The 113,834-nt window shown below is 58.7% G+C and carries 112 protein-coding genes, 3 tRNA genes and 1 riboswitch (2 of these 116 running past the window's edge); of the genes, 64 read left to right on the top strand and 51 right to left on the bottom strand.

Features of this window, described 5'->3' with window-relative positions; all coding sequences use genetic code 11:
* The 5 genes from pstC to phoB form a co-directional block, all read left to right on the top strand.
* Positions 1–711 carry the 3' portion of a phosphate ABC transporter permease subunit PstC gene (gene pstC / locus ASD46_RS05020; protein WP_003514909.1) on the top strand. 774 nt of this gene lie to the left of the window's left edge, so the window shows 711 of its 1,485 coding nt (coding positions 775–1,485); its start codon lies beyond the left edge, outside the window; the stop codon is at positions 709–711.
* Entirely contained in the window at positions 708–2,030 is a 1,323-nt protein-coding gene (gene pstA / locus ASD46_RS05015) for a phosphate ABC transporter permease PstA (protein ID WP_025592391.1), read from the top strand. Before pstC ends, pstA begins: the two co-directional genes overlap by 4 nt.
* 14 nt (positions 2,031–2,044) lie before the next feature.
* Complete coding sequence (gene pstB, locus ASD46_RS05010; protein ID WP_003514913.1) at positions 2,045–2,860, top strand: phosphate ABC transporter ATP-binding protein PstB; 816 nt, start codon at positions 2,045–2,047, stop codon at positions 2,858–2,860.
* Positions 2,861–2,958: 98 nt separating this feature from the next.
* On the top strand, positions 2,959–3,684 hold the full coding sequence (gene phoU / locus ASD46_RS05005; protein WP_003514921.1) for a phosphate signaling complex protein PhoU: 726 nt from the start codon (positions 2,959–2,961) through the stop codon (positions 3,682–3,684).
* 31 nt (positions 3,685–3,715) lie between these two features.
* Positions 3,716–4,399 carry a phosphate regulon transcriptional regulator PhoB gene (gene phoB, locus ASD46_RS05000; RefSeq protein WP_003493692.1) on the top strand — a complete coding sequence of 228 codons (684 nt, stop codon included), beginning with the start codon at positions 3,716–3,718 and terminating at the stop codon, positions 4,397–4,399.
* A gap of 299 nt (positions 4,400–4,698) precedes the next feature.
* On the opposite strand, the gene ASD46_RS04995 is transcribed toward phoB, so the two are convergent.
* The gene (locus tag ASD46_RS04995; RefSeq protein WP_003514924.1) at positions 4,699–5,232 is read right to left on the bottom strand and encodes a GcrA family cell cycle regulator; all 534 of its coding nucleotides are present in this window, start codon (positions 5,230–5,232) and stop codon (positions 4,699–4,701) included.
* 430 nt (positions 5,233–5,662) lie between these two features.
* On the opposite strand from ASD46_RS04995, the gene ASD46_RS04990 reads away from it, so the two are divergent.
* The 3 genes from ASD46_RS04990 to ASD46_RS04980 all read left to right on the top strand — a co-directional run bounded on the left by ASD46_RS04990 (position 5,663) and on the right by ASD46_RS04980 (position 9,050).
* Complete coding sequence (locus ASD46_RS04990) at positions 5,663–6,865, top strand: aspartate aminotransferase family protein (protein ID WP_013635420.1); 1,203 nt, start codon at positions 5,663–5,665, stop codon at positions 6,863–6,865.
* A 54-nt stretch (positions 6,866–6,919) separates the two neighbouring features.
* Positions 6,920–7,837, top strand: coding sequence for an ornithine carbamoyltransferase (gene argF / locus ASD46_RS04985; protein ID WP_003514928.1), 918 nt, complete (start codon positions 6,920–6,922; stop codon positions 7,835–7,837).
* Positions 7,838–8,060: 223 nt separating this feature from the next.
* Positions 8,061–9,050: an Hsp33 family molecular chaperone gene (locus tag ASD46_RS04980; RefSeq protein WP_003514930.1), complete on the top strand. Its 990-nt coding sequence runs from the start codon at positions 8,061–8,063 to the stop codon at positions 9,048–9,050.
* A gap of 38 nt (positions 9,051–9,088) precedes the next feature.
* On the opposite strand, the gene apaG is transcribed toward ASD46_RS04980, so the two are convergent.
* Positions 9,089–9,481 (bottom strand): Co2+/Mg2+ efflux protein ApaG, encoded by a 393-nt coding sequence (gene apaG, locus ASD46_RS04975; RefSeq protein ID WP_003514932.1) that lies wholly within the window; start codon positions 9,479–9,481, stop codon positions 9,089–9,091.
* Positions 9,482–9,717: 236 nt separating this feature from the next.
* On the bottom strand, positions 9,718–10,902 hold the full coding sequence (locus ASD46_RS04970; RefSeq protein WP_003514934.1) for an O-succinylhomoserine sulfhydrylase: 1,185 nt from the start codon (positions 10,900–10,902) through the stop codon (positions 9,718–9,720).
* Positions 10,903–10,944: 42 nt separating this feature from the next.
* Positions 10,945–11,023: riboswitch (SAM riboswitch) on the bottom strand.
* A gap of 73 nt (positions 11,024–11,096) precedes the next feature.
* Here ASD46_RS04970 and ASD46_RS04965 point away from each other — a divergent pair.
* The 4 genes from ASD46_RS04965 to ASD46_RS04950 all read left to right on the top strand — a co-directional run bounded on the left by ASD46_RS04965 (position 11,097) and on the right by ASD46_RS04950 (position 13,549).
* Positions 11,097–12,194, top strand: coding sequence for a 2'-deoxycytidine 5'-triphosphate deaminase (locus ASD46_RS04965; protein ID WP_003514935.1), 1,098 nt, complete (start codon positions 11,097–11,099; stop codon positions 12,192–12,194).
* Positions 12,195–12,250: 56 nt separating this feature from the next.
* Positions 12,251–12,324: transfer RNA gene (locus ASD46_RS04960), tRNA-Gly, on the top strand.
* A gap of 154 nt (positions 12,325–12,478) precedes the next feature.
* On the top strand, positions 12,479–13,165 hold the full coding sequence (aqpZ, locus tag ASD46_RS04955) for an aquaporin Z (RefSeq protein ID WP_019564342.1): 687 nt from the start codon (positions 12,479–12,481) through the stop codon (positions 13,163–13,165).
* A 90-nt stretch (positions 13,166–13,255) separates the two neighbouring features.
* Positions 13,256–13,549: a hypothetical protein gene (locus ASD46_RS04950; protein ID WP_025592400.1), complete on the top strand. Its 294-nt coding sequence runs from the start codon at positions 13,256–13,258 to the stop codon at positions 13,547–13,549.
* A 135-nt stretch (positions 13,550–13,684) separates the two neighbouring features.
* Here the strand turns inward: ASD46_RS04950 and ASD46_RS04945 are convergent, their stop codons facing one another.
* Positions 13,685–15,622, bottom strand: coding sequence for a glycosyltransferase family 2 protein (locus ASD46_RS04945; protein WP_025592401.1), 1,938 nt, complete (start codon positions 15,620–15,622; stop codon positions 13,685–13,687).
* A gap of 170 nt (positions 15,623–15,792) precedes the next feature.
* On the opposite strand from ASD46_RS04945, the gene ASD46_RS04940 reads away from it, so the two are divergent.
* Complete coding sequence (locus ASD46_RS04940) at positions 15,793–16,554, top strand: transporter substrate-binding domain-containing protein (RefSeq protein WP_019564339.1); 762 nt, start codon at positions 15,793–15,795, stop codon at positions 16,552–16,554.
* 40 nt (positions 16,555–16,594) lie between these two features.
* On the opposite strand, the gene uppX is transcribed toward ASD46_RS04940, so the two are convergent.
* Positions 16,595–17,821, bottom strand: coding sequence for a Wzx-type polysaccharide biosynthesis protein UppX (gene uppX / locus ASD46_RS04935; protein ID WP_236772146.1), 1,227 nt, complete (start codon positions 17,819–17,821; stop codon positions 16,595–16,597).
* Positions 17,822–18,171: 350 nt separating this feature from the next.
* Between uppX and uppY the strand changes: the two genes are divergently transcribed.
* Both uppY and ASD46_RS04925 read left to right on the top strand, forming a co-directional pair.
* A complete protein-coding gene (gene uppY / locus ASD46_RS04930; RefSeq protein WP_025592405.1) occupies positions 18,172–19,467 on the top strand; it encodes a Wzy-type polysaccharide biosynthesis protein UppY in 1,296 nt (431 codons plus the stop codon).
* A 27-nt stretch (positions 19,468–19,494) separates the two neighbouring features.
* Positions 19,495–20,247 carry a polysaccharide deacetylase family protein gene (locus ASD46_RS04925; RefSeq protein WP_025592407.1) on the top strand — a complete coding sequence of 251 codons (753 nt, stop codon included), beginning with the start codon at positions 19,495–19,497 and terminating at the stop codon, positions 20,245–20,247.
* Positions 20,248–20,321: 74 nt separating this feature from the next.
* Here ASD46_RS04925 and ASD46_RS04920 read toward each other — a convergent pair whose 3' ends face one another.
* Entirely contained in the window at positions 20,322–20,972 is a 651-nt protein-coding gene (locus tag ASD46_RS04920; RefSeq protein ID WP_003514944.1) for a helix-turn-helix transcriptional regulator, read from the bottom strand.
* Positions 20,973–21,083: 111 nt separating this feature from the next.
* The gene (locus ASD46_RS04915; protein ID WP_003514945.1) at positions 21,084–21,734 is read right to left on the bottom strand and encodes a response regulator; all 651 of its coding nucleotides are present in this window, start codon (positions 21,732–21,734) and stop codon (positions 21,084–21,086) included.
* 244 nt (positions 21,735–21,978) lie between these two features.
* Between ASD46_RS04915 and ASD46_RS04910 the strand changes: the two genes are divergently transcribed.
* Both ASD46_RS04910 and ASD46_RS04905 read left to right on the top strand, forming a co-directional pair.
* The gene (locus tag ASD46_RS04910; RefSeq protein WP_013635430.1) at positions 21,979–22,332 is read left to right on the top strand and encodes a DUF952 domain-containing protein; all 354 of its coding nucleotides are present in this window, start codon (positions 21,979–21,981) and stop codon (positions 22,330–22,332) included.
* A complete protein-coding gene (locus tag ASD46_RS04905; RefSeq protein WP_013635431.1) occupies positions 22,332–23,423 on the top strand; it encodes a quinone-dependent dihydroorotate dehydrogenase in 1,092 nt (363 codons plus the stop codon). The genes ASD46_RS04910 and ASD46_RS04905 overlap by 1 nt, the downstream gene beginning before the upstream one ends.
* Before the next feature lie 120 nt (positions 23,424–23,543).
* On the opposite strand, the gene ASD46_RS04900 is transcribed toward ASD46_RS04905, so the two are convergent.
* The gene (locus ASD46_RS04900) at positions 23,544–24,041 is read right to left on the bottom strand and encodes a CAP domain-containing protein (RefSeq protein WP_013635432.1); all 498 of its coding nucleotides are present in this window, start codon (positions 24,039–24,041) and stop codon (positions 23,544–23,546) included.
* A gap of 1 nt (position 24,042) precedes the next feature.
* A complete protein-coding gene (locus tag ASD46_RS04895) occupies positions 24,043–24,309 on the bottom strand; it encodes a DUF6460 domain-containing protein (RefSeq protein ID WP_003514949.1) in 267 nt (88 codons plus the stop codon).
* A 169-nt stretch (positions 24,310–24,478) separates the two neighbouring features.
* On the opposite strand from ASD46_RS04895, the gene ASD46_RS04890 reads away from it, so the two are divergent.
* The 3 genes from ASD46_RS04890 to ASD46_RS04880 all read left to right on the top strand — a co-directional run bounded on the left by ASD46_RS04890 (position 24,479) and on the right by ASD46_RS04880 (position 26,881).
* A complete protein-coding gene (locus ASD46_RS04890) occupies positions 24,479–25,420 on the top strand; it encodes a class I SAM-dependent DNA methyltransferase (protein WP_003514950.1) in 942 nt (313 codons plus the stop codon).
* 134 nt (positions 25,421–25,554) lie between these two features.
* Positions 25,555–26,166 (top strand): YitT family protein, encoded by a 612-nt coding sequence (locus ASD46_RS04885; protein ID WP_025592410.1) that lies wholly within the window; start codon positions 25,555–25,557, stop codon positions 26,164–26,166.
* Positions 26,167–26,239: 73 nt separating this feature from the next.
* The gene (locus ASD46_RS04880; RefSeq protein ID WP_003514952.1) at positions 26,240–26,881 is read left to right on the top strand and encodes a YitT family protein; all 642 of its coding nucleotides are present in this window, start codon (positions 26,240–26,242) and stop codon (positions 26,879–26,881) included.
* Between the two features lie 26 nt (positions 26,882–26,907).
* Here ASD46_RS04880 and ASD46_RS04875 read toward each other — a convergent pair whose 3' ends face one another.
* Entirely contained in the window at positions 26,908–27,369 is a 462-nt protein-coding gene (locus tag ASD46_RS04875; RefSeq protein WP_013635434.1) for a carboxymuconolactone decarboxylase family protein, read from the bottom strand.
* A gap of 100 nt (positions 27,370–27,469) precedes the next feature.
* A complete protein-coding gene (locus ASD46_RS04870; protein ID WP_013635435.1) occupies positions 27,470–27,973 on the bottom strand; it encodes an RrF2 family transcriptional regulator in 504 nt (167 codons plus the stop codon).
* Positions 27,974–28,023: 50 nt separating this feature from the next.
* On the opposite strand from ASD46_RS04870, the gene ASD46_RS04865 reads away from it, so the two are divergent.
* Together ASD46_RS04865 and pdeM are read left to right on the top strand one after the other, a co-directional pair.
* A complete protein-coding gene (locus tag ASD46_RS04865) occupies positions 28,024–30,615 on the top strand; it encodes a ligase-associated DNA damage response DEXH box helicase (RefSeq protein WP_323455094.1) in 2,592 nt (863 codons plus the stop codon).
* A 34-nt stretch (positions 30,616–30,649) separates the two neighbouring features.
* Positions 30,650–31,378 carry a ligase-associated DNA damage response endonuclease PdeM gene (gene pdeM, locus ASD46_RS04860; protein WP_025592414.1) on the top strand — a complete coding sequence of 243 codons (729 nt, stop codon included), beginning with the start codon at positions 30,650–30,652 and terminating at the stop codon, positions 31,376–31,378.
* A gap of 18 nt (positions 31,379–31,396) precedes the next feature.
* Here the strand turns inward: pdeM and ASD46_RS04855 are convergent, their stop codons facing one another.
* The 4 genes from ASD46_RS04855 to podJ all read right to left on the bottom strand — a co-directional run bounded on the left by ASD46_RS04855 (position 31,397) and on the right by podJ (position 37,779).
* A complete protein-coding gene (locus ASD46_RS04855) occupies positions 31,397–31,834 on the bottom strand; it encodes a universal stress protein (RefSeq protein WP_003514961.1) in 438 nt (145 codons plus the stop codon).
* Between the two features lie 160 nt (positions 31,835–31,994).
* Positions 31,995–32,819, bottom strand: a complete 825-nt coding sequence (locus tag ASD46_RS04850) for a TIGR02186 family protein (protein ID WP_013635439.1) — start codon at positions 32,817–32,819, stop codon at positions 31,995–31,997.
* Complete coding sequence (locus ASD46_RS04845; protein WP_003514964.1) at positions 32,816–33,742, bottom strand: sulfite exporter TauE/SafE family protein; 927 nt, start codon at positions 33,740–33,742, stop codon at positions 32,816–32,818. The genes ASD46_RS04850 and ASD46_RS04845 overlap by 4 nt, the downstream gene beginning before the upstream one ends.
* Before the next feature lie 263 nt (positions 33,743–34,005).
* Positions 34,006–37,779: a cell division protein PodJ gene (gene podJ, locus ASD46_RS04840; protein WP_025592418.1), complete on the bottom strand. Its 3,774-nt coding sequence runs from the start codon at positions 37,777–37,779 to the stop codon at positions 34,006–34,008.
* Positions 37,780–38,155: 376 nt separating this feature from the next.
* Between podJ and ASD46_RS04835 the strand changes: the two genes are divergently transcribed.
* From ASD46_RS04835 to ASD46_RS04810, 6 genes are all read left to right on the top strand, one after another.
* Entirely contained in the window at positions 38,156–39,952 is a 1,797-nt protein-coding gene (locus tag ASD46_RS04835; RefSeq protein WP_025592420.1) for an acyl-CoA dehydrogenase C-terminal domain-containing protein, read from the top strand.
* 32 nt (positions 39,953–39,984) lie between these two features.
* Positions 39,985–41,193: an acetyl-CoA C-acetyltransferase gene (locus tag ASD46_RS04830; protein ID WP_025592421.1), complete on the top strand. Its 1,209-nt coding sequence runs from the start codon at positions 39,985–39,987 to the stop codon at positions 41,191–41,193.
* A 10-nt stretch (positions 41,194–41,203) separates the two neighbouring features.
* Positions 41,204–41,416 carry a hypothetical protein gene (locus ASD46_RS04825; RefSeq protein ID WP_003514982.1) on the top strand — a complete coding sequence of 71 codons (213 nt, stop codon included), beginning with the start codon at positions 41,204–41,206 and terminating at the stop codon, positions 41,414–41,416.
* A gap of 33 nt (positions 41,417–41,449) precedes the next feature.
* Complete coding sequence (locus tag ASD46_RS04820) at positions 41,450–43,666, top strand: 3-hydroxyacyl-CoA dehydrogenase NAD-binding domain-containing protein (RefSeq protein WP_035197760.1); 2,217 nt, start codon at positions 41,450–41,452, stop codon at positions 43,664–43,666.
* Between the two features lie 169 nt (positions 43,667–43,835).
* Positions 43,836–44,258, top strand: a complete 423-nt coding sequence (locus ASD46_RS04815; RefSeq protein WP_025592425.1) for a hypothetical protein — start codon at positions 43,836–43,838, stop codon at positions 44,256–44,258.
* Positions 44,259–44,543: 285 nt separating this feature from the next.
* A tRNA-Phe gene (locus ASD46_RS04810) sits at positions 44,544–44,619 on the top strand.
* A 147-nt stretch (positions 44,620–44,766) separates the two neighbouring features.
* On the opposite strand, the gene ASD46_RS04805 is transcribed toward ASD46_RS04810, so the two are convergent.
* From ASD46_RS04805 to ASD46_RS04770, 8 genes are all read right to left on the bottom strand, one after another.
* Entirely contained in the window at positions 44,767–46,011 is a 1,245-nt protein-coding gene (locus tag ASD46_RS04805; RefSeq protein ID WP_025592427.1) for a hypothetical protein, read from the bottom strand.
* A gap of 23 nt (positions 46,012–46,034) precedes the next feature.
* On the bottom strand, positions 46,035–46,379 hold the full coding sequence (gene mnhG, locus ASD46_RS04800; protein WP_025592428.1) for a monovalent cation/H(+) antiporter subunit G: 345 nt from the start codon (positions 46,377–46,379) through the stop codon (positions 46,035–46,037).
* A complete protein-coding gene (locus tag ASD46_RS04795) occupies positions 46,376–46,657 on the bottom strand; it encodes a K+/H+ antiporter subunit F (RefSeq protein ID WP_003514989.1) in 282 nt (93 codons plus the stop codon). Before ASD46_RS04795 ends, mnhG begins: the two co-directional genes overlap by 4 nt.
* Positions 46,654–47,142: a Na+/H+ antiporter subunit E gene (locus tag ASD46_RS04790; RefSeq protein ID WP_003514990.1), complete on the bottom strand. Its 489-nt coding sequence runs from the start codon at positions 47,140–47,142 to the stop codon at positions 46,654–46,656. The genes ASD46_RS04795 and ASD46_RS04790 overlap by 4 nt, the downstream gene beginning before the upstream one ends.
* Positions 47,139–48,785: a monovalent cation/H+ antiporter subunit D gene (locus ASD46_RS04785; protein ID WP_003514992.1), complete on the bottom strand. Its 1,647-nt coding sequence runs from the start codon at positions 48,783–48,785 to the stop codon at positions 47,139–47,141. Before ASD46_RS04785 ends, ASD46_RS04790 begins: the two co-directional genes overlap by 4 nt.
* On the bottom strand, positions 48,782–49,117 hold the full coding sequence (locus ASD46_RS04780) for a Na+/H+ antiporter subunit C (RefSeq protein ID WP_003514993.1): 336 nt from the start codon (positions 49,115–49,117) through the stop codon (positions 48,782–48,784). Before ASD46_RS04780 ends, ASD46_RS04785 begins: the two co-directional genes overlap by 4 nt.
* Positions 49,117–52,035, bottom strand: coding sequence for a monovalent cation/H+ antiporter subunit A (locus tag ASD46_RS04775; protein WP_025592430.1), 2,919 nt, complete (start codon positions 52,033–52,035; stop codon positions 49,117–49,119). Before ASD46_RS04775 ends, ASD46_RS04780 begins: the two co-directional genes overlap by 1 nt.
* A gap of 106 nt (positions 52,036–52,141) precedes the next feature.
* Complete coding sequence (locus ASD46_RS04770; protein WP_003514995.1) at positions 52,142–52,519, bottom strand: hypothetical protein; 378 nt, start codon at positions 52,517–52,519, stop codon at positions 52,142–52,144.
* 516 nt (positions 52,520–53,035) lie between these two features.
* Between ASD46_RS04770 and ASD46_RS04765 the strand changes: the two genes are divergently transcribed.
* From ASD46_RS04765 to ASD46_RS04705, 13 genes are all read left to right on the top strand, one after another.
* On the top strand, positions 53,036–54,631 hold the full coding sequence (locus ASD46_RS04765; protein ID WP_236742462.1) for a globin-coupled sensor protein: 1,596 nt from the start codon (positions 53,036–53,038) through the stop codon (positions 54,629–54,631).
* A complete protein-coding gene (locus tag ASD46_RS04760) occupies positions 54,631–54,930 on the top strand; it encodes an STAS domain-containing protein (RefSeq protein WP_013635450.1) in 300 nt (99 codons plus the stop codon). Before ASD46_RS04765 ends, ASD46_RS04760 begins: the two co-directional genes overlap by 1 nt.
* The gene (cheY1, locus tag ASD46_RS04755; RefSeq protein ID WP_003493773.1) at positions 54,927–55,292 is read left to right on the top strand and encodes a chemotaxis response regulator CheY1; all 366 of its coding nucleotides are present in this window, start codon (positions 54,927–54,929) and stop codon (positions 55,290–55,292) included. Before ASD46_RS04760 ends, cheY1 begins: the two co-directional genes overlap by 4 nt.
* Before the next feature lie 16 nt (positions 55,293–55,308).
* A complete protein-coding gene (locus tag ASD46_RS04750; protein WP_025592437.1) occupies positions 55,309–57,576 on the top strand; it encodes a chemotaxis protein CheA in 2,268 nt (755 codons plus the stop codon).
* A gap of 13 nt (positions 57,577–57,589) precedes the next feature.
* A complete protein-coding gene (gene cheR, locus ASD46_RS04745; protein WP_019564320.1) occupies positions 57,590–58,498 on the top strand; it encodes a protein-glutamate O-methyltransferase CheR in 909 nt (302 codons plus the stop codon).
* A complete protein-coding gene (cheB, locus tag ASD46_RS04740) occupies positions 58,495–59,550 on the top strand; it encodes a protein-glutamate O-methylesterase CheB (protein ID WP_013635453.1) in 1,056 nt (351 codons plus the stop codon). The genes cheR and cheB overlap by 4 nt, the downstream gene beginning before the upstream one ends.
* Complete coding sequence (cheY2, locus tag ASD46_RS04735) at positions 59,550–59,939, top strand: chemotaxis response regulator CheY2 (RefSeq protein ID WP_003515008.1); 390 nt, start codon at positions 59,550–59,552, stop codon at positions 59,937–59,939. Before cheB ends, cheY2 begins: the two co-directional genes overlap by 1 nt.
* Complete coding sequence (gene cheD, locus ASD46_RS04730) at positions 59,936–60,481, top strand: chemoreceptor glutamine deamidase CheD (RefSeq protein ID WP_003515010.1); 546 nt, start codon at positions 59,936–59,938, stop codon at positions 60,479–60,481. Before cheY2 ends, cheD begins: the two co-directional genes overlap by 4 nt.
* Positions 60,482–60,495: 14 nt before the next feature.
* Positions 60,496–60,879: a chemotaxis protein CheT gene (gene cheT, locus ASD46_RS04725; RefSeq protein ID WP_003515012.1), complete on the top strand. Its 384-nt coding sequence runs from the start codon at positions 60,496–60,498 to the stop codon at positions 60,877–60,879.
* Between the two features lie 131 nt (positions 60,880–61,010).
* Complete coding sequence (gene fliF, locus ASD46_RS04720; RefSeq protein ID WP_003515013.1) at positions 61,011–62,693, top strand: flagellar basal-body MS-ring/collar protein FliF; 1,683 nt, start codon at positions 61,011–61,013, stop codon at positions 62,691–62,693.
* A 372-nt stretch (positions 62,694–63,065) separates the two neighbouring features.
* Positions 63,066–63,797, top strand: coding sequence for a transcriptional regulator VisN (gene visN, locus ASD46_RS04715; RefSeq protein ID WP_003515014.1), 732 nt, complete (start codon positions 63,066–63,068; stop codon positions 63,795–63,797).
* Positions 63,798–63,855: 58 nt separating this feature from the next.
* Positions 63,856–64,557: a transcriptional regulator VisR gene (visR, locus tag ASD46_RS04710; RefSeq protein WP_003515015.1), complete on the top strand. Its 702-nt coding sequence runs from the start codon at positions 63,856–63,858 to the stop codon at positions 64,555–64,557.
* A 151-nt stretch (positions 64,558–64,708) separates the two neighbouring features.
* On the top strand, positions 64,709–66,556 hold the full coding sequence (locus tag ASD46_RS04705) for a methyl-accepting chemotaxis protein (RefSeq protein ID WP_025592442.1): 1,848 nt from the start codon (positions 64,709–64,711) through the stop codon (positions 66,554–66,556).
* 55 nt (positions 66,557–66,611) lie between these two features.
* On the opposite strand, the gene ASD46_RS04700 is transcribed toward ASD46_RS04705, so the two are convergent.
* Entirely contained in the window at positions 66,612–70,121 is a 3,510-nt protein-coding gene (locus ASD46_RS04700) for a hybrid sensor histidine kinase/response regulator (RefSeq protein ID WP_025592444.1), read from the bottom strand.
* Between the two features lie 216 nt (positions 70,122–70,337).
* Between ASD46_RS04700 and mscL the strand changes: the two genes are divergently transcribed.
* The 3 genes from mscL (at position 70,338) to galE (ending at position 73,443) form a co-directional block, all read left to right on the top strand.
* Complete coding sequence (gene mscL, locus ASD46_RS04695; protein WP_025592446.1) at positions 70,338–70,766, top strand: large conductance mechanosensitive channel protein MscL; 429 nt, start codon at positions 70,338–70,340, stop codon at positions 70,764–70,766.
* A gap of 152 nt (positions 70,767–70,918) precedes the next feature.
* On the top strand, positions 70,919–72,085 hold the full coding sequence (locus ASD46_RS04690) for a pyridoxal phosphate-dependent aminotransferase (RefSeq protein ID WP_025592447.1): 1,167 nt from the start codon (positions 70,919–70,921) through the stop codon (positions 72,083–72,085).
* A 326-nt stretch (positions 72,086–72,411) separates the two neighbouring features.
* Positions 72,412–73,443 (top strand): UDP-glucose 4-epimerase GalE, encoded by a 1,032-nt coding sequence (galE, locus tag ASD46_RS04685; RefSeq protein ID WP_013635459.1) that lies wholly within the window; start codon positions 72,412–72,414, stop codon positions 73,441–73,443.
* Positions 73,444–73,470: 27 nt separating this feature from the next.
* On the opposite strand, the gene ASD46_RS04680 is transcribed toward galE, so the two are convergent.
* The 10 genes from ASD46_RS04680 to ASD46_RS04635 all read right to left on the bottom strand — a co-directional run bounded on the left by ASD46_RS04680 (position 73,471) and on the right by ASD46_RS04635 (position 80,374).
* Positions 73,471–74,292, bottom strand: a complete 822-nt coding sequence (locus ASD46_RS04680; RefSeq protein WP_025592450.1) for a DUF6030 family protein — start codon at positions 74,290–74,292, stop codon at positions 73,471–73,473.
* A gap of 148 nt (positions 74,293–74,440) precedes the next feature.
* Positions 74,441–74,668: a DNA gyrase inhibitor YacG gene (gene yacG / locus ASD46_RS04675; RefSeq protein ID WP_003515047.1), complete on the bottom strand. Its 228-nt coding sequence runs from the start codon at positions 74,666–74,668 to the stop codon at positions 74,441–74,443.
* Positions 74,669–74,671: 3 nt separating this feature from the next.
* Positions 74,672–75,295: a Maf-like protein gene (locus ASD46_RS04670; RefSeq protein ID WP_003515050.1), complete on the bottom strand. Its 624-nt coding sequence runs from the start codon at positions 75,293–75,295 to the stop codon at positions 74,672–74,674.
* A 34-nt stretch (positions 75,296–75,329) separates the two neighbouring features.
* Positions 75,330–75,548: a translation initiation factor IF-1 gene (infA, locus tag ASD46_RS04665; protein ID WP_003493814.1), complete on the bottom strand. Its 219-nt coding sequence runs from the start codon at positions 75,546–75,548 to the stop codon at positions 75,330–75,332.
* Positions 75,549–75,758: 210 nt separating this feature from the next.
* Entirely contained in the window at positions 75,759–76,247 is a 489-nt protein-coding gene (locus ASD46_RS04660; protein WP_013635463.1) for a low molecular weight phosphatase family protein, read from the bottom strand.
* Between the two features lie 2 nt (positions 76,248–76,249).
* Positions 76,250–76,723 (bottom strand): UPF0262 family protein, encoded by a 474-nt coding sequence (locus tag ASD46_RS04655; RefSeq protein WP_003515052.1) that lies wholly within the window; start codon positions 76,721–76,723, stop codon positions 76,250–76,252.
* Between the two features lie 3 nt (positions 76,724–76,726).
* Positions 76,727–78,025 carry a histidinol dehydrogenase gene (gene hisD, locus ASD46_RS04650; protein ID WP_025592454.1) on the bottom strand — a complete coding sequence of 433 codons (1,299 nt, stop codon included), beginning with the start codon at positions 78,023–78,025 and terminating at the stop codon, positions 76,727–76,729.
* 131 nt (positions 78,026–78,156) lie between these two features.
* On the bottom strand, positions 78,157–78,597 hold the full coding sequence (locus tag ASD46_RS04645; RefSeq protein ID WP_003515054.1) for a DUF2948 family protein: 441 nt from the start codon (positions 78,595–78,597) through the stop codon (positions 78,157–78,159).
* 115 nt (positions 78,598–78,712) lie between these two features.
* On the bottom strand, positions 78,713–80,005 hold the full coding sequence (gene murA, locus ASD46_RS04640; RefSeq protein WP_025592455.1) for a UDP-N-acetylglucosamine 1-carboxyvinyltransferase: 1,293 nt from the start codon (positions 80,003–80,005) through the stop codon (positions 78,713–78,715).
* Between the two features lie 102 nt (positions 80,006–80,107).
* The gene (locus tag ASD46_RS04635; RefSeq protein ID WP_013635467.1) at positions 80,108–80,374 is read right to left on the bottom strand and encodes a hypothetical protein; all 267 of its coding nucleotides are present in this window, start codon (positions 80,372–80,374) and stop codon (positions 80,108–80,110) included.
* Between the two features lie 155 nt (positions 80,375–80,529).
* On the opposite strand from ASD46_RS04635, the gene ASD46_RS04630 reads away from it, so the two are divergent.
* Positions 80,530–80,604, top strand: a tRNA-Thr gene (locus tag ASD46_RS04630).
* Between the two features lie 195 nt (positions 80,605–80,799).
* Here ASD46_RS04630 and ASD46_RS04625 read toward each other — a convergent pair.
* The 17 genes from ASD46_RS04625 to ASD46_RS04545 all read right to left on the bottom strand — a co-directional run bounded on the left by ASD46_RS04625 (position 80,800) and on the right by ASD46_RS04545 (position 95,660).
* Positions 80,800–82,137 carry a flagellin gene (locus ASD46_RS04625; RefSeq protein WP_025592457.1) on the bottom strand — a complete coding sequence of 446 codons (1,338 nt, stop codon included), beginning with the start codon at positions 82,135–82,137 and terminating at the stop codon, positions 80,800–80,802.
* A 262-nt stretch (positions 82,138–82,399) separates the two neighbouring features.
* Complete coding sequence (locus ASD46_RS04620) at positions 82,400–83,743, bottom strand: flagellin (RefSeq protein WP_025592458.1); 1,344 nt, start codon at positions 83,741–83,743, stop codon at positions 82,400–82,402.
* A gap of 591 nt (positions 83,744–84,334) precedes the next feature.
* Positions 84,335–85,345 carry a flagellin gene (locus ASD46_RS04615; protein WP_003515059.1) on the bottom strand — a complete coding sequence of 337 codons (1,011 nt, stop codon included), beginning with the start codon at positions 85,343–85,345 and terminating at the stop codon, positions 84,335–84,337.
* Between the two features lie 372 nt (positions 85,346–85,717).
* Positions 85,718–86,455 (bottom strand): flagellar type III secretion system pore protein FliP, encoded by a 738-nt coding sequence (gene fliP / locus ASD46_RS04610; RefSeq protein ID WP_003515060.1) that lies wholly within the window; start codon positions 86,453–86,455, stop codon positions 85,718–85,720.
* On the bottom strand, positions 86,452–86,952 hold the full coding sequence (locus tag ASD46_RS04605) for a flagellar basal body-associated FliL family protein (protein WP_013635471.1): 501 nt from the start codon (positions 86,950–86,952) through the stop codon (positions 86,452–86,454). Before ASD46_RS04605 ends, fliP begins: the two co-directional genes overlap by 4 nt.
* 28 nt (positions 86,953–86,980) lie before the next feature.
* Positions 86,981–87,697, bottom strand: a complete 717-nt coding sequence (flgH, locus tag ASD46_RS04600) for a flagellar basal body L-ring protein FlgH (protein ID WP_003515062.1) — start codon at positions 87,695–87,697, stop codon at positions 86,981–86,983.
* Positions 87,694–88,230, bottom strand: coding sequence for a MotE family protein (locus ASD46_RS04595; protein WP_025592462.1), 537 nt, complete (start codon positions 88,228–88,230; stop codon positions 87,694–87,696). The genes flgH and ASD46_RS04595 overlap by 4 nt, the downstream gene beginning before the upstream one ends.
* Complete coding sequence (locus ASD46_RS04590; protein ID WP_003515077.1) at positions 88,227–89,348, bottom strand: flagellar basal body P-ring protein FlgI; 1,122 nt, start codon at positions 89,346–89,348, stop codon at positions 88,227–88,229. The genes ASD46_RS04595 and ASD46_RS04590 overlap by 4 nt, the downstream gene beginning before the upstream one ends.
* Positions 89,345–89,833 (bottom strand): flagellar basal body P-ring formation chaperone FlgA, encoded by a 489-nt coding sequence (gene flgA, locus ASD46_RS04585; RefSeq protein WP_013635474.1) that lies wholly within the window; start codon positions 89,831–89,833, stop codon positions 89,345–89,347. Before flgA ends, ASD46_RS04590 begins: the two co-directional genes overlap by 4 nt.
* A gap of 20 nt (positions 89,834–89,853) precedes the next feature.
* Positions 89,854–90,642, bottom strand: a complete 789-nt coding sequence (flgG, locus tag ASD46_RS04580) for a flagellar basal-body rod protein FlgG (RefSeq protein ID WP_003515079.1) — start codon at positions 90,640–90,642, stop codon at positions 89,854–89,856.
* Between the two features lie 122 nt (positions 90,643–90,764).
* Entirely contained in the window at positions 90,765–91,100 is a 336-nt protein-coding gene (locus ASD46_RS04575; RefSeq protein WP_003515080.1) for a flagellar hook-basal body complex protein FliE, read from the bottom strand.
* Complete coding sequence (gene flgC / locus ASD46_RS04570; RefSeq protein ID WP_003515081.1) at positions 91,097–91,516, bottom strand: flagellar basal body rod protein FlgC; 420 nt, start codon at positions 91,514–91,516, stop codon at positions 91,097–91,099. Before flgC ends, ASD46_RS04575 begins: the two co-directional genes overlap by 4 nt.
* A 3-nt stretch (positions 91,517–91,519) precedes the next feature.
* Positions 91,520–91,912 carry a flagellar basal body rod protein FlgB gene (flgB, locus tag ASD46_RS04565; protein WP_003515082.1) on the bottom strand — a complete coding sequence of 131 codons (393 nt, stop codon included), beginning with the start codon at positions 91,910–91,912 and terminating at the stop codon, positions 91,520–91,522.
* A 238-nt stretch (positions 91,913–92,150) separates the two neighbouring features.
* Entirely contained in the window at positions 92,151–92,723 is a 573-nt protein-coding gene (locus tag ASD46_RS04560) for a hypothetical protein (protein ID WP_013635475.1), read from the bottom strand.
* 3 nt (positions 92,724–92,726) lie between these two features.
* Positions 92,727–94,133, bottom strand: a complete 1,407-nt coding sequence (gene fliI / locus ASD46_RS04555; protein WP_060641861.1) for a flagellar protein export ATPase FliI — start codon at positions 94,131–94,133, stop codon at positions 92,727–92,729.
* An 11-nt stretch (positions 94,134–94,144) separates the two neighbouring features.
* Positions 94,145–94,879 (bottom strand): flagellar basal-body rod protein FlgF, encoded by a 735-nt coding sequence (gene flgF / locus ASD46_RS04550; protein WP_003515085.1) that lies wholly within the window; start codon positions 94,877–94,879, stop codon positions 94,145–94,147.
* A 1-nt stretch (position 94,880) separates the two neighbouring features.
* Positions 94,881–95,660, bottom strand: a complete 780-nt coding sequence (locus tag ASD46_RS04545; RefSeq protein ID WP_003515087.1) for a DUF1217 domain-containing protein — start codon at positions 95,658–95,660, stop codon at positions 94,881–94,883.
* Between the two features lie 184 nt (positions 95,661–95,844).
* Between ASD46_RS04545 and motA the strand changes: the two genes are divergently transcribed.
* The 19 genes from motA to flgD all read left to right on the top strand — a co-directional run.
* A complete protein-coding gene (gene motA, locus ASD46_RS04540) occupies positions 95,845–96,717 on the top strand; it encodes a flagellar motor stator protein MotA (protein WP_003515090.1) in 873 nt (290 codons plus the stop codon).
* On the top strand, positions 96,714–97,673 hold the full coding sequence (locus ASD46_RS04535) for a FliM/FliN family flagellar motor switch protein (RefSeq protein ID WP_003515092.1): 960 nt from the start codon (positions 96,714–96,716) through the stop codon (positions 97,671–97,673). The genes motA and ASD46_RS04535 overlap by 4 nt, the downstream gene beginning before the upstream one ends.
* 64 nt (positions 97,674–97,737) lie before the next feature.
* Positions 97,738–98,277, top strand: coding sequence for a flagellar motor switch protein FliN (gene fliN, locus ASD46_RS04530; protein WP_025592471.1), 540 nt, complete (start codon positions 97,738–97,740; stop codon positions 98,275–98,277).
* A 27-nt stretch (positions 98,278–98,304) separates the two neighbouring features.
* Positions 98,305–99,348, top strand: coding sequence for a flagellar motor switch protein FliG (gene fliG / locus ASD46_RS04525; RefSeq protein WP_003515095.1), 1,044 nt, complete (start codon positions 98,305–98,307; stop codon positions 99,346–99,348).
* 126 nt (positions 99,349–99,474) lie between these two features.
* Positions 99,475–100,557, top strand: coding sequence for a flagellar biosynthesis protein FlhB (flhB, locus tag ASD46_RS04520; protein ID WP_003515096.1), 1,083 nt, complete (start codon positions 99,475–99,477; stop codon positions 100,555–100,557).
* Positions 100,558–100,562: 5 nt separating this feature from the next.
* The gene (locus ASD46_RS04515; protein WP_003515097.1) at positions 100,563–101,000 is read left to right on the top strand and encodes a hypothetical protein; all 438 of its coding nucleotides are present in this window, start codon (positions 100,563–100,565) and stop codon (positions 100,998–101,000) included.
* Between the two features lie 306 nt (positions 101,001–101,306).
* Positions 101,307–102,599: a flagellin gene (locus ASD46_RS04510; RefSeq protein WP_025592474.1), complete on the top strand. Its 1,293-nt coding sequence runs from the start codon at positions 101,307–101,309 to the stop codon at positions 102,597–102,599.
* 251 nt (positions 102,600–102,850) lie between these two features.
* Complete coding sequence (locus tag ASD46_RS04505) at positions 102,851–103,501, top strand: hypothetical protein (RefSeq protein WP_025592477.1); 651 nt, start codon at positions 102,851–102,853, stop codon at positions 103,499–103,501.
* Positions 103,498–104,781, top strand: coding sequence for a MotB family protein (locus ASD46_RS04500; RefSeq protein WP_019564303.1), 1,284 nt, complete (start codon positions 103,498–103,500; stop codon positions 104,779–104,781). Before ASD46_RS04505 ends, ASD46_RS04500 begins: the two co-directional genes overlap by 4 nt.
* Positions 104,778–106,055 carry a chemotaxis protein MotC gene (motC, locus tag ASD46_RS04495; protein ID WP_025592478.1) on the top strand — a complete coding sequence of 426 codons (1,278 nt, stop codon included), beginning with the start codon at positions 104,778–104,780 and terminating at the stop codon, positions 106,053–106,055. The genes ASD46_RS04500 and motC overlap by 4 nt, the downstream gene beginning before the upstream one ends.
* Positions 106,052–107,407, top strand: a complete 1,356-nt coding sequence (locus ASD46_RS04490) for a flagellar hook-length control protein FliK (protein WP_025592479.1) — start codon at positions 106,052–106,054, stop codon at positions 107,405–107,407. Before motC ends, ASD46_RS04490 begins: the two co-directional genes overlap by 4 nt.
* Positions 107,355–107,921, top strand: a complete 567-nt coding sequence (locus ASD46_RS04485; protein ID WP_019564301.1) for a lytic transglycosylase domain-containing protein — start codon at positions 107,355–107,357, stop codon at positions 107,919–107,921. Before ASD46_RS04490 ends, ASD46_RS04485 begins: the two co-directional genes overlap by 53 nt.
* A gap of 282 nt (positions 107,922–108,203) precedes the next feature.
* The gene (rem, locus tag ASD46_RS04480) at positions 108,204–108,875 is read left to right on the top strand and encodes a transcriptional activator Rem (protein WP_003515107.1); all 672 of its coding nucleotides are present in this window, start codon (positions 108,204–108,206) and stop codon (positions 108,873–108,875) included.
* A gap of 104 nt (positions 108,876–108,979) precedes the next feature.
* Positions 108,980–110,260: a flagellar hook protein FlgE gene (locus tag ASD46_RS04475; protein WP_003515108.1), complete on the top strand. Its 1,281-nt coding sequence runs from the start codon at positions 108,980–108,982 to the stop codon at positions 110,258–110,260.
* 22 nt (positions 110,261–110,282) lie between these two features.
* The gene (gene flgK, locus ASD46_RS04470) at positions 110,283–111,761 is read left to right on the top strand and encodes a flagellar hook-associated protein FlgK (RefSeq protein ID WP_025592484.1); all 1,479 of its coding nucleotides are present in this window, start codon (positions 110,283–110,285) and stop codon (positions 111,759–111,761) included.
* Positions 111,762–111,764: 3 nt separating this feature from the next.
* The gene (locus ASD46_RS04465; protein ID WP_003515111.1) at positions 111,765–112,868 is read left to right on the top strand and encodes a flagellar hook-associated family protein; all 1,104 of its coding nucleotides are present in this window, start codon (positions 111,765–111,767) and stop codon (positions 112,866–112,868) included.
* Positions 112,869–112,902: 34 nt separating this feature from the next.
* Entirely contained in the window at positions 112,903–113,247 is a 345-nt protein-coding gene (flaF, locus tag ASD46_RS04460) for a flagellar biosynthesis regulator FlaF (protein ID WP_003515112.1), read from the top strand.
* Positions 113,244–113,693 carry a flagellar biosynthesis repressor FlbT gene (gene flbT / locus ASD46_RS04455; RefSeq protein ID WP_003515113.1) on the top strand — a complete coding sequence of 150 codons (450 nt, stop codon included), beginning with the start codon at positions 113,244–113,246 and terminating at the stop codon, positions 113,691–113,693. The genes flaF and flbT overlap by 4 nt, the downstream gene beginning before the upstream one ends.
* Positions 113,684–113,834: the 5' portion of a flagellar hook assembly protein FlgD gene (gene flgD, locus ASD46_RS04450; protein ID WP_003515114.1), read on the top strand. It continues 320 nt past the right edge of the window; 151 of the gene's 471 nt are visible here — the first part of the coding sequence; its start codon is at positions 113,684–113,686; its stop codon lies beyond the right edge, outside the window. Before flbT ends, flgD begins: the two co-directional genes overlap by 10 nt.

Genomic DNA, 113,834 nt, shown 5'->3' with positions numbered 1-113,834 from the left:
GCCGGCACGCTCTATATTGGTTTCGTCGCCATGCTGGTCGCCGTTCCGGTCGGGCTGTTTTCGGCGATCTATATGTCGGAATATGCGACGCCGCGCCTTCGCTCGATAGTAAAGCCGCTGCTCGAGGTGCTCGCGGGCATCCCGACAATCGTCTACGGCTTCTTCGCGCTGACGACCGTTGGTCCTTTCCTGCGAGACATTTCCACGCAGATCAGCGGTCTTGCGACAGGCAACTACGCCAACTTCATCCAGGCGCAGAGCGTCATCACCGCCGGCTTCGTCATGGGTATCATGCTGATCCCTTATGTTTCGTCGCTGTCTGACGACATCATCACCGCCGTGCCGCGTTCGCTGCGCGATGGCTCTCTCGGTCTCGGCGCCACGCGCTCTGAAACCATCAAGAAGGTCATCCTTCCCGCCGCTCTTCCCGGCATCGTCGGCGCCGTGCTGATGACGGCGTCGCGTGCGATCGGCGAGACCATGATCGTGGTTCTTGCGGCTGGCGTCGCTGCCCGCCTGCAGCTCAACCCCTTCGAACCCATGACAACAGTGACGGTCAAGATTGTCAGCCAGCTGACGGGTGACCTTGAGTTTACCTCGCCGCAAACGCTGGTGGCCTTCGCGCTGGGCATAACTCTTTTTGCAATCACGCTTTGCCTGAATATCTACGCGCTTTACATCGTGCGCAAATACCGGGAGCAATATGAATGACCGACATCGTTTCTCCGGCGGCCGGTGCTGCCGCCGTGAACAAGGCCACGCGCCGTGATATCGGCATCAAGCGTCGCTATGCAGCTGAACGTCGCTTCCGCGCCTATGGATTGGCAGCAATCTCGTTCGGCCTCATCTTCCTCTTTCTGCTGCTCTGGTCGGTCGTATCCAAGGGTCACACCGCCTTCCAGCAGACGATGATCACCGTTCCGGTCGAGTTTTCCGAACTGATCATCGATCCAAAGAACGAGCGCGCAACCGATCCGGCAAAGCTGATGACGGCCAACTACCCCGTCCTCGCCCGTGATGCAGTGGCCAAGGTTCTCGGCGTCGCGCCGACGGATAAGGCCGGTCTTCGCGCCGTCAACGTCATGATCTCCGACAGCGTACGCACCCAGTTGCGTGATATCGTCGTCGCCGATCCGTCCGTCATCGGCACCACGCGCAGCGTCACGCTTCTCGCGTCGGGTGATGTGGACAGCGCCTTCAAGGGCCAGATCGACATGTCGGGGGATGAAGCAAACCGCCGTATCTCGAACCAGCAGCTCGGCTGGATGAACCAGCTCGTGGAAAGCGGACAGCTTGGCAAGCATTTCAATACCGGCATCTTCGTCAACGGCGCTTCGAGCCGTCCGGAAGCCGCGGGTGTTGGCGTTGCGCTGATCGGCTCGTTCTACATGATGCTGATCGTGCTGGTGCTGTCGCTGCCGATCGGTGTTGCGGCCTCCATCTATCTGGAGGAATTTGCCCCCAAGAACCGGTTGACGGACCTTATCGAGGTCAACATCAACAATCTGGCGGCTGTTCCCTCCATTGTTTACGGTCTGCTCGGTCTCTCCGTCTTCATCAACTTCATGGGCTTTCCACGCTCGGCCTCGCTGGTCGGCGGCCTCGTCCTGACGCTGATGACCCTGCCGACGATCATCATCGCCACCCGCGCTGCATTGAAGGCCGTGCCGCCGTCGATCCGCGCCGCCGCACTCGGTCTTGGCGCTTCCAAGATGCAGACGATTTTCCATCACGTCCTGCCGCTGGCAATGCCTGGCATTCTGACCGGCACCATCATCGGTCTCGCCCACGCACTGGGCGAAACGGCGCCGCTGCTTCTGATCGGCATGGTGGCATTCGTCGCGAACTATCCGACAACGCCTATGGATCCGTCCACGGCCCTGCCGGTGCAGATTTACATGTGGGCGAACGAAGCTGAGCGTGCCTTTGTCGAACGGACATCTGGCGCTATCATCATCCTGCTTCTGTTCCTCATTCTCATGAATGTTGGCGCAATCCTGTTGCGTCGCCGCTTTGAGCGGCGCTGGTAGAGGGAGCTAGAGCAATGAACATGTTGTCGGAAGCAGCAGTTGAAAAGGCGCTGGACAAGAAAATGAATGAAGTCTCATACAAGATGATCGGCAAGGATGTTTCGGTTTATTACGGCGAAAAGCGCGCGCTTTACGACGTGAACCTCAATGTCCGCGAAAACACGGTGACTGCACTTATCGGCCCGTCCGGTTGCGGTAAATCCACTTTCCTGCGCACCTTGAACCGCATGAACGACACGATCGACGGTTGCCGGGTCACCGGCAAGATCACGCTCGATACCGACGATATCTACGATCAGCAGATCGACGTCGTGGAACTGCGTGCCCGCGTCGGCATGGTGTTCCAGAAGCCGAACCCGTTTCCGAAGACGATTTATGAGAACATCGCCTACGGCCCTCGTATCCACGGTCTCGCCCGCAACAAGGCGGATATGGATCAGATCGTCGAGCATAGCCTGCAGAAAGCGGGTCTCTGGAACGAGGTGAAGGATCGTTTGCTGGAATCCGGCACGGGTCTCTCCGGTGGCCAGCAGCAGCGTCTGTGCATCGCACGCGCGGTTGCCGTCAGCCCGGAAGTGATCCTGATGGACGAGCCGTGCTCGGCGCTGGATCCGATCGCGACTGCGAAGGTCGAGGAACTGATCCACGAACTGCGCACCAACTACACCATCGTCATCGTCACGCACTCCATGCAGCAGGCGGCGCGCGTTTCCCAGCGTACGGCCATGTTCCATCTTGGTCATCTTGTCGAAGAAAACGAAACCGACAAGATGTTCACCAATCCGGACGACCAGCGCACGCAGGACTACATCATGGGCCGCTTCGGCTGATCCCCGGCCGGTGCTTTATCGTAACCGTACAAGACTGGTGCCTCTGCCGTGCCCCGCTGTTGGGCACGCGCATGCAGGCCAAGCCGGAGGAATAGACCATGACACAGACAACGACCCATTCGCATATCCTGTCTGCCTATGACGACGAACTGAAGTTTCTGACGCGCCGCATCGCCGAAATGGGCGGTCTTGCCGAGCAGATGTGCGGTGACGCCGTGCGCGCACTCGTCAATTCCGATGCTGCGCTCGCGCAGAAGGTCATTTCGGACGATACCATTCTCGACCATGCTGAGCGCGAAATCGGCGACAAGGCGATTGTAACCATCGCCAAGCGTCAGCCGATGGCGGCAGACCTTCGCGAGATCATCGGCACCCTGCGTATCGCCGCCGATCTCGAACGCGTCGGCGATCTTGGCAAGAACACGGCCAAGCGCGTTATTGCTGTCGCCGGCACCGGTGTTCCGCGCAAGCTCGCCCGCGGCATCGAGCATCTGTCCGACCTGGCGCTGGTGCAGCTCAAGGAAGTCCTCGACGTCTATTCCACGCGTTCCGCCGAAAAGGCCAATGCGATCCGTGAACGCGACGAGGAAATCGATGCCATGTACACGTCGCTCTTCCGGGAGCTTCTGACCTACATGATGGAAGACCCGCGCAACATCACCACCTGCACGCATCTTCTGTTCTGCGCCAAGAACATCGAGCGTATCGGCGATCATGCGACGAATATCGCAGAGACGATCTATTACATGACCACCGGCAGCCAGCCGGAGGGCGAGCGTCCGAAGGACGACAGTTCCAACACGCTTGGTTCGGTGACCGAGTAACAGACAAGCAGAAGCTTGCGGAGTTCAGCATATGGTGCCCAAGATTGCAGTTGTGGAAGACGAGGAAGCGTTGAGCGTCCTGCTTCGTTACAATCTCGAGGCTGAGGGATACGACGTCGACACGATACCCCGTGGCGATGAGGCGGAAATCAGGCTGCAGGAGCGCATTCCGGATCTTCTTATCCTGGACTGGATGTTGCCCGGTGTCTCCGGTATCGAACTGTGCCGGCGCTTGAGAATGCGGCCGGAAACAGAACGCCTGCCCATCATCATGCTGACGGCGCGTGGCGAAGAGAGCGAACGGGTTCGCGGTCTCGCTACCGGCGCTGACGATTATGTCGTCAAGCCGTTCTCGACGCCGGAACTCATGGCCCGGGTCAAGGCCATGTTGCGCCGGGCCCGTCCGGAGGTTCTGTCGTCGGTGCTCAAATGCGGCGATATCGAACTGGATCGCGAGACCCATCGCGTTCACCGCAAAAGCCGCGAAGTGCGCCTCGGCCCCACGGAATTCCGCTTGCTGGAATTCCTGATGACGTCGCCGGGTCGGGTGTTTTCCCGCTCGCAATTGCTGGATGGCGTCTGGGGTCACGATATCTATGTCGACGAGCGCACTGTCGATGTGCATGTCGGACGTCTGCGCAAGGCCCTGAATTTCTCGCACATGCAGGATGTCATCCGCACGGTGCGTGGTGCGGGATATTCGATGGAAGCCTGAGCGAAGCGGAACCAGATGGTTTCGCTGGCGAAGTAGTGCACCAAAAAATCAGGAAGCCCGAAATCTGAAACGGTTTCGGGCTTTTTCAATATGAATATCCGCCAAACTCGATGCCATTGTCCGTTTTGACCGGAGGAGATCGGCTGCGCGTTGAAATCCGGATTGAAGGGTCACGCCCAATAGTAAGGGGAAAGGGTGTGGCCTGCCATCAAGCCGCCCAGAAAGCGGCTTTATTTTTGTCATAAAAAAACGGGCCCGAAGGCCCGTAATTTTTGAGTGCTGAATGCGTGCCGCAACACTCAAGCCTTGCGGCGCTCGCTCACCGGCTGGTAGGCGAGTTTCGCATGGAACTTGCAATAGGGCGAAGATTCCAGCGCTTCACAACCGCAGAAATGGAAGTCGTCCTTCAGCGGATCGCCAACCGGCCATTTGCAGGTGCGCTCGGTCAGTTCCGTCAGCGTCAGGCGACGGGAAATGGGCGTGACAACGTTCTTGGAAGGAACGTAATCGAGAACCTGCGCGGTCTCGATATCGATCTCCTCGTGCAGCGCCGTTGCCGCGTTCGAACGGGTGAGGATGCGCGCCGGTGCCGCGTTGACGCGACCTGCGAAAGTCGTCGCACGCGGGGCAGGGGCAGCGGTGCGCTTCGGCGCGGAGCGTGCCGAAGTCACTGGACCGCCAGCCTTGACGCGTCCCGGCAGATTGAGACGATGGACCTTGCCGATCACGGCATTACGGCTGACGCCGCCCAGCTGCGCTGCAATCTGGCTGGCGCTAAGGCCCTCGGACCACAATTTCTTGAGCTTTTCGACTCGTTCGTCTGTCCAGTTCATGCCGCTTCTCCGCTTGTCGCGTGTATTTTCGGCAGAATCCCTCTCCGTCTCGCGCGCATGCCGCAAGCGTGGTTTCCGCCTGATTTTCGGTGACTAGTTCCGCCGCAATGCAGTCTAGTAATTAGCGATTAACCTAGTGCCAGCCCGACTCCGTGGCAAGAGTCGCGGGAATCATCTGGAATCGATTTTCCGGTTTTCCCCAACTTGCTGGCGTATTGAGTCTGAAAGGCAACACCTTGGGGCTGGCCCGCCGCCGCATACTAGTGCTTGAGAAGCCCGGGAAACGCTGACTTTTGTTGACATCGGCAAACGAAGTGACAATAGTGCCCCTGCCGCCGCAAGGCGGCATTTTGATTTTCAGGCGAGGGATAACCCCGCAAGCCTATTGACAACAGTTTGACAGCGCATCTGCGCAAGGAGTGATACAGCCATGGCCGAAGCCGGCGCGCCATTGTTTGATACGTTTTCAAGAGCCCCCCTGCGCTTCGAGCGCGGTGAGGGTGTATGGCTGTTCACGGAAAGCGGCGAGCGATATCTGGATTTTGCGGCCGGTGTTGCTGTCAACTCGCTGGGCCACGCCCATCCTCACCTCGTTGATGCGATCAAGACGCAGGCCGAGAAGGTCTGGCACGTCTCGAACCTTTATGAAGTACCGGGACAGGAAAAACTCGCCAGGCGCCTGACGGAAGCGACTTTCGCGGACAAGGTATTCTTCACAAATTCAGGCGCGGAAGCCCTGGAATGCGCCATCAAGACCGCCCGCCGTTATCACTATACCAAGGGCCATCCGGAGAAGTTCCGCATCGTGTCCTTCGAAGGCGCTTTCCATGGCCGTACACTGGCGACGATCGCCGCGGGTGGCCAGCAGAAATACCTCGAAGGTTTCGGTCCCAAGGTCGAAGGTTTCGATCAGGTTCCGTTCGGTGATGTCGATGCCCTCAAGGCCGTCATCACGGCTGAGACTGCTGCACTTCTGATCGAGCCCATCCAGGGCGAGGGCGGCATTCGCTCGCCCAGCAAGGAATTCCTGCAAATCCTGCGCGGATTGTGCGACGAGCACGGCCTGCTGCTGATTTTCGATGAGGTCCAGACGGGTGTCGGCCGCACAGGCAAGCTGTTTGCTTATGAACATACCGGTGTTGCGCCCGATATCATGGCGGTCGCCAAGGGTATCGGTGGCGGTTTCCCGCTCGGCGCATGCCTTGCCACGGCAGATGCCGCTTCCGGCATGACGGCGGGCGTACATGGCACCACCTATGGCGGCAACCCGCTGGCCATGGCAGTCGGCAATGCCGTGCTTGACGTCGTTCTCTCCGAAGGTTTTCTCGAGAAGGTCCGTGACGTCGCGCTGGTCTTCCGGCAGGGTCTCGCCTCGCTCAAGGACCGTTATCCTGACGTGATCGAGGAAATTCGCGGCGAAGGCCTGCTTCTGGGCATCAAGGCGAAGATTCCTTCGGGCGAATTGCTGCAGGCCATGCGCGCAGAGCATCTGCTTGGCGTGCCTGCGGGCGACAATGTCATCCGTCTTCTGCCGCCGCTCGTCACCACGGCGGAAGAGGCCCGTGAGGGTCTTGCACGTATCGACGCGGCTGCCGCCTCCCTGACGGTTGCGAAACAGGCAAAAAGCGCCTGAAAAAATCAAGAGCGGGCCTCTCTTCAGGGGCTCGCAAGCATGGGACAGATTAGAATGGGTTCACCAAAACATTTTCTGGACCTCTCGGCCGTCGGGTCGGAGGATCTGCGGACAATTCTTGATGATGCGCGCACGCGCAAGATTGCCACCAAAACCGGCACGGCGGAAAAGCCGCTTGCTGGCAAGATGCTGGCAATGATTTTCGAAAAACCGTCCACACGCACCCGCGTCTCCTTCGATGTCGGCATGCGCCAACTCGGCGGTGAGACCCTTTTCCTGTCGGGCACGGAAATGCAGCTGGGCCGCGCGGAAACGATTGGCGATACGGCCAAGGTGCTGTCGCGCTATGTCGATGCCATCATGATCCGCACCACGGATCACTCGCGTCTGCTCGAGCTTGCCGAACACGCCACCGTGCCTGTTATCAATGGCCTGACGGACGACACGCATCCCTGCCAGATCATGGCGGATATATTGACGTTCGAGGAACATCGCGGCCCGGTCAAGGGCAAGACCATTGCCTGGACGGGTGACGGCAATAATGTGCTGCATTCGTTCGTGGAAGGCTCCGCCCGTTTCGGTTACCGCATGGCGATGGCAGTACCGATGGGTTCGGAACCGCACGACAAGTTCCTGAACTGGGCACGCAACAATGGCGGCGAAATCTCGCTGTACCACGATGCCGACAAGGCAGTGGCGGGCGCTGATTGCGTCGTCACCGATACCTGGGTGTCCATGAACCAGGAACACAAGGCGCGCGGCCACAATATCTTCCAGCCTTATCAGGTCAATGAAGCGCTGATGGCGAAGGCCAACAAGGAAGCGCTGTTCATGCACTGCCTGCCGGCGCATCGCGGCGAGGAAGTAACGGATGCAGTGATCGACGGGCCGCAATCGGTGGTCTTCGACGAGGCGGAAAACCGGCTCCATGCGCAGAAGTCCATTATCGCATGGTGCATGGGCGTCATCTGACCGCTATCGGCCGGGTGCTTGAACTCGGCGATGCACATTCCCATCTGTGGGGCTTCGAAGACGCTCGTCGGCTTTTCGCTGGCGGGCCACCTCACGATTTGCACGATTTTCCCCGGAGGCGGTTTCGCTTCCCGGATCTCTGTGCGACAAGCTGAAAAAGTACATTTTAAAAGCCGGACTTTTGGACGGTAGCGGCGCAACGGCTGCGCCAAGGAGTTATGACATGGCAGATGTAACGGTTGAACTGGACAATCTCGATTTAGCTGGCGACGACAAGGTTGTGCCCTTTCAGGTCGAAGGTCTGGACGTGCGCGGTCGCGCCGTACAGGTCGGGCCGCTGTTGAATGCCATCCTCGAACGTCACGAATATCCCGAGATTGTCGCCCGCCTGCTGGCGGAAGCAACGGTTCTGACGGCGCTGATCGGCACATCCCTGAAATTTTCCGGCAAGCTGACCGTGCAGACGAAGGGCGACGGCCCGGTTGACCTTCTGGTGGCGGATTTCACCGCGCCCGAGAGCATGCGCGCTTATGCCCGTTTCGATGAGGAGCGGCTGGCGGAAGCTGTTGCTGCGGGGCAAACCTCGCCCGAACAACTGCTCGGAACCGGCATTCTGGCCTTCACCATCGATCAGGGCGTCGGCATGCAGCCTTATCAGGGCATCGTGCCGCTGGACGGTTCTTCGCTGGAAGAAATCGCCGGGGTTTATTTCCGTCAGTCGGAACAGCTTCCCACCCGCGTGCGCCTCGGCGTTGCCCAGTTCTTCGACCGTGACGGCGAAGGCAAGCCGCGCCATAGCTGGCGTGCAGGCGGCGTGATTGCCCAGTTCCTGCCGCAGGCGCCCGAGCGTTTGCGCATGCGCGATCTCCATGGCGGTGACGGCGACGAGGGCGATTATGAAGTGGCCGAGGACGATGCCTGGACAGAGGCAGTGTCGCTGCTGAATACGGTGGATACCGACGAGCTGACCGATCCGCAGGTGCCAGTGGAGCGTCTGCTTTACAGGCTTTTCCACGAGAGCGGCGTGCGCATCTACGATCCGCAGGTCATTTTCGACCGTTGCAGCTGTTCACGTGACAAGATCAAGGGTGTGCTGTCCGGTTTCACCGCCGAAGAGATCAAGGCGAGTGAGGAAGACGGTGCGATTGCCGTGACGTGCGAGTTCTGCTCCACGACCTATCGCTACGATGTCAGCGAGTTTGAAAACGTCTGACGAGGAGAGCCGCGCTTGTGAATGGCGCGGCTTTTTTGTCAGTTCAGCACCCGCAACAGGCCGGGTGAATCCAGTGAAAAGGCGGGGATGGTGACGTTGAACACCTCGCCTTTGTCCGTTTCCATTTCATAATGGCCAAACATAAGGCCTGACGGCGTATCCAGCGGGCAGCCGGATGAATATTCGTAACTGTCGCCGGGGTTCAGATGCGGTTTTTCGCCGACGACACCCGGCCCGTAGACCTCATCCACCTGTCCGTTCTGGTCGGTGATGTGCCAATAGCGGTTGACGAGTGTTATCGGAACATCGGAATTGTTCGAGATCACGACTTTATAGCCCCAGACATAACGATCGTCATCCGGGTCGGACTGCTCCTCGAGATAATACGGATCGACCGTTACCTCGATATCCCTTGTCAGAGCACGATACATACGCGCCACACCTCGATATTTTCCCTGCTGCCATCATCCTACACTACAGGTTCTGGCTATCGTCAAGAAAATGAATGACTTGACGACCACGTGCATCTTCTGTTGCGCCGTTTTTTCACCGTTAGGGATAACGGTAAAGGTAAATATTGGTTGCCCGACGCGGGCTTTCACCCAGGCGGGATGCGTGCCATGGCCCGACGGGGAAGTCGGGCCATGGCGGTATGTCGACTGAATCCTTAAACTGAAACGGCCGCAAGACCCTTCGCCAGATCTTCCAGCAGATCGTCCGTATCTTCGATACCGCAGGAAAGACGCAAGGTCCCGCCGGAAATACCCAGTTCGGCACGCGCCTCGTCGGTCAGGTTCTTGTGCGTCGTGGTGCCAGGGTGGGTAATGAGGCTCTTGGCATCGCCGAGATTGTTGGAAATCTTCACGATATCAAGCGCGTTCTGCAGTGCGAATGCCGCTTCCTTGCCACCCTTCAGTTCGAAAGCCACGAGCGTCGAGCCGCCCGACATCTGCCGCGCGATGATGTCTGCCTGCGGATGGTCGGCGCGACCGGGATAGATCACTTTGGCAACCTTGCCGCTGTCGGCGAGGAAATCGGCGATCTTCGAGGCATTGGCCGTCTGCTGCTTGACACGCAGCGGCAGGGTTTCGATGCCCTTCAGCAGCGTCCAGGCATTGAACGGCGACATGGCTGGGCCGGTGTGGCGGAAATAGTCCTGCAGCTCTTCCTCAATCCACTTCTTGTCGGAAAGGATCACGCCGCCAAGGCAACGGCCCTGACCGTCAATATGCTTCGTCGCCGAATAAACGACGATGTGGGCGCCGAGTTCGAGTGGCTTCTGGAAAAGCGGTGTGGCGAAAACATTGTCGACAACCACTTTCGCGCCGATCTGGTTGGCGAGCTTCGCCACACCGGCAATATCCACCACTTCGAGCGTCGGGTTGGTCGGGCTTTCGAGGAAAAACAGCTTGGTGTTCGGCTGGATCGCCTTTTCCCAATTGTTGAGATCGCGTCCGTCGATCAGCGTGCACTCGATGCCGTATTTGGGTGCAAGCGTTTCTACCACCCAACGGCAGGAGCCAAAAAGCGCGCGGGCAGCAACGATGTGATCGCCGGCACGCAGCTGGCACATGATGGCGGCTGTCACGGCGGCCATGCCGGAGGCAAGCGCACGGGCGTCTTCCGCACCTTCCAGCAGGCACATGCGCTTTTCGAACATGTCATTGGTCGGGCTTGCATAGCGGGCATAGATGAAGCCATCCGTTTCGCCCTTGAAGCGCGCTTCGGCGGCTTCGGAGTTTTCGTAAACGAAACCCTGGGTCAGATAGATCGCTTCCGACGTTTCACCATAGGGTGAGCGTAGCGTACCACCGTGAACGAGCTGGGTTGCCGGGCGCCATTTATTGCTCATGTGATCACCTCAAAACAAAAAAACCGGTCGCAAAAGCAGACCGGTTCCTAGCACCCGGTCTTTTTAGCCACTTGTTTAACGTGGCTGCAAGCCGACCGGCCAAATCACCACGGGATAAGCTTGCCATACTGCCGTTACCGGCTTGCGTCAATGCTTTCCTTTTGGTTTTGTCGCCGTAAAAAGGAATGATGATCATGACCAGAACCACGGGCATTTTGGCGGATGGCGCGATCAGGGCGCTGTTTGCGGGCGGCAAGCTGAAAAGCGAGGCTGATCTCGATGTCGATCAGGTGCAACCCGCCAGCCTCGATCTGCGACTGGGCTCCAAAGCCTATCGCGTGCGCGCCAGTTTCATGCCCGGCCCCGGAACCCGAGTCATCGACAAGCTCAACCGCTTCAGCCTGCACGAGGTCGATCTGAGCGAGGGGGCGGTGCTGGAAACCGGTTGCGTCTACATCGTGCCCTTGATGGAGAGCCTGGAGCTGCCGGCGGATATGTCGGCTTCGGCCAATCCGAAAAGCTCGACTGGGCGTCTTGATATCTTCACCCGCGTCATGACCGACAATGCGCAGGAATTCGACAAGATACCTGCGGGCTATGCCGGCCCGCTCTATCTGGAAATCAGCCCGCGCACCTTCCCGGTCGTCGTGCGCCGTGGCTCGCGCCTCTCGCAAATCCGTTTCCGCATCGGCCACTCGTTGCTCAACGAGGCCGAGCTTCTGAAATTGCACGAGACGGAGATGCTGGTCGCCAGCGAAACCCCTAATGTGACCGGCGGCGGCATCGCGCTTTCCATCGACCTAAAGGGTTTTGGTGAAAAAGGGCTGATCGGTTATCGCGGCAAGCATCACACGGCGGTGGTAGATGTCGACAAGAAGGCTCAGCACGATGTTCTCGATTTCTGGGAACCTCTATACGCCCGCGGCCGTGCCGAACTGATCCTCGATCCGGATGAGTTCTATATTCTCGTTTCGCGTGAAGCCGTGCATGTACCGCCACTTTATGCGGCCGAAATGACGCCCTTCGATCCCTTGGTGGGCGAGTTCCGCGTGCATTATGCGGGCTTCTTCGATCCAGGCTTCGGCCATGCGCAGGCGGGCGGCACGGGCAGCCGCGCCGTTCTCGAGGTGCGCAGCCACGAGGTGCCATTCATCCTCGAACACGGCCAGATCGTCGGCCGGCTGGTTTACGAGCACATGTTGCAAAAACCTGATGGCCTCTACGGCAGCGGCCTTGGCTCCAACTATCAGGCACAGGGCCTGAAGCTCTCCAAGCATTTCCGCGCGGAGTAATGATCCTGTCGGGTGCTTGACACCCGATAAGAACTGTCCGATGTCTTGTGCGCGGCGCGGGTGTAGCTCAATGGTAGAGCAGCAGCTTCCCAAGCTGAATACGAGGGTTCGATTCCCTTCACCCGCTCCATATTTTCAAGGCAATCCAAACAACTTCCTGGCCAGCCAAAAGCGCGCATGTCACCGCCATCGCTGCGGCAAACGTGCGACTATGCGATTTAGCTTGACTACAATTAAATTGCACGTAATAGTTGATGCGGTCGTAACATTATTGGGGGAGTGTTATGAGTCGCAAGCTTCTTTCGGAATTTCTTGGCACTTTCTGGCTCGTGTTCGGAGGTTGCGGCAGTGCGGTTTTTGCCGCTGCTTTTCCTGAACTCGGCATTGGCTTTCTCGGTGTCGCTTTCGCTTTCGGTCTGACGGTTTTGACCATGGCATATGCGGTCGGGGGTATTTCGGGCGGTCATTTTAATCCAGCCGTTTCCGTCGGTCTGTCCGTTGCTGGCAAATTTCCGGCATCGAACCTCGTTCCTTACATAGTGGCGCAGGTTCTGGGTGCGATCGTCGCGGCGGGGGCGCTTTATGTCATCCTTACCGGTAAAGCCGGTGCCGATATTGGCGGTTTTGCCGCAAATGGTTACGGGGAACATTCACCGGGTGGATATTCGCTCGTGTCGGCGCTGCTGATCGAAGTCATTTTGACGGCATTTTTCCTGATCGTCATTCTGGGATCGACGCATGGCAGGGTTCCCACTGGTTTTGCGCCGATCGCCATCGGCCTTGCTCTCACACTTATTCATCTGATCTCCATTCCGGTCACCAATACATCCGTCAATCCGGCCCGCTCGACGGGACAGGCGTTGTTTGTTGGTGGATGGGCGCTGCAACAGCTCTGGCTGTTCTGGCTCGCTCCGATCCTCGGCGGCGCAATCGGCGCCGTGGTCTGGAAACTTTTCGGCGAGAAAGACTAAGGCTCAAAGCCCGCTTTCTCCGGCCCGCACAGACATGAATGGGAAGCATTGTTTCCCCGAATGGTCGGGGAAACCTGTGAGGAGGATGACATGGATCTTACTTCGATATTGGCCCAAATTGTCGGCGGTGCGGTTGGTGGTTCGGCCGGCGGAAAAATACTCAAGGATTCCGATCTCGGTGCGCTCGGCAACCTGATTGCCGGCGCTATTGGCGGCATCGGCGGAGGAGCCGTGCTCGGATCGCTGCTCGGGACGGCGGGAACTGCTGCCGCCGGCGGCATGGATATAGGTGCTCTTGCCGGCCAGCTTGTTGGCGGCGGCGTCGGCGGCCTGATTGTCCAGATCATTGTCGGCCTCATCAAGAACAAGCTCGTTACCAAATAGAGCTGCTCGGCCGATCTTTTGCGAAGCGATAAAGCTTGCCGATGGAGAAGCCTCGATCGGCAAGGCTTTTTGGTTTGTGCCATATCCGCAGTGGCGGCGCTGACGGAACCGGAATTCGTTTATAAAATCTGGTCGTCAGGCCTTGTTCCTGATGACCGGCATATGCGGCGTCTTGTTCCAGACGAACGGCTTGGTTTTCAATTCCACCACGGCGCGCCATGCGGCGAGTGACAGCATCAGCCAGTAAAGCGGGATCGCCAACCAGCGCCGTCCGACCTGTTGTTTCTCATGAGCTATCATCCTGTTTCTGCCCATCAGTACGAAGATGGCGTAGCTTCCGAAAATATTCAGCGTATCGATGAAAAACAGAATGCCCTGCCAGGAAAGCAGCATATCCGCGCCGTTTTCCCGGATTGCTATGGCCATGAAGGCGAAGGAAACAAACAGCAAGGGATGGGCCAGCGACGACAGAAGCATGCCGCCAATCAGCAGCTGAAAGACGATATAGGCGATCCATCCCATGCGGTGCGCGGTCGTGAAGGGCGAGCGGGTCATGACCAGCCAGCTTTGCAGCCAGCCCTTGTACCAACGCGCGCGCTGGTTCAGCCAGACGGAAAGGGAGGTTGGAGCATCCTCCAGTGTCTGCCGCCGGATGACACCACAGCGATAACCCAGCCTGTGCAGCCGGAGGCCCATATCGGCATCTTCCGTCACATTATAGGGGTCCCATCCTCCCACCCGGCGTAAAACGGCGGTGCGGAAATGGTTGGAGGTGCCACCAAGCGGCAGCGGTAACCTGCACGCTGCAAGAACGGGCAACATGCAGCGGAAAAGGCCGGAATATTCCAGTGCGAAACAGGCGCTGAGCCAGGAGGAACTGGCATTGCTGATAATAAGCGGCGCCTGCACACAGGCCACCTCGTCCGGCTGGTCGCGGAAGGCGGCATAGGCCTCGCGCAATTGCAGCGGATGCGGCCGGTCCTCGGCGTCGTAAACGGCAACGAAAGTGCCACGCGCGCCGGAAAGCGCATAGGTCAGGGCCTTGGGCTTCGTGCGTGGCATGGATGGCGGCACCCTGACGATCTCGATATGCGGACCGGGATTTATCCGCTGGATGGCCTCGATCGTCGCTACGTCGTCTGCCTCGCAGACGAGCTTGATATCGAGCCGGGATTTGGGCCAGTCCAGCCGCTCCAGCGCATGAATGAGCTGCTCAACGACCGCCTCTTCGCGATAAAGCGGCATAAGAATAGTGTAGACCGGCAGCTCTCCGTCCTGCTGGAGTGGTATGACGTTTTTCGGATCGTTTCCTTTTGGCGTATGGACGAGTGCAAACAACCTGAAAAGCAAGGTGGAGAGATAAAGCATCGTGAGGGTGACGTGAATATAGGCCAGGGCCGCCTGCGTATAAAACAGTAGCGACAGAACGAGCAGGGTAACGAAAATGCCGCTGACAAAACCCTGCTCGCCATGCAGCGTGATCCTTGCGGAATGCTGTGGCGCCGCGTTGAAAAGCTGATGTCGCGTGTCTCGGCAGCGGCGTGCTTCGCCCGCCTTCCAGATCGCGCTGCGCATGGCCTGTGGCGTGGTCACGGCAAGTTCTTCAAGAAGATACGGACGCTGATCGAGGATGCCTTTCAGCAATTCCATTCTTGCCAGTTCCGGCACGATCAGCAGCACTGGCTTACCATTCAGCGGTGTCAACCGCAGGAGCCGTGGTTCGGCTAGTTGCGCGTCCAGGTGATTGATGTCTGCCACACGACCCGGATCGATTTCCGGTCGAAACGGCAATCGCAACAATCTGGCAAAAGCACCGTAATACGCATCCGCATCGACTAGGCCGCTCGCCAGCAATTCGTCTTCCACGGTTGAGCCGTTTTTGAGGGCCTGCTCTTCGAATGCAGCGATATAAGGCTTGCCGAATCCCAGCGAAGAGAGAAAGCGTGTTGGCCCATGCTCGTCCGGTTCGGGCGCTGTCCAAAGCGGATTGTCGCTGATGAGCGAAAACGCAATTTTTCGCCCCGCTGACGTCGTGCGGAACGATTCTCGTGTATAGTGCTTAAAATAATCCATGCATCGCCGCCGCCGTCATGGTAACGCCCTGCTTCTTGCTACGGACAGTATAGATGAGAATGATGAATGTAACGCGAAATATAGGTATTGGTTTTACTTTAGCTATCGCTTTACAATTCGGTGGTAATTTGGGAAAACTTCACGCGGAAGGTCTCTCGGACAGAAACCGCATGCCGGTGCTGTTTGATGCGCAGGAGCGGTTTCCGGGTGGCGATCTCTCCTCCGTGCCCCGGATCAGGTTTTTGATGTCGGTCGATTTCCCACCCTTCAATTTTACCGATCAGGAAGGCCGGCTTGCCGGTTTTCATGTCGATCTGGTGCGCGAAATCTGCGCCCAGCTGAAAGTTGAGAGCAAATGCCAGGTGCAGGCACTGCCGTTTGACGAGCTGGAGGCAGCGCTGGAAATGGGAGAGGGCGAAGCGGTGATTTCCGGCATTGCCACCACCGCCGATCTGCGAAAGAGTTTCACCTTCTCGCGACCCTATCTGCTGTTGCCCGCGCGTCTTGCCGTCAACAAAGCGGCGAAATTCACTGGCTCCGGCGCAGATGCCCTGTCGGGAAAGAAGGTGGGTGTGGTCACGGGCTCGCGGCACGAACAGATGCTCAAGGCATTTTTTCCCAAAGCCTCGGCTGAAGGCTTTAATGGTTACGAACCCATGTATGAGGCGTTGAAGACGGGCAAGGTGGACGCCGTTTTTGCGGATGGGCTGCGCCTGCCTTTCTGGGTTTCGGGAAGCGCGTCCGGTGCTTGCTGTGCGCTTTTCGGCGGACCTTATTTATCCGACAGATTTCTTGGCGAAGGCCTTTCCATCATGGCAGTTGATCCGGACGATGTGCTTGTACCGGCCTTTGATCAGGCGCTTGCCGCACTTTCGCGCAATGGCCGGCTGGAAGAAATCTACCGGCGTTATTTCCCCTACGGGCTTTATTAGAGAAATCCGGTTTCACTCGGCTCGGCGCCCGGATGACGTTCTATTTGGCGGGCGCAAAGGCTTTTTCGTTGTGCCGCAATCGCAAAAGCGCGATCCAAACGGCGGCGGCGATGGCGGCTTCCACGAAGAAATAGCTGCCGATCGTTCCGGAAATGCTGAACGACCAGGTGAGGAAGGCGACGATAACGGAGCCGATGAGATTGCCGCTGTTCCATATCTTGGCGCGGATATCCTGCCGTCCGGATGCGCCAAGCGCCTCAAGCGCGGTTGCCGCAACGGCCATCGGCAGCACGACCCAGCAAAGGATACGGGTGATGATCGGCAGCGAGACGTATTCGTCGCCGAACAGTAGCGGCAGGAAGGGTGCGATGATGAAGATGACCAGCGCGCTGCCGACTGCGATGACAAGCGCTGCCTTCAGCACATTATAAGCGCGCTCTATAGTCTTTCCGATACCCTGCAGGGCGGCTGAGGCCGACCCCGGATAGATCAGCCGGTTGAGAGCCTCGACGGAGAGGTATGAGCTGTCGAGAATTCGCCGGGCAATGGAGTAGCTGCCCAGAACCTCGGCGCTGGCAACGGCACCGAGAACGAGAATATCGGCATTGCCACGCACGGCCTTGAACAGGAACTGGGTGGAAAACAGGATGCCGATGCGGATTTCATCGCGAACGATCCGAAAGACCGGCCGACCGAGCCTGCCGATCGCCTTCAGCGAAATCACTGCCGCAATCGTATGGGCAGCCAGGTTCCACAGGGCCCAGGCCTCCACCGTCTCCACCTTGAAGATGAGACAGGCGACCACGGCGGCAATTGTGCGGGCAACGGCGAACATCACTTCCAGCTTGTTGGCGGAGGCGAAGTCGGAATGGGCGATGAAGCTTTGGGTCGAAAGCGAAATGACTTTCAGAAGGATGAGGTTCGTCACCAGGATCACGAAAGTGGTGATGAGGGTATGCAGCAATGTTTCCGACGTCGGGAAAAACACCGGGATCGTGACCATGCCGATGATGGTCAGCACAATGCCGGTAGCGGCGCTCAAGAGATAGCTGTGGCCGAGCATCACGGGAAACATGCTGCGATCCTGCGCCACGCGGCGGATCAGCGATTCCTGCGAACCGAAACCACAAATCTGTACGCCGAGATTGGTCACGGCCGTGATCGAGGCATAGAGCGCGAATTGTTCCACGCCGAGATGGCGGGCAAGCAGGGCGAAGGTCAAAAGCTGGGCGGCGCTGGACATCAAAAGCGCCCCGCCGGATGCCATATAGGTCAATCCCAGTCTGACTAGATGGCTGAACCGCGGTGTATTCAACGACACCTTATTCTCCGTGCTTTCCGGCGTCGCCGGGCGAATTCAAGATAACTGCCGTGTTCTTAAAATTGATGAACTGGAAAACCCGGCAAGGGGGCAATAATTCGAAGGCCGTCGACCTCTATGAATGGCAGTTGCCCAGTCTTAGCCTTCTTGAGGTAAGAGAGGGTTAAAGCAATTGTATAATAATGATGATAATGACTGTTATGGTTATTTGGACATGGCCCGGTTTCAAAAAGGGTTTCGTTGTTCGTCACAAGGCAGGCCAATGATCCGATTATCCTTTTTCGATGTGGCCGACGATGCCGCCTTTTACTGATACGCAGTCCATTCCTGTACAAAGCAACAGCATGTCGCTTACGGGCGGCCGTCGCGACGCGATTTTTTTCGTCGTCACGATGCTTTATATCTGGATTTCCGTTGCGCCTTTCGAAAATCTTGCGGCTGCACCCGTGCCGCACGCCGCCGCAAACCAGCTGACCGGGCTGGTAATTGCGCTGATGCTGGGTGTTTTTGCCCTGCGTCATCGGCTGACGGGGCTTTTGTTGCGGCCGCGTCTGCCCATTCTGCTGTTGTTTTCCTGGCTGGTGATTTGTTCGGTGCTTGGCTCCCAGCCTGGCACTTCGCTGCAACGTTTGCTCTTTACGGGCCTTCTGTGCTTCATCACCAGCGTCCTCGTCGTCATGCCGCGCGACAGGCGGCAGTTCGACCGGATGATGGCCATCTTCGCCGTCATCCTGCTGGCGCTCTGCTACTTCGGGGTGATCTTTCTGCGCTCGCGCTCGATCCACCAGCCCTACGATCTCGATGAAACGGCGCTCGCCGGCGATTGGCGCGGCATCTTCAATCACAAGAATGCCGCCGCTCCGGCCATGATCATTCTCGTCATGATCGGGCTTTACCTGCGCAATAGCTGGTCGACGGTCGGCGGCATTGTCATCACGCTTCTGGCAGGGTTCTTCCTCTGGAAAACCAACGGGAAGACCGCAGCGATGCTGTTGCCCGTCACTGTTGCGCTGGTCTGGGTCATGGAAAGACATGCCGGTCGGACATTGCTGATGATCGGAGGTCTTCTGGCTTTCCTCAACATCCTCGCGGTCGGCTCCACCTATTTTCCGAGCATACGGCATGTGGTCGATAGTCTGGGGATCGATTCCACCTTTACCGGCCGAACGGATATATGGCGCCTGTCCTTCGACACGTTTGCGCAATCGCCGATCTTCGGGCAGGGTTTTCAGGCATTCTGGACGAGTGACCGGCTTCTGGCGCAGGCCGATACTGCCGGCACCTGGGCGGTCACCGCCTTCCATGCCCATAACGGCTTTGTCGAAAGCCTGCTGAATGGCGGCCTGCCGGCCTTTGTTCTCATCGTCATATGGCTCGTCATCATACCCGCAAACGATTTTCGTATAGCTGTGAACAAGGGTACCGATCCGGCATTAACGCGGCTTTTTGCACGAATTTGGGTGTATGCACTGCTTTCTTCGTGTCTTGAGAGTAATTTCTTTACCGGAACCGGGCCTATCTGGTCTTCTCTACTGATTGCAATCTATTGTTTGAGGCATCAGGCGTACGACATACTTGAGCAGGGGCAGTAATTTGCAGACAGGCCGGGGGGCTTATGCATGACACAAAAAATCGGGACATTTGCAGACAGGATCAATAACCGGCTGGTGCAGTACTTTCCAGGACCGGCGGCGCTGATCAAAACGTCCGAACCAATCGTCTCCTTCACATTCGATGATGTGCCGGCGAGCGCCTGGACGAAGGGCGCGCGCATTCTGGAAAGCGAGGGTGTTCGCGGGACATTTTATCTCGCAGGTACTTTTATCGACAAACACTATGAACAGCAGGACATGATTTCAACCGAAGGCTGTTCGGAACTTGCAGCGGCCGGCCACGAGCTTGCCTGCCATACTTTTTCCCATCGCAAACTCTCGAGCTTTTCACGGCGCGGGCTTGAAGAGGATCTTGATCACAACGAAACCGTGCTGGGATCGTTCGCCGAAAACCGAGGCAGGCGGAATTTCTCCGTTCCTTTCGGCATGGCCTCGCCCGTCATGCAGCCCCTGTTGCGACGAAGGTTCAAGACCGCTCGCGGCATCATGCCTGGCATCAACCGGGGCAGCATCGATCCGTACAATCTTGCCGGGGTGGAGTTGCGCGCGGACCAAAACTATCTCGATGCCGCCGATCGTTGGCTCGAGGATGTTTTGCAAAATGGCGGCTGGCTCATCATTTTCACCCATGATGTTTCGCAGACGCCGAGCTTTTACGGTTGCCCGGAAGACAAACTTCAGAGCCTTGTCCGCAGGGCAGCTTCCGGCGGTGCGAAGATCATGACGGTTGATGCCGCGGCAACGTCACTCGGTCTGTAAAGGGATAGTATCGACGCCTGCTCTCTGAGTTGTGCCCGGGCAAGTAGGACGCCTGTCTTCGCAATGGCGGGTGTCTATTGGCTGGCCCAGATGATGCGGGCGATCCATTCCACATCGGCCATGTCGAAGCTGCGGTTCGGATGTTCGGGATTGAGCGAAAGAAGCTCGATATTCTTGGGGCTTTGCCGCGCCAGCACCTTGGCCATCACTTCGCCGTCTCGGCTTTTCAGCACCACGCGGTCGCCGCGCCGCACCTGCGCGCCCGGCTCCACGATCAGGATATCGCCGTCGCGGTAAAGCGGCATCATGCTTTCGCCCTGTACTTCCAGCGCGTAGACGCCCTGCTTGCGTTCGGGAGAAGAGGGGAACTCCACCACATCCCAGCCTTGACCGGCCGGAAAACCGCCATCGTCGAAAAAGCCGCCGGAGCCCGCCTGCGCAAAACCGAGCAGGGGGATGGCATTGTCCGCACCGGAAGGCTGCATTGTCTGCGTCCTGCCGAAAGCATAACCAAAAAACTGGTCGACGCTTGCCCCCGTCGCCTCCAGCACCTTGGATACCGATTCCGTCGAAGGCCAGCGTTTACGGCCATCCGGGCCGAAACGTTTCGATTTGTTGAACGAGGTAGGATCGAGACCGGCACGCTTCGCCAACGCCGAGGGCGTCAGCTGGTGACGCTTGGCAAGCGTATCGATGGCGCTCCAGATCGTCTCGTGTGAAAGCATGATGAAAGCCCGCAGGTGGAGCCCGTGGCGGAAAAGCTCCTGTCGTTTACTCCGCGGAATCTAGACCATATCCCGTCAGGAGTAAAGAAAAGAAAGGAATAAAATCCTCGATTATGCCACCATGGCCGATGTGTTTATCTTGCTGAGCTGTATCACCGCCTGTGTACGGCTATCGACCTTAAGCTTCAACAGAATAGCGGAGACATGCGCCTTGATGGTGGCTTCCGAAACATTCAGCGCATAGGCGATCTGCTTGTTCAGCAGGCCTTCGGCCAGCATGCCCAGAACCCGGCTCTGTTGCGGCGTCAGCGTTCTGAGCCGGCCGATGAGATCAGCCACGTCAGGATCATGCTCCTTTTCGCCCTGACAGCTTGCCGGTATCCACACATCCCCTTCAAGAACCGCGCGAATGCCATCCCTGATATCGTCGATGCCCGAGGATTTGGAAATAAAACCGGAAGCGCCGAGTTCGATGGACCGGCGAACAGTGGTTGCGTCGTCCGTTGCCGAAACGATGACGATGGGCAGGCTGGAAAATTCCGCCCGCAGCGCCATCAGGCCTGAAAATCCGCTGACACCCGGCATGGCGAGGTCCAGAAGCATCAGATCGGCGTCGTTGCACGCCGTCGCGGCACTTCTGGCAGCCTCGAAATCCCCGGCTTCCATGATTGTCTGCTGCCCGTCGAGACCGGATACGGCCTGTTTGAGGGCACCGCGAAAAAGCGGGTGGTCGTCTGCGATGATAATGACAAGTTCCGACATTCTGGCCCCCTCCCAAGGGCGTTATGCGGTTCTTTGAAAGGTATGGCGCACTCCCGTTTGCCGGCAGTCTAGACTGCTTCCGGCTCCTCTGCTGAAAGGTTGCTCTAATCGGTTGCGTATTACAAGAAAAAGCTTGGGAACAGCCGTCGCGGCAATAAAAATGCCGTGGAAACTGTGGACAATCGATCCGCTTTGCGGCAAACCGCCCAGACTGAAAAGCCTTGGAAAGCCTTCGGAGAGCCCCATGCACGAAACGCCCGCGATCATTTACAAAATCGTGCCGGAGACGTTGTGGAATGCAGCCAGGGCACAAGGCGTCTTCGAAGGCGCCGCCATCGATCTGACGGATGGGTTCATTCATTTTTCAACGGCAAAGCAGGCGGCCGAGACTGCCGCCCGGCATTTTTCCGGCCAGGCCGACCTGCTTCTGATCGCTGTTGATGGTGCAGCACTTGGCGACAAGCTGGTTTATGAACCCTCGAGAGGCGGCGATCTTTTCCCCCATCTCTATGCGTCTCTTCCCTTGACCGCCGTGCTTTGGGAAACGCCGCTTTCACTTGGCCACGATGGCCAGCACCAGTTTCCGGAGATTTTGTGATGAGCGGATTATTTTCCTCAATCGGCCGCAAGGGCCTGTTTCTTGTCGATCCGGAAAAGGCACATGGTCTGTCCGTGGCGGCGCTGAAAAGCGGCTTTCTGCCCACCTGCATGGTGCCGCACGATCCGCGTCTGCAGCAGACCGTTGCAGGCCTCGTTTTCCCCAATCCGCTCGGCATGGCGGCGGGTTACGACAAGAATGCGGAAGTCCCGGGACCACTTCTGAGGCTCGGTTTCGGCTTTACTGAAATCGGCACCGTCACGCCGCGTGGGCAATCCGGCAATCCCAAACCTCGCATCTTCCGTCTGGTTGAGGATGAAGGCGTCATCAACCGCCTCGGTTTCAACAATGAAGGCCATGCCGCAGCGCTGGAGCGCCTGAAGCAGGCGCAGCTACGCGGTATCGTCGGCGTCAATATCGGTGCCAACAAGGACAGCGAAGACCGCATCGCCGATTATGTGCAGGGCATCGAGGCCTTTTATTCGGTCGCATCCTATTTCACTGTTAACATCTCTTCGCCCAATACGCCGGGTCTGCGTGACTTGCAGGCGCGCGAAAGCCTCGCGGCACTTCTTGGCGCCGTGCTGGAGCGCCGCAGGGCAGAAGCCGAACGCTTTGGCAAACGCATTCCGATCTTCCTGAAGATCGCGCCCGATCTGACCGAGGAAGGGCTGGATGACGTGGCGGAAGAGGCGCTGGCCCATGATCTCGATGGCCTGATCGTCTCCAACACCACGCTCTCGCGTGAAGGTCTGCGGCCCGGTCCGCATAAGGGTGAGGCGGGTGGATTGTCCGGCAAGCCGCTATTCGAGCTGTCGACCACTGTTCTCGCCAAGATGCGCCGGCGCGTCGGCAGCAATCTGCCCATCATCGGCGTCGGCGGCGTTTCTTCGCCGGAAACGGCACTGGAAAAGGTAAGGGCAGGGGCCGATCTGGTTCAGCTCTATTCCTGCATGGTCTATGAAGGCCCCGGCCTGCCGTCGTCCATCGTCAAAGGCCTGTCGAAGCTGGTCTCTCGCGAAGGTGTGCAGTCAATTCGTGACCTACGCGACAGCACGGTCGACCGCTGGGCCGACCGCAAGCTTGGATGACGATGACCTGAACGGTCGAGACGCTGCGTCGGTTAAGATAATTGCTTATCGTGGTGGTGTGCTCTCCTGCCTCATCCCTGTGACAGGGACAGGAATGACGGTGGAGGCCCCCCCGTTATCTCACGCGCAGAGCACCATCGCCCAATAGGGCCGGTTGCGGCTTGCGGCATCATAGGCGACCGCGACGCCAAGGCCATTATATGGTCCGAGCATGTTTTCGAGATGATGTTTCGAGCCGATCCAGGCCTTGACGACACGCTCCACGCTGTCCTGCCCGGCCGCCACGTTTTCCGCTGCTGGTAGCGGCACATTGCCGTCCTTCATGCGGATGAGGAAACTGTCGGTCAGGCCGATCAGATGCGCCATCTTCTGCGCCTTGACCATGCGTCCGGCCTGATAAGCGGCCGCACCACTTGCCGCACTACTGAAGGAGAGTGGCGAAAGCCCTTTCGAGCGGCGCAACTCGTTGACCATTGGAAGCGCTGCCGCGGTCTCATCGCGGGTGCCTGACGGCATGCCCTTGTTTGTAGGCACGGAAACACAGGCGGAAAGAACGGAACCGGCGGAAATCAGCACGAAGCCGCGCCGCGTAAGCGTCTGGAAAGATGTGTCGGTCATGTCAGCGGCGATAGCTCAGAAGGCGCAGGATGATGAAAATGGGTATGACGATCGTCGCGCCAAGGATCAGATAGTCGCCGATTGCGCCAAGCGCGTGGAAACCGCTGCGCCACAGATCGACCACGAAGTCGCGTGCGCCATAGATGATATTCCATGGCGTCAATCCGAAGATCGCCATCAGAAAGCCGACAAGCAATGAAACCACCAGCAGCTTCACCACGGTGCGGGCCACCGTATCACCCAGCATTTTGTTGACCTCACCGGCCATCAGCAAGTCTCCTGTTTTGTCCTGACATATGAAGCACGCTGCTTCGATGCAAGTTTCGGTGCACTATATCGCGTCATATTCGCAATTCCATGAGTGCGCCATGAAATAGGACTTGAGTTTTTTTATGGCTTGATAAATGACAGCCGACATCTTCTCCAGGAAATCTTGAATGGCCCCAAACCAGTTTTCTTCCGGTGACGTCATTGCCGACCGCCGGGCGGACTATGCCCGCATGTTGGCGGAGAGCGGTGATTATCCCGCCGCCGCCGAACTCATGGAGCAGGCGCTTGAACTTGCGCCGCGGTGGACGGCGGGCTGGTTTCGCTTCGGGGAATATCATGAAAAGGCGGGGGAAACGGACAAAGCCGTGGCGGCTTACGAAAAAGTCGCCGAACTGGATACGGAAGGGCTGTTTGCAGCCGAACTGAAACTCGCGGTTCTCGGCGCCGCGGACACACCGGAGCAGCCGCCGAGCCGTTATGTGGAAGGGCTGTTCGACGATTATGCAGACCGTTTCGAAACGTCGCTCGTCGAGAAACTGGATTACAGCGTACCGCAGAAGCTGGCGGAACTGATCGGCAAGGCGACGGGAGGCGGCGTCTTCGACACCATTGTCGATATTGGCTGCGGCACCGGCCTTCTCGGCGTTGAAATCCGCTCCCTGGCGAAGCGGCTGGAAGGTTTCGACATTTCCCAGAACATGCTCGCCAAGGCGGAGGAAAAGGGACTTTACGACCATCTCGGCCAGGCCGATCTATCGCTGGAAGCTGACGCCTCGGGACTGTTCGCGCCGGCAATGCCGCACCACCGCGCGGACCTCGTCGCCGCCGCCGACGTGATGATGTATCTCGGCAGTCTTGAAACCGTCATGCCCCTCGTTTCGGCCCTGCTTGCGCCCTCCGGCTTCTTCGCCTTTTCGGTGGAGGACGCAGGGGATGAAGATGGTTTCGTGCTGCGGGAATCGCTGCGTTACGCACATTCGAAAAGCTATGTGAGCGGCCTTCTTGAGCGGGCGGGCTATTCTCTTATCGAAATCCGCAAAACCACCATTCGCAAGGATGCCGGAAAACCCCTTTCCGGCATTCTTTTTCTTGCCCGCGCCAAAGCCTGAACATTTCGTTTCTTGCCTTTTTCACGATAGGTCAGTCGTCCTTACGTATCCATCTTGATCGCGTGTTTGTTGCAGTGCAAAATGCGCGGAAACCTGAGGGAAAAAGCGTGAGCAGAACGAGAAGCGTTTACAGCATGTGGAGTTCGGATCCGGCCAAACATGCGCCGGTGGAAGACGTGCAGGGCATCGTCACCGGAGCTATCGTATCGGCGCTCGGTTTTTATCTGCTGAACAAGGTCGGCCTTTTGACCGGTGGCACCGCCGGCGTCGCCTTCCTCATTCACTATGCCTTCGGCATCAGCTTCGGCCTCCTGTTCTTCCTCGTCAATCTGCCCTTCTATTACCTCTCGTTCCGCCGCCTCGGTCTTGCCTTTTCCATCAAGACCTTCATTGCCATCGGTCTTGTTTCGGTGCTGACGGAAGTGGAAGCGCGCTGGATGGTCATTGACAGCATCAACCCGCTCTGGGCGGCGCTGCTCGGTGGCCTGCTCCTCGGTTACGGGTTGCTGGCGCTTTATCGCCATCGCGCCAGCCTCGGCGGCATCGGCATTCTGGCCATCTATATTCAGGACCGCTTCGGCATCCGCGCCGGCCTGATCCAGCTTGCCTTCGATGCATTCGTGATGCTCTGCGCCTTCCTCGTCATCGATCCGGCCACCGTTATTTATTCGATTGTCGGCGCTTTCGTCCTCAACATGTTTCTCGCCATCAACCACCGCTCGGACAGATACATCGTTGTGCGCTGAATAAAGTACGCTTGAAATCTCTCGCGCTTGGGCGCAATAGCTCGATCGAGGCGGGAAAATCAGGGGAACAGGCATGGGCGATACGACTACGCGAAAGCGCGTGAATATTTGGGCTTCCGCGCCCGATCGCCATTCGCTGCTGGAAGATGCCCAGGGCGTTCTGGCGGGCAGCATGCTGGTCTCGCTCGGCGTGACGCTGCTTTCCGCTGCGGGCCTCCTCACCGGGGGTGTGGTGGGTATCGCCTTTCTGGTGCACTATTCGATCGGCTTTAGCTTCGGCGCGGTGTTCTTCCTCGTCAATCTGCCGTTTTATTATCTCGCCTTCCGCCGTCTCGGCCTTGCCTTCACGGTCAAGACCTTTTGCGCCATTGCCATGACGGCGCTGCTTTCGGAATATATGCCGGGCTTCTTCGCGTTCGAAAGCATCAATCCCGTCGCGGCCGCCCTTTTCGGCGGGTTGACGGTCGCGGCAGGCATGCTGGCACTGTTCCGCCATCGCACCAGCCTCGGCGGCTTCGGCATATTGGCGCTTTATCTCCAGGACCGTTTCGGCTGGCGCGCCGGTCTCGTCCAGCTCGCCTTCGATGGCATGGTGCTGGCGTGCTCATTCTTCGTGGCGACACCCTTCGTCATCCTCTGCTCCATCCTCGGCGCGCTGGTCATGAACCTCGCGCTCGCCATCAATCATAGAAACGACCGCTACATCGCCATGTAACGGTCGTCCGGTACAGGTAAAGCGGATCAGGCTGCTTTTGCTGTCGCTTCGACCGGGTGCTGCGAACGGAAGCCGACGGCGATGCGGTTCCAGGTGTTGATGGCACCGATGGCAACGGTGATCTTCACGATGTCCTCATCGGAGAAATGCGCCTTCAGGGTCTCGAAGGCGTCATCCGGAGCGCCGGTTTCGGCAATCTTCGTTACCGCATCCACCCAGCCGAGCAACGCCCGTTCCTGTTCGGTATATACCGGGGATTCCCGCCAAACGCTCATCAGGTTGATCCACTGTTCGGAAAGACCGTCGTGACGGCTTTCCTTCACATGCATGTCCACACAGAACGCGCAGCCATTGATGATTGATGCGCGCAGCTTGATGAGATGAACGAAGCGGCGCTCGAGGCCGCTGCTCTGGACGTAGGTTTCGAGCGCCATCACGGCTTTGAAGGCTTCGGGGGATGCCTTGGCATAGTTCAAACGGGTTTTCATGTGTCTCTCTCCATTCGTGGTTCAGTTTGAGGGGCATGTGTCATCGTTCCGGGAAGCTGCGAAGCTCTCCGGTATTTCAGATGGTTGGGTGTTTTTGGTTCTAGCGCGTCGCCGTCCTGCGCTCGTTCAGCTCCAGAAAGGCGCAGCCGCGTGCCGCGATGCCGCCGTCGTCAGTGGCGGCAAGGTCGCCCAGAATGTCGGCAATGCTGGTTTTAGCGAGTTCCGCCCGATAGGCTTTCTCCGCCTTCAGCATCGCGGCGTTGATGCCGCAGGGCTTGGTGAAATAACGTCCCGGCAAGGGGTTCGGCCCACGCTGGCGAATTTCCGCGCAGCGAAAGGCAGGCTGTGGTCCCTCCACGGCCAGAACAATATCAAGCAGGGTAATCTTGTCGGTTGTCCGGGCCAGACGATAACCGCCCTTCGGCCCCGGTACAGTGGAAACTATTCCGGCACCGGAAAGCAATTGCAGGTGCTTCAAGAGATAACTCGTGGAAACGCCATGGAATTCTGCCAGCGCCGCCGCCGAAAGCACGCCGCCTTCGGAAAGTCCCGCTAACATGCCTACGCTGTGAATGGCCTGTTCAACGCCGTCGCCGAGTTTCATCCGATTTGCTCACGTTTGGTTTGCTTTAGTATCATGGATATTATTTATCCATGATTATGCATTCCTGTCAAGCAGCTCTGTTCCGCTCTTCTTTTTTCAAGGTTTCTCACTACCTTGAAGGCGTGAAACACGCTGAGTCTCCCATTTCCGGCACGCATGTCGGCACCTTGCCCCTTTCATTCCAGAAATGGTTTGCCGAAAAAGGGTGGTCCCCGCGCGCGCATCAATTGGAGCTGATGGCTCGGGCGCGTGGCGGCGAAAACATGCTGCTGATTGCACCGACGGGTGCCGGCAAGACGCTGGGCGGCTTCATGGCGTCGCTCACCGACCTTGCTGAACGCGGCAAGGTGCCGCCGGGCTCCGCCTTTGTCGGCGTGCACACGCTTTACATCTCGCCGCTCAAGGCACTTGCGGTGGATATCGAACGCAATCTCACCAAGCCTGTCATGGAAATGGGCCTGCCGATCTCAATCGAAACCCGCACCGGCGATACGCCGCAGGCAAAACGCCAGCGCCAGAAGGTCAAACCGCCCGATATTCTCCTGACGACGCCGGAACAGGTGTCGCTGCTGCTTGCCAACAAGGAAGCCGAGCGCTTTTTCCGCGACCTGAAATATGTGGTGCTGGATGAGCTGCACTCGCTCGTCACCTCCAAGCGTGGCCATCTGCTGTCGCTCGCGCTCGCGCGGGTGCGCAGGCACGCGCCGCATGTCCGCTTCATTGGCCTTTCCGCCACGGTGGCGGAGCCGATGGATTTGCGCCGTTACCTGGCACCGCAGGGGCAGGGAGAACCGCCCGCAGGTCTTATAACAGTGGAAGGCGGAGCCAAGCCAAACATCGCCATTCTGCAGACGGAGGAGCGTATTCCGTGGTCCGGCCATTCCGCGCGCTACGCCATGAAGGATTTGTATCCTGCTCTGAAGGCGCACCAGACGACGCTCATCTTCGTTAACACCCGCTCGCAGGCGGAACGGATTTTTCAGGAACTCTGGAATGTAAACGACGATAATCTTCCGATCGCCTTGCATCACGGTTCGCTGGATGCCGGACAGCGCCGCCGGGTGGAGGCCGCGATGGCTGAAAACAAATTGCGCGCGGTCGTCGCCACTTCCACGCTCGATCTCGGCATAGACTGGGGCGATGTCGATCTCGTCGTGCATGTCGGCGCGCCAAAGGGGGCGAGCCGCCTTGCCCAGCGCATCGGCCGCGCCAATCACCGCATGGATGAGCCGTCAAAGGCAATCCTCGTTCCCGCCAACCGTTTCGAGGTGATGGAGTGCCGGGCCGCACTCGATGCGAACTATATCGGCGCGCAGGATACGCCCCCCATCGCGCAAGGCGCACTGGATGTTCTTGCCCAGCATGTGCTCGGTATGGCCTGCGCCGAACCTTTCGATGCGGATGATCTCTATCGTGAAGTGACCAGCGCTTCACCCTATGCCGATCTACCGCGTTCTACATTCGACCGCGTCGTGGATTTTACCGCTACCGGTGGATACGCACTGCGCACCTATGAACGTTACGCCCGCATCCGCCAGATGAAGGACGGACGCTGGCGTGTCTCCAATCCGGCGGTCGCGCAGCAATATCGCCTCAACCTCGGCACCATCGTCGAGGCTGCGGAACTTAATGTCCGCATGGTCAAGCGCAATGCCAAGGGCTCGGTCGGACGCGGCGGCATGTCGCTCGGCAAGGTCGAGGAATATTTCCTCGAGCAGCTGGTGCAGGGCGATACCTTCCTGTTTGCCGGCAAGGTTCTGCGCTTCGAAGGCATCCGGGAGAATGAATGCCTGGTGTCGCAGGCCTTTTCGATGGACCCGAAGATACCCTCCTATGCCGGCGGCAAGTTTCCGCTTTCCACCTACCTTGCGGACCAGGTGCGCTCCATGCTGTCCGATCCCGCCCGCTGGCAGTCGCTGCCGGATCAGGTGCGCGACTGGCTGGCAATCCAGAAGGAAAAATCTATCATTCCCAAGCGCGACGAGCTGCTGGTCGAGACATTTCCCTTCTGCAAACGCTTCTTCATGGTCATGTATCCTTTTGAAGGGCGTCTGGCCCACCAGACCCTCGGCATGCTTCTGACACGGCGGCTGGAACGGGCGGGCGCAAAGCCCATGGGCTTCGTTGCCACCGATTATTCGCTCGCCATCTGGGCCATGGAGGATATTGGCAGGCGGCTGAAATCCCGCCGCCTGTCGTTGGCGGAACTTCTCGACGAGGACATGCTGGGCGACGATCTGGAGGCGTGGCTGGACGAATCCTTCATGCTGAAGCGGACCTTCCGTAACTGTGCCGTCATTTCCGGCCTCATCGAACGCCGCCATCCCGGAAAGGAAAAGACGGGCCGTCAGGTCACGGTCTCCGCCGATCTTATTTATGACGTTCTTCGCAGCCATGAGCCGGATCATATTCTGCTGGAGGCAACCAGACGTGATGCGGCGGCGGGACTTTTGGACATTGGCCGTCTTGGCGATATGCTGAAGCGAATCAAGGGTCACACCACCCATCGTGCACTGGAGCACGTCTCGCCGCTTGCCGTTCCCGTCATGCTGGAAATCGGCCGCGAGACGGTGGCGGGCGAGGCGATGGATCAGGTGCTGGCCGAGGCCGCAGACGAGCTTATCGCCGAAGCCATGTCCTGAAGCATCAAACTGGAATGAAGGAACGACCACAAAAGTGCTGAGCCGACTGACATTGAGCGACAGGTTTTCCAATGGCTTCGAATGCCTTGGCAGCGAAACTGCCATCAACGGCGTCGCCGCCTGGTGTGACCCGTTGGGTGGTCTTTACCTGCCCGATCTGTCGCTGCTGGTTGTCTCGGACCTGCATCTGGAAAAAGGTGCGGCCTTTGCCCGGCGCGGGCGCATGCTGCCGCCTTACGACACGATCGCTACCCTCAAAATCCTGTCTTCCCTTGTCAGCCGTTACGATCCGAAGATCGTCGTCAGCCTCGGCGACAATTTCCACGATCGGGTCGGGTCTGAGCATCTGCCGCTTATGCTGCGCGAACTGATCCGCGAGATGGCCCGTGGCCGTGACTGGATATGGATCAACGGCAATCACGATCCGGATGGCACGGTCGATCTGCCGGGGTCTTCGGTAGATGAGATGTTTTACGGCAATCTCGTTTTCCGCCACGAGCCTAAGGTAGGAGATGCCGCGGGTGAAATCGCAGGCCATCTGCATCCCTCCGCCACTGTTCGCCGTCGCGAAAAAACGGTGCGGCGCCCCTGTTTCGCCACCGATGGTTCCCGCCTGTTGATGCCGGCCTTCGGGGTGATGAGCGGCGGACTGGATTTGCGGCACAAGGCCATGCGCGGTCTCTTTGACCACGCTGCACTCGTCGCGCATCTGATGGGGCGGGACCGCATCTATTCGGTACGGTTTTCAAATCTGCTCGGCTGAGCGCATCGCTCCGCCCGTCTATTGGCGATATACCAGCACCGGTATCTTCGAGTTTTTCAGCACCTTGGCCGTAACGCTGCCGACAAGCATCTCGACGAAGCTTCTGCGCCGGTGTGAAGCCATGGCGATGAGGTCGCAGCCGGTCCTGTTGGCGATTTCGACAATCGCCTCATCCGGCCGTCCCGCCCGCGCCAGCAGGGCTTCGCAATCCAGCCCCATCGATGCGGCGTGCGCCTGCGTATCTCTCAGAAAATGCTCCGCCTCCTCGCAACGGTGGAATTCCTCTTCGGCGATGGCGGCAATGTCCTCGACATCGCTGGCAATCACGTGAAAGGGTTCGGACACCGTCACGACGGTCACCTTTGCGCCTGCCTCTCTGGCGAGAGCGAACCCTTGGTCGATTGCGATCTGCGCCAGCGGCGAGCCATCGGTGGGAATGAGAATGTGCTTGAACATGACATTTCTCCTTTTCATCCCGGTCACAACCGCACTTGCCGCCATAAGCTGCGTACGTGGTTGTAACGTCTTGAATTTTACCGCAAACCATTGAAGGAAGCGAACGCTATCTTTTACGCCGAAGGCGAAAGAAGCGCTCTTTTACGGGAATGAAAAACACTCAGTCCTTGCGGAAAATAATACTGGCACTCCAGCCCGTGACGACGGCGAGGAGAACGCACAGCGCGCCATAGGCAAGCGGTGTCTGATGCGCGGCATCGGTGATTGCCTGTTCCATGCCGGTCTTGACGACGCGCAGTTTCAGCTCGCGCTGGGCGATGAAATTGCCGCTCTTGAAGAGATAGGCACGGGCGGTATGCACGCCGTTCGGGACGTTGGCGGGCAGGCGCAGGGTTGCCCAGAACAGGCCGGTGCGTTCAAGCCGCACGCCGGTCGTGTCGTTGCGATAGATGCCGCTTGAAAGCCGCAGGCGCCGATAGGCCTCCTGAAAATCGAAGACATTGTCGGGCACGCCGGAAAACACCGCACTTTTGAGCGACAGATGTTCGACACCCAGCCCCATTGCCCGCAAGGTGCCAGGCGAAGCGACGGCGCTGATATCGCGCGTGCTGGCCATGGAATAGGATTCCGGCAGCGGCGTGAAGGTGATGGCGCTGGTATTGATCCAGATACCGGCCACGCGCTCCTTCTTGCGCACCGTCATGTAGTCGCTGGGGCCTTCAAGGGTGACGACGATATCATATTGGCCGATAGCGAGCAGCAACTGGTCGGTGTTGTTAAGGGCGCCGAAAAGCGTGAAATCCGCCCCGCGAAAATCGGAGGTGATCGGAATCTCCGTCGTCGATGCGCCGATTTCGATATTTTCCTGCAAGGACCGCTGCTGTGTGCCGGGAGGCAGGGCAAGCGGCGGTGTCTGCGCCGAAGCGGTAAAGGCAAGGCAGGAACCGATAAGCAGAAAGGCGCAAAGCAGCAGGCGGTGGGTCAATAACCTAACCCTCCGACGGCGACCGAGAACAGGTCTTCGGGGCGAACAACCAGTGCCACGGCAAGGCGAAGGGCGACTGCAAGCACCAGAAGCGCCAAAAGCGCGCGCAGTTGTTCGCCGCGCAGTTTCTGCCCGACGCGCACGCCATATTGCGCGCCGATGACGCCCGCGACCATCAGGATGAAGGCCAGCACAACATCGACGGAATAGTTCGTCGCGGCCTGAACGATGGTCGTATAGGCGGTCACGAAAATGATCTGGAACAGCGAGGTCCCGACAACGACGTTGGTCGGAATACGCAGAAGATAAATCATGGCCGGCACCATGATGAAGCCGCCGCCGACACCCATGATCGAGGTCAGGATGCCGATACCGAAACCCAGCGTGACGACGGGAATGATGCTGAGATAGATCTTCGACTTCTTGAACCGCATTTTCAGCGGCAGGCGGTGAACCCAGTTGTGATGGCCGGGGCGGCGCAGCGTCACCGTCTCATTACGGGCAGCGCGGCGCAGGGCGGAAATGCTCTCCTTCAGCATCAAGGTGCCGACAGTGCCGAGCAGGATGACATAAAGCAGCGAAACGATGAGATCGAGCTGGCCGATGCTGCGCAGGAAGGAGAATATCCACACGCCCACCGTAGCGCCTACAAGACCGCCGACCAGCAGGACGCTCCCAAGCTTCACATCGAGCGTTCCGCGCCGGAAGTGCGTGATCGAGCCGGAGACGGAAGAGGCCACCACCTGGTTTGCGCCCGTCGCCACAGCCACTACGGGCGGAATATTGTAAAAAATCAACAATGGGGTGATGAGAAAACCGCCCCCCACGCCGAACATGCCGGAAAGAAAACCGACGGCCGCGCCCATGCCGAGAATGATGAAAATGTTCACCGACAGTTCTGCAATCGGCAGATAGACAGTCACGGCTCGGACCTCGGGCAAATGGTTCCGGGCGGCAGGGCTTGTCCGGGTGTGGGGCCGCGCCGCGATTTACATTTTCTGTCTGAAAAGACCGGGCATGCCCAGCCTTCATCCGTCATGCCCGCGAGGGTCCGACGTGTCAACATTCAACGGTAAATACGTTGATAATTTGGAAAGATAGCGATCAGGCGTGGGAGCAGCGCCACATTCCGGCGCCAAACTGTAGGGAAGCGGCCGGGAAGGCCGCCTCGTCCGTTGCGAAACGGTTATTTGTTGCGGGCGAGCAGCGCTGTCACCAGCTCGTTGGTGATGCGCCCGTCGGGTGTCTGGCCAACGGATTTCTGGAAATCCTTGATGGCGGTAACCGTGTTCTTGCCAAGCTTGCCGTCGGGCTGGCCGGCATCGAAACCGTTCTTGTTCAGGATCGCCTGAATGTTGCGGATCGCCTTTTCCATGTCCACGGAGGCAGTCTTCACGCCCTCCTTGCCGGCCCATTCCTCGGGCGGGTTGACACTGTTGGCGTCTTCCGAAAGCGGCTTGACCTTCCACGCGTCGGCTTTCGCACGTGCGCTCTGAAGCTGCTGTGGGTTCATCGCTCCCGCAACCTCGTCACGCTTCTGGGCAGCGTCCGTGTCGCCATCCTTGGCCGCAATGGAGAACCACTTGTAGGATTCCTCGATATCCTGCTTCACGCCGCTTCCGCGCGCGTAGAGAATGGCAAGGTTGAACTGGCTGTCGCGGACGCCGAGTTCGGAAGCCTTGATGAACCATTGCGCGGCGGTGGTGAAATCCGGCTGGCCGGCCGCATCGGAGGCGAGCAGGACGGCGAGATTGTGCATGGCGCCTGCATTGCCCTGTTCGGCTGCCAGCGTGTAATAGCGCTTCGCTTCGGAAAGGTTGCGCTCGACGCCATTCGCCTTCTCGTAAAGGTTGGCGAGACGATATTGTGCGGGAGCAAGGCCGCGATCCGCAGCCAGCTTGTACCATTTGGCGGCTTCCGCGCGATCGGCGGCAAGGCCGCGACCTTCGGTGTAGCGTGCTGCGATCTCGTACAGCGCCTGCGTGTCGCCTTTCGCTGCGGCTTCCGCCAGCGATGCTGGCTCGATACCGGCGGGAACCGCAATCGCGCCCTGGGCGGCGGCAGGCGTGGTAGCGGCCTGCACCGGTGCCTGCGGCTCACTCTGTGCGACAGTGCCTGATGTCGCCGCATCCACGGCGGGCGCATCGGCAACAGGCGGTTCATTGGCAAGCGGCGCGCCGCCAATGGTACGCGGATCGATGGTGTTTTCCGATGGTGCTGCGTTTTCGATGCTGTCGGCGGATGCTGCCTCTTGCGGATCGATAGCCAGTTCGGACGGAATGGTCACGGCCTTGTCGCCGGTCTCGGGAAGTGCGGAGACCGGGGCATCGCCCATCTTCTCTTCGATGACCGGTGCCGGGGCTTCCGTGCCGCCCATCATCGTCTTGACGAGCGGCATGGCCATCATCGCAAGAAGAATGGCGCCGATGCCGAGCAGCAGCGGGCGACGATAACGTGAAAGCGCCGAAGCGTCGGGCTTGCGATTTTTCTTGCCGGTCTCAAGCTTCTCCGGTGAGGTTTCCATGGCGGCAGCCTGCGCTGCGCGACGGGCGGCGGCGATGAAATCCGTGCGGCCTTCTGCGTCCGCCGCCTTGCCGCTGGAAGCGACCTGGCTGGCGCGCACCCGTTCCAGTATTTTCTTGATATCAGGTGCGCCAGAGCCGGGCTCCAGAAGTTCGTTCTCCTGGCCCGCGGGCAGCACGTCGATCGGATCGAGCGAAGGGGCGGGTTCCACCTGCGTGCGGGTGGTGGTTGCCGATACGGGTTCTTCTGCCGATTTGGCGGTCTTCGCCGTGCCGGTTTTGAAACGCTTGGTCAGGCCGGCAAGCAGGCTCTTTTTCTCTGCTTTTGCGGGTTTTGCAGCGGCGGGCGGCACGATTGCCATCGCATCCGCGCCGTTTTCGCCGGCATCGCGCGTGTCTTCTAGAATAAGCTGTTCTTCGGCGATGTAGCCCTCTTGCGGGAAGATGGCGGCCGGCATGGCCACGTCTTCGCGGGCGGGCGTAATCATATGCTGCGCGACGTTGCGTGGCGCTGCCTCTTCGCGATAGGCGGGAGCGGGAGCGCGATTATCAAGGCTGTCCAGTCGACCGGCAATCTGCACCAGCGTCTCGTGCAGCGCCTCGAAGGTGCGGTGCGTGCGTTCTTCCGTGTTGCGGCTCAGTGCCTCGAGGCTGCGCAGATCGGTGGCAAGATCGGTCAGCATCGTCATATCGGCGAGGTTTGCGCCGGAGGAGACATTGTTGCGCGTAAAGGCGTCCAGAACGGCCTCGGCCGCCTGTCGAGCCGCTTCGATTATATATTCATCGTTGGACGCCATGTAGTCCTCGATCGCCGACATGCGGGCATCGAGTTCCGGCGACATGCCCGCCGGCTGGTGATGACCCGGCTGGCTGATTAGCGAGGAGAGATGGGCGATCTGATTTTCTAGGCTGAGCAAAGCGCCGCTGTCGGCGGGTGCGGCATGGGCGGTCTCGTCCAGACGGGCCGCGATATCGCCAAGCCGTTCTTCCAGGCGCGAGAAAGTGCCTTCGTTGAAACCAGCAACGGGCTGCGGCTGGCTGTAGCGATAGTCGAGGTCTTCGATGCGCCGGGAAAGCGTGTCGAGCCGTTCCGCCAGGCCGTCATTGACGGTGCCGTGATCCAGCGCGTCGATCTTGCGGGAAATGTCGCTGAGGAACGATGTCAGTTCCGCCTGCTGTGAGGGGCGCTGCGAACGCTCCAGAAGCAGGGAAAGCTGGTCCAGTCGCTCGTGCAGCTGTGCCGCGTCGCGCGCCGTGCTCAATTCGTCGATCTTGGCGGCCAGCGTTTCGAGACGGGCGGTGAGATCCACAGCAGGATCGGGCTTTGCGGCGGCAATACGATTGATATCACCGAGCTGTTCGGCAAGGCCGTTCAGGCGGGTTTCCAGCCGCTGTGCCAGTGCGTTGTCGGTGGCCTGTGCATTGTTGGAGCGGGCGCCAGTAGCGGCAATGGCGCGGCTGATTTCATCCAGTCGCTGGTCCAGACCGGAAAACTGTTCGGTAAAGGCAGCCTCGTTCGGCTGCATATGCTTGCCGAGCTGCTCCACCGCGCTTGCGATGGTGATCAGCTTTTCCTCAAGCACGCGCACGGCGGGATTGTTGCTCATGCCGCCGAGCTGGGTCTTGATGTCGTCGAGACGATAGGCGAGCGAGACGATTTCGTCCTGCAGCGAGGCCGTGTCGAAACCGCGCAACGTGTCTTCCACGGTGTTCCAGCGGCTTTCGATCCGATGTACGCTGTCTTCACGCGCAAGCTGGTCGATGGTGAGGCGCAGGTCATCGAATTCATTGCGCAGCCCGTAGGCATCGGGAGAGGCCAGATTGCCGAGCTGGTCGATGCTGCCGGCAAGCCTTGCAATATCGTCGCGCAGGTCGCCGATGAACTGCTGGTCTTCCGCGATCGCGCGAATATTGCGGATTTCGGCTCTCAGCCCTTGCGCTTCGCGCGCCACGCCCTCTGAGATATCGTGCTTCAGCTCATGCCGCAGGTTGACGAGCGCCTGCGCGATCTCCTGCAAGGCCGCGTCGTTTCGCTGCTGCTCCTGATAGGGCGGGATGGAGCGCGCGCGCGGTGCGGGGTTGGCCGCCGCGTTCTGCACGTCGTTCGGCCGGTATTCAGGCGCAAGCGGTCTGGTAATGGTTCGTTCCGGGCGCGCAACGGGCTCCTGCGGGCGCTGGAAGCTTGCCTCAAGCAGGCGCTGGCGCTGGCGGATTTCGTTGACCGGGTCGAGTTGCGGCGGGGTGACGGTGGCGCGTGGCTCGCGCGGCGCGGCATGGGCCTCGTTTTTCGGCTCAGCTGTCGTGGCGCGGGGGTCGCGCGGAAATTTCTGGCTCATCAGCCCTTCGATGCGGGCTTCAAGGCCTTCAATGGTGCGATTGAGAGCATCAAGAGACGACCTGTCGCTCGGGCTTTGGTTTTTCGATCGCAATCCGTTCATCTTCTCGCTCGCTTCGCTTCCGTCCGGCGTGCCCGGTGTTTGTTGCAACGGCTACCCGCCTGATAATGCCGTCGCACAACATGCAGCAATTCTAGAGCCGGTATTTGCCCCCATGGAGGAAAATGCTTCGATTGACGAAGCAGTTACCTCGTGTCGGAGAATTCACGAAACGTGGTAAAGAAGTGGTTAACTATGGTTGGAATTTTTTAACTTTTGCGGCGCGTAACGCTTTCGCGTGGGGCTGGCCAAGCATTGCGCGGAAAAAGGGCCATGACATTCGACCGGAATTTATTTGACGTTTACGCGCACGTCAAATATTGTCATCCCATATCGGCCGGATCGGCTCCGGCTTTCACGATGCGGAGGAACATCGGTAATGCCTGTTTACAAGGCCCCAGTTAAAGACACGCTTTTTATTCTGAACGACGTTCTTGGCCTCGAGCGGTATAACAACCTGCCCGGCTTCGAGGATGCAACCCCTGACATGATCGAGGCTATTACCGGCGAGGCGGCGAAACTTGCCGAGGAGCGGCTTTTCCCGCTGAACCTGTCTGGCGATCAACAGGGCTGCAAGCGTGCAGATGATGGTTCAGTTTCCGTTCCTGATGGTTTCAAGGAGGCTTACGACGCCTATTGTGAAGGCGGCTGGATCGGCCTCGCCGTACCGCCGGAATTCGGCGGGCAGGGCCTGCCCTATACGCTGCATGCGGCGATTGGCGAGTATATGTCGTCCGCCAACCTGTCGCTGATGATGTATCCCGGCCTGACGCAGGGCGCCATCGCTGCCGTCCTCGTCCATGGCACGCAGGAGCAGAAAGAAACCTATCTGCCGAAGATGGTCGAGGGAACATGGTCCGGCACCATGAACCTGACAGAACCCCATTGCGGCACCGATCTCGGCCTGCTGCGCACAAAAGCAGTTCCGCAGGGCGACGGCAGCTACAAGATTTCCGGCCAGAAGATCTTCATTTCGGCCGGCGAACATTCCATGACTGATAATATCGTCCATCTGGTGATTGCCCGCATCGAGGGCGCGCCGGAAGGCACCAAGGGTATTTCGCTGTTCATCGTGCCGAAATTCCTCGTGAAGGAGGACGGTTCGCTCGGCGAGCGCAACGGCGTCACCTGCGGCGCGATCGAACACAAGATGGGCATCCACGGCAACGCCACCTGCGTCATGAACTATGACGATGCGACGGGGTATCTCTTGGGTGCGGAGAACAAGGGTCTCTCCGCCATGTTCGTGATGATGAACGAGGCTCGCCTCGGCGTCGGCCTTCAGGGCCTGTCCGTGGGTGAGATCGCCTATCAGAATGCGGTCGAATATGCCCGCGAGCGCATTCAGGGCCGTTCACTTTCCGGGGCAAAATTCCCCGATAAAAAGGCCGATCCGATCATCGTGCACCCGGATATCCGCCGTACGCTGATGACTATCAAGGCCTATAACGAGGCTGGTCGCGCCTTCCTTCTGTGGACCGCGCTGCAATCCGATATCGCCCACCGGTCGACCGATGAGAAAGAGCGTCAGACGGCAGATGACCTGCTCGGTCTCGTCACGCCGATCCTGAAAGGCGTGCTGACCGACAAGGGCTTCGACCATGCCGTCATGGCGCAGCAGGTCTTCGGCGGTCACGGCTATATCGAGGAACATGGCATGAGCCAATATGTCCGCGATGCCCGCATCACCATGATCTATGAGGGTGCGAACGGCATTCAGGCGCTCGATCTGGTCGGTCGCAAGCTCGGCATGAATGGCGGCCGTGCCGTCATGGCGCTGTTCAAGGAAATCGGCGATTTCTGCGAGGAAAACCGCGCCGACGAAAAGCTCAGCCTTTACACAAAGGGCCTGAAGAAGGGCTTGAACGATCTACAGGCCGCAACCATGTGGTTCATGCAGAACGCCATGGCCAAGCCAGACAATGCCGGTGCCGGTTCGACCGATTACATGCACCTCTTCGGTATCGTGGTGCTGGGTTACATGCAGGCCCGCATGGCGAAGGCGGCGAGCGAAGCCCTTGCGGCAGGTAGCACTTCGGGCGAGGATTTCCTCAAGACCAAGCTTGTCACGGCGAAGTTTTATATGGAGCGCATCATGCCGGAAACGGCGCTACGCAAGGCCCGCATCGAAACCGGCGCGGACACCATGATGGAACTGGCTGCGGAAGCATTCTGACAGGGCGTGTCACGCGCCGAGGGAGAGAGTTAATGACCGACGTTTACATTTATGACCATGTCCGCACCCCGCGCGGACGCGGCAAGAAGGATGGCAGCCTGCATGAGGTGCCCTCCGTTCGCCTTGCCGCCAAGACGCTGGAAGCCATCCGCGACCGCAACGGGCTCGATACGTCTGCTGTCGACGACATCATCATGGGCTGTGTCGATCCCGTCATGGATGCCGGTGCAGTCATCCCGAAAGCCGCCGCCTTCGAGGCCGGTTATTCCAACAAGGCACCGGGAATGCAGATCTCGCGCTTCTGCGCTTCAGGTCTCGATGCCATCAACTTCGCGGCCGGCAAGGTCAAGGCAGGCTCCGACGATATCGTCATTGCCGGCGGCGTGGAAAGCATGTCGCGCGTTGGCATGGGCATGTCTGGTGGCGCCTGGTACATGGACCCTTCGGTCAACTTCCCCGCCTTCTTCATGCCGCAGGGCGTGTCGGCAGATCTCATCGCCACCAAATACGGTTTTTCCCGTGACGATGTCGACGCCTATGCTGTCGAAAGCCAGAAGCGCGCCGCGCATGCCTGGGAAAAGGGCTATTTCAACAAGTCCGTTATCCCCGTGAAGGACCGCAACGGCCTGACGATCCTCGACCGCGACGAACATATGCGCCCCGGTACGGACATGCAGGCGCTTGCCTCCCTCAACCCCTCTTTCCAGATGCCGGGTGAAATGGGCGGCTTCGAAGCCGTTGGCATCATGGCGCACCCGGAAGTGGAGCGTATCAACTACGTGCACCATGCGGGCAATTCGTCCGGTATCGTCGATGGCGCGGCCGCCGTTCTGGTTGGTTCCAAGGCGGGCGGCGAGGCGATGGGCGTGAAGCCGCGTGCTCGCATCAGGGCTTTCGCCAATATAGGTTCCGATCCGGCGCTGATGCTGACCGGCCCGGTGGATGTGACCGAGAAGCTTCTGAAAAAGACCGGGATGTCGCTTGCCGATATCGATCTTTTCGAACTCAACGAGGCCTTCGCCGCCGTCGTGCTGCGTTACATGCAGGCTTTCGACATCAGCCACGACAGGATGAACGTCAATGGCGGCGCAATCGCCATGGGCCATCCGCTGGGTGCGACAGGAGCGATGATCCTCGGCACGGTGCTTGACGAGTTGGAGCGGCGCGATCTGAACACCGCGCTCGTCACGCTCTGCATCGGCGCGGGCATGGGCACGGCGACGGTTATCGAGCGGGTTTGAGAGGCTGGTCATGAGGCGCGAGGTTTACGAGCGACCCAAGAACGAGATCGAACAGCAACTGGCTAGGCACAATCTGGAAAAGGACATGGCGCAGGATCATAGGGCGTTCGTCAGCCCCGTTTCTTCTGCACATGTCCGCCGCCTCCGAGCCGAACGTTGGGGTTTGATTGTGTTTCTCGTTCTCGTGGTCGGTTCTCTCGGCCTCGCCATCGGCCTGTCATAACCTCAGGGAAATTCAGGGAAGAGGAATCCCAAAATGAGCACTTATACCAATTTCACCATCGAGACGGACGCAGACGGCATTGCCCTTGTCACCTGGGACATGCCGGAAAAGTCCATGAACGTCTTCACGTCGGAAGTGATGGATGAGCTGAACGCCATCGTTGACGCGACTGTCGCCGATAGCGCCGTCAAGGGTGTTGTCTTCACCTCCGGCAAGAGCACGTTTTCAGGCGGTGCCGATCTTTCGATGATCAAGTCGATGTTCTCCTTCTACAATGACGAGAAGGCGAAGGACCCGGATCAGGCAGCCGCCAAGCTGTTCGAACTGGTCGGCCGCATGACCGGCTTGTTCCGCAAGCTGGAGACCAACGGCAAGCCCTGGGTCTCAGCCATCAACGGCACCTGCATGGGCGGCGCTTTCGAGCTGTCGCTTGCCTGCCACGGTCGCGTCGCGTCGAATGCCAAGAGCCTCAAGATAGCCCTTCCTGAAGTCAAGGTCGGCATTTTCCCTGGTGCCGGCGGCACCCAGCGCGTGCCGCGCCTGACCGATGCGCAATCTGCATTGCAGATGATGACCACCGGTCAGTCGCTGACCGGTGCGCGCGCCAAGGCCATGGGGCTGGTTCATCAGGTGGTGGAGCCGGATCAACTCATTTCCGCTGCCAAGCAAATGATCAAGGACGGCCTGAAGCCGGTTGCCCCCTGGGATGAAAAAGGCTTCAAGGCCCCCGGCGGCGGCATCTGGACGCCGGCCGCTGCCCAGCTCTGGCCGGCCGCTCCGGCGATCCTGCGCCGTGAAAGCGCCGGCAACTATCCGGCAGCACTTGCTATCCTGAAATGCGTCTATGAGGGTCTGCAATTGCCGTTCGATACGGCGTTGAAGGTGGAGCAGCGTTATTTCACCGAAATCCTTCGTTCGAAGGAAGCCTTCGGCATGATCCGCTCGCTGTTCGTTTCCATGCAGGAACTGGGCAAGGGCGCGCGCCGCCCGGCCGGTCAGCCGAAGACGGAGTTCAGAAAGGTCGGCGTCGTCGGCGCGGGCTTCATGGGCGCCGCCGTTGCTTATGTCACTGCCGCAGCCGGTATCCCCGTCACGCTGGTGGACCGCGATCAGGAAGCCGCCGACAAGGGCAAGGGCCATTGCGAGGAAAGCGTCAAGGCCGCCATCGGCAAGGGCAGGCTGACGCAGGATGAAGGCAAGGCCTTGCTCGACCTCGTTACCCCGACAGCGGATTACGCGGCGCTCTCCGACGCCGATCTCGTCATCGAGGCCGTCTTCGAAGACCGCGACGTGAAAAAGGCCGTCATCGAGGCCGTGGAAGCCGTGTTGCCGCAAGGCGCAATTTTCGCCTCCAACACCTCCACCTTGCCGATCACCGGGCTTGCGAAGAACTCCAAGCGCCCGGTGGATTTCATCGGCATCCACTTCTTCTCGCCGGTCGAGAAGATGATGCTGACGGAAGTCATCCTCGGCAAGGAAACGGGCGATAAGGCGCTGGCCGTCGCGCTGGATTATGTGGCCAAGATCAGGAAGACGCCGATTGTCGTCAACGATACGCGCGGCTTCTTCGTCAATCGCTGCGTGCTGCGTTACATGGCGGAAAGCTACGACATGCTGATCGAGGGTGTGCCGCCCGCCATGATCGAGAATGCCGCGAAATTCGCCGGCATGCCGGTCGGCCCGCTGGCGCTGAACGACGAAGTGGCAATCGATCTTTCCTACAAGATCCTGAAAGCAACCGTCGCCGATCTCGGTGAAAAGGCTGTCGATCCGCGCCATATGGAACTGGTGAAGAAGCTGGTGGAAGGCGAGGGCCGTTTTGGCCGCAAGAACTCCAAGGGCTTTTACGACTACCCGCCAAAGCCTGCCAAGAAGTCCCTCTGGCCCGGCCTGAAGGATCTCTATCCTCAGCAGAAGCCGGAGGATGTGGATATGGAAGTGCTGAAACAGCGCTTTCTGGTCACCGTGGCGCTGGAAGCCGCCCGCACCGTGGAAGAAGGCATCGTCACCGACCCGCGTGAGGCCGATGTCGGCTCCATCCTCGGTTTCGGCTTTGCGCCCTACACCGGCGGCGCCCTATCCTATATCGACGGCATGAGCGTGAAGACCTTCGTGGCGCTGGCCGAGAAGCTGAGCGAGACCTATGGCCCACGCTTCAAGCCGACGCCGCTTTTGAAGGACATGGCCGCCAAGGGCGAGACCTTCTACGGTCGCTTCGATCCCTATGGCAGCACCGCGAAAGCGGCATAAGCCTTCAAGACACACAAATGAACAGGCCCTTCGGGGTCTGTTTTTTTATCGGCCTATCGTGCCGATACCGTCGCTTTATGTGCATCCTTTGCCCGGCTGGGGCGTTGAGAAGGCGTGAACGGGCGATGCACGCCCGGTGCCGCAATTCATGACACTTCAGGAGACTGCAATGAAGACATCGCTGCGATCCCATGGTTTCGACAAACCATCGGACCTTGACGACCACTTGGCTGAACTTGATGAAGAAGCTGCGGAGAAAGAGGCAGAAAAACCCACTGTCCGAGAGGCGCGTGCTTCCGCTACGGTGGACCAGTCGATACGCGCGGAACTGGACGAACTCCGCAAACAGTTGGAAAAGCTGCGTCGCGATGTGAAAAAGCTGGAATCGGCGTCCCATCCAACCCGCCACAAACCTACAGATATCAGGCACGAGAAAGACCACGAGAATTCGCGCCTGATGATGGTTGTGCGCTCCGTCGCCGTTACCTCGCTTGCCAGCCGCATCTTCGCGTCCTCACCGGTCATGGCGGCTCTGGTGGCTGTGGTGCCTTTTGCGCTTGGACTTGCCGCACGGCGCAGGGAAGGGGCATAATTGCCCCAAGCCGCCCAACCGCCGCTCGCCTGGATCAGCCGCACCTGAACCCGCCACCTGACTGATGTTGATCAGGTCTGGCGGTTTGCCGATAGCGCGTTTCCAGCCACGATAAGGCCTTCACAGCGCACGTATTCCAGCCATCCACAGGCGCCGTGAAAAAACTGTCAAAAAACTTCGCTATGGCGCTTGCCATGTCCGAACAAGATGTTATAACCCCGCTCACTTTCGGGGCACCAAACAGCCCCGCCCGCCAAAAGCGGAGGTTCTTCAAGGACCTGAAGTGCCCGGATAGCTCAGTTGGTAGAGCAGCGGATTGAAAATCCGCGTGTCGGTGGTTCAAATCCGCCTCCGGGCACCATTCTTCTTCAGGAAAATAAGTTGCTTCAGTTTTGGCGCTATCCGGATCGCGTGCGTGAAGTATCTAACGTTCGCTTAAAAAATCTATTTTGTGTTGTTGGTCAACTTTCCCCACGAAAGAATGCGTCGCGAAATAGCCGGCAGCAGCCTATTCGTCGAAGCCTTTCACCTCGGGCGGAATGATAGTCCATTTTCCCCATTCTCTCGGGATCATACGCCGAATCATTTGCTGGTCAGCGTTCTTGAGTTCCGATCTGCTGAATGAGCGTTGTTGAGGGTGCTTCGCCAGCGCGATAACCTCCTTCATCTGGCTGATGAGCCCCTTATGATGTGCTTGCTCGGTTACAGGGGGCTTCGGGGCCGTCGAAAGACCGCACTGCCTCCATAGACGCGTAGTTAGATAGGCGTCTTCATCAGGCGGGGTGGACGCGACCTTGAACAGCCCCCTTTTTAGCTCTTCCTCGGGCAGAGTAGAAAAGTACTCATCGAGCTTCAATAAGTCCGCCTTTAGTTCCGCGCCTTGAACCATGAACTGATCCCCCCGCATGAAGAGCGGCGCTATCCGGCGGTGGAGTCTGTCCTCCGATACGAACAGCGTCGAGAACGGCAGATAGTAGAGGTATGCTACATCCGTGCGGTTGCTTGGCCTGTCGGGCGAGATGATCTTCTTTGTCATGAGGAGATTGAAGAAGATGTCCACTGTCAGGCAGTGTGTAAAATATGGGGCGTAGTCCGGGATTGATTGATACCCCTTGGCCTTCCATCTCGCTTCAACGACGCGCCATAGGCTAGGATCAAGACCCAAAAAATGGTAACCAAGCTTGAGGTTGAGAAAATGCTGTCCGTTGCGGGTGAGGACATCCCTCGCGATCTCCAAAGCGTGCTCGTGGTTCTTCGGTGAATCTTCGATCTGCAAAGACTTTTTGGTGAGCGTCGCCAGCGCGCCGTTATCGAAATCCTTTAGCGCAGCGCGCCAGTCCTTTGCGAACTCCCGCTCGACGTCATGGAAGCGCTCCTCCTGCCACCGATCGAAAGCTTTCGACTCATCGGACTGCTCCTTCACCAGTGCAAGCTTACCTTTGTGCATAACAGGCTTTCCGCCGTGGATCGTCGGAAAGCCGCGCATCTCCACTGGAAAGCCCAGCAACTCGTTTACACAAAGCGTTTGATGCGAGACGTTAGGATAAGAGTGAATGACAGGCGTCTTCTTAGCGACGTCGGCGACTACCTTTTCGCGCGTCCGAGTTTTCGGGTCGTCTTTCTCCAAGTCAGCGAGAACTTCGACGTAGAATATTGGCGAGATCACCGTCGAGAACATGAGGTCGAACATTGCCGCCTGATCGACGCTGAGCATTTCTATGAATGACTTATCGAATAGCGTTGCCGGTCCCACACCTTCTCCTCCGGAGCTTTAGCCTACAAATGCTCCCGGTTATCCGAATTCTGCTCCGCCCGGTCCCGATAAAGTGCGGCACGCCCCAGCAGCATCAGCGACACTGGCGTCGTCACCGTCACGAAGATGCCGATAAAGATCTCGTGGAAGGCGAAGCGGTCGCCGGAGACGGAGAAATAGATGATCGAGGCCATGACGATGCCGCCGGTGCCCCAGCTGGTGCCGAGCGTCGGTGCGTGCAGGCGCTCGTAGAAGCTGTTGAGCTTGGCAAAGCCGATGGTGCCGATCAGCGTCAGCGAGGCGCCCAGAAGGACGAAGAACGCCACCAGAATAGCGGCCCAGAGCGGAAATTCTGCGGCATTGTTCATTCAATCACCTCGCCACGCATCATGAATTTGGAAAGGGCAACGGTGGAGACGAAGCCGAGGATCGCGATGAGCAGCGAGGCCTCGAAATAGATGTCGTTGCCGGTGCGCAGGCCGAAGGTCAAGAGAAGCAGCATGGCGTTGACATAGAGCGTGTCGACGCCGAGCACCCGGTCCTGGGCGCGTGGGCCGATGGCGATGCGGTAAACGGAAATCGTCATGGCAATGGCGAGCATCAGCTGCGCGAGCGAAAAGGACCAGAAAAGGATAATCGAGCTCATTCGAATATCTCCATCAAAAGTTTTTCATATCGGTTCTTGATGAGGCTTATCCAGGCCGCCTCATCCTCATCGTCGAGAACATGAAGCAGAAGCGTGCCTTGGCTGGAATTATATTCGAGCCAGGCGCTTCCCGGTGTCGAGGTGAGGATTGTCGCCAGAACGGCCAATCCCATCGGATCGCGAATATCGAGCGGCACCGCGAGGAAACCGGATTTGCGATCTCTCTCGCGCTGGAACAGAATGATCTTCACGACGGAAATATTGGACAGGACGATGTCGTAAAGCACGATCGCGATCAGCTTGACGAGCTTGTGCCAGTTGCGGATGCGCGGTTTTGCCGGCCGGAGCGACGCCATAGCCCAGGAGGCGATGAGGGCCACACCGGTGCCTAGCAGCAGATGTCCGGCTGAAAAGCTGTTGATCGTCATCCAGAAGATGATCAGCGACACCGTCAGCAGCGGGTAGGGCAGGACACGGCTTATCATGGCTGCGCCTCCGGATTGGTTCCCGCTCTTGGGGCGGAAATGACGCCCTGAATGTAGCTGGCCGGCAGATCGAGAATACGCGCCGTCTCCTGCATGTAGCGCATCACCGGCCCCGCCTGCACGGTCATGGCGAGTGTCAGTCCCAGCAGCAGCATGATGGGCGCTATTTCGATGACGAGAACACGCGGTACTGTGCCTTCGAGGGAGGCCCAGAAGGTGCGGATGCCCGCGCGGGTCATCGAGATCAGCGAGGCGAAACCTGCAAAGACAATCAGGAAGACCAGCCACCAGGAAAGGGTGGAGACGCTGTCATTGGCACCCAGCCCTGAAGGGTTGAGAATGGCGGTCAGCATGGAGAATTTGGCGATGAAGCCCGAGAGCGGCGGCAGACCGGCGAGGAGAATGCCGCAGGCTGCAAAACACGCCCCGAGCACCGCCATGGTGCCGGGCATGGTTACGCCGACTTCTTCTTCCTCTTCCTCCTCTTCGCCCTCGCCATAGGCTTCCATGGTTACGGCAAGAACGTTCGCGCCGGCATCCTGCCCGCGTTCCACCAGTTCGATCAGCATGAAGAAAGCGCTGATGGTGAGTGTGGAACTGACGAGATAATAGAGCGCGCCGGCTGCAACCGTGGGATTGCCGGTGCCCATGGCCGCGAGAAGTGTTCCCGAGGACACCAGAACCGAAAACCCGGCCAGCCGCCCAAGCGCCTGCGAGGCAAGAACGCCGATGGCGCCGAAGATGATGGTGGCGATGCCGCCGACAAGCAGGGCATCATGGCCAAAACCGGCCGATTCCCCGGCCGTCTGCCCGAAAAGCAGGAAGGACAGGCGGGCAATGACGTAGATGCCGACCTTGCTCATGATAGCAAACAGCCCGCCGACAGGTGCTGAAGCCGAGCCATAGGCGGAAGGCAGCCAGAAATTCAGCGGCCACATGCCAGCCTTGACCAGGAACGCGATGCCGAGAACCGCAGCGCCGGTTTCAAGCAGCATGCGCTGGTCCGGGTTGAGGCCGTCGATGCGGTGGGCAAGGTCACCCATGTTCAGCGTGCCGGTGACGCCATAAATGAGGCTGACGCCAATCAGGAAGAACAATGCGGCGACGAGGTTGATGGCGATGTAATGCAGCCCCGCCTTGACGCGCTGCTGACCGGAGCCATGCAACAGCAAACCATAGGATGCCGCGAGCATAACCTCGAAGAAAACGAAGAGGTTGAAGAGGTCACCGGTCAGGAAAGCGCCGTTGACGCCCATCAGCATCATCTGGAACAGCGAATGGAAATGCGCGCCTGCCTTATGCCATTTCGCCAGCGAATAGATCAGCGAGGGAATGGCAAGCAGTGCCGTCAAAAGCACCATCAGCCCGGAGAGGCGATCGGCAACGAGCACGATGCCGAAGGGCGCCGGCCAGTTGCCGAGCAGATAGACCCCGCTCGAAACCACCGCCGCGATCTCGGTATTGACCGTCGAGTTCACCTCGCGAAACAGCAGGATGGCGACAACAAGCAATATCACGGTCGAGGCAAGGCTGATGGCGGCCTTCGCCACGCGCTGGCGCTCGTCGAAGAACAACAGGAGGGCTGCGGTGATCAGCGGCACCAGAATGGGCGCGATGACGATGTGGAAGGGGAACGACATCATTTCGATTCCCTCCCGTCCACATGGTCGGTGCCGGTAAGCCCACGGGCGGCCAAAAGCACGACGAGGAACAGCGCAGTCGTCGCAAAGCCGATGACGATTGCCGTCAACACCAGCGCCTGCGGCACGGGGTCGGCAAGCGTGGAACTGTCGACGCCGTTCACCAGCACCGGCGGCGCATTGGTCTTGATGCCGCCGACGCCGAAGATGAACAGGTTGACGGCATAGGACAGCAGCGAAAGCCCGACGATGACCTGATAAGTGCGTGGGCGCAGGATCAGCCAGACGCCGGAGCCGGTCATGATGCCGATGCCGATTGAAAGAATGAGTTCCATTACACGTCCTCCGCTTTTGCGGCTTCAGGCGTGCGAACGCGGTAGTTACGCAACGATTGGTGTGCCAGTGCTATAAGAATAAGAACGGTGGAGCCGACGACCAGCGAGAAGACGCCGAGGTCGAACAGCAAGGCGGATGCTGTCGGCATTTTGCCGATATAGGGTATCTCCGTGTACTGGAAATAAGAGGTCAGGAACGGATAGCCGAAGTACCATGACCCCATGCCGGTTGCCGCCGCCATCAGAAGGCCGAAGCCCATCCAGCGCAGCGGCAGGATGCGGATGCGATCCTCCGCCCAGCGCGCGCCGCCGGCGAGATATTGCAGCAGGAACGCGATTGCCATGGTGATGCCGGCCGCAAAGCCGCCGCCGGGCAGATCGTGGCCGCGTATGAACAGGAAGATCGAAAAGGTGACGATAACCGGGAACATCCATTGCATGACGATGGACGGTACATAGAGATAGTCGCGCACCGTATCGCCCTTGCTGCGGTCGGGCCGCTCCGCATCGAAGGCGTTTTGCATCTGCTGCTGTTCCGGCACCCCGATGCTTTCATGCGCAGGGCGGAAACGGCGAAGCAGCGCAAAGACCGTTAGCGCCACGATCGCCAGCACCGCGATTTCGCCGAACGTGTCGAAGCCGCGGAAATCGACGAGGATGACGTTGACGACATTGGTGCCGCCGCCTTCCGAATAAGCGCGCTCGAGGAAATAGGTCGCGATGGCGTTCGGCACGGGCAGGGTCATGACCGCATAGGCGATGACGGACATGCCAATGCCGCTTGCTGCGGCCAGCAGGAAGTCACGGGCGCGGCGAAGCTGCGCCGGCAATTCATCGCTGCTGTCCACCTTCTCGAAGCGTTTCGGCAGCCATCTGAGACCGAGCAGGATCAGAACGGTGGTGACGATTTCGACCAGCAACTGGGTGATCGCGAGATCGGGTGCAGAAAGCCAGACGAATGTCAGGCAGGTGACAAGGCCGGAAACGCCGAGCATGATGAGTGCGGCGAGACGATGATATTTCGCCTGCCAGGCGGCACCCAGCGCGGCGATCATGCCGATCAGCCACAGAATGGCAAAGATCGGATCGAAGGACGTCACGCGCGGCAGCGACAATGAAAATTCCGAGAGGAAAAGCGGCGAGAAACCGGCAAGAATCGCCACGAGGATCAGAAGCCTCAGCTGCGGCTGCAGGCGCCGGGTGCCGAGCGTGCTTTCCAGCCACCGCGCCCACTTCCAGGACACGGTGACGAGAATGCGCTCGAAGATGCGCTGTCCCCGGAGATGCCGGAAGATCGGCGGGCCGTCGTCGCAGCGGGAGAAATAGCCGCCGAGCAGGGCATAGATGGCAACGCCGCCGCCAAGTGCCGCAATACTCATGATGAGCGGCAGGTTGAAACCGTGCCAGATCGACAGGCTGTAGACGGGCGTTTGCGGACCGAGAACGGAAAGCACAGCCGAATGCAGGAACGGGCCGATCGACAGGCTCGGAACGATGCCGACGATCAGGCAGGCGAAAACGAGGAACTCGATCGGGAAACGCATCCAGCGCGGCGGCTCATGCGGATTGAGGTTCGGCAGGTCAACCGGCTTGGGGCCGAAGAAGACCGTGTGGATGAAGCGTAGCGAGTAGGCGACGGCGAAGGCGCCTGACAACGTCGCGACGTATGGCAAAGCCCGGTCCAGCAGCGAGTCCGCGTGGGTTTCGACGGCCTCGGCAAAGAACATTTCCTTGGAGAGGAAGCCGTTGAACAGGGGCACGCCGGCCATTGCAGCGCTCGCCGCCATGGCGAGCGTCGCTGTTGCCGGCATATAGGTGTAAAGCCCGCTCAGCCGCCGCATGTCGCGCGTGCCGGTTTCATGGTCGATGATGCCGGCCGCCATGAACAGCGATGCCTTGAAGGTGGCGTGGTTGACCATGTGGAAGATCGCCGCAACCGCCGCAAGCGGGCTGCCCAGGCTCAAAAGCGTGGTAATGAGCCCCAGATGGCTGATGGTGGAATAGGCGAGCAAGCCTTTCAGGTCCTGCTGGAACATGGCGAAATAGGCGCCGAGCAGCAGGGTGATGACGCCTGCAGCACCCACCAGCCAGAACCATTCCGGCGTGCCTGCCAGCACCGGCCAGAACCGCGCCAGCAGGAAAACCCCGGCTTTCACCATGGTGGCCGAGTGCAGATAGGCGGAAACGGGTGTGGGCGCCGCCATGGCATTGGGCAGCCAGAAATGAAACGGAAACTGTGCGCTTTTCGTCAGCGCGCCGCCAAGGATGAGAATAAGTGCCGGCAGATAAAGGGAATGGGCGCGGATATCGGCACCGGCCGCGATGATCTTGTCCAGATCGTAGCTTCCCGCCATGTGGCCGAGGATCAGAAGCCCGGCGAGTAGGCTGAACCCGCCGATGCCGGTCACGGTCAGCGCCATGCGGGCGCCATCGCGCGCGCCGGCGTTCTGGTGCCAGTAGCCGATCAGCAGGAACGAGAAGATGCTGGTCATTTCCCAGAAGATCGACAGCAAAATGACGTTGCCGGACAGCACTATGCCGAGCATCGAGCCCATGAAGGCGAGCAGAAAGGCGAAAAACCGTGGAATAGGGTCCTGGGCCGACATGTAATATCGGGCGTAGAGAACCACGAGCAGGCCGATGCCGGTAATGAGGATCGCGAAAATCCAGGCGAAGCCATCCAGCCGCAGGGTAAAATTAAGCCCCAGCTGCGGCAGCCATTCCACATCGTATTTCAGCACGCCACCGCCACTGACATTTGGATAAAGAAGGATGCTGCCGACCAGGCCGAAGAGGGCTACGGCGCTAGCTACGTAGGCCGCGCTTGCGGCCGCGCCTTCGCGCGGCATGAAGGCCGTTATGAGAGCGCCGACGAACGGCAATGCGATAATAAATGGTAGAACGGTTGCAAGTGTCATATGCGGCGGCGGTTTTCTCTCTGGAATTGGAGCCTACGGCGGGTTTCCGACGACTCCGATCCCTCAAGGTTCGCAAGGAACCGAATGATGAGGACCGCCGGAACGACTAAGAGATAATATGCGGCGGTGCTCTTGGAACCACGTTCGCAAAGTCTCGGAAAGTTTGTGGCGCGATGGCAACAGGCGTGACGGCCGGTTTGGCGTCAGCCACGATCCGCAGGATGGTCGAGGGAAAACCGACGGGGCGAAGCCCCGAAGCACCGTTGTGAGCCTTGCAGCCGTGATCGTCGCCGGTGGTGCAGTCCTTATCGCGAAGCGAGGGGGAGTGGCTTAGGTCAGCCGTCTGCAATCGTTCCAGACGGCTGGTCTTTGAGATTGCCTTGATGCCGGATGGCGCCTGAAAGCCGATGATGACGAGCAGGCTCGCAACCACAAGACCGATCAACACTTGCGGATGGCGCCTTGAACAGCGGCATTTCTCCATCCGTAACAAGTTGGCGTCTCCTTGATCGTAAAGGTCTCTCTAAAGCATCACCGCTGAGCGAATATCCCGTTGATTTGTTTTAGGGGAAGGCGGACACGCTTGTCCAGCGCACAGGCTGGAAAAACCGCCCGTCGCGTCCGATTCCTTTTCGTTTTTGCCCGTTTGCGGCAAAGTAGGGGCGACAACGGCTAAAAGCTTTTACAAATTTTACCGTTTGACGCCGGTGCTGATGTTTCTTAACTTTCAAGCAAGGAATTAACCATAAAGATTGATGGTATTTCCACGGCGGAATGGGGTTATCTCCCCTTCCAGGCATGACGCCGCACTGCCGTACCGGGCCCGATCCGGTATTTCGTTTCTTGGTTCAAGAAGGTCAGGCAAGCGTCGATGCCGCATCGTCCGCGATGGGTATGTTCGTTCAAAAATCCCCCTTAAGGGTGCTGGCGTTCTGAACCTTGCCATTTGGCCGGGTTTTACCGGCCGTCATATTATTGGGGTCGTCGGTTGGGGCAGGACTTGCCATCAGAACAAGCGCGGAGATCGGCAGGCGCAAGCCTGGCGGGGCGGTTGCGCTTTGCCGGCCTCGACGAGACGCAATCCGATTTCCTGCGCAATTATCGCAGCATGCTGGAGCCTTACGTTAAGGCCGGCCTGCGCGATGTGATGAACCGTTTCCAGTCCATGCCGGACTGTTCGCCGTCTTTCGAAAGCGAAAACCAGCTCGACCGCCTGCACGATTTGCAATCCTCGCACTGGAGCGTGCTGACCGATGCGCGTTTCGATGGGCTTTATGCCGAGCGGGTGAAAGTGCTTTCCGACAATGCCGGGCGCATGGGTCTCGATCCTCGCTGGCAGATCGCCAGCCATGCCGTCGTTCTGGAACATCTGCTGGGCGGTCTGGTGACTGAGCACGCGCCGCGCTCCATCCTGCCCGGCAACCGCAAAAAGAGCCGCGAACTGGCGGAAGCCGTCAAGAACGTCGTCCGTCTGGTGATGGTCGATACCGAGATTGCCGTATCGTTGCGCTTCAATGAATTGCGCCTGCGCCATGGCCGGGAACTGGCAGAACAGCGCGACAATGACCGCTCCGAAGCCGCAAGGTTGCTGGGCGAAGCGTTGACGGCATTTGCCGCAGGCGATTTGCAGGCCCGCATCGGCGGCGACGTGCCCGACGCCTACCGCGACGTTGCTGCCACTTTCAATGCGGCACTCGAGACGATTGGCGCGTCACTGACATCGGCGCAAAACAGCATCGGTGAAGCCGAGGCGCTGAGCGCGCGGTTTGCCGACATTGGCCGTTCCATGGCGGAGCGCTCCCGCCAGCAGGCCGCAGCCCTTGCCGAGACCTCCCGTGCGATCCAGACGATGATCGGGGATGTGGCCGAAAACGGCGCCCGCATTTCGGCGGCGGAGACGGCGGTTTCCCATGCCCGTGAGGCGGCGGTCGAAAGCGGTAAGGCAATCGGTGAGGCGATAAACGCCATGTCGGATATCGAGCAATCCGCCGAGCAGATCGGACGGATCATCGGCACGATTGACGAGATCGCTTTCCAGACGAACCTTCTCGCCCTCAACGCCGGCATCGAGGCAGCACGCGCCGGTGACAGCGGACGCGGTTTTGCCGTTGTCGCGCAGGAGGTCCGGGCATTGGCCCAGCGTTCCGCAGACGCTGCAAGAGAGATCAAAAGCCTCGTTGGCTCCACGAAAAAGCAGGTCGAAGGCGGCGTGCACATGGTCAACCGCACGCAGGACGCAATCGGCGGTGTTGTCCGGCAGGTATCCGGCATCAACGACATGATCACTGAGGTCTCCCGGCACGCGGCAGAGCACGCCGGCGAATTGCAATCAGTCGCTGCCGACATCGGTGAACAGCAAAGACAGGCTGACCGGAACCTTGCCGATATGGGCAATGGCTCCTCGGAGGCCGATACGCTTCACACTGTCATTCTGGAACTCGGCCGCACCATTCGCGAATTCCGCATTGCCCGTCAGGGACAGGCGGCAGCTGTCGCCGCTACGGCTCGGCAGGACACATCATTTGTGGCCCGTGTGGATAACCGCACGGATTACGGCCAGGATTACCAACAATTCAGACGCCAAGGAGTCATGTAATGGCAGCCAGAAAAGCAGCTGAGGCGACGCTGAAACTGTCACCGGTGCTGGATCTCAACGAGGCATCGGCGCTGCACGGCAAGCTGATGACGCTGAGAGGAGCACCTTTGTCGGTGGATGCGTCCGAGGTGGAACGTATCGGTGCGCTTTGCGCCCAGGTCCTGATGGCCGGTGCGAAGTCCTGGGAAGAGGACGGCAAGCCGTTCGGTTTTGCCAGAGTGTCCGATGCATTCGACAAGACCATGAAACTGATAGGCGTCGAAATCGATCATTTGCTCCTGAAGGAGATCAAGAAGTGAAGAAAAAAGTTCTTACCGTGGATGATTCCAGAACGATCAGGAACATGCTCCTGGTCACGCTCAACAATGCCGGTTTCGAGACAATTCAGGCCGAAGACGGCATTGAGGGTCTCGAAGTGCTGGAGCAGAGCAACCCCGACGTCATCGTGACCGATATCAACATGCCCCGTCTTGACGGTTTCGGCTTCATCGAGGGTGTGCGTCGCAACGAGAAGTACCGGGCCATACCGATCCTCGTTCTGACGACCGAAAGCGACGCAGAGAAGAAGAACCGCGCCCGTCAGGCCGGTGCGACCGGCTGGATCGTCAAGCCGTTCGATCCTGCGAAGCTCATCGATGCCATTGAACGCGTAACTGCCTGATACGGGACATTTCACGATGGATATGAACGAAATCAAGGAAATCTTTTTCCAGGAATGCGAGGAACAACTCGCGGAACTGGAATCGGGGCTTCTTAAATTGAATGACGGTGACCGTGATCCGGAAACCGTCAACGCCGTTTTCCGTGCCGTTCATTCCATCAAGGGCGGGGCGGGTGCCTTCGGTCTGGATGATCTCGTGGCCTTCGCCCACGTTTTTGAAACGACCCTCGACTGCGTTCGCTCCAACAAGCTGGAACCGACACAGGACGTCCTGAAAGTCATGCTGCGTTCCGCCGACGTGCTGGCGGACCTGACCAATGCGGCAAGAGACGGCGGCAGCGTCGACGAAAGCCGCACCCGTGGCCTCGTCAAGGAACTGGAAGCCCTGGCCAACGGCGAAACCGTCCACGCATCCGCGCCGGTGGCAGCGCCGGTTGTCGCAAAGATGCCGGAACCCGTCGCGCCCAAGCCGACGGACGATAGCGGTTTCGAGCCGATCCCGTTCTCCTTCTCGGACTTTGCCGATGAAACGACGCCGTTGATGGAGACGCCGTCTTTCCAGATAACCTTCAAGCCGCACGCATCGCTTTATTCGAAAGGCAATGAAGCAGCCCTTCTCCTGCGCGATCTCTCGCGCATCGGTGAGATGAGCGTCAATTGCGACCTGTCGGAACTGCCCTCGCTCGACAAGCTCGATCCAGAAGCGTCCTATTTCTCCTGGACGGTTTCGATCTCGACCGACAAGGGTGAAGAGGGTATCCGCAGCGTCTTCGAATTCGCCGAATGGGATTGCGATCTCGAAATCACCCCGATTCTTTCGGAAACTGCCGCGGATGCGGAAGAGCTGCCGATGATCCCGGTTCCGTTCGACCTGTCGGCTCTCGACGGTGATGCGGAAGGGGAACCGGCCGTTGTGACCGCCGGGGCGGAAGAGCCCTACGTTGCCGCAGTCGTCGAGGCTGCCGTCGCAACGACGCAGATCGCCCAGAGCGTCAACGCCGCCATCGAAAAGCGTGAGGCTGCGGCAGCGCCGGCCGCAGCGCAGGCGAATGCCAATGCCGCGGCCAATGCAAGCGCCGGCCAGACCATCCGTGTCGATCTCGACCGTGTTGACCGCCTGATCAACCTCGTCGGCGAGCTTGTCATCAATCAGGCGATGCTGTCGCAGAGCGTCATCGAAAACGATGCGAGCGGCACGTCTGCCGTCAACATGGGTCTCGACGAACTCCAGCAATTGACGCGCGAAATCCAGGACAGCGTCATGGCGATCCGTGCGCAGCCGGTGAAGCCTGTCTTCCAGCGCATGTCGCGTATCGTTCGCGAAGTTGCCGACATGATCGGCAAGCAGATCCGCCTCGTTACCGAAGGCGAGAACACGGAAGTCGACAAGACGGTCATCGACAAGCTGGCCGAACCCCTGACGCACATGATCCGCAATGCGGTGGACCACGGCATCGAAACGCCGGAAAAACGCGAAGCCGCTGGCAAGAACCCGGAAGGCACCATCAAGCTTTCGGCCAAGCACCGGTCGGGCCGCATCCTGATCGAGCTTCAGGACGATGGCGCGGGCATCAACCGCGAGCGCGTTCGCCAGAAGGCGATCGACAACGATCTCATTGCCGCCGATGCGAACCTCACGGATGAGGAGATCGACAATCTGATCTTCGCGCCGGGCTTCTCCACCGCAGACAAGATTTCAGACATTTCCGGCCGTGGTGTCGGCATGGATGTGGTCAAGCGTTCCATTCAGGCGCTCGGCGGCCGCATCAACATCTCCTCGCGCCCCGGTCTTGGCTCGACTTTCACCATGAGCCTGCCGCTGACGCTTGCCGTTCTCGACGGCATGGTGGTAACCGTGGCCGGCCAGACGCTTGTCGTTCCGTTGACGGCAATCGTGGAAACCCTGCAGCCGGAAGCGAAGAACATTCACTCCTTCGGCGCCAACCAGCGGCTGATTTCCATCCGCAACTCTTTCTGCCCGCTGGTCGACGTGGGACGCGTTCTGAACTTCCGTCCGACCCAGGCCGATCCTGTGGAAGGTGTGGCGCTTTTGGTGGAATCGGAAGGCGGCGGCCAGCGCGCCCTGATGGTCGATGCGATCCAGGGACAGCGCCAGGTCGTCATCAAGTCTTTGGAAGCCAACTATACCCATGTTCCAGGCATTGCCGCCGCCACCATTCTGGGTGACGGACGCGTTGCGCTCATTCTGGATGTCGACGCCATCGTCAGCGCTTCGCGCGGGCAGCCACTGAAACAGGAAATGTCACTCGCGGCGACGGGTTGAAGGCGGATATCCAATGGCAGCACTTAATCTCAGCGATCAGCGACAGTCTCCCGATGACGTTCTTGCCAGCGGCGAATATCCGCTGACGAGACGCGATTTGTCGGAGATCGCTGCGATGATCTACGCGGATGCGGGCATCTATCTCAACGACACCAAGGCGTCGCTGGTCTATTCGCGCTTGTCCAAGCATATCCGCAATCTCGGACTGGCCGGGTTTCGGGAATATTGCGCACTGGTGTCATCGCCCGATGGAGCGGCTGCGCGCCGCGAAATGCTGTCGCACCTGACGACGAATTTCACGCGCTTCTTCCGCGAGAACCACCATTTCGAACACCTGCGCGACGAGGTCCTGCCGGGCCTAATTGCAAGGGCAAAGACCGGCGGACGCGTCCGCATCTGGTCGGCCGCCTGTTCCGACGGGCAGGAGCCCTATTCGATTGCGCTCACCGTGCTCGCCATGTTTCCCAATGCGGCGGACTACGATTTCAAGATCCTGGCGACGGACATCGATCCGAAGATCCTGGCGCAGGCCCGTGCAGGCGTTTACGATGACAACGCTCTCGAAACCGTGTCTCCCGCCATGCGCAAGCAATGGTTCACGGAAGTTGATGCCGGCGGTCGCCGCAAGTTCCGCATCGATGACAAGGTCAAGCGCCTCATCACGTTCAATGAACTGAACCTGATGACGCAATGGCCCTTCAAGGGCAATTTCGACGTCATCTTCTGCCGCAACGTCGTCATCTATTTCGACGAGCCGACCCAGATGCGTATCTGGACGCGTTTTGCAGGCCTGCTGCCGGAAGGCGGTCATCTTTACATCGGCCATTCCGAAAGAGTGTCCGGCGACGCCAAGAACCTGTTCGACAATACCGGCATCACCACCTACCGCTACATTGGTCACACGTCCGGGAGGAAGGCATGAGCGCACTCGCACGGGTCCTCGTCGTCGATGATTCCCCCACCATGCGTGGCCTGATTTCCGCCGTCCTCAAGGCCGATCCGGAGGTTGAGGTGGTTGGGCAGGCCGGCAATGCCATGGAAGCGCGCGCCGCCATCAAGCAGCTCAATCCCGATGTCGTGACGCTCGACATCGAGATGCCGGAAATGAACGGCCTCGAGTTTCTCGAAAAGATCATGCGACTGCGGCCGATGCCGGTCATCATGGTCTCGTCCCTGACGCACCGCGGCGCGGATGCCTCGCTCGCCGCGCTTGAAATCGGTGCTTTCGACTGTGTCGGCAAGCCGGCTCCAGGCGATGCGCGCCCCTTCGGCGACTTGGCCGACAAGGTCAAGGCCGCCGCACGGTCGCAACACGCAGCTTACCGCGCGGCGCGCCCGGAACCCGTTGTCGCAGCCCAGCCGACCCCGGTCAGCGATTATCGTGCCGGCCGCAAAGTCGTCGCCATCGGCTCCTCCACCGGCGGTGTCGAGGCACTGATTGCCGTGCTCCAGAAGTTTCCGGCCAATTGTCCGCCGACGGTCATCACCCAGCACATGCCGCCGACTTTCACCAAGAGTTTCGCGGAACGGCTGAACCGCATCTGCGCACCCGTCGTGGAAGAGGCGACGGATGGGGCGCGCCTGCAGACCGGCAAGATCTACCTTGCGCCGGGCGGTGAACGCCATTTGCAGATTTCCAATCGCAACGCGCCCTGCTGCCGGCTTATCGAGCGCGATCCCGTCAACGGCCATCGCCCTTCGGTCGATGTGCTGTTCGATTCGGTCGCCGAGCTTGCCGGACGCAACGCCGTCGGCGTCATTCTCACCGGCATGGGCCGCGATGGCGCGGCCGGGCTGCTGAAAATGCGGCATGCCGGTGCGCGAACCGTCGGCCAGAACGAAAAAACATGTGTCGTCTACGGCATGCCCAGAGTGGCCTTTGAACTTGGCGCCGTTGAACTGCAATTGCCGCTGGCCTCAATCGGCGAAGAAATCCTGAAACTAACCACTGCCCGCAAAGAAGGTGCTGACTAATGTCTCTCGCAGAAAAGATCAAAGTTCTGATCGTCGACGATCAGGTGACCAGCCGGCTGCTGCTCAGCGATGCGCTGACACAGCTCGGCTTCAAGCAGATCACTGCCGCTGGCGACGGCGAGCAGGGATTGAAGATCATGGAGCAGCAGCCCCATCATCTCGTTATCTCCGACTTCAACATGCCCAAGATGGACGGTCTCGGTTTCCTGCACGCCGTGCGGGCCAACCCGACCCTCAAAAAGGCGGCCTTCATCATCCTCACCGCACAGGGCGACCGTGCGCTGGTGCAGAAGGCAGCGCAGCTCGGCGCAAACAACGTGCTGGCCAAGCCCTTCACCATCGACAAGATGCGCGCAGCCATCGAAGCGGTTTTCGGATCGCTGAAATGATTGAAGCTGCGGCCAAGCGCGTACATATCATTCAGGGCGAGTACAAGGTTGTCAGCGATCCCGACGTGGTCATGACGACGATACTCGGTTCGTGCGTGGCCGCCTGTCTGAGAGACCCCGTTGCCGGCATTGGAGGAATGAACCACTTCCTGCTGCCGGGAACGGGCAACGTGACCGGTGGGGATGCGACGCGTTATGGCGTGCATCTCATGGAACTGCTGATCAACGGTCTTCTGAAGAAGGGCGCACGCCGCGACCGGCTGGAGGCGAAGGTTTTCGGCGGCGCAAAAACGATTGCCAGCTTCTCCAATGTCGGTGAGCAGAACGCCATCTTTGCCATGCAGTTTCTGAAGGATGAAGGCATACCGGTCATCAGCTCCTCCACGGGCGGGGATCATGGCCGCAAGATCGAGTTCTGGCCGGTTTCGGGCCGTGCACGACAGCATCCGCTGAGCGGCGCGGAAACCCAGAAGACGGTCGCCATGGAAACGCGTCCGGTGCCGGCCCCCAAGCCCGTCGCCAACGACATCGAATTTTTCTAGTCACGGAGTTTCCAATGCAGATTGCAAACAACACCGGCACCACTCCGTTCGAAGAAGCCTTGCCCGACGTTCTGATGCGCGTGGTATCGGAACTGCACGATGTCGCCTATCTGATCGAGCGCATCGAGCCGCAACTGCTGGAAGCGACAAGCGGCGAATTGTCCAGCGATGGCGTCAAGCTCTTGCAGGGCATCGACCTTGCCGTCCAGAAAACCCGCGGCCTTGCCGAGTTCATCGATACCGTCACCGGCTCCATTCCCGGTGATTGGATCGTGGATGTCTCGACCGCGCTCAGCCTCGTCAAGCTGGCAGAAATGCAAAAGGCGCTGGGCGCAGCCATCCGCCATGGCCATTCGCAGCCGCTGGACAAGGTCGCCGGCGACTTCGATCTGTTCTAGACAGCATTCATCTGGCGGTCCCCTTCCTTTCGCGGATTGCGGATAAAGGCAACGCTCGCGCAAGCTTCGCACCCTATTGTCATTACGGGGCCAAAAGGTCTCGGACTCTATGAATGACGGTGCGGAACAGAATGAATCTGTTAAATCAAATCCCTCAGGTCTTGAAGAATTTCGCGGCGCTGGGTCAGACACGGTTGTTGATGCTGGGCGGCGTGGGCATTTTGTCCATGGCCATTATCCTTGCAGCAGCACTTTACGTGAACCGTCCCGCTTACGAGACCCTTTATGTGGGACTTGAAAAAAGCGACCTCAACAAGATCAGCATTGCACTCGCCGAAGCGGGGCTGGACTTTCAGGTTGGAACGGATGGCGCCAGCCTCCAGGTTCCGGTCGGCCTCACCAGCAAGGCAAGGCTGCTTCTGGCCGAGCGCGGCCTGCCTGACAGTGCCAATGCCGGTTATGAGCTTTTCGACAATGTCGGTTCTCTCGGCCTGACTTCCTTCATGCAGGAAGTGACCCGGGTTCGCGCGCTTGAGGGTGAGATCAGCCGCTCCATTCAGCAGATCGACGGAATTGCGGCCGCACGCGTCCATATCGTCATGCCGGATGTCGGTAATTTCCGTCGCGGTGAGCAGAAGCCCACCGCATCGGTCATGATTCGAGCCAATGCCACCGCCGGGCGCAAGGCGTCCGCTTCCATCCGTCATCTCGTCGCCTCGGCCGTTCCCGGCCTCGAGGTCGATGACGTGACGCTGCTCGATTCCACCGGCCAGCTCCTCGCTTCCGGTGACGACGTCACCAACGCCGCCATGAACCGCTCGTTGACGCTGGCGCAGAACGTTCAGCAGGAAATCACCACCAATATCGACAAGGCGCTGGCGCCTTTCCTCGGCATGGACAATTTCCGCTCCAGCGTGACGGCGCAGCTCAATACCGACAGCCGGCAGATTCAGGAAACCGTCTACGATCCGGAATCGCGCGTGGAGCGCTCCGTTCGCACCGTTAAGGAAGACCAGAAGTCCCAGGAAACGCAGCCCGATACGGCCGCGACCGTGGAACAGAACGTACCGCAGGCAGCGCCCCAGGGCGGCGCAGGTGGCCCGCAGTCTTCCGACCAGTCGGCCAAGAAGGAAGAGCAGACCAACTACGAAATCAATTCCAAAACGGTCGCCACCGTCAAGAATGGCTATACCGTCGAGAAGATTTCGGTCGCCGTAGTCGTCAACAAGGGTCGCATCGCCAAGATGGTCGGCGAACCTGTCGACCAGGCCAAGATCGACGCCTATCTTGCCGAAATGCAGAAGATCGTCACCTCGGCTGCGGGCGTTTCCTCCGATCGCGGCGATATCGTCACGCTGACGGCGATGGACTTCCTCGAAACGCAGTTGCTCGACGAAGCCGCAAGCGGGCCGGGCATCATGGAAGTGCTCAGCCGCAATTCGGCAGGCATCATCAACTCGCTCGCCTTCGTCGCTGTTGCTTTCCTCGTCGTCTGGCTCGGTGTACGCCCTCTGGTTCGTACGGTCACCGGCAACGGCGCGGCAGCAGGCCAGATCAGCCAGGAGACCGCAGGCCTCGAACTGCCGGATTTCTCTCCCGGCATGGATGCGGGTGCTGGTGGTCTCATGGAAGGGTTTGGGGCGGATTTCGGCTTCGACAGCACCGACGATCTTCTGGCGGGTGGCGACAGCGAAGGCACCTTCAACCGCCGGGTTCGCGAAGGACCGGAGCGCAGGCTCTCCCGCATGGTGGAAATCAGCGAAGAACGCGCAGCCAAGATACTTCGCAAATGGGCAGTGGAAAAAGCTGCATGATTTTGAAAAAGGCCGGGGTTATCCCGGCCTTTTGCGCATTTCCGGGTTCTTTGGTATCTTGGCGCCGCGCGCGGTCGCATTCCCGCTTTGGGACACTGTTTACAAAAAATTCAGCAACGATACAGTTTGCTGGGAATAGGCTGAGAATGCCGTTTATGGATTGGTCAGCTTTTCAGTATGTTTTTTAGGAATAGACGAACAAGGAAATACGTGGAAAGGCTGGTGTCAGGTAATGGCAAATCCCAGTCCGTTCCATAAAATGAAGTGATTCGGTCTCCGGGGGCTCACCATCCCATTTTGGTAAGCTTCTCGAATGGAATGATTCCATCCCGAGGTATAATCTCCCCATTGGGAGCAAGAGGGCGTAGGCGATTGAAAGTCGATGTTGATATCCGCAGGCTGTCTGCCAAGCCTATGGAGGGCATGGGTAAGCCCTTGCCACGCGACCAGCTTGCCAAGAACGTCGCAGCCTCGGCCGCTGCCGGCAACGTTTCAGGCGCGCTGGATCTGCTCGTAACCTACGCCGGCGCCTCGCATTATCTGCTGGCGCGGGAGGATCTTCTCGAAGAAACCGGACTGAAATTCATCATCACATCCGACTGGCCTTTCGATCTGGTGCGCAGGCTTGGTGCCGAACTCGCCAACAGCCAGAACAGATCGAGCGAAATGGAAAAGTGCCTTTCGCTTCTGCAGCCGCGATTGCTTGTTCTTCCGGACGACGTTTCTGTCCCTTTCGGCATCGACCGGCAATATTCGGCGCTTTCCTTCTGTGTGGGCCGCATTCGTCTTTCGCTTCTGCTGCTGTTTCCAGAACACTCGGTTCCTTCGCCGGACCGTCTGCGCGAAATCGCGCTTCTGACCGGCTATTGCGTCAGCTTCGGCATTGCCAGCGAAGCAAAGGCCGTGCGTGACATCGACCTCACAGAACGTGAGCTTGAGTGCCTGTTCTGGATCGCGGAAGGCAAGACAAGCGACGAAATTGCGATGATACTTGGCATTTCGCGCAATACGATCAATAATTACATTACAAGCGTGATGCGGAAAACCGCGACGAAAACCCGCTCGGAGGCAATCGCCTACGCCGTGCGCAACAACCTCGTATAGATGGTCGGGACCCATGGTACAGACGAAAGATAATGAGGGTACGAGTCAAAGCAGCGGTATGTTTTACCGCAGCCCTGTTGTGACAAGCCGGTCGGATCTGTTTCCGAAGCTGGTCGCCATGCAGAAACTGGTCGGCGCACGTAATTTCGTGGTGACGAAGGCTGCCGCCTCCGGCTTCCCCAACAAGAAGAAGCTGACCTGCGAGCTGGAGAACTGGGGCATGAATGCCGCCGAACAGAGCGCGCAGTTCATCCGCGCGGTCGGCGATATTCTTTTGGATCATATAGAGACATCGCTACTGCCGGTCATCTGGCGTAACAAGAATGCCGGCGGTTTTGCCGATCTTCCTGACGTGCCGGCTTTGATGCGCCGGATCGAGAACGATACATTGCCCTATGCGGGACTGGCTTTGCCGGTGCGGCTCGGCACGATTGGCAACGGCTACATCGTTTTCTGTGGCAGCAACCTCGTTCTCGACAACGAGGTCGTCATCGAACAGCACATCAAATGCTGCGAGATCATGGTCGATATGCTGGCGCTGGATGAGCGCAAGGTGGCACCGTCTGAAGCGTTGAGCGAAAGGGAAATCGCCTGTCTGCAACTGGCGGGTGATGGCCGTATCAGCGAAGAAATCGCGGTGAAGCTCGGGCTTTCGGTACACACCGTCAACGCCTATCTGGGTTCAGCGACGATCAAGCTCGATTCCGTCAACCGTATCCAGGCGATCGCAAAGGCCATCCGGCTCGGCTATATCCATTGATTGGGGAGGGGGCGGGCTTTCCCGTCCCTGTAAGCCGGCAGGCGCCGGCGCGGCTTGTGTAATCCACTCTAAAAGCTGCTATCGGTACTTCGCGTTTTTTTAACAGTTGCCAACTAGAACTTTTATAAGTTTGGTTTTGGGGAACTGTTTCATGCACAACCGGCTCTTTAAGTCCGTTGCGGGTAAGGTCGTCGTGCTGACGATCGGCCTGATTGCGCTCAGCGTCGCGGCAGTTGGTTTTTCGACATACATTCGCCTGAAGGACAATATCATCACCACTGCGCTGCGTGACACGCACAGCGCGATGCGCGGCATGGCGATCCTTTACGAGATGAAGGTCGGCGGCGTGGCCCTCGAAATGGTGGATGGAGAGCTCAAGAGTATCGGCCGCGCCAGCATCGGGACACTGCGCGACAATGATCTCGTCGACCGCACGGCTGCCGGTAATGGCGGCATCGCGACGGTTTTTGAAGCCAAGGCCGGCGATTATATTCGCATGACCACCAATCTGAAGAACGAAAAGGGCGAGAGAGCAGCGGGCACGAAGCTCGCCACCGACCATCCCGCTTTTGAAAAGGTTTCCAAGGGTGAGGGGTATTTCGGCGCCGCCACGCTTTTCGGCACCAATTACATGACCGGATACATGCCGGTTCTCAACAAGTCCGGAGCAACCGTCGGTATTCTTTTCGTGGGCGTTCCCATGGCCGTCTACGAAGCCCAGATTTTCGGCCTGCGCGACCTGATGCTGATCTGTGGCGCAGTTGCCATGGTCGGCGTGGGATTGCTCGCCTATTTCGTCATCCGGCGCACCCTGCAGCCTCTAGGCAAGCTTACCGATGCGGTGAAGTCCCTTTCGGACGGCAATCTCGATACGCCGATCCCCTATGCCACCAATACCAATGAATTCGGCAACATCGCTCGCGCTCTCGTGATATTTCGCGAGAATGCGCTTGAGAAACTCGCGATCGAGGGCAAAAGCGCCGAGGAACGGTCCGTGGCGGAATCGGAGCGTCACCGCAACGATGCCGAGAAGCAGGAGCTGGACGGCCAGATCGAATTCGCAGTTAGCGAGATCGCGTCCGGCCTCGGCAGGCTTTCGCGCGGTGATCTGAGCCGCACGATCGAGACACCCTTTAACGGCCGTCTGGATCGTCTGCGCACGGACTTCAACGAATCCCTTCTCAACCTGCGCGATGCGCTGGGGCAAATCCGCGAGCGAACCCTGGTCATCCAGCATAGCGGTTTTGAAATCGAGCAATCGTCGGTCGATCTGTCGAAGCGCACGGAGAATCAGGCGGCCTCGCTGGAAGAGACGGCAGCCGCTGTCGAGGAAATCACCGCAACGGTCAGATCGTCGGCCGAGCGGGCGCGTGAAGCCAACGAAGCCGTCCGCATCACCAAACAGAGCGCCGACAGTTCCGGTTCGGTCGTCAGCAATGCCGTGGACGCCATGGGCCGTATCGAAGACGCCTCGCGCAAGATCGAGCAGATCATCGAGGTCATCGATGACATCGCGTTCCAGACCAACCTTCTCGCCCTCAATGCCGGCATCGAGGCTGCGCGTGCGGGCGAGGCGGGCAAAGGTTTTGCGGTCGTGGCGCAGGAAGTGCGTGAACTTGCACAACGCTCCGCAGATGCGGCACGTGAAATCAAGCAGCTCATCAACCAGTCAACGCATGAGGTGAGCTCCGGATCGAAGCTGGTGCAGGAAGCGGGCACGGTTCTTTCAGCCATCAGCCATCAGATTGTCGCCGTCAGCCAGCATGTCGAAACCATCGCGACGGCAACGCAGGATCAGTCCTCCGCGCTCCACAATGTCAACGGGTCCGTCAACCAGATGGATCAGATGACCCAGCAGAACGCGGCGCTTGCCCAACAGTCGAGCGCAGCCAGCCGGGTGCTGTCGGGCGAAGTGGAAGCGTTGCTCGATCTGGTTCAGCGTTTTCAGATGGAGCAGGGCTCGGCGACCGGCCAGGATCGACTGAGCCGCGCAGCCTGACAGTATAATTTTTGAAAGTCGAAGAGCTCCCGGATCGCAAGGTCCGGGAGCTTTTTTATTCTGCCGCCGCGCGGGCCGTGCTGGATATCTGGTTGATATAGGCCCGCAGCGCCGCCGGTTTGACCGGCTTATGCTGGACGGAAATCCCATATTTTTCCGCATCGCTGCGCACTTCCGGGCTGCGGTCCGCCGTCACAAGCAGGGCAGGAATCGTTTTGCCGTAGAATGTCCTGATCAGGCGGATGGCGCTGATACCGTCGCCGTCGTCGAGATGATAATCGGCAATGATGACATCCGGCGCCGCTGACATTGTCAGGAACGGTTCTTCGAGTGTGGCCACCGAACCTGCGGGTAAGACCTCACAGCCCCATCCCGTCAGCAATAACGTCATGCCCTCGAGGATTTTCGGCTCGTTGTCGATGCAGAGTACCCTGACGCCGGCAAGCCGGTCGCTCGCCACCGGATTGGCGATCCCGCCAGCGGCCTTGGCTGGCGTCAGGCGGTCTGCCTCGCGCGGCAGGTGGATACGGAATGTCGTACCTTTTCCGGGTGTGGAAATCAGCTGTACCGGATGGTGCAGCATGCGCGACAGCCGGTCGACAATTGAAAGACCAAGTCCGAGGCCGGAGGCCGTTTTTGCACCCTCATCCAGCCGAGCGAATTCCTTGAAAACCGTGCGGAATTTGGATGCGGGAATGCCGATGCCGGAATCCGTCACCTGAATGACGACATCGCCTCCCCGGCGGCGCGCGCCAACGATGACCTTGCCACTCAGCGTGTATTTGATGGCATTGGAGACGAGGTTTTGTATCAGCCGCCGCAACAGGTTGGGGTCAGAGCGGACGGTGAGCGAGGTGGGCATGACCACGAAATCGAGGTTCTTTTCCTGCGCCATCGGCGCGAAATCGGTTTCGATGCGTTTCAGCAGCTCGTTCAGCGGCACCGATGTCATGCGCGCTTTCATCGAACCCGTGTCGAGGCGGGAAATATCGAGCACCGCGCCGAGAATGGTCTCTACCGACTCGAGCGCCGAATCGATGTTCTGGACGAGATCGCTTTCCCCCGAGGCGCCAAGCCGCTCGACCAGCGAGGAGGAATAAAGCCGCGCGGCATTCAGCGGCTGGAGGATATCGTGGCCAGCGGCAGCGAAAAACCGTGTCTTGCCGATGTTCGCCTCGTCGGCGGATGCCCTTGCCTCCGCAAGTTCGCGGTTGACGCGGGTAAGCTCGACGGTTCGTTCCGCCACCCGCTGCTCCAGCGTTTCATTGGCCTGTTTCAGTGCCTGATCGCTCGCCACTCTCTGCGTGATATCGGTGAAGGTGGCGACGATACCCTTGTCCGGCATGGTGTTGGAGCGCACTTCGATGATGCGCTCGCCGCCGCCAAGCACCAGCGAGAAAGGCAGGTCCATGGTCAGGAAACTGGTGATCAGCTGTTCTGTGTCGCCCGGCGGCATGTCGCCGCGCTCCTGCAGCATGGAAACGATGTCCGTCAGCGGCAGCCCCACCTGCCCGAATTGCTCAGGTAGATCGAGAAGGGTGCGGAAGCGCCGGTTCCAGATCGTCAGCTGCTGCGAGCTGTCGAAAACGGCGATGCCCTGGTCCATCTGCGCCAGCGCCGTTTGCAGCATGTCCTGATTATATTGCAGCGCCTCGCTTGCCTGATCCAGCAGCCAGGCCGTGTCGGCGCTGGTGTCCTCCGCCTTCTGGAGAATGATCGAAAGCACGAGACGGGCTGAGGAGGAGCCGATGGCGCTACCTAGCAATTGTTCGGAGAAATGGATCAGCGCCATGTCGGCGGGCTGGTCGTCATTGAGCTTCCTGCCCGCCGTCTTTTCATAGGTCGCCAGTGAGCGCAGCATGCGCTCTTCACCGAGATAACGGGCAATCGCGCTTTTGAGATCGCCGACGCTGACGCGGGTTTTCCAGCCGCGCGTGGCGAATTGTGATTTCGAATGGCGCTTCACGAAGATGCCGGACTGGATGCGCTCCACCGGTCGTGGGTTGCGTGAAAGCGAGCCAAGCACGAAAGCCATGCTGTTGACGAGCAGGCTGAGGATGACCGCGTTCACAAAAGGGTCGGCCTCGGGACCGTTGAAGACCGTACTGCCGGAAAACAGGAAGCCGAGAACGGTGGCCGCGACCTGTGAGTTATCAGGCCCGCCGAAGCTTGGCAGAAACAGCAGGTAGGCCCAGACAAAAAAGCCTGAACTCAAACCGGCAATCGCACCGCGCGCATTGGCGCGCCGCCAGAACAACCCGCCAAAAAGGGCAGGGGCCATCTGGGCGATGGCGGCAAATGCCAGGAGGCCGATGGAGGCAAGCCCGGTGGCGCTATCGGCCGCACGGTAATAGCCGTAGCCGAGAAGCATCACCGCAAAGATCGCTGTTCTGCGGATGTTGAGAAGCGTTTTGGCGAAGTTGTCCCGGTGCGGCGAACGGTTCAACAGCTTCTGCCGCAAAAAGATCGGCATGACGATGTCGTTGGAAATCATGATCGACAGCGCGACCGAGGCAACGATCACCATGGCGGTCGCCGCTGAAAATCCGCCAATGAAGGTAATCAGCGAAACGACCGGCATTTGATGCGCAAGCGGCAATTGCAGGACGTAAAGATCGGCGTTGCCATTGGCGCCGAGCGTCAAAATTCCGGCAAGCGCTATCGGCAGCACGAAGATGTTGATCGCAATCAGATAAAGCGGCAGCAGGAACCCCGCCATGCGCAGTTCTTCCGGCGTGCGATTTTCAACCACGGTGACATGGAACTGGCGCGGCAACAGGATGATCGCGAAACCGGAAAGCAGGGTCATCACGATCCAGCGGCTGATGGGCGTGTGATAGGATATGGCCCGCATGGCCCGTTCATTGCCCGACGCAAGTTCCCACAAATGCGAGGGGCCGTCGAATAGGACGAACAGAACGTAAAAGCCGACGGTGCACATGGCGACGAGCTTGACGAGCGATTCCATCGAAATCGCCAGAATAAGCCCGTCCTGGTGTTCGGTGGCGTCGGTATGCCGGGTGCCGAACATGACGGCGAAGCCCGCCATGACGATGGTGACGAGCAGCGGCAGATCGAGGAAATAGAGGTTGCCGCTGCCAATGCCGTAATCGCCGGGATCGACCATCGTCGCCACCGAACTGGAAACGGCCTTCAATTGCAGCGCGATATAGGGAATGGCGCCGACAAGCGCGATGATGGCGACAATCATCGCCACGGTGGAGTTCTTGCCGTAGCGGGCGGCAATGAAATCGGCAACCGACGTCAGCTTTTCGGTTTTGGCAAGCTCCACGATCCGGCGAATGATCGGCATGCCAATGGTGAAGGCAAGGATCGGCCCGGTATAGATGCCGAGGAATTCCAGCCCCTTGTCCGCCGCAAGCCCGACGCCGCCGAAATAGGTCCAGGAGGTGCAATAGATCGCCAGACTAAGCGCATAGACGAACGGCCGCCCCTTTTTGGGAGCGTTTCTTTTCCGGCTATTCCTGTCCCCATAACTTGCAACCGCAAACAGCAGCAGGACATAAGCGAAGGCCGAACCGAATATGATCCACCCAGGAAGCACGCATCCTCCCTATGCAACAATCCCTGAAAACGAGCATAGGCGAATTCCGGGCCGTTGAGAATGAGCGCGGTCTGATCATAAAGTTCAAGACTACCGTGCAAAAAGCCTAATAAATGCAATCTTGACGAATTCCAAATGGGACAGGGAATCTATATGGTTGAACCCGTAGGGACAGTCACATAGCTTCAGCTCGCGAAGCAGGAGAGGGACCATCTGATGCTTAACGAATTTAAAACCTTCATTGCCCGTGGCAATGTCATGGATCTGGCCGTGGGTGTTATTATCGGGGCGGCGTTCAGCAAGATCGTCGATTCCGTCGTCAACGACCTTATCATGCCGATCGTCGGTGCGATTTTCGGCGGGTTCGATTTTTCGAACTACTTCCTGCCACTCAGTTCCAGCGTCACCGCCAGCTCGCTTGCCGCCGCACGCGATCAGGGCGCTGTCTTCGCTTATGGTAACTTTCTCACGGTCCTCATCAACTTCCTCATTCTCGCCTGGATCATTTTCCTGATGGTCAAAGGGGTCAACAAGCTTCGCGCTTCTGTCGACCGGAAAAAGATCGAGGAAAAGTCGGAACCGCCTCCGCCGCCGGAAGACGTCAAGCTTCTCACCGAAATCCGCGATCTGCTGAAGACGCGCTGAGGCTTAGATTGCCCCGGCGCGATATTGCTGACCATGGGTCAGCTCCCTCTCGCCGGGCATCCATCCATAAAGAAAATCCATGACTGTTGCACGGAATATCATGCATATCGCCCGTTCGATGCGATAAGAAGACACCAAACGGAGTGTCTTTAATGTCCATTTTGAACAGTCTGAGTGCGCGCTCTCTGGCGGCTCCCGAGAGCGGCATTGTCGAGGTCGTGAATTATGCCCGGGGACGGGACAATCTTCTGCCGCTTTGGGTCGGCGAAGGCGATCTGCCAAGCCCGGACTTCATCAACAAGGCGGCCATCGACGGACTCAACAATGGCGAGACCTTCTATACCTGGCAACGCGGCATTCCCGAATTGCGCCAGGCGCTCAGCAGCTACTACGAGCGTCACTTTTCAGCCTCTCTATCCGCAGATCATTTTTACGTAACAGGTTCCGGCATGCAGGCGATTGCGCTTGCGGTGCAGGCGCTGACCTCGCCGGGCGACGAGATGATCTATCTCACGCCCACCTGGCCCAATATTGTTGCCGCCATCGGCGTGGCGGGCGCAAAGGCGGTTGCAGCCGGCATCGATTTCCACGATGGTCGCTGGGATCTCGATATCGGCAAGCTGGAAAGTGCGATCACCGGTAAGACGAAGGCGCTCTTTATCAACACGCCGTCCAACCCGACCGGCTGGACCGCAACGCGAGACAATCTTCGCGATGTTCTGGCACTCGCCCGCAAGCACGACCTCTGGATCGTGGCGGATGAGATTTACGCACTTTATCACTATACCGGCACCCGTGCGCCGTCGTTCCTCGACGTGATGGAACCGGAGGACAAAATCGTCTTCGCCAATTCTTTTTCGAAGAACTGGTCCATGACGGGCTGGCGTGTCGGCTGGCTTGTGGCGCCGCCGGTCATCGGCCAGGTGATCGAGAACCTTATTCAATATTCCACCTCCGGCGTGGCGCAGTTCATGCAGCGCGGCGCAGTCGCGGCTCTCGACCATGGCGACGGTTTCGTCCGCGAGAACTACGAACGCGCTCTGACATCCCGCGACATTCTCTGCGATGCGCTGATCGCGACGAACCGCGTGGAAACATTGAAGCCGGATGGCGCTCTTTATGCCTTCCTCAAGGTGGACGGCGTCACCGACAGCCGCGCCACGGCTCTGGATATCGTTGACAAGACCGGCGTCGGCCTCGCGCCGGGCACCGCCTTCGGCCAAGGCGGGGAGCTGTTTCTCCGCGCCTGCTTCCTGCGCAACCCAAAGCAGATCGAAGACGCAGCCGATCGGCTTGCGTCCTATATTCTCGGCAGATAACCGCAATCCTGCGATAGCCCGCCCTGCCGCGCCGAATTTTGCCGCGGCAGGCAGATTTTCTACCAAAAGAATCATGGCGAGCCGCTAAAACTACAACCTCACGGCGTACCAATCGACGTGCGGACTTTTCTGTGCTATGCGCCTTGTGTTCCATTCATGAGAACATTTTCATCTAATAAATAAAACACACTTCATTGCGCTAACCAATCGTAAGCCACCTTTTCATAGGGGCAAGGGATAGGTGGGGTATTTGCTGTGCAAGTAATCAATGATGAAGAATTATTGGCTTTGATGGACGCAACAAAAGCAAACAGGGAAGTAATGTCATGGCTGTTCTGGTCACCGGTGGGGCCGGTTATATAGGAAGCCACATGGTGTGGGCTTTGCTCGACGCCGGTGAAGACGTCGTTGTTGTCGACCGTCTTTCGACGGGATCACGTTGGGCGGTCGCGCCAGCGGCGCGTTTCTATCTCGGCGACGTCGCCGATCGCGACTTGCTCGGCCAGATTTTCGAACACAACCAGATCGAGACCATTTTCCACTTCGCTGGCTCCGTCAGCGTCCCTGAATCGATCAGCCAGCCGCTGGAATATTACGAAAACAATACCGGCACGACCCGCGCCCTTGTTGCGGCGGCAGTCGGTCATGGTATCCGCAATTTCATCTTCTCTTCAACTGCCGCGGTCTATGGGAACCAACCCTTTGATGGCCCGGTGCCGGAAACGGCAGTTCTCAGCCCGGAAAATCCCTACGGCCTGTCGAAACTCGCCTCAGAAATCATGTTGCGCGATGTCGTGCAGGCACATGATTTCAACTATGTGGCGCTGCGTTACTTCAATGTTGCCGGCGCCGACCCGAAGGGCCGTGCCGGTCCGTCCCCCACGGGTGTGGCGAACCTCATCAAGGTAGCGTGCGAAGCGGCAACCGGCCGGCGCGACAAGGTGGAGGTTTACGGAACAGATTATCCGACCGCTGACGGCACCGGCGTTCGCGACTATATCCATGTCAGCGATCTGATCGACGCGCATATGCTCGCCATGGCGCATCTGCGTGCTGGTGGCGGCACACGAACGCTCAATTGCGGTTATGGCGTCGGCTATTCGGTACTGGACGTGCTGCACGCCGTGCAGCGGGAATCCGGAAACGATTTCCCGGTTATCCATTGTCCCCGCCGCGCCGGCGACATTGCCGCGATGGTTGCGGATTCGAGCCGCATCCAGTCGGAACTCGGATGGTCGCCGCGTTTCAATGATCTCACAACCATCGTTCGCACGGCCCTTCAGTGGGAGGCCAAACGTCAAGCCCAGCGAAGCGACAGGATTCTGCCTGGGCGGCATAAACTGGCAGCGATAGGCTGAGCGGCCGTTGGTTTTCGGGATGCGGTTCTACCTGACGGAAAAATAGAGGACCGGTCGATCCGAAAGAGTGGCAGCGGGAAGCCATTTCTCGCTGTCGAAATAGCTGCGCGTGAGCTTCAGTCCCGGCAATTGTTCCGTTGCCAGCAAAATCAGGTTCAGCCGATGCGGCGCAGACGGCTCCGGCTTTAGGGAGACGGAAATACCGAAATGCTCTGCCTGATAGGGTTGCAGCCTGCGTGCCGGCTCAAGCATGCTGGCAAGGTCGGCCCAGCGCGTCTGCTCGATGATCATCGCCAACGCGTCCTCAAGCTTCGTCAGAATAACGGCACCATCAGGTGTCTGCGGCGCAACCACTTTCATCCTGATAGAGCGAACCTCGTCGGACGCCTCGCCTCTTATGTCGAGAAAAAGCGATGCCCGTTCCGACGCGTTCGCCGTGTCCCCGACCACAAGATCGGCCATGCATTCGAAATTGCGGATCTTCACCGGGCTTGCGTGCCAGCCTTGCGGGTTGGAAAAGCCCGCCGCGGTAAAGCGGTCGCAGAGGTCCTTGCCGGACAGAACGAAGTCGCGGGCAAAGGATGCCCTGTCGCCGCCTTGCTCGAATTTCAGCAGATGCGGCGGTAGATTGAGCTTTTGGGCGGTAACCTTTTGCCGCTTGACGGGCTTCATCCGCGCTGGCTGCTCGGCGGAGCGTGTGGCAGGCGCAAGGTTGAGATAGCTCAGCAGGCTTTTGAGATGTTTCTTGTCATTGGCAAGCAGCACCGTTGCCAATATGGCAAGACAAACTGCCAGCACCGCAAACAGCAGCGCGCCAGGCCTTACTCTTTTTTGCAGGCTTGCGTCCATCGGGGAACCCTAATGGCTGCCGGGGGAGGGGCGTCAACCGGTTTTTGATATGGCTTTCGGGCTGTCGGCAACCCGGTGAATATACTGCGAGCTGAAGGTCATTAAAAATATTCTGTATTTCACCGCCGGATTTTCCGGCGGCGCAACGTTATTCGGAGGAATTTTTGAACGAGTCCTGTTCGTCCGCGCTGCTTTCGTCGTCGGCGACAGGAATGGCGTAGGAGCCGTTCAGCCAGCGGGCGAGATCGAGCGAGCGGCAGCGATCCGAACAGAACGGATAGTCTTCCCGTGTCGAGGGCCGCCCGCACTCCGGACATGGCTTCGTTTTCCGAAGCGGCGTGACATTTCCCGAACCTTCAGGAGATGATTTTGTCATGGTCTATCCTTCGAGCCAGCCCGACGTCACCTCGAACCCTTCACCGGAAAGAAGCGACATGGTCTCATACAGCGGCAGGCCGACGACATTGGTGTAGGAGCCGGTCAGTTTCTGCACGAATGAGCCGGCAATGCCCTGGATACCATAGGCCCCGGCTTTGCCGCGCCATTGCCCAGAGGCGATATAGGCGTCGATCTCGCGCGTGGTAAGGCGTTTGAAACGCACCTTGGTTTCCACAACCTTCTGACGGATCTTGCCGCCGGGCGTCACAAGGCAGATGCCGGTATAAACCCAATGGCTGCGCCCCGAGAGAAGATGCAGCGCTGCGGAAGCCTCCTCGGTATATTCCGCCTTGCCGACAATGCGGCGACCCACGGCCACCACGGTGTCGGAGCCGAGAACATAGGCGTCTTTCCACGTCTGCTCGCTCTTCAGCGCCGCATGCGCAGCCTCGGCCTTCTGTAGCGACAGGCGACGGCACAGCGTGCGCGGATGCTCAAGCTTTACGGGCGTTTCGTCGATATCCATCGGCATCAGACGTGCCGGCTCGATGCCGATCTGGTGCAATAGTTCCAGACGCCGCGGCGAACCGGATGCCAGAACGAGCTTTTGTTTTGAGTTGGTCATTGCGCTGCCCGGGCTTCCGAATGCCGAAAACGGATTACTTGAAGCGATAGGTGATGCGGCCCTTGCTCAGGTCGTAAGGTGTCATTTCGACCAGCACCTTGTCGCCCGCCAGAACGCGGATACGGTTCTTGCGCATGCGGCCCGCCGTGTGGGCGATGATTTCGTGTTCGTTCTCAAGCTTCACGCGGAATGTTGCGTTCGGCAGCAATTCGGTTACGATGCCCGGGAATTCGAGGACTTCTTCTTTTGTCATGTAAGGGTTTTCTTCCTGTTGATAGTGCCGGACCTGTCGTGTCCGGGAAAATTGCGCGGAAACTACACAATCCCGGCACATTTGTGAACCTCTAAAGCATCACGGCGAAAATCGGAACCGATTTTCGCCAGGTCAGAGGTGCGGATCGAATAAATGCCTGTCCTGTGCGGCGTTTGAAGTGTCTGGTCCGATCGAAACGGACACTCAACCTCAGTCTTTTGAAAGCGTATCCGCCGCCGGCTGCGGCCTACCTGGCAGGCGTTCGGCAATCAGCCTGGCAAGATGATCCCGCACCTCGCGATAGGCATCGAGAATCTGGTCCCGCGTGCCGGTGATGACGGTTGGGTCCATGGTTGGCCAATAGACAACGTCGAGCGAGTTGGAGCGTGTCAGTTCAAGTGCTGCATGATGAGCTTCGGGTGTCAATGTAATGATCAGATCGAAAAAATCATCCTCGATCTCGTCCAATGTACGCGGTTTGTGTTTGCCGAGCGAAAATCCCTGTTCTTCCAGAACCGCATCCACAAAGGGGTCACGCTCGCCCGCACGCACGCCGGCCGACTGGATGTAGATGCCGGGCGCCACCAGTCGTTTGGCGATGACCTCGGCCATGGGAGAACGGATGGAGTTCATACCGCACATGAAGAGGACCGATTTGGGAGCCTGTCCCCCATTTGGAGCCGTGGCGGGATCTCTCATCTCTAACCCCGCCAATAAAGCACACAGACAAGGGTGAAGAGACGGCGCGCAGTATCGAAATCGATTTTGATCTTGCCGGAAAGCCGGTCCATCAAAGTCTGCGAGCCGTCATTGTGAATGCCCCGCCTGCCCATGTCGATCGCCTCGATCTGGCTTGGAGTGGAGGAGCGTATCGCCTCGTAATAGCTTTCGCAGATCAGGAAATAATCCTTGATGATGCGGCGAAACGGCGTCAGCGACAGGATATGGGTCGAGACATCCTTCTCGTCTTCGGTCTTGATCGAGAAAACCAGCTTGGCATCGACCAGCGATATGTGCAGCCGGTATGGGCCGCCCTCATGGCCGAATGGTTCGAACGTGTTTTCCTCTATCAGATCGAAAATGGCGACGGCGCGTTCATGCTCCACGTCCGGCGTGGACCGGCCGATGCTATCGTCCAGAACCACATCGCAGAGCCGGAAATCGCCTGAAGCCATCTCTTAACTTTCCGGGTTGAGGCGAATGGAGACGGAGCGCGCATGCGCGTCCAGCCCCTCCGAACGGGCAAGGGTGATCGCCGCCGGCGCAAGCTGCCGCAGCTGCTCAGGCCCGAGACGCAGGATCGAGGTACGCTTGACGAAATCCAGCACTGAAAGGCCGGAAGAGAAGCGCGCTGAGCGCGCCGTCGGCAGAACGTGGTTGGAGCCGCCGACATAATCGCCGATCACCTCAGGCGTATGGCGCCCGACGAAGATCGCGCCGGCATTGCGGATATGCGCCATCAGCGCGTCCGGATCGTCAACGGCAAGCTCCAGATGCTCGGCCGCAATGCGGTTGGCCAAGGGAATGGCATCGGTGAGCTTTTCGACGAGAATGATCGCACCGAAATCCGCCCAGCTCGCCGCTGCCGTCTCGGCGCGCGACAGCCGTTTCAGCTGCCGTTCCACCGCCGCCTCCACCGCCTTGCCGAGTTCGGCATTGTCGGTGATGAGAATGGACTGCGCGCCACGGTCATGCTCCGCTTGCGCGAGAAGATCGGCGGCCAGCCAGTCCGGATCGTTGCCCCTGTCGGCAATGACAAGCACTTCGGAGGGCCCGGCGATCATGTCGATGCCAACAGTTCCGAAGACATGCCGTTTCGCGGCCGCCACATAGGCATTGCCGGGGCCGACAATCTTGGCGACAGGCGTGATTGTTTCCGTGCCGTAGGCGAGTGCAGCCACGGCCTGTGCGCCGCCAATGCGGTAGATTTCCTCAACACCTGCGATGCGCGCGGCGGCAAGAACGGCGGGGTTTATCACGCCGCCATTCGCCGGCACGACCATGACGATACGCTCTACACCGGCAACCTTGGCCGGGACAGCGTTCATAAGGACGGAGCTTGGATAGCTCGCGGTGCCGCCGGGCACATAAAGGCCGACAGCTTCGATCGCCGTCCAGCGTGAACCGAGGCCCACACCGATCTCGTCTTCGTAGATATCGTCCTTCGGCATCTGCCGCGCATGGTGTTTTTCAATGCGCCGGGCTGCGAGTTCGAGAGCTTCGATGACACTTCTGTCAACGGCTGCGACGGCCGCATCGATCTCTTCCGCTGTCACCCGCATCGAGACCTTCGAGAAATCGATGCCGTCGAATTTAATGGAGTAGTGGGCAAGGGCCGCATCGCCGCGATTGCGGACGTCATCGATGATGTCGCGAACGGTCGCGTTGACGTCTTCCGAAACTTCCCTCTTGGTTGTCAGGAAGGCAGCGAATTTCTGTTCGAAATCAGCCGATGCCCGCTCCAGCCAGATTGCCACGCCATTACCCTCTCATTTTCCTCGCGGCGATCCCGCGAGGTGCACGAACTCACCGCAGAAAAATGCGGCTCTGGTATGTGGCATAAATCGAAACAGTGACGAAAGGCAACCGTTGCAATGGCGTGGAGAGCTTATTCGCTATCGGGATGATGCGGTTTGGCGGCAGTTTCCCAGGCGCCGCTCACATCCGTCAGCTGCGCCTCGATGCATTCGACATCCAGTGCGATAGCCCCGCCGCCCGAAAGCGTCAGTTCGACGGCGCCATCAGGACCTTCGCCGTTCTGCACGAAGCGGATTGCAAGGAGCGAAAGCACCTGTTCCTTATCACTGCGATTGATGCCGTGCGAGCGGACGGCGGAGACCCGCTTCAGGAAAACCACGCTGCGGCATCGCTCCGGCGGCAGGTTCTTCTTATTCGCGCTTTCCCAGACGAAACGATTGGCGGAAAGTGTAAATTGGCCCTGCTTTGCCTCGAATGCAACGTCCTTCAGTTTGAAGACGCTGTCCTGCATGTGCGTCGAAATGACGGAGAGATCTTCAGTATCCAGCGCGAGCAATTTCAGGCCGCTCATCGTTTTCTTCCTTTTCCGCGGGGCCGCGCCCGCAATGTCTATTCCTTGTACAGGAAATAGGCAGTCGCGGCCCGCTCTGCAACGGGGAGAAAACGAATGAACGGCGATGAAAGGATCAATCGCTGACGCGTTCGACCAGCGCACCGCAGCGGGTGAGCTTTTCTTCAAGCCGTTCGAAACCGCGATCGAGGTGGTAGACGCGCGAAACCATGGTCTCGCCTTCCGCCACCAGGCCCGCAATGACCAACGACACCGAGGCGCGCAGATCGGTTGCCATGACAGGCGCACCCTTCAGGCGGGTAACGCCTTCGATACGGGCCATCTGCCCGGAGAGCGAAATCTTCGCGCCGAGACGGGCCAGTTCCTGCACATGCATGAAGCGGTTTTCGAAGATGGTTTCGGTAATGTGGGATACACCCTGCGACCGGGTCATCAGCGCCATGAACTGCGCCTGAAGGTCGGTCGGGAAGCCGGGGAAGGGTTCGGTGACGATATCGACGGGCTGAATGCCGTTGCCGTTGCGCACGACGCGCAGACCGGTCTCCGTGTCGCTGATCGACACTCCGGCAAGCCGCAGCGTGTCCAGCGCATTGTCGAGCAGCGATGCACGCGTGCCTTCCAGCACCACATCACCGCCAGCCATGGCAACGGCCATGGCATAGGTGCCGGTCTCGATACGGTCAGGCAGCACCCGGTGGCGTGCGCCGGAAAGCGAGGTGACGCCCTCGATGGTGATGGTGGAGGTGCCAGCGCCCTCGATCTTCGCGCCCATCGCAGTCAAGCAGTGCGCTAGATCGACGACTTCCGGTTCGCGGGCGGCGTTGTGAATGACGGTGGTGCCTCTTGCAAGGCTCGCGGCCATCAGCATCACATGCGTCGCGCCGACGGAGACTTTCGGGAAGGTATAAACAGCGCCGATCAGGCCGCCCTTTGGAGCGCTGGCGTTGATATAGCCGCCATCGATCTCCATCGTTGCGCCAAGCGCCTGCAGGCCCTCGATGAACAGGTCCACCGGACGGGTGCCAATGGCACAGCCGCCGGGCAGTGAAACGCGCGCACGGCCTTCACGGGCCAGAAGCGGGCCGATGACCCAGAAGCTGGCGCGCATCTTGGAAACCAGCTCGTAAGGTGCGGTGGTGTCGACAATGGTACGGCAGGTGAAGTGGACCGTGCGGGAATAGGCTTCGCCCTGGCTTTCGCGACGGCCATTGACCGAAATATCGACGCCATGATTGCCGAGAATACGGATGAGCTGCTCGACGTCCGCCAGATGCGGCACGTTTTCGAGCGTCAGCGTATCGCTGGTCAGAAGCGAAGCGATCATCAACGGCAGAGCGGCGTTTTTCGCGCCGGAGATGGGAATGATGCCGTTGAGCTTGTTACCACCCGTAATTCTGATGCGATCCATGCGTCCCTACGGGCCTATGCCCGCCTTTCTTAATCATGCCTTGCGGAAATGCGCGTCCTTAGACGAGTTTCCGCGGCGTTTCAAATGATGCTGGTGAATTCTCTATGAGGATGATTCGTCCGTTTTTGCGGCAGGCAGGCCAATCGTCTCATCCGCATCGCCGGCCCGGCGCGCGCGAACCTGCTGTTTGCGCTTCTGCAGGTTTTCACGCAGCTTCTTCGCTGCCCGCGCCTTGCGCTCCGCCTCGCGTTGCCGCGCCTTCTCGCCGGGACCTGCCTGCGCGTTTCCGCTTGCCGCAAGGGCAACGGGGTCTTCTGAAGCGTTCACGGAAACCGCCGCCTTTGCCTGTTTGTCATGATGTTCGTTCATAAATTCAGCAATATCCGAAAAATACGTTTTTCAACAGGGGGAACGCTTTTTTGCCCCGCTTGTTGAAGAATATCGTTTTGCGACTTGCGCTCGTCAAAAACCTATGGCAATAGGCCGCCACGCTTGATGCTGAAGCAAACGCTTCGGCACCGGATGCTGCTATAGCTCAGGGGTAGAGCACTCCCTTGGTAAGGGAGAGGCCGAGAGTTCAAATCTCTCTAGCAGCACCATTTTTCCCAATAAAATCAGAAATTTACTCAACGTGACGGTGGGTCTTGTCCACGATGTCGGCTTGCTTTTTCGCGCATTCTGCACTGGTCTCGGTAAATGTGAAAACCGCGCCTCTTGCGAAGCGCGGTTTCCATTTCCGAATATTCTGTTGCTGCCAGAGCGGGACGAAACCGCCCGTAGCCAACGGGCGCCGCTTACTGGCGGAATAGCGACAGGATATTCTCGGAGCTGGTATTGGCGATGGAGAGCGACTGGATTGCCAGCTGCTGCTGGGTCTGCAGAGCCTTCAGCTTGGTGGACTCTTCGTTCATGTCGGCATCAACGAGACGTCCGACGCCCTTGTCGATGGAGTCTGTGAGCTTGTTGACGAAATCTTCCTGAAGATCGAGGCGCATCTTGATGGAGCCGAGATCGGCGCTCGCGCTGATCAGCGATTCCAGCTTGGTGTTGACGAACTGGATCATGTTGTCGAGGCCGTCATTGTCCGTCAGCGGCTGACCCTTGGCGTCCAGCAAACCGCTGAGATCCTTGGTGATGTCGAGATCGATCAGCGAGTAGCCGAGCTTCTGCGCCATCTGCGAGGCTGCGGCGCCTGTTTCAAGGTAAATATTGTTGTTGGAAGAACCGCCGGTTCCGATCGCGGTCACGGTGGTGCCGGCAGGCGTCGGCGCCGTATTGTTGGCTTTCACGTAGAGGGCTTCACCCGCTGCGTTTTCGCCGATCTTGAAGTAGGTGCCGTTGTTTCGTGCGGTTGTCGCCGCAGCAACGGTTACGAGGCCGGTTACTGCGTCTGGAGCAGAAACTGTGGTCGTCGTCCCCGAGGGGAAACCCAGAAGCTGGGATTGCGTGAACACCTTTGCGGTAGAGGGCGTGTTTGTGGCAACACCTGCGGGTGTGGTCGTGGTGATCTCGTAATTGCGCAGGGAGCCTGTATCGGAATAATGGGCGGCGCTATCGAGGATACCGTTTTTCGCCGCACCGGTCGAGGTATCGAAAAGGGCAGTCTTGTTGTCGACCTGAACGTTGATCGTCTTGACTGCAACATTGCCCGCGCCGTCACGGATGAAGGAGCCGACGATCTGCTTCGTTATCGGGGTGAGGTTGCCGGATGCGTCGCTGATCTTGCCCTTAAGCCAGTTTTCGCCGGAGAAGGAGGCGGATTCGCCGATGCTTTTCAGCTGGTCCTGTAGCTGACGGATTTCTTCCTGGATCTTTGCCTTGTCGACGCCGGCCTCGCGGGCGGCAACCAGCTTCTTGCTGATTTCCTTGACGACATCGACAGTGGTTTCCATGGCGGAATAGGCTGTATCGACCTTTGCGGCGCCGAGGCCGAGGGCGTCCTGAACAGCGGAAAGAGCACCGTTATCCGAACGCATGGTGGTCGCGATAGACCAGTAGGCGGCGTTGTCGGAGGCGGTTTTGACGCGCAGGCCGGAGGACACACGCGACTGCGTTTCTTCCATGTCGCTGCCGATTGCGCGGAGGGTCTGAAGGGCGGCCATTGCCGCGACGTTCGTCAAAATGCTGGTCATAATTATTTGCCCCTTGATTGGCTTAAATGAAAAGGGACATTCCGGATTGCCGCCGGTAACGATCGCGCGGCTTGATGCCTGTTAACCTCTTTTTCGTCTTGGTTAACCAATCGTTTCGATGGCTAGGTTTTAGGGCCCGAATGGTTAACAAAGCCTAAACTGTCGTTAATAAAAATTAGGAAATGATAATTTCTCTTAACCATGACGGAAAAAGCCGCACCCTTTCGGATGCGGCTCGATTTTCTGGCGATGTCTTTTCCGATTAACGGAAGAGCGACAGGATGCTCTGCGAGTCGTTGTTGGCGATCGACAGGGCCTGAACAGCCAGCTGCTGCTGGGTCTGAAGAGCCTTCAGCTTGGTGGATTCTTCGTTCATTTCAGCGTCGACGAGACGGCCGATACCCTTGTCGAGCGAGTCGGTCAGCTTGTTGACGAAGTTTTCCTGCAGTTCGATGCGCATCTTGACCGAGCCGAGGTCGGCAGCGGCGGAGGTCATGCTCTGGAGCTGCTTGTCAACGAAGGAAACCATGGCGTCGAGGTACTGGTTTTCCGAGACTGCCGAGCCGTCGCTGTTCTTGAATGTGCCGGTCAGGTCCTTGGTGATGTCCAGAGACGTCAGGGAGTAGGTGAGCTGCGTTGCGAGCTGGGCCGTTGCGCCTTCTTCCAGGTAGATCTTGGTGGTGCCGTCGAGGCCAACGGCAATGTTGGTCTTGGTTGCCGGCGCGGTCGGCGCAGTCGTGTTGATTTTCACATACTGGTCGTTGCCAAGATTGAAGTAGGTGCCGTTGACGTCGGGGGCTGTCGCATCGGCGTTAGCGATCGTGACGATACCCGTTGCAGCAGCGGTGGTGAAGGTGACGGCGGTGCCGGCAGTTGCTTCCTTCAGACCCTTCAGCTGGGCTTCAGTGTAAACCTTGGCTGCTGCAACCTTGGTCACCGGCTGGGCGGCGCCTACGCCGTCCGAGTCATTGGTGATTTCGAACAGCTTGTAGCTGCCCGTGGAAGAAAAATAGGCGTAGGAGTCGAGGACGCCCTGCTTGTCCTTTGCAGCGCCCGAAGACGTGTCGAAAAGCACCGTGTTGCGGCTCAGGTCAACGTTGACGGTCTTTACGGACACGTTGCCGGCAGCGTCGCGGATGAAGGAGCCAACGATCTGCTTGGTGACGTTCTTCAGTTCGCCAGCGCCGTTGCTGACGGTTGCCTGCAGCCAGTTTTCACCGGAGAAAGACGAGGAGCTGGAGATCGACTTCAGCTGATCCTGCAGCTGGGTGATTTCTTCCTGGATCTTGGACTTGTCGACACCGGGTTCGCGGGCGGCAACCAGCTTGTTCTTGATTTCCTTGACGACGTCGATGGAGGATTCCATACCCGAATAGGCAGTGTCGACCTTTGCGGCGCCGAGGCCGAGGGCGTCCTGAACAGCAGAAAGCGCACCGTTGTCCGAACGCATCGTGGTCGCGATCGACCAGTAAGCGGCGTTATCGGAAGCTTCGCCGACGCGCTGGCCGGAAGACACGCGGTCCTGCGTCGTTTCCATGTTCTGGCCGATGGAGCGCAGGGTCTGGAGTGCAGACATAGCTGCTACGTTAGTGAGAATGCTCGTCATAGTAAATTTGCCCCTTGAATGGCTGATTAAAGAAGGGACATTCCGGTCTCACCGGGAACAGCGCACAGCATCATGCCTGCTAACCTGCTGATTTTTAATGGTTAGCTCGCCGTTTCGATGGCTCTAGCTAACCTCCATATGGTTAATGAAGAGCTAAGGGTCGCAAAAAAATGCACACGCTGAGATTTTATTATGCAATCTTCGCGCGCATGCGCGCGTAGCCTGAAATGTTTAAAAAATAATAAAGCCGCACCCGTTTCCGGATGCGGCTTTGGTAAAAGGGCAATACGCTTGGGTCAGCCTCCGTCACGTTTGCCTGTTTCACGCAATTGCAAGACGGTCAGCCTCCGCTTGCGATCCTGCGTGTAGTGTCATTCAGGCCAGCGGCTATCCGCTTGTCCATACCCAAAATCTGACAGCCGGTGCTTTCCAATTCCCTAATTTCAGGGCGCTCCCGGCGCTTCGCTCAAATCGTGGTAAATGCTTTCAAAGCAAGGATGGTAAACGAAATCTTCCCGTTTGCGGAGCACTCCACAAATGCAAAACCGCGCCCTTTCGGGCGCGGCTCGACTTTTGTAATTTTCGGTCCGATTAACGGAAGAGCGACAGGATGTTCTGCGAGTCGCTGTTGGCGATCGACAGAGCCTGGATTGCCAGCTGCTGCTGCGTCTGCAGAGCCTTGAGGCGGGTCGACTCTTCGTTCATGTCGGCGTCAACCAGACGGCCGATACCCTTTTCCATCGTTGCCGTCAGCTTGGAAACGAAGTCACCCTGCATCGAGATGCGGTTGGAGACCGCGCCCAGATCGGCAGCAGCGCTGTTGAGGGTTTCAAGCTGCTTGTCAACGTGGGTGATGAGCTTGTCGAGGATGTCGTTGTCCGTTGCAGCGGCAGTGCCGAGCATGGTGGCACCAGCGCCCTTGTAGATGCTCAGGTCGGAAATATCGAGGTTCGAAACCGACTGCTTAACGCCGTCTGCTACAGCTGCCTTGTCGAGGATGCCCGTACCCTTGCCGTCTGTTACAGCGCCGGTATCGAACAGAACGTTCGAGCCGCTGAGCTGCAGATCGACGCGCTGAACCTTGACGGCGCCAGCGGAGTCACGGGTGAAGGAAGCAACAACCTGCTTCTTCAGGTTGGCAATAGCCGCATCGTCAGTACCGGCAGCGAATGCTGCGCCGTCGTTGGATGCTTTCGTCTTCAGCCAGTTTTCACCGTTGAAGGTCGCGGAGTCGGCGATCGACGTCAGCTGCTTCTGGAGCTGGCCGATTTCCTTCTGGATCTTCTTCTTGTCGGCAGTCGGGTCCTGGGCAAGGATCAGCTTGTCCTTGATTTCCTGAACGACCTTGATCGTCGCTTCCATGCCGGAGTACGCGGTGTCGACCTTGGCTGCGCCGATGCCGAGTGCGTCAGAAACGGTGGAGAGCGCCGAAGCGTCCGAACGCATCGTGGTCGCGATGGACCAGTAAGCGGCGTTGTCGGAGGCGGAGCCTACCTTCAGGCCGGTCGAGATACGACCCTGCGTGGTCTCCATGTTGTTGCCGATCGAACGCAGCGTCTGGAGAGCAGCCATAGAGGAGGCGTTGGTGAGAATGCTTGCCATAGTATTTTGTCCCTTGTTTTTACGAGATACTGGAGTTGGGGACATTCCGGACTTTGTATTACCGGTCACAACGTTTCGGCTTCATGCCACTCGGTTCCGAATTACTTGCCTTTGGAAACCAAACCCGCTGTGTGTAGGGAGAATTTGGCAGCAAAGAATTGCCCAATTGTTAATTTGAGCATTAAGAAATACTAGAAAATACTTATGGTTACTGCGACGTATATTTAATTGGTAAGTTTTTAATTTAAAATTATAGTTATCTGACCCCTAGCAAAAACGGTAACCAAAGGGTTAAAACGCGAAAACCCCGCAGCCGTGGGGCTGCGGGGTTAACAAACAGGATTAACGAAGATTATTTCGGCACAGTTGCCGTCAGTTGAACGATCTCACAAGGCTGCCGACCAGCAGGTTCCAGCCGTCGATCAGCACGAAAAAAAGGATCTTGAACGGCAAGGAAATCGAGGTGGGTGGCAGCATCATCATGCCCATGGCCATGGTGATGGTGGCGACGATGAGATCGATGACCAGAAACGGCAAGATGATCAGGAAACCGATCTCGAAACCGCGCCGGATTTCCGAAAGCATGAAGGCCGGAACGAGCACGCGGTAGTCGACCACATTGTCGGTCATCACGACCTGTCCGCGCTCGCGGGCGATATCGACGAACAGCTTCAGATCCTTGTCGCGCGTATTGGCGTTCATGAAGGTACGGAAGGGTTCGGCGATGCGCCCAATGGCCTGCTGTTCGTTGATCTGGTTCTGCAACAACGGCTGCACGCCGTCTGTCCAGGCTTTATCGAAGGTCGGCGACATGACGTAGAAGGTCATGAACATCGCCATCGACAAGAGGATCATGTTCGACGGGGTCGAGGCAAGCCCCATGCCGGAGCGCAGGATCGAAAAGGCGATCACGAAGCGTGGAAAGCTCGTGACCATGATCAGGATGCCCGGCGCGACTGACAAGACCGTCAAAAGGCCGAAGGTGCGGATGATCCATGCGGCGACGGATCCGTCTATCTGTGTATTGAACAGATCGGTCGGAAATTGCTGGGCGTTGGCAAGGCCCGGCAAAGCCAGAAGAACAGCGATGGTAACAAGAAATCGAATCATTCGATGACAAAGGTCCGGAACATGACCTTGGATACGCGCCCTTGAGAGCGCAGGTCAACTCGTTCCTGAATGTCATCCTTAAGATATTGAAAGCCGCGCGGCCCTTCCAGCTGCTGAAGGGAAACGGTGCGGACGTAGGCCATGATATCCTGATGGATATCCTCCGCGAGATTGACCTCGACCGGACCCTTGAACATCAGCGCCACTTCAAGCCGCACCCAGTTCGTGGAGGGGTATGCAAGGTTGGTGGTGATGGGATCGAGCTGGACGATACCGTTCGCCTCTGCCGGGATTTTATCGATGCCCTCGCCCTTCTTCTCGCCATGTTCGCCGGCGGCAGCCGGGGCATGCGCCTCGGCGCCGGCGATCTTCGGGGCGACCATGCCGCCCACGAACCAGCCGCCGCCCGCACCCAGCAGGGTGAGGATTGCAACGCCAGCGATGGTCATGACCATCGGCGAGGATTTTTTCTTGCCCTCAGTCTGTTCGTTTTCCATGGGTCAGTCCCGCTTTCGCATGTCGGCGTCAGAGCGGCGAGAACAGGTCGACGACCTGCTGACCGACCGGGGGTTGCTGCACTTCCGTCAGGCGGCCGCGACCACCGTAGGAGATGCGCGCCTCGGCGATGCGCTCGTAGGAGATCATGTTCTGCGCGTCGACATCCTGCGGCCTGACGATACCGCCGACGTTGAGGATGCGGATTTCGTGATTCACGCGCACTTCCTGCGAACCGCTGATGATGAGGTTGCCGTTTTCGAGAATGCCGGTCACCACGGCCGCCACCATCAGCGTCAGCTTTTCGGAACGCTTGGTCTTGCCCTTGGCCTGGGTGTCTGTGTCGGAGCCGTATTTGATGTTGGAATCTGCCTCCGGCGTCCAACCTAAGATTTCCGCCTTTGCCTTCCAGTTCAGGCCGCTGGAATTGGTGCGGTTGCGCTCGGTTTCGTTGTCGAAATCGGCCTTGTCGTTGATCTGGATGTTGACGGTCAGGATGTCGCCGATGTTAAGCGCACGTAGATCCTTAAACAGTGCACCCTGGCTGTCGCTCCACAACGAATAGCCACTCGCCATGTGCTTTGGCTGCTTCGGATACATGCCCATCTGCGGCGTCTGGCTGAATTGCAGGCCGCTGCCGATCGGGCTCATTGCGGGAGCGTTGCCGATTTCCTTCAGGGTCTGGTTGTTCTGGCAGCCGGCAAGCAGGGCAAGCGGCAGGAGGAGGGCCGGAAGACGCGGGGTCATGAAGGATCCTTCGAAGTGTTTTTGTCGATTGCCTGCGACATGATGCCGGCGACGATTGCGGCTTTCTGAGCATCCATTTCACTGAGGATGAGGCCCGATTGACGTGGCGGAAGCTGCATGATGATGGCAGCCGCGATTTCCACATGCATCTTCTCGAGCTGCGGTGCTGCGGCATCCGCCTTCATCGTCTTGTAGATATCGACCAGATTGCTTTTCGCCTGCTCGAGGAAATGATTGCGGCGTGCCAGCCAGTCCTCATATTCCGCCTTGCGGTCCTGCAACGCGGAAATGCGCTCGTTGACGTCAGCCTGAAGCTTTTCCAGCTCCTGCTTCTGCATGAGATAGCGCTGGTCGCGGGCCGCATCGGCAATATTGGTGCAGAATTTCTGGATTTCATCCTGCGTGCTGAGTTCGGACACCACGGTCTGCTGGCTTTCGGCGCCAGCGGCGGGCAACAGGAAAAGCAGCGAGGCAACGGCCGTGCACCGGGCAAAGCCATTCCTGAAAGCAGTTTTCTTCTGAAGTTCCATCATTGCAGCACGAGCTCCGCCTGAAGGGCGCCGGCGGATTTGATGCCTTGCAGAATGGCGATGATGCCGTCCGCCTTGAGCCCGATGCTGTTGAGACCGGCAACCAGCGTGCGAAGGTCAGGGCCTTCGACGATGGCGACCTTGCTGCCTTCCTGCAGTGCCATGATATCCGTCTGCGGTTGCACCGCCGTCTCGCCGCGCGAGAAGGGTGCCGGCTGGATGACCTGCGGCGATTCCGTCACCTGCACGGTCAGCGTTCCATAGCTCACCGCCACGCGGGAAATACGCACATCCGCGCCGATTACGATCGTGCCCGTGCGCTCGTTGATCACGACCTTCGCCGGCGTATCCGTCTGGACCGTCAGGTTTTCGATTTCCGCCATCAACCGGGTCAGGTCGGCGGTGCGGGGCTTCTGCACCGAGATTTCCTGCGAATCGCGCGGTTCGGCGATGCCATCACCGTAACGGGCGCGGGCAAAGGCGTTAACGACATCGGCGACGCGCACCGCGGTCGAAAAATCGGGATTGCGCAGCTGAAGGACCAGATTGACCGAATCCTTGAATTTCGACGGCAGTTCCCGCTCGATGATCGCGCCGTTCGGCACGCGCGCCGAGGTCGTGACGCCCTGCGTCAATGTCGCTGCATCGCCCTGTGCCGAAAAGCCGTTGACGATCAGTGCTCCCTGAGCGACCGCATAGATCTGCCCGTCTGCACCGGAAAGCGATGTCATGATGAGGTTGCCGCCGCGAAGCGAGGAGGCGTCGCCGAGCGAGCTGACCGTCACGTCTACACGGCTGCCGGGGCTGGCGAATGGCGGCAGGTTGGCCGTCACCATCACGGCGGCGATGTTCTTGGCATTGGACTGGCCGCCCTGCGTGGTGATGCCGAGGTTCTGCAGCATGGCGCGCATGGACTGTTCGGTGAAGGGTGAAGAGCGCAGGCTGTCGCCGGTGCCCTGTAGGCCCACGACGAGACCATATCCGATCAGCTGGTTGTCGCGTCCGGCCTGCAGGGATGCGATATCCTTGATACGGGACGTGTCTGCCTGAGCTGGCGGCGTCGAGATAAAGGGCAGGGCCGAAATGACCAGAGCCGCACAGAGGATACGAAGCACTTTCATTTCGCCATAACCTGAATGGTTCCGTCCTTCATGACGGTACCGCTGACCATCACGCCGGAATCGATGTTGCGTACCCTTACGACCTCGCCGAGCGAGCCGTCGCTCATGGGCGTTCCGGACGCCATCAGCGTCATGTTGCCGATGTGGAAAACGAGTTTGACGCTCGTGCCGCGCACCACAAGTGACGGTTCACGAAGCGCTGCAATGGGGATTGTGCGGCCGGGAAGCAATGTCTGCTTGGAGATCATGCCTTCCACTTCGCTGATATCGCTCGCGTAACCAGCGGAAATGTTGGGGTTGGTCACTTCCACCGGCTTCACCTGTTCGGGCGTGATCGTCTCGCCCGGATAGATCGTGCGAGTAGGAACCAGCGCGGTCGGTGCCTGTGCAAAAGCGGGTGCCATGGCACCCAGTGAAAAGGCAGACGCAAGGCACATACGGACGAGTGCCGTTCTGCAGCTGCTATGTTTCCGGCCAAACCTCATGTCCGCCTGCCTTTCCGTTCTTACTTCAGGTTCTTGCTGACAATCGAAGCCATTTCGTCAGCGGTGGTGATGACCTTGGAATTCATCTCGTAGGCGCGCTGCGCTGTGATGAGGTCGGTGATTTCCTTGACGGCATCGACGTTCGAGCCTTCGAGGTAGGATTGCTTGATGTAGCCGTAGCTCGGATCGTCAGGCACGCCGATAACGGCGGCGCCGGAGGCCGGCGTCTGGGAAAAGAGGTTGTCACCGAGCGGCTTCAGGCCCGCCTCGTTGGCAAAGTTGGCGATGGTCAACTGGCCGAGTTCAGTGAAATCCGCAGCGTTGCCGATGCGGGCGGTCACCTGACCCGTGCGGGTGATGGTGATGTCCTGCGCGTCGGTCGGGATATTGATGTTCGGGATGACATTGTAGCCATCAACCGTCACGAGGTTGCCGTCAGCATTCTTGTTGAAGGCGCCGGCGCGGCTGTAGAGCGTCGAACCGTCGGCCGCCTCGATCTGAAACCAGCCCTGGCCGATGATTGCCACGTCGAGCTTGTTGCCGGTTTCGATCAGGTTGCCCTGGGTGTGGATGTTGCGCACCGCGGAAGTCTGCACGCCGAGGCCGATATTCGCTCCCTCAGGCACGATCGCCTGGTTGGCACGGTTCGGCACACCCTGCATGCGTTCGGTCTGGTACAGAAGATCGGTAAACTCTGCACGCGCGCGCTTGTAGCCGGTGGTGTTGATGTTGGCGATGTTGTTGGCAATGACTTCCAGATTGGTCTGCTGGGCGTCCATACCGGTGGCAGCGATGGCAAGAGCTCTCATGTCATTTTTCCTGCGGGGCTAGAGCATTTCCAGTAAAGGCGCGGAGCGGTTCTACGTCCGGAAAGTGCTTAAAAACAAAGGCCTAGAGCGCGGCCAACGATTGGCGTCAAACCGGACGCGCTCTAGATCTGCATCTTGGTAATGTCCAGATAGGCCGACACGATCTTGTCGCGGAACGCGATGGCCGTTTGCAGCGACTGCTCGGCCGAAAGCACGGCATCGACCACTTCGCGTGTGTTTGCCTTGCCCTGAATACCTTCGAAGGAGGCCACTTCCGCCTTCTTCAGGTTGTTCATCGCATCCGTCGACATATTGCCGAGAACGCTTGCGAAGCTTGCGCCCGTCTGCTGGGCGGGCGTCGTCTGCTGGCTGCCGAAAATGCTGTCGGTCAGCGAAGAGACGTTGCTCGTGCCACGCGTGAGCGAGAGGGAACCGAGTTGTTTGATGCCGTCGATCATTGCGATGCTTTCAGAAGGTCGATGGTGGAGGCGACGAGGTCGCGTGTCTGGCGGATGACCTGGAGGTTGGCGTCGTAGCTGCGGTTGGCTTCGCGCATATCCGCCATTTCGATCAGAACGTTGACGTTCGGCATCTTGACCATGCCGCTGGTGTCGGCGGCCGGATTGCCGGGGTCGTATTCATGGACGAAATCGCCGCGGTCGACGCCAAGCTTCTTTACCGTCACGCGCTGCACGCCGCTTACGCGGTCAAGCTCGGAGCCGAATGTCACGGTCTTGCGCCGATAGGGGTCGGCGCCAGGCGTGTCGCCGGTCGATCTTGCGTTGGCAATGTTTTCCGAAACGATACGCAGTCGGGTGGACTGCACTTCCAGGCCGCTGCCCGCGATCTTGCTCGCCGCACTCAAGGGATCCATGGTTTACCTCTTTACCGTCATCAGCATCATGCGATGGAAGGATTTGACGAGACTGGCGTTCAGGTCGTATTGCCGCTTGATCTCGCCGGTCTTGGTCATTTCCTCGGCAAGCGCGACCGAATTGCCGGACTCCTGCATGCCGATCTCGTTATTGATCGGGTTGTCGCGCACCGCGATATTTTCGCTGAGCTCGCTAGCACCGAAATGGGCGGGATGGGTCTTCGCCATGCCGACCTGCTGGCTGGTGGCCTGCATGACCGCTTCGAAAGGACTGACATCCTTGGCGTGAAACTTAGGTGTGTTGGCGTTGGCGATGTTGGTCGCCACGACTTCCTGCCGCACGCTCAGCCATTCCGCTTGGCGGGAGGCCAGATCGAACAGTTGAATCGGTTGCATAGACTTCTCCATCTCGTATGGCCCGAACCTACGGTGCTAATCTTGCGTCAGACTTGCGGTGAGGCGCGTAGGTGCGGAAGCACTGGAGAATCTGATCCCGAAGGCGATTGCGAAAACAAAAATGGCGCGCCGTTAAATGCGGCACGCCATGGGATCGAATAGTGAATTGCTAAGACGTCTCCGTCCTGCCGGACTGGATCCGGCGACGGCAGCAGACTTCAGCAGAGTGCCGGTCTGACTACTTCTCGGGATGATAGGTTTTGCCGGAAGAAGTCTCTATCATCCACTCGCCGTCGCGCTGCTCGATTTTGGTCAGGCGCGCATTGTCGGGCAACGTGGAGCCCACCCGCACCATATACATGCCCGATCCGTCCTCGATGAGGGCGCGGCCGTTGGAGACATGCAGCAGGCGGAAGGAGGTCTGGCCGGGGAAGGGCTGGTCTTCAAGCCCTGCGGCGAGATTGTTCTGCTTTTCCTTACCCTTTTCGCTGACCGTCGCCGTCGTCAGCATGTCCGGCAATTCGCCGGGCGCTGGCGCGTCTTCCTTGTTGCGATTGGTCATGGCCAGGGGCGAAACGCTGAAGACTTCGCGCGGACCGGTATGGGGCAAGTCGCGCGTGCGGTCGCCGTCTGCCACTCTCATTCCAAACTTGTCCTCGTTAAAGAACACGTACCAGGGGAAAAATGCGGCGGCGGCGGCAAGTCCTATTCCCGTCCACGCCAGAATACGGTCGGGCGTGAAGAAGGGAGGCTGCGGCTGTACGTTCTCGAGGTCGCTATCGTCGATCTTGTCGATCTGTTTCTTTTTCACGGGTCAGCCTCTCATTCTCGGGTTTACCTGTGGCTGATTATTTTGCACTCCACCGCGCAACGCGGTCGCCAGATCGGCGTAGGCGTCCTGCGCCGCCGGTTCATTCGGAAGCTGTTTCAGCGTTTCATAGATGATCGGAACCTGTTTCACCGCCATGTCGAGATCGGGATCGGTGCCGGGTCGATAACCGCCGATGAGGCGCAGATCCCGCGTTTCCTCAAAGCGGTGCACCAGCGCTTTCAGACGCGACACCAGCTTTTCCTGATCCGGGGTCCATGCCTTCTTGGCGAGACGCGAGATCGAGGCCAGAGGATTGATCGGTGGATAGCGGCCTTCTTCTGCAAGGCTGCGATCCAGCACGATGTGGCCGTCGAGAATACCGCGGGTCGAATCGGCAATCGGATCGTTGTGGTTGTCGCCGTCCACCAGAATGGAGACGATGGCGGTGATGGTACCGCTGCCTTCGGCGCCGGGTCCCGCCCGCTCCAGAAGGCGCGGCAATTCGGTGAAGACCGAGGCCGGATAGCCGCGTGCCACCGGCGGTTCACCCGAAGCGACCGCCACTTCGCGGATCGCATGGGCAAAACGGGTCACGCTGTCGATGATAAGAAGGACGTTGTCGCCCCTGTCACGGAAATATTCGGCAATGGTGACGGCCGAAAGCGGCGCCATCTTGCGCAGCATCGGACTTTCGTCGCTGGTCGCGACAACGGCGACGGACTTGCCCATATTCTCGCCCATCGTATCCTCGATGAACTCGCGCACTTCGCGACCGCGCTCGCCGACAAGCCCGATGACGACCTTGTCGAAGGCATCGGCCTTGGCAAGCATCGATAGGAGCGTGGATTTGCCCACGCCTGACCCCGCAAAAATGCCGAGACGCTGGCCAAGGCAGAGAGGCGAGAAAATATCGATTGCCCGGACACCCGTCTTGAAAGGCGTCTCCACCCGCTTGCGCGTCATCGACGGCGGTGCATTGCTGGAAATCGGACGGCGCTCCGTACCTGATGCAAGCGGACCCTTGCCATCGATGGGTTCGCCAAGCGCATTGATGGTGCGGCCGCACCAGCTGTCGTCAGGCGCAACGCGGAAGGCACCCTTGCGGATGACGGTGTCGTGAATGCCAATCGGCTCGCCCGGTTCGATGGGGCAGACGTAGCAGATATCGGGTTCCACGCGCACGACTTCGCCGAGATGGATACCGGTCGCGCTGCGATGGGCGACGAACTCGCCCAGCCTCACATGCCGCGACAGGCCGGAAACCGTGTAGTGTCCGGCGGCGATGGTGCGGACATGGCCGCCCGGCGCCACCGAAAACTCCGGATCGGCATAGTGCCCGGCAAGGCTGGCGAGCTGGGCGAGCTTCGGTGAAATCACCTCGACCGTGAGCGTGGATTCCGGCATTGTCATCGCTCAGTTCCTTAACGTGCGCCGCCAAGCGTCTTGATGGCATCGCCGAAAGTGGATTCGGTATCGCGCATCAGCGACGAAATGCTCTCGAAGGCCCGGTTGACCTGGATGAGCTGCGTCATCTGGGAAATGCCGTTGACGTTCGACTGCTCGAGATAACCCTGAACGACGCCGACCTCGTGATTGTTGACGACCGGCGTCGGCGGGGCCACGGGCTTCACACCGCTATTGGGATGGCGCAGGAAGCCTTTCGAGAAATCCGCCTGGAAGATGCCGAGCGTGGCGACGATGTTGTCGTTCTGCCTGATAGCGCCATCGAGACTGACGGTGATCGGGCCTCCATTCGCATTGAGCTGGATGGGACCGCCGCCGGCGTCGAGAACCGGATAACCGCTTGAGGAGATGAGCGCGCCGTCCGGGCGCATGGTGAAACGCCCGTCGCGGCTCAGGATCTGGCCGTCGGGTGTGTCCATCGCGAACCAGGCATCGCCCTTGATGGCGAAATCGAAACTATTGCCAGTCTGTTCGAAGGCGCCCTGACGGGTGGAGAGATAGTCGTTACCCTGCGACACGAACGCCACCTTGGCATTCATGTCATTGTGGTTCTTGGCGACCATTTCGTCGAATTTCACTTCGGAACCGCGGAAACCCACCGTGTTCGCATTCGCCATATTGTCGGAAATGGTGGTGAGACGACGCTCCAGCGCAATCTGCGAGGAAAGGGCGACGTATAGTCCGGATTGCATATCATTTGCCTCCGAGTTTCAGGGAGTTGATGGAGATCAGCAGGTCCGGGGAAATGCCGTAGCCGCTGGAGGAGCCGAAAACGGCCAGAGGATCATAGGTCGTCGAGGGATTTTGCATTTCCCACATGATGGTGAAACGCTCGAGCAGCTTGCCGACCTTTTCAGGATTTTGCAGATCCTTGATATTGATGGATTTTTCGATGAGCGCGGCCTGTTTTTCGACGCTTCCTGCCGCAATTTCGTCAGGCAGGTTGTAGGCGGTGCGGAACACCTGCGCGAGCGCGTCGTCGGCTAGAAAATCGAGACCCGATTTGATCGTTGGTGCCTTGCGCTCGAAGTAAAGAGCAAGCCGGACACCGTTATTGTCGCCGCCCGCCTCCTGCTCCAGCGTCTGGCGGGTGTATTTGCTGATGATGCCGGACTGGGCCGCTTCGGTCGCAGTTGCAGCTGCACCGAGACTTGCAAAGTCGAGCGATTTCGCAAGGTCCGAATAGCGGCTGTCGGAAAGCTTGTTGGCGAAGGCGTTCTTGTCGGCCGTGCCTTCGGTCAGCACCTTGCGGATGAAGGCTTTCGCATAGGCCATGTCCTCGAGGCCGTTAGCTTTCAGCGCATAATTGTAAAGACGGGTATCGGCCATGAAGTCGTCGACGGATTTCACGCTGCCGATCTTCGACCGGTAATATTCGGTTTCGCGCGCCACGTCGGGTTGCTTCGACACACGCTCAAGCGATTTGCCGATGTCCTGACTGATCAGTCTGTAGCTGGTGTAGGTGGAAGTCACTGAACCGCCGCTCTCGTTTGATCCCGATACCAAGGCGCACGTCCGCCTTTGTCGGGATAATGCCGGATGTTGCTTGTGCGAAACTGGCTGCGGCGACGAGGGAAAGAGGCCTCGCGGACAGGTTCACGCAAGCCACATTTTCTAGAGATGGCGGCATGGAACACTGTTCGGGCGTGGTCGATCAATGAATATTGTAATTGGACTTATAATCACCTTCGGCTGCATCATCGGCGGCTACATGGCGATGGGCGGCCATCTGGACGTGCTGGTTCAGCCGTTCGAATTGTTGATTATCGGCGGTGCCGGCCTCGGCGGCTTCATCATGGCGAACCCGATGAAGGTCGTGAAGGATTCGGGCAAGGCGCTCGGCGAGGCCTTCAAGCACTCGGTCCCGAAGGAGCGCAACTATCTCGACGTACTCGGCGTACTTTATTCGCTGATGCGCGACCTGCGCACGAAATCGCGCAACGAGATCGAGGCGCATATCGACAATCCGGAAGAATCCTCGATCTTCCAGAGCGCACCCTCGGTGCTGAAAAACAAGGAGCTGACGTCGTTCATCTGTGACTACGTCCGCCTCATCATCATCGGCAACGCGCGGAGCCACGAAATCGAAGCGCTGATGGACGAGGAAATCGAGACCATCCTGCACGACAAGCTGAAACCTTACCACGCGATCACCACCATGGGCGATTCCTTCCCCGCCATCGGTATCGTCGCGGCGGTTCTCGGCGTCATCAAGGCCATGGGCAAGATCAACGAATCACCCGAAGTGCTGGGTGGCCTCATCGGCGCCGCACTGGTGGGCACCATGCTCGGCATCATCCTGTCCTATTCGATCTGCAACCCGCTCGCTTCGCAGGTCAAGATCGTCCGCACCAAGCAGCACCGCCTCTACATCATCGTCAAGCAGACGCTGATCGCCTACATGAACGGCTCGGTGCCGCAGGTCGCGCTTGAATACGGGCGCAAGACCATTTCCAATTACGAGCGTCCGTCCATCGACGCCGTCGAACAGGAGATGATGAACCCCGGCGGCGAAAACAAGGCGGCATGACCATGGCTAAAGCTGCACAGCAAAGAGCACCCGTCATCGACACGTCGCTGCTCGCGAAACTTACCGGCGGGCTTTCCGACCGCAAGACAATCGCGAAGGTCGGCTCCGATATCGGCCATCTCTACAGCGAATTCCTGCCTGATATCTTTCACAGCGAGACCGGCATTGCGATAGACGTCGAATATATCGGCTCCGAATCGGGGCTGATGACCGATCTCATCGCCAATATCGGCGGCAATTTCTCGGTTGCGGATTGTTCTCTGCGCAACTGGTGCCCCAATTTCATGATGGCGGTCGGCAACGGCTTCGTCATCGCGCTCATGGAGCGCATGCTGGGCGCCGCCGCCGACACCATCGGCGAGCCGGACGAGCGCAGCCTGTCCCACATCGAACTCGACCTGGCGGCCATGGTTCTCGGGCGCATCGGGGGTGTCCTGCGGTCGGGCGTCAACGCGCCGGGCGGTTTCGAGGCGACGATCGACCCGCCCTTTACGGCCAATGGAAAAAGCGCCTTCGAGGAGATGATCGCCGGCCTCTACGGCGTGACAGTCCGCATGAAGATCGCCATCGGCAAGGTTTCTTCGGAATTCGCGCTGATCGTGCCGCAGCGGCCCCTGCTCAAGACCTCCATCGCCGCTCCCAAGGCTTCAGCCCAGGCGCTGAAGAAGCAGGCGGAATGGGTGGATTTGATCTCTGAGCAGGTGAAGAGATCGCAGGTAACGCTTGAGGCGCGCATCAAGCTCGAAACCTTGACCCTGCGGACGATCTCCAGGCTGGTGGCCGGCGACGTCATTCCGTTTCAGGATCTGAAGCAGGACGACATCGGCGTCGAGGTCAGCGCCAACGGCTCCAAGCTCTATAATTGTGAATTCGGCAAGTCCGGCGACCGCTACATGGTTCGGGTAAAGAACAATGTCAGCACGGACGACGAGATCTTGCGACATCTGATGGGTTAAAACCTGTCCACCTTTTTTGGGTTCTGGGCAGGCTGACGCAAGTTTCAAAGGGAATAATCAGCGCATGGCTACGAAGAAAACACCTGTGACCGATGATATGGCGCTGCCGTCGCTTGAAGATGGCGGTGAGCTCGACCAGGCTATCGGCGATCTGCGTGGCGTCCTCAAGACGGATGCGGAAGGTTCGCTGTCCGACTTTGGCGACTTCGGGGATTTCGGGAGCGTTGACGACGCTTCCGCCGACAGCGACCTTTCCGCCTTCGGTGGCGGAGTGGGCGATTTTGCGATGAACGATTTCGCGGCCACCCCACAGGTCGCGGGCATCAAGGCGCCGCTCGGCAGTGGCCTGTCCGACAATATGGACCTGATCATGGATATCCCGATCGATGTCCAGATCGTTCTCGGCACCAGCCGCATGCTCGTCTCTGGTCTGATGAGCCTTGAAGAGGGTGCAACGATCGCGCTTGACCGCAAGATCGGTGAACCGGTCGAGATCATGGTGAATGGCCGCCGTATTGCGCGCGGTGAAATAACGGTACTTGAAGACGACGATACGCGCTTCGGCGTAAAATTGATTGAAGTAATGAGTACGAGAAAAGCCTGATCCCTGTGGGGACGGAGAGGAAAGACCATGATGGACTTCGAGGATTTCGGTAACCCGCTGGCAGGGAAGCCGTTGTCTCAGGCCGACAAGGCGGCCGCGGTGCTTCTTGCCATGGGCAAGGGCGTCGCCGGCAAGCTGCTGAAATTTTTCACGCAGCACGAATTGCAGATGATCATTTCCTCGGCCCAGACGCTGCGTGTCATTCCTCCTGACGAACTCGCCCAGATCGTGGCGGAGTTCGAAGACCTGTTCACGGAAGGAACGGGTCTGATGGACAATGCCAAGGCGATCGAAAGCATTCTCGAAGAGGGCCTGACACCGGAGGAGGTGGACAGCCTTCTCGGCCGTCGTGCAGCCTTCCAGGCCTATGAAGCGTCGATCTGGGATCGCCTGCAGGAAGCGGAGCCGGAATTCGTCGGCAAGTTCCTGCTGCGCGAGCATCCCCAGACCATCGCCTATATCCTCTCCATGCTGCCCTCGTCCTTCGGTGCCAAGGTCCTTCTGACCATTCCCGAAGAGCAGCGCGCCGATATCATGAACCGCACGGTGAACATGAAGGAAGTCAGCCCAACGGCTGCGCAGATCATCGAGAAGCGTGTGGTCAACCTCATCAACGAGATCGAAGCAGAGCGCAATGCGGGCGGTTCCACGAAGGTTGCCGACCTGATGAACGAAATGGAAAAGCCGCAGGTCGATACGCTGCTCAGCTCGCTCGAAACGCTCAGCAAGGAAGCTGCCAACAAGGTCAAGCCGAAGATCTTCCTCTTCGACGATCTCATGTTCATGCCGCAGCGCAGCCGCGTCCTGCTGCTCAACGATGTCTCGGCGGACGTTCTCACCATGGCGCTGCGTGGCGCAACCATGGAAATCAAGGAATGTGTGCTGTCCAGCATCAGCCCGCGCCAGCGCCGCATGATCGAATCGGACCTCGCCGTGCCGCAGGCTTCCATCAATACCCGCGAAGTGGCGATTGCACGCCGCGCCGTGGCGCAGGAAGCGATCCGGCTGGCCAATTCCGGTCAGATTCAGCTGAAGGAAGCCTCCACAGAGGAACAATCCGCAGCAGCCTGAGCGGAAGCCGGTTGATAACCCGCCTTACAGGCAATGCCGGCCATTGCGATGGCCGGTCTCGGGCGCTAGTTTCGGAATGACGGCCTGCCGCGATCGGCGGGCCTTTTTTTATCCCGGGAACGTGCCTTGGCAGACGATCAGGACAAGGACAGTAAAACAGAAGACCCAACGGAGAAAAAACTCCGTGATGCGGCGGAAAAAGGCAATCTTCCCTTTTCCCGCGAGGTGCCGATCTTTGCTTCGTCACTCGCCTTTTACTGCTATCTGGTTTTCTTTTTGCCCGACGGCGCCGGTCGCCTCGGCGTAACGCTGAAGGACCTGTTCGGCCAGCCCGAACAATGGAACCTCAGCACCAGGCCGGATGCCCTGTCGCTGCTTTATTTCCTCGGCACGTCCATGGCCTATCTGCTCATGCCGGCCATGATCATGTTCATCGTCTTCGGCCTTGCCTCCTCGTTTTTCCAGAACCTGCCGTCGCCGGTGCTTGAGAGGGTGCGTCCGCAATGGTCGCGCATCTCGCCTGCAAAGGGGTTCGGCCGCATCTACAGCAAGCAGGGATTTGTGGAATTCGGCAAATCGCTGTTCAAGATCTTGATCGTTTCGATCATCATGTTCCTGTCTCTGCGCGGCGATTTCTACAGTCTCATCGACCTGATGTTCTCCGACCCGCAGGTCATTTTCGTCAGGGTTGTCGAGCTCACCAAAAAGATGATGGTCGTGATTCTCTTTTCGACCGCGCTGCTTGCCGCCGTCGACCTTTTGTGGACGCGCCACCACTGGTTCAGCCAGCTGAAAATGACGAAGCATGAGGTGAAGGAAGAGTACAAGCAATCGCAGGGCGACCCGGTGGTCAAAGCCCGTCAGCGTTCGGTCGCCCGTGACCGCGCCCGCCGCCGCATGATCGACAATGTGCCGCGCGCGACACTGGTGATTGCCAACCCGACACACTTTGCAGTGGCGTTGCGTTACGTTCGCGAAGAAGGCGACGCGCCTGTCGTCGTTGCCAAGGGTCAGGACCTTATCGCATTGAAAATCCGCGAGATTGCGGAAAAAAATAATATCCCCGTTTTTGAAGATCCGCCGCTCGCACGCTCCATGTTTGCGCAAGTCTCGATCGATAGTGTGATTCCACCAGCTTTTTACAAGGCTGTAGCTGAGCTCGTTCATCGGGTTTACGCCATGAAGTCATCGAAAATACGGGTTCAATAAAACCAATGAAAAAATCCGCCTATTCTGAAAAGCGGGAAATGATCGTCGCAGAGGCGATCAACCCGATCGCCACCGAACTGCGCCTGCTCGATCCGGCCGACCTGATTTCATTGCTCAGATTCGAGTGCTACGGCAGCATTGCCGACCTCGTCTCGTCGGCCGCGGAGCTTTATTATCATCCGGGCACGATCAATTTCGGTGCCGGTGGCGAATACAGGCTCGAATGGGAAGGGGCGCCGGAGATCGTCCTCGATCTCGAACTGAAACCGCACGGCGCGACGGTTTATGCGCAATTGATTCTGGCCAACGAGCACGCTGCGGTCGAGATCAATCATGTTTCGTTTCAGAACCCTTCGGAAAATCCGGACGAGAACACCGAATTTCTCCGTCAGAGCCTGACGGCTGCCCGATTCGTGTCGGCCCGCCAAGGCGAAGCTGCCTGAACCAGTCCAGCGGACATTTTCGTATATTATCCATTGCGCCTTCCGAATTCGCGGGCGCGATGGCTTCATTCGGGCACTTTTTCACCCGACCTTGCCTGAAGCGTGCCGGTTTATGCAAAACCGGCGTGTGAAGGCAAGGAACGCCTTGCAAATCAGCGTTGTTGTTTGGTACCTATCGAATTAACGATTTGTTAACGAACGGCAGGTCGCGGTGGCTCTTTTTACCATCGCTGATGCGCATGATGCCTCTGCTCGTTTTCGGCGCAGCGCCGGATTTTTCCTGACAGTACCAATTGGGTGGACCCAATGACCAGCATTTTGACCAATGCGGCGGCGATGGCCGCGCTGCAAACCTTGCGCATGATCGACAAGAATCTCGAAACGACGCAGGCGCGTGTGTCGTCCGGCTACCGTGTCGAAACAGCGGCGGATAATGCCGCCTACTGGTCTATCTCCACAACCATGCGCTCCGACAATGCAGCGCTCTCGGCCGTGCAGGATGCATTGGGACTGGGCGCCGCCAAGGTTGATACGGCCTATGACGCCCTTGCGAACTCGATCGAGGTCGTCAAGAAAATCAAGGAAAAGCTTGTCGCCGCCTATGGCGTCGGGGCTGACCGCGGCAAGATCCAGGACGAAATCAAGCAGCTTCAGGAACAGCTGAAGAGCACGTCGGAATCTGCCTCCTTCTCCGGCGAGAACTGGCTGCAGGCCAGCATCAGCAATGGTGGCACGCCGCCGGTCGTAGAACCCATCACCAAAAAGGTCGTCGCGTCCTTCACGCGTACCGGTTCGGGCAATGTCGGCGTCACCACGGTTGACTATGTGCTGGACGGCAGTGCCGTGCTTTTCGACCTCAGCGGCGGAAAACTCGGTATTCTCGACAAGAGCGCCGTTTTTGTCGCGAAGACGGAACAACAGATCACCCAAACATCGACGACAGCCGGCGTGACCACCAATGCGGGTTACGTCGTCAAGAAATTGACGGACGCCGAAATCGGCACGCTGAATGCGGCGACGCCGGATACGAATACCGACCCGAGCGTCTACAGCAACGGAACGGTGAATTATCTTCGTTTGTCCGAGAATACCTGGGTCAAGGTGACGGCGACCAACCCTTCGAGCGGCACCACCACCGTCGCGGCGGCCTATCGGGACATAGGCAGCAACGATTGGTTCTATGACACGACCGGTGCGCCGACCTCCGTTGCCAGATCCCTCGGTCTTTCCGTCTCCACGCTCGATCTCGACAATCTCGATGTCGTGGCGGCAGCCATGAGCGGTTTTTCCGGTGGCACCACGAACTACACCGCTTCCGACGCCATCGATGTGATGATGAGTTTTGTCGACAAGCAGCTCGAAGCCATGACCAGTACGGCCTCCAGCCTCGGCTCACTACAGAGCCGCATCAACATGCAGGAAAACTTCGTCTCGAGCCTGATGGACGTGATCGACAAGGGTATCGGCCGTCTCGTGGATGCGGATATGAACGAGGAATCGACCAGGCTGAAGGCTCTGCAGACACAGCAACAGCTCGGCATCCAGGCGCTCTCGATCGCCAATGCCAACGCGCAAAACATCCTTCAGCTCTTCAAGTAACCCGGCGTCGGTCCGGCGGGTTCGGGGGAGTTGGTTGCAAGGTTTCTGAAAACGGGGCCCGCCTTCATCCTCGCACAAGTTTGAACACCTAACGTCGGGGCAATATCGGGTGGATCGCATGGCGTGATCCGGCCGGAAACAATTGAAGAGACGGGCAGGGTAGCAAGGATGACGGTGGTGCCGCCAAACGGCTTTGATCGCAGGCAACGAAACATGTCTCGCCCCTTTGGCCTGTTTTGCCGGGGGCGGGCATGAGCGCGTCCATTGCAAGATATCTCAAGGATTTCGGTGACGTGCAGCCCGCGGGACTGACGTTCGGCGAACCGTTGGCGGATGTCGACGGCATTTCCGGTTTTGGCGATATTGCGGCCGGTTTCGATGAATTCGAGCCGCTCGACGTCGAAAGCGAAAAGCAGGCCGCCTATGCCCGTGGTCACGAGGATGCGACCCGCGAGATCACGGAGAAAATGCAGGCCGAGCGCGAGGAGCTTCTTGCTGCTCATGCCGCAGAACTCGAAGGCTTACGTTCCGTCTATCTGGAAGAAATTGCCGTTTTCCTGTCGCTAAGGCTGCGTGAAGGCATCGATGCGATCGCGACCAATCTCAGCGAACAGACCGCCAATATCCTTGCCCCGGTTCTGACCGAAGAGCTGTCGCTGAAGGCGGTTTCGGCGCTTGCGGATGTCGTTCGCGCTTCCATGCCGGATGGCGAGGCCGTGACCCTTGTCGTGAAAGGCCCGAAAGATTTGTTTGAGCAGCTGAAGACGCAGCCGGGCTTTGAAGAAGAGACGATGAAATTTACCGAGACGACAGATATCGATCTCTCCGTTGAGTTGGGTGAAAGCGTGTTCGTCACGCGCATGTCCGCCTGGGCGTCCAGTCTTCGCAAGGTGATGAAATGAGTGAAGGCGAAAATCACCACCACGGCAAGAACGAGATCATCATCGTCAAACGCCACAAGGGCGGGCACGATGGCGCCCATGGCGGCGCGTGGAAGATCGCTTATGCCGACTTCATGACGGCCATGATGGCGTTCTTCCTCGTCATGTGGCTGGTCAACGCCGCAAACGAGGAAACCAAGGCCTCGGTCGCCAGCTATTTCAATCCGATAAAGCTGTCCGATGAGAAACCCTCGTCCAAGGGGCTGGAAAAACCCGTGGACAAGGAAGAGGGCGTCGAGAAGAAAGACCAGTCCAACATAAAGGCGGAAAAGGTCACCCAGGGTTCGGCCGCTGCGACAGGTGAAGACCTGACTTCCCAGACCGGGGAGCAGTCGAACTTCTCCGAAGCGGACTTTTTCGAGAATCCCTATTCCGTTCTGGCGGAAATTGCCCAGCAGGTCGGGCAGCAGGCCAATGTCAGCGCCAAGGGCGAAGGTGGTGCTGCCGATTCCGGCCCGGCGACGGGTGCGAGCGGCGGTGAGGCTTACCGCGATCCCTTCGATCCCGATTTCTGGACCCAGCAGGTGAAGATCACACGTGCGGACCAGCAGCAAAATCCGGTCGAACAGCAGCAATCTGCCGAGAACAAGCAGCAGGACGCTGCCAAGGATAATGAAGCGGTTGCGGCTAAATCGTCTCAGCAGCCAGCCGATGGTGCAGATCACGGCAAGGCCATGGAAGTCGCCGCCGTGGTGCCGCAGCAGCGGCCGGGTGCCGCAGAGCAGGCAGCACTTACGCAGCCTCAGCCGGAGCAGCAGCAAGGTACTGCTGCGCAGAAGGAAGAGGCCAAAGAGCTGCGCCAAGAGATCGAGAAGCAGATATCCGGCATTAGCGGCAAGCTCGCCGAAGGTCTGGTGGTGACGCCCGCCGAAGGCGGATTGCTGTTGACCATTTCCGACCAGACGGAAACGCCGATGTTCAATGTCGGATCGGCTGTGCCCCGCGGCGAAATGGTCCTGGCCATGGAGAAGATCGGCAAGTTGCTTCAGGAGCGTGGCGGCAGCGTGGTGATCCGCGGCCATACCGATGGACGCCAGTTCAAGGGTGAGGCCAATGACAATTGGCGGCTTTCCATGGACCGCGCGCATAGCGCCTATTACATGCTGGTTCGCGGCGGCCTGTCGGAAGAGCGGGTGAAACAGGTTTCGGGTTTTGCGGACCGCAGATTGCAGGTGCCGGCAGACCCGCTGGCGAATGCGAACCGCCGTATCGAAATCCTGCTTGAGGCCGATCGGGGGTGAGTGTGACGAAATCCTCGAAACGTTGGGTTTTTCTTGCGGCGACACTGTGTGGTCTCGGTGCCGAACCGGCGAAGGTTTTTGCGCAATCGCAAGACAACCTCATGCCCTATGCCATGTTGCGCTCCCTGCAGTTCGTGCAGGATTCGGTCACCATGGGAGACCATTCAGCAACCGAAATGCAGCGGTTTCTGCTCCAGACGATCGACGAGCGGCTTAAGAGCGCACCTTCGGCGATCTTCAAGGATCCGCGCAATGTCGATGCGGCGCTTGTCTACGCGATGAGCGGCGGCAATCCGGCCACGCTCGAATTGCTCGTCGCGCGGGATGTGGACGGCAATTTCGACAGCCGCGTCGCCGATATTCTGCGCAAATATCTGTCCGGCAAGGGAACGCTGGTCGCCCAGAGCATCGCGGCCATGGTGCCCGAGTATCGCGGCACGAGAATTGGCGCCTATCTCGCACTGATCGGCGGCAATGTGACGATCCCCCGCGATCCGGTGGCTGCCCTCGGTTTCTATGACATAGCCCGGCTCGAAGCGCCCGGTACCATCGTGGAGGAGGCTGCACTCCGCCGCTCGCTTGCTATCGCCGTTGAAGACGGCGATGCCGGGCGTGGCGTCGAATATGCACAGCGTTACGCGCGGCGGTTCCTGCATTCGCCCTATGCCAGCCAGTTCGCGGACCTTCTGGTCTCACTGGTGGTCAAACGTGTCGATTCCATCGGGCACGACACGATAGAGGAAACATTCGCCATGATGGACGCGGAGAGGCAGAAGGAAGCTTATCTGCGCCTGTCCCGTCTCGCGGCGATCAGCGGCAAGGATTCGCTGGCGCGCATGGCGGCGTTAAAGGCGAAAACGCTGTCGCCGGATATGCCGGACCAGCCGCAAGTTCAGGCAAATCTCTATGAAAGCCTTTCCAATATCGGCACGCCCGATGTGGTGAGCGCGATTGAAACAATCGGGCAAATTCCCGAGGCCCAGCTTTCGGATCGCGACAGGGCCCTGCGGGACGCGGCAAGGGCAATCGCCGACCAGGTGGTTCGTCCGCCTTCCCCGCAGCCTGGCGCCGATCCCGGTGTCACGGCAGGGCAGGGGGCCGGGTCGGGCGCGCCCGCGAATGAGGCGGCCAGTGCCGAGACCAAGGGCATATGGAGAGTTGAAAACCACAAGGCTGAGGATGAGGGCGAGAACGTCCGGCAACTCGTGACGAGCGGCCGCAGTAAGCTCGATGAAATCGACAGCCTTTTGAAGAAAGGCGAGGGGGCACCATGATCGACGCAACCATCAACGCGATAGTGAATGCGCCATATAACGATCCGCGCGCTGGCAGCGCCAGTGTGAGGGACGACGCCAAAGGCGGAAGTTTCGGCGACACCCTCGCGACGGTCAGGGAAGAGCGCCCGCCGCAGGCACCGCATTCGCGTCATCAGCAGGAAGCGGGATCGGCTGAGGAGCAGAATGTGCAACCGGATGACGATGCTGAAAAGACGGATGTGCCGGTCAAGCGGCCCCCGAGCTTCCTGAACGTGCTCGTCAAGGACCATTCCGGAGAAGGCCATGGTCACGAGGCGCTGGCGGAGCTTCAGAATGCGATTAAGACGGCGCACACATCGCCTGAAAACGGCAAACCTGGCAAGAAGGTCAAGGACGCCGACAAGGAGAGCCAGACGGCGGCGGATGCAATCGATCCGAAGCTGGCAGAGCTGCAGACGCTCACGGCCAATGTCGGCGATATCGTGACAGCCAAGACGCCCCTTGAGGAAATTGCGCAGGCGATTGCCGGCAAGGCCGATGTCAAATCCGAAAAGGTTGAAACTGTCAGGGGTAAGGCTGAGACTCTGGCGAAGGACATGCACGCACGGACCGAGCTTGCCGGAAACGAAGCCGGATCCGGATCGGGCACTGAAGGCGACGCCTCGGCATTCCGCTTCGCATCTCCTCGTTCCGGCACGGCCCGCGCTCTCGATATGAGTACGGTTCAGCGGGATGGCCGCGTCGAGTTCGATGCCCGGGAAAGCAGTGGCAAGGCGACCGAGACGATTACCGTTCTTGATTCGCGGCGGTTCATTGGTCTGGCACCTTCATCCAACGCCTCGGCTCTGACTGGCCTCATCGCCAATGATTCTGAATGGGTTAGCGCCATGCAGCCCGGCTCGTCGCTGTCCAATGAGGCGGCCCAGAGCAGCACCGGCAAAGTCGTCCATACGCTGAAGCTGCACATGACGCCAATCGAGCTGGGATCGGTGACGATGTCGTTGCGTCTTGCCGGCGATGAGCTTGCCGTTCACATGACGGTGGAGAACGTGGCCGCCTACAAAAAGCTTCAGCAGGACAGCAAGAGCATCCTCGAGGGCCTCAAGGCGCAGGGTCTGACGGTCGATAACATCACGATCAGCATTGCTTCTTCTGACAAGAGTGACCAAACGGGCACACAAGCCAACAATCAGCAAAATCAGCAGGCGCAGCAGCAGGGCCAACAGGCCGCCGCAGGGCGCAACCGTGACGAGTCCGGCACACGCGGCGGACGGCAGGGCAATGGTGATAATTTGGGGGTGCATAATGAAGGCATGGATGGCGCTCTTGGCTCTGCCCGCACTTCTGCTGACAACGGCGTTTACCTCTGAAAACGCCTCCGCTTCGGCAACGTCAGGTGTCTGTGAAAGGGAAATTCAGTCCGCCGCCCGCAAATACGGCGTGCCGGAGGGAATTCTCTATTCTGTCGGCCTGACCGAGACCGGTCGCAAGGGTCGGCTTGACCCCAACGCCATGAATATTGAGGGAAAACCGGTATTTGCCTCCTCCACCGAGGAGGCATTGACCACTTTCGAGACGGCAAAGCGCAACGGCGCCAAGCTGATCGACCTCGGATGCATGCAGATAAACCACTATTTCCATGGCGAAAACTTCACATCCGCGCGTGAAATGTTCGATCCGCGCCGCAATGTCGAATATGCCGCCATGTTCCTGCGCAATCTCCACAACAGGCATGAAACCTGGACCATGGCGGTCGCCCGCTATCATGCCGGGCCCAACAACGACCCGGCTCAAAAGAAATATGTCTGCCGGGTGATCGCCAATCTGGTGGCGACGGGCTACGGAAAATGGACCGCCAACGCGAAAAATTTCTGCGACGGATAACAACCATCGATTGTTTTGGTGCGGTCAAGGACTCGCAATTTGAAATGTGGCGAGAGAAAGCCCTAAAAAAGGCGTCGCAAGCGATTTTTTCGGATTTTTGAAATTTTTACACAAAAATTTTGTACCGTATATGGTTAACAACCACTATATATAGATCAAATCGGCACAAAATGGTTAATCAATTATTAATAACTATCGATGATTTCCTACAGTTGTCGCTGAATCCCCCGATTCGTACCAATGCCGCATTGGAAAACACCACACTGATTCGGAGGCGGACGAATGATCGTAGTGGTTGATGAGCGCGAGCTCGTTAAAGACGGCTATACTTCTCTATTTGGGCGTGAGGGCATCCCCTCGACCGGTTTCGATCCGGTCGAATTCGGGGAATGGGTCTCGACGGCAGCGGACAGCGATCTGGCGGCCGTAGAGGCATTCCTGATCGGTCAGGGCGACCGGAGCTTCTCCTTGCCGAAGGCGATCAGGGATCGCACGACGGCACCGGTGATCGCGGTCAGCGACCAGCCCTCGCTGGAATCGACTCTGGCGCTGTTCGACAGCGGCGTCGACGATGTCGTGCGCAAGCCGGTTCACCCCCGTGAAATCCTTGCGCGTGCGGCGGCGATCCGTCGCCGCCTGCAGGTTATCTCGAATTTCACCGATGCGGGACCGATCCGGGTTTTCTCCGACGGTCGTGATCCCGAAGTCGGTGGCGAGGTCTTTGCCTTGCCGCGACGCGAGCGCCGCATCCTTGAATATTTGATTGCCAATCGCGGACGCCGCGTTTCCAAGGCGCAGATTTTCAATGCCATCTACGGCATCTTCGATGATGACGTCGAAGAGAACGTCGTGGAAAGCCACATCAGCAAGCTGCGCAAGAAGCTTCGCAAGAAGCTCGGCTACGATCCGGTCGATTCCAAGCGTTTCCTCGGTTACAGCATTGATTGGCAATAATATTCATTCATCCGCGTGGTCTTTTTCAAACGCGGTATTTCAGACAGCTTCACGCAAGCCAAACGCTTTACCTTCTCCCTGAAGATGACCACGAGGGTTTTTGAATGAGTATTTTCGGCACTATGCGAACCGGTGTGTCCGGCATGAATGCACAGGCTAACAAGCTGGGAACCGTTGGCGACAACATCGCTAACGCAAGCACCACCGGCTACAAGCGCGCATCGACGTCGTTCTCCTCGCTCGTTCTGCCCTCCTCGTCGGGCAGCTATGCATCCGGCGGCGTGCAGTCCAACGTTCGCTACAGCATTTCAGAGCAGGGCAACCTGTCCTACACCACGTCGAGCACCGATCTTGCCATTCAGGGCAACGGTTTCTTCGTGGTTCAGGATGGTGGCGGCACGCCTTATCTCACACGTGCCGGCTCGTTCGTGAAAAATGCGGAAGGCTACCTGGAAAACGCAGCGGGCTTCCAGCTGATGGGTTACCCCTACGGGGCAAATGCGCCAGCTGCCGTCGTCAACGGCTTTACCGGCCTTGAGGCCGTCAACGTCAATAATTTCGGCCTGACAGCATCGCCCTCCACGCAGGGCAGCTTCCCGGCCAACCTCAATCGCGATGAAGCCGCTGTTGCGGCGGGCTCGCGTCCGAGCGACAACCTTGCAACATCGACGATCGGTAACAAGACATCGTTGACGGCGTACGACAGCGGTGGCGCGAAGGTTCTCTACGATTTCTATTACACCAAGACCGGCGCCAATACCTGGGAAGTGGCAGTCTATCGTCAGGACCAGTCGACCAATGGCGGCTTCCCTTACACGGCGACCCCAGCAGCGAACCTTGTCAAGGAATCAGTCACGCTGGCATTCGACCCGGCGACCAATAAGCTCACACCTACCTCTCAAAAGTCGATCACCATCAACGACACGGTCAGCGGCGTCCCGCAGGCAATAAGTATCGACCTGTCCGACATGTCGCAGTTCTCGACGAAGTTCACGCCCGGCACCGCGATCCTGAACGGTAACGGCCCGAGCCAGATCAAGGACGTGGAAATCGGCAAGGACGGCGTAGTGACTGCAGTCTATCAGGATGGTGGCCGCCGCAACATCTACCAGCTGGCGGTTGCCACGGTGCCGAGCGTCGACAACCTCTCCCCTCAGAACGGCAACGTTTATCTGCCGAGCAACGAGTCGGGCGTCGTCACCATCGGTTTCCCGCAGACGGGCAGCTTCGGTTACATCCAGAAGGGTGCGCTTGAGGGCTCGAACGTCGATATCGCCAGCGAACTCACCGATATGATTGAATCCCAGCGTATCTATACAGCGAATTCGAAAGTCTTCCAGACCGGGTCGGATTTGATGGATGTCCTGATCAATCTGAAGAGATAGTAATTCTCACGAGGACAAATGAATGTCGCTCACGTCAGCAATGAATACTGCGCAGTCGATCTTCAACAATACAGGTAAGCAGACGGACGTTACTTCGAAAAACATTGCCAATGTGAGTAATGCGAACTACGTCAAGCGAACCGCCATTCTCGGTACGACCATGTCAGGTGCAAGTATTGTCGCCAACGGCCGTGCCCAGAATGAGAGCCTCCTGAGGCAGACGATCTCCAGTGCATCACTCGCTTCCGGCCAGAAAACCGTTCTGACCGGGCTCGAGGAGATGAAAAGCCTTTTCGGCGGCAACGATTACGAGAGTTCGCCTGCCACCTATATGAAGGAACTGCTGAAGAGCCTCGACGGTTACGCCTCAAAGCCGAGCGATTCCGCGCTTGCTGCGACTGCGGTTACATCAGCCGTGGACGTCGCCAATTCCCTGAACAAGGCTTCGTCCGAGTTGCAGGCGATGCGCCTGCGTGCCGACAAGGAAATGTCCCTTCAGGTCGACAAGCTGAACGGCCTGCTCGCGAAATTCGAGGAAGCCAATAACGAGGTCAAGGCGCAGACCGCGATCGGCGGCAATCCAAGTGATGCTCTCGACCAGCGCGAGACGCTGCTGAAGGACATTTCGTCCATCATCGGGATCAACGTCGTCAATCGTGAAAACAACGACGTGGCGCTCTACACGGCGGATGGCGCGACCCTGTTCGAAGTTGTACCGCGCAAGGTTACTTTCAAGGCGCAGCCGGGCTACGACGCGACGGTCACGGGGAACGCGATCTACGTTGATGGCGTCGCGATCAAGGCGAGCAGCGGCAGCAACACGACAGCGGAAGGTTCGCTTCAGGGTCTGATGCAGGTTCGTGACGACCTGGCGCCAACCATGCAGAGCCAGCTCGACGAAATTGCGCGCGGCCTCATCACCATGTTTGCGGAAAAGCCGGCCAGCCCCACCAGCACGCTGCCGAAGATGCCAGGCCTCTTCACCTACGGCTCCCCTGCGGCCACAACCATTCCGGCAAGCGGTGTTGTCTATCCCGGGCTCGCTGCGAGCATTACCGTCAACCCTGCGTTAATTATTTCCAAAGGTGGAAACCCGGAATTGTTGCGTGACGGCGGTATCAACGGTACCGCTTATGTAATCAACAGCACAACTTCAGGCGGAACCGGGTTTTCCGCACTGATCGACAGCTATGTCACTGCTTTTGACGCGCCCATGAATTTTGCCGCGTCGACACGTATCGATACGAATACAAGCATCCTGAAATACGGCACCAACTCGGTGGGGTGGCTCGAACAGGAACGATCCGGCGCAACTTCGGCAAACGAAGCGAAAAGCGCGCTCTATGAGCGCTCCGCCACCTCCTATTCGAACAATACTGCCGTCAGCCTGGATGAGGAGCTTTCGCTGCTCATGGATATCGAGCAATCCTACAAGGCCGCCACGAAGCTGGTGACCACCATCGACGACATGCTCAAGTCGCTGATGGATATGGTGAGGTAATAGATGAAAACGTCCTTCATTTCATCGCTGGCGATGCAGAACAGCATGCGCAGCACCATCCTCAAGGCCCAGCTTGAGATGACGAACCTCAATACCGAGCTGACCACGGGTAAACATGCGGACCTGGGCGTGACGCTGGGTGCCAACACGGCCCGCAGTCTTGACCTTAATCGCGATGTCGATCGTCTCTCTTCGCTCGTCAGCGTCAATTCCATCGCCACGCAGCGCCTCAAGTCCTCTCAGGCGGCACTTGATGGCATGGCAAAGGCCGCCCAGGAAATTCAGAAGGTTCTTGTTCCGAATACCAGCAGCGCAGCACCAACGCTGGCAACGGTCGCCAAAACCATTTCGAATGCGTTCAACACCTTCACCGGTTTTGCCAATACGGCAGTCAGTGGCGAATTTCTGTTTTCCGGCATCAATACGGATGTGAAGCCTATCGATGACTACTTTGCCGAAGGATCGACGCTGAAGGCAGCCTATGAGGTTGAGCTGAACGCGTTCATGGCCGCACAGACACCTGCGGTCGGTAACATTGCCGACCTGTCCAAGGATCAGGCCGCGGCATTCATGACCCGTATCGAAGGCGTGTTCAACGGTACTACGCCGGTTACGAACCCACCGCACAGCGATCTGACGGCCGGCCAGAATTACGATTTCTGGACGACCTATGGGTCGAAGGCGAGCGACACGAACATGACGAGCCGCATCAGCCAGAACGAGGTGGTCGAGACATCGACCAACAGCAACTCGCAGGGCATGCGTTATTTCGCGATGACAGCAATGACGGCGATGACGTTCCTTGATGACAAGGTCCCAAGCGACGTTCGCGAATTGGTGGCAACCAGGTCGGTGACCAATATAGGCACGGTCATTAGTGGTTTGAACCAGCAGCAGAGCCAGCTCGGCCTTTCCGAAAGCCGTGTTTCGAAAGCGAACGACTCGCTCGCCGCCCAGAAAAAGATCATCGAGACTCATCTGCTGGATATCGAGGGGATCGATACCTACGAGGTGAAGACACGCCTGGATCTGCTCCAGCAGCAGATTGAAATTGCCTACAGCCTTACGTCGCGTCTGCAAAAAATGAGTCTGGTAAACTACCTCTGATGAACAGGGGTGGCGGCAGATAAAGGATACATGAATGTACCAGTTTTCCTACGCCGAAATCATGGAGGATGGTGTCGCAGACGCGAAGGATCGCGAGCGGCAGGCGTTGACAAAATCGATCGATCTACTGGTGGAGGCAAAGGATTCCTCTTCCCAGCGCCACACGATCGAAGCGCTTTTTTACACTCGACGGGTCTGGATCCGCTTCATTGAGGACCTCAAGCAGCCCGAAAACCAGCTGGCCATGGAACTCAGGGCAAATCTGATTTCGATCGCGATCTGGATTTTGAAAGAGTGCGAACTGATCCGGAAACGTCAGTCGACGAATTTCCAGGGTATAATTGACGTGACAACCATCATCAGGGATGGACTGAAATGAAAAGTACACTTCGAATCTCGCTGAAATCGGGCGAAAAGATTTTCATCAACGGCGCGGTTTTGCGGGTGGATCGCAAGGTGGCCCTCGAATTCCTGAACGACGTCACGTTCCTGCTTGAAAACCACGTCCTGCAGCCGGAGCAGGCGACGACGCCGCTCAGACAGCTTTATTTCATCGCCCAGATGATCCTCATCAATCCGGAAGGACGCGAACAGTCGACGAACCTGTTCCGTAAATCCGTGAGCATGCTGCTGAATTGCTTCCAGCATGAGGAGATTCTGGCCGAACTCAAGCGTATCGACGGTCTGGTTGCCTCGGGTAAGGCTTTCGAAGCGCTGAAGGCCATTCGTGGCCTGTACCCGACCGAGGAAAAGATCCTCAACAATCAGGAAATGACCCCCGCAACGATCGAGCAGATTCGCAAGGAGATCGCACCATGGCGGTAGATGCAGTCACGTCGGCAGCCTCTAACCCCTGGGCAAATGCCGGGGCGAGCAGCAACGACAAAAGCGCGGCCTCGCTTAACTACGACAGCTTCCTGAAGCTTCTCATCGCCCAGATGAAAAACCAGGATCCGACCAGCCCGA

It is taken from the genome of Rhizobium sp. Root491 (genome assembly GCF_001427205.1).
Lineage (GTDB): Bacteria > Pseudomonadota > Alphaproteobacteria > Rhizobiales > Rhizobiaceae > Agrobacterium > Agrobacterium tumefaciens.
This window is presented reverse-complemented; position numbering and strand designations above follow the sequence as displayed.

Coding starts and splice junctions, on each gene's coding strand:
- pstA (WP_025592391.1), top strand. CDS start 708: ATGACCGACATCGTTTCTCCGGCGGCCGGTGCTGCCGCCGTGAACAAG.
- pstB (WP_003514913.1), top strand. CDS start 2,045: ATGAACATGTTGTCGGAAGCAGCAGTTGAAAAGGCGCTGGACAAGAAA.
- phoU (WP_003514921.1), top strand. CDS start 2,959: ATGACACAGACAACGACCCATTCGCATATCCTGTCTGCCTATGACGAC.
- phoB (WP_003493692.1), top strand. CDS start 3,716: ATGGTGCCCAAGATTGCAGTTGTGGAAGACGAGGAAGCGTTGAGCGTC.
- ASD46_RS04995 (WP_003514924.1), bottom strand. CDS start 5,232: ATGAACTGGACAGACGAACGAGTCGAAAAGCTCAAGAAATTGTGGTCC.
- ASD46_RS04990 (WP_013635420.1), top strand. CDS start 5,663: ATGGCCGAAGCCGGCGCGCCATTGTTTGATACGTTTTCAAGAGCCCCC.
- argF (WP_003514928.1), top strand. CDS start 6,920: ATGGGTTCACCAAAACATTTTCTGGACCTCTCGGCCGTCGGGTCGGAG.
- ASD46_RS04980 (WP_003514930.1), top strand. CDS start 8,061: ATGGCAGATGTAACGGTTGAACTGGACAATCTCGATTTAGCTGGCGAC.
- apaG (WP_003514932.1), bottom strand. CDS start 9,481: ATGTATCGTGCTCTGACAAGGGATATCGAGGTAACGGTCGATCCGTAT.
- ASD46_RS04970 (WP_003514934.1), bottom strand. CDS start 10,902: ATGAGCAATAAATGGCGCCCGGCAACCCAGCTCGTTCACGGTGGTACG.
- ASD46_RS04965 (WP_003514935.1), top strand. CDS start 11,097: ATGACCAGAACCACGGGCATTTTGGCGGATGGCGCGATCAGGGCGCTG.
- aqpZ (WP_019564342.1), top strand. CDS start 12,479: ATGAGTCGCAAGCTTCTTTCGGAATTTCTTGGCACTTTCTGGCTCGTG.
- ASD46_RS04950 (WP_025592400.1), top strand. CDS start 13,256: ATGGATCTTACTTCGATATTGGCCCAAATTGTCGGCGGTGCGGTTGGT.
- ASD46_RS04945 (WP_025592401.1), bottom strand. CDS start 15,622: ATGGATTATTTTAAGCACTATACACGAGAATCGTTCCGCACGACGTCA.
- ASD46_RS04940 (WP_019564339.1), top strand. CDS start 15,793: ATGCCGGTGCTGTTTGATGCGCAGGAGCGGTTTCCGGGTGGCGATCTC.
- uppX (WP_236772146.1), bottom strand. CDS start 17,821: ATGGCATCCGGCGGGGCGCTTTTGATGTCCAGCGCCGCCCAGCTTTTG.
- uppY (WP_025592405.1), top strand. CDS start 18,172: ATGCCGCCTTTTACTGATACGCAGTCCATTCCTGTACAAAGCAACAGC.
- ASD46_RS04925 (WP_025592407.1), top strand. CDS start 19,495: ATGACACAAAAAATCGGGACATTTGCAGACAGGATCAATAACCGGCTG.
- ASD46_RS04920 (WP_003514944.1), bottom strand. CDS start 20,972: ATGCTTTCACACGAGACGATCTGGAGCGCCATCGATACGCTTGCCAAG.
- ASD46_RS04915 (WP_003514945.1), bottom strand. CDS start 21,734: ATGTCGGAACTTGTCATTATCATCGCAGACGACCACCCGCTTTTTCGC.
- ASD46_RS04910 (WP_013635430.1), top strand. CDS start 21,979: ATGCACGAAACGCCCGCGATCATTTACAAAATCGTGCCGGAGACGTTG.
- ASD46_RS04905 (WP_013635431.1), top strand. CDS start 22,332: ATGAGCGGATTATTTTCCTCAATCGGCCGCAAGGGCCTGTTTCTTGTC.
- ASD46_RS04900 (WP_013635432.1), bottom strand. CDS start 24,041: ATGACCGACACATCTTTCCAGACGCTTACGCGGCGCGGCTTCGTGCTG.
- ASD46_RS04895 (WP_003514949.1), bottom strand. CDS start 24,309: ATGGCCGGTGAGGTCAACAAAATGCTGGGTGATACGGTGGCCCGCACC.
- ASD46_RS04890 (WP_003514950.1), top strand. CDS start 24,479: ATGGCCCCAAACCAGTTTTCTTCCGGTGACGTCATTGCCGACCGCCGG.
- ASD46_RS04885 (WP_025592410.1), top strand. CDS start 25,555: ATGTGGAGTTCGGATCCGGCCAAACATGCGCCGGTGGAAGACGTGCAG.
- ASD46_RS04880 (WP_003514952.1), top strand. CDS start 26,240: ATGGGCGATACGACTACGCGAAAGCGCGTGAATATTTGGGCTTCCGCG.
- ASD46_RS04875 (WP_013635434.1), bottom strand. CDS start 27,369: ATGAAAACCCGTTTGAACTATGCCAAGGCATCCCCCGAAGCCTTCAAA.
- ASD46_RS04870 (WP_013635435.1), bottom strand. CDS start 27,973: ATGAAACTCGGCGACGGCGTTGAACAGGCCATTCACAGCGTAGGCATG.
- ASD46_RS04865 (WP_323455094.1), top strand. CDS start 28,024: ATGATTATGCATTCCTGTCAAGCAGCTCTGTTCCGCTCTTCTTTTTTC.
- ASD46_RS04855 (WP_003514961.1), bottom strand. CDS start 31,834: ATGTTCAAGCACATTCTCATTCCCACCGATGGCTCGCCGCTGGCGCAG.
- podJ (WP_025592418.1), bottom strand. CDS start 37,779: ATGAACGGATTGCGATCGAAAAACCAAAGCCCGAGCGACAGGTCGTCT.
- ASD46_RS04835 (WP_025592420.1), top strand. CDS start 38,156: ATGCCTGTTTACAAGGCCCCAGTTAAAGACACGCTTTTTATTCTGAAC.
- ASD46_RS04830 (WP_025592421.1), top strand. CDS start 39,985: ATGACCGACGTTTACATTTATGACCATGTCCGCACCCCGCGCGGACGC.
- ASD46_RS04825 (WP_003514982.1), top strand. CDS start 41,204: ATGAGGCGCGAGGTTTACGAGCGACCCAAGAACGAGATCGAACAGCAA.
- ASD46_RS04820 (WP_035197760.1), top strand. CDS start 41,450: ATGAGCACTTATACCAATTTCACCATCGAGACGGACGCAGACGGCATT.
- ASD46_RS04815 (WP_025592425.1), top strand. CDS start 43,836: ATGAAGACATCGCTGCGATCCCATGGTTTCGACAAACCATCGGACCTT.
- mnhG (WP_025592428.1), bottom strand. CDS start 46,379: ATGAACAATGCCGCAGAATTTCCGCTCTGGGCCGCTATTCTGGTGGCG.
- ASD46_RS04795 (WP_003514989.1), bottom strand. CDS start 46,657: ATGAGCTCGATTATCCTTTTCTGGTCCTTTTCGCTCGCGCAGCTGATG.
- ASD46_RS04790 (WP_003514990.1), bottom strand. CDS start 47,142: ATGATAAGCCGTGTCCTGCCCTACCCGCTGCTGACGGTGTCGCTGATC.
- ASD46_RS04785 (WP_003514992.1), bottom strand. CDS start 48,785: ATGATGTCGTTCCCCTTCCACATCGTCATCGCGCCCATTCTGGTGCCG.
- ASD46_RS04780 (WP_003514993.1), bottom strand. CDS start 49,117: ATGGAACTCATTCTTTCAATCGGCATCGGCATCATGACCGGCTCCGGC.
- ASD46_RS04775 (WP_025592430.1), bottom strand. CDS start 52,035: ATGACACTTGCAACCGTTCTACCATTTATTATCGCATTGCCGTTCGTC.
- ASD46_RS04770 (WP_003514995.1), bottom strand. CDS start 52,519: ATGGAGAAATGCCGCTGTTCAAGGCGCCATCCGCAAGTGTTGATCGGT.
- ASD46_RS04760 (WP_013635450.1), top strand. CDS start 54,631: ATGGCAGCCAGAAAAGCAGCTGAGGCGACGCTGAAACTGTCACCGGTG.
- ASD46_RS04750 (WP_025592437.1), top strand. CDS start 55,309: ATGGATATGAACGAAATCAAGGAAATCTTTTTCCAGGAATGCGAGGAA.
- cheR (WP_019564320.1), top strand. CDS start 57,590: ATGGCAGCACTTAATCTCAGCGATCAGCGACAGTCTCCCGATGACGTT.
- cheB (WP_013635453.1), top strand. CDS start 58,495: ATGAGCGCACTCGCACGGGTCCTCGTCGTCGATGATTCCCCCACCATG.
- cheY2 (WP_003515008.1), top strand. CDS start 59,550: ATGTCTCTCGCAGAAAAGATCAAAGTTCTGATCGTCGACGATCAGGTG.
- cheD (WP_003515010.1), top strand. CDS start 59,936: ATGATTGAAGCTGCGGCCAAGCGCGTACATATCATTCAGGGCGAGTAC.
- cheT (WP_003515012.1), top strand. CDS start 60,496: ATGCAGATTGCAAACAACACCGGCACCACTCCGTTCGAAGAAGCCTTG.
- fliF (WP_003515013.1), top strand. CDS start 61,011: ATGAATCTGTTAAATCAAATCCCTCAGGTCTTGAAGAATTTCGCGGCG.
- visR (WP_003515015.1), top strand. CDS start 63,856: ATGTTTTACCGCAGCCCTGTTGTGACAAGCCGGTCGGATCTGTTTCCG.
- ASD46_RS04705 (WP_025592442.1), top strand. CDS start 64,709: ATGCACAACCGGCTCTTTAAGTCCGTTGCGGGTAAGGTCGTCGTGCTG.
- mscL (WP_025592446.1), top strand. CDS start 70,338: ATGCTTAACGAATTTAAAACCTTCATTGCCCGTGGCAATGTCATGGAT.
- ASD46_RS04690 (WP_025592447.1), top strand. CDS start 70,919: ATGTCCATTTTGAACAGTCTGAGTGCGCGCTCTCTGGCGGCTCCCGAG.
- galE (WP_013635459.1), top strand. CDS start 72,412: ATGGCTGTTCTGGTCACCGGTGGGGCCGGTTATATAGGAAGCCACATG.
- ASD46_RS04680 (WP_025592450.1), bottom strand. CDS start 74,292: ATGGACGCAAGCCTGCAAAAAAGAGTAAGGCCTGGCGCGCTGCTGTTT.
- yacG (WP_003515047.1), bottom strand. CDS start 74,668: ATGACAAAATCATCTCCTGAAGGTTCGGGAAATGTCACGCCGCTTCGG.
- ASD46_RS04670 (WP_003515050.1), bottom strand. CDS start 75,295: ATGACCAACTCAAAACAAAAGCTCGTTCTGGCATCCGGTTCGCCGCGG.
- infA (WP_003493814.1), bottom strand. CDS start 75,548: ATGACAAAAGAAGAAGTCCTCGAATTCCCGGGCATCGTAACCGAATTG.
- ASD46_RS04660 (WP_013635463.1), bottom strand. CDS start 76,247: ATGAGAGATCCCGCCACGGCTCCAAATGGGGGACAGGCTCCCAAATCG.
- ASD46_RS04655 (WP_003515052.1), bottom strand. CDS start 76,723: ATGGCTTCAGGCGATTTCCGGCTCTGCGATGTGGTTCTGGACGATAGC.
- ASD46_RS04645 (WP_003515054.1), bottom strand. CDS start 78,597: ATGAGCGGCCTGAAATTGCTCGCGCTGGATACTGAAGATCTCTCCGTC.
- murA (WP_025592455.1), bottom strand. CDS start 80,005: ATGGATCGCATCAGAATTACGGGTGGTAACAAGCTCAACGGCATCATT.
- ASD46_RS04635 (WP_013635467.1), bottom strand. CDS start 80,374: ATGAACGAACATCATGACAAACAGGCAAAGGCGGCGGTTTCCGTGAAC.
- ASD46_RS04625 (WP_025592457.1), bottom strand. CDS start 82,137: ATGACCAGCATTTTGACGAACGTCGCGGCAATGGCCGCCCTTCAGACC.
- ASD46_RS04620 (WP_025592458.1), bottom strand. CDS start 83,743: ATGACGAGCATTCTCACTAACGTAGCAGCTATGTCTGCACTCCAGACC.
- ASD46_RS04615 (WP_003515059.1), bottom strand. CDS start 85,345: ATGGCAAGCATTCTCACCAACGCCTCCTCTATGGCTGCTCTCCAGACG.
- fliP (WP_003515060.1), bottom strand. CDS start 86,455: ATGATTCGATTTCTTGTTACCATCGCTGTTCTTCTGGCTTTGCCGGGC.
- ASD46_RS04605 (WP_013635471.1), bottom strand. CDS start 86,952: ATGGAAAACGAACAGACTGAGGGCAAGAAAAAATCCTCGCCGATGGTC.
- flgH (WP_003515062.1), bottom strand. CDS start 87,697: ATGACCCCGCGTCTTCCGGCCCTCCTCCTGCCGCTTGCCCTGCTTGCC.
- ASD46_RS04595 (WP_025592462.1), bottom strand. CDS start 88,230: ATGATGGAACTTCAGAAGAAAACTGCTTTCAGGAATGGCTTTGCCCGG.
- ASD46_RS04590 (WP_003515077.1), bottom strand. CDS start 89,348: ATGAAAGTGCTTCGTATCCTCTGTGCGGCTCTGGTCATTTCGGCCCTG.
- flgA (WP_013635474.1), bottom strand. CDS start 89,833: ATGAGGTTTGGCCGGAAACATAGCAGCTGCAGAACGGCACTCGTCCGT.
- flgG (WP_003515079.1), bottom strand. CDS start 90,642: ATGAGAGCTCTTGCCATCGCTGCCACCGGTATGGACGCCCAGCAGACC.
- ASD46_RS04575 (WP_003515080.1), bottom strand. CDS start 91,100: ATGATCGACGGCATCAAACAACTCGGTTCCCTCTCGCTCACGCGTGGC.
- flgC (WP_003515081.1), bottom strand. CDS start 91,516: ATGGATCCCTTGAGTGCGGCGAGCAAGATCGCGGGCAGCGGCCTGGAA.
- flgB (WP_003515082.1), bottom strand. CDS start 91,912: ATGCAACCGATTCAACTGTTCGATCTGGCCTCCCGCCAAGCGGAATGG.
- fliI (WP_060641861.1), bottom strand. CDS start 94,133: ATGACAATGCCGGAATCCACGCTCACGGTCGAGGTGATTTCACCGAAG.
- flgF (WP_003515085.1), bottom strand. CDS start 94,879: ATGCAATCCGGACTATACGTCGCCCTTTCCTCGCAGATTGCGCTGGAG.
- motA (WP_003515090.1), top strand. CDS start 95,845: ATGAATATTGTAATTGGACTTATAATCACCTTCGGCTGCATCATCGGC.
- ASD46_RS04535 (WP_003515092.1), top strand. CDS start 96,714: ATGACCATGGCTAAAGCTGCACAGCAAAGAGCACCCGTCATCGACACG.
- fliN (WP_025592471.1), top strand. CDS start 97,738: ATGGCTACGAAGAAAACACCTGTGACCGATGATATGGCGCTGCCGTCG.
- fliG (WP_003515095.1), top strand. CDS start 98,305: ATGATGGACTTCGAGGATTTCGGTAACCCGCTGGCAGGGAAGCCGTTG.
- ASD46_RS04515 (WP_003515097.1), top strand. CDS start 100,563: ATGAAAAAATCCGCCTATTCTGAAAAGCGGGAAATGATCGTCGCAGAG.
- ASD46_RS04510 (WP_025592474.1), top strand. CDS start 101,307: ATGACCAGCATTTTGACCAATGCGGCGGCGATGGCCGCGCTGCAAACC.
- ASD46_RS04505 (WP_025592477.1), top strand. CDS start 102,851: ATGAGCGCGTCCATTGCAAGATATCTCAAGGATTTCGGTGACGTGCAG.
- ASD46_RS04500 (WP_019564303.1), top strand. CDS start 103,498: ATGAGTGAAGGCGAAAATCACCACCACGGCAAGAACGAGATCATCATC.
- ASD46_RS04490 (WP_025592479.1), top strand. CDS start 106,052: ATGATCGACGCAACCATCAACGCGATAGTGAATGCGCCATATAACGAT.
- ASD46_RS04485 (WP_019564301.1), top strand. CDS start 107,355: ATGGCGCTCTTGGCTCTGCCCGCACTTCTGCTGACAACGGCGTTTACC.
- rem (WP_003515107.1), top strand. CDS start 108,204: ATGATCGTAGTGGTTGATGAGCGCGAGCTCGTTAAAGACGGCTATACT.
- ASD46_RS04475 (WP_003515108.1), top strand. CDS start 108,980: ATGAGTATTTTCGGCACTATGCGAACCGGTGTGTCCGGCATGAATGCA.
- flgK (WP_025592484.1), top strand. CDS start 110,283: ATGTCGCTCACGTCAGCAATGAATACTGCGCAGTCGATCTTCAACAAT.
- ASD46_RS04465 (WP_003515111.1), top strand. CDS start 111,765: ATGAAAACGTCCTTCATTTCATCGCTGGCGATGCAGAACAGCATGCGC.
- flaF (WP_003515112.1), top strand. CDS start 112,903: ATGTACCAGTTTTCCTACGCCGAAATCATGGAGGATGGTGTCGCAGAC.
- flbT (WP_003515113.1), top strand. CDS start 113,244: ATGAAAAGTACACTTCGAATCTCGCTGAAATCGGGCGAAAAGATTTTC.